Here is a 115343-nt window from a genome sequence, read left to right on the forward strand (position 1 = left end):
TGGGTGCCGCCCAACCAGGGCTTCGGCGATTTCGTGGCGCACCTTATCCTGCCGGTGGTCTCGCTGGCGCTGGTGCAGGCGGCCATGTTGACCCGGTACGTGCGCGCCGCCGTCCGCGAGGTCATGGGGCAGGACTATATCCGCACCGCCCGGGCGTTGGGGGCCTCGCCCACCCAGGCGCTTCTCCGCCACGGCCTGCGCAACGCGGCCCTGCCCGTGCTGACCGTCGCCGGGGTGCAGCTGACCACGCTGGTCATCGGCGCCGTGGTCATCGAATCCGTCTTCGTGGTCCCCGGCCTGGGCAGCATGCTTCTCGATGCCGTCGCCAACCGCGATCTCACCACCGTCCAGACGCTGGTCATGCTCCTGGTCGCCTTCACCCTGACGGTGAACCTGCTCGTCGACGTGGCCTACCGCCTGATTGATCCGCGCCTGGCGCGCGCCCGCGCCGGCGCCCGCCCCAGTGCCAGGGAGGCCACGTAATGCAGAAGTACTTAGGCGCCGTCCTGGTGGCCATCCCCGTCATATTGGCGCTGGTGTCGCTGGTATGGACGCCCTACCCGCCGGACCTGGCCGACACGGCCGCCCGCTTGGTCGGCCCCGGCGCCGACCACCTGCTGGGCACCGACCGGTTTGGCCGCGACGTAGCCGCGCGCATCATGGTCGGCTCCCAGGTCACGCTGCTGGTTGGCGTGCTCGCGGTCGGCACCGCGGCGATAGTGGGCGTGCCGCTGGGAGTGATGGCCGGCATGGGCTACGGCGACTGGCTTATCATGCGCGGCTCCGACCTGGTGCTCGCCTTCCCGGCGCTGCTGCTGGCGATTGTCGCCGGCGCGGTGTGGGGGCCGTCGACGATCACGGCGGTGGTGGCCATCGGCATCGCGGGCATCCCGGCGTTCGCGCGCGTGGCCCGCTCCGGCACACTGCAGGTCATCCACCAGGACTACATCGCCTCCGCCCGGGTCTCCGGCGTGTCCGCGCCGCGGATCGCGCTGCGCCACGTGCTGCCGAATATCCGCGGGCTCATCATCGTCCAGGCCTCCGTCTACTTCGCGCTAGCCGTGCTGGCCGAGGCCGCCCTGTCCTACCTGGGGCTGGGCACTGCTCCCCCGGCCGCGTCCTGGGGACGGATGCTGCAGGACTCGCAGACGCTGATGAGCACCGCACCGTGGCTGGTGTGGGCGCCGGGCCTGGCCATCGCTGTGACAGTGCTGGGCTTCAACCTGCTAGGCGACGGGCTGCGCGACGCCTGGGATCCGAAGGAGGACGCATGACTTTGCTTGCCATCGAGGGCCTGTGCGTGGGCGACGGGCTCGTCGACGACGTCACCCTGCACCTAGACCGCGGCCAGCGCCTGGGCCTTATCGGCGAGTCCGGTTCCGGCAAGTCTTTAACCGCCCTGTCGGTGATGGGCCTGCACGACCTGCCCGTTGCCGGCAGCATCCGTTTCGACGGCCAGGAGGTGGTGGGGCTGGCGGATAAGCGGCATCGGCGGCTGCGGGGCGACCGGATGGCGATGATCTTCCAGGAGCCCATGAGCGCGCTGGATCCGTTGATGACCATCGGCCGGCAGCTGCGCCTGGCCGGGGGCCGGCCGGAGATGCTGGAGAAGGTGCTGCTGCCGGCATCGGCGGCGCGGCGCTACCCCTTCGAGCTCTCCGGCGGGCAGCGGCAGCGCATGCTCATTGCCATGGCGATGGCGCGAACACCTGACCTGCTCATCTGCGACGAGCCGACCACCGCCCTGGACGCGACCACGCAGGCCGAGGTCCTCGATCTTATCGACGCCTTGGCCGCCGAGCACGGCACCGCCGTGCTGTTTATCACCCACGACCTGCGGGTGGCACAGCGGATGTGCTCGCAGATTGCGGTGCTGCGCGACGGGGCAATCGTCGAAGCCGGCGAGCACGTGTTGGACCGCCCACAGCACCCGTACACCCAGCAGCTCGTGCGCGCCTCGCGGCTGCCGGCCGGCGATGCCGCCCCCTCCCGTCAGGACCCCGTCATCGCGTTGGAGTCGGTCACCAAGACCTTCGGCGGCGCGGCGGCGGTCGAGGGCGTCGACCTGGCGGTGCCGCGGGGCGGGCGCGTCGGGGTGGTCGGTGGCTCCGGGTCCGGCAAGACGACGGTGCTCAAGCTGATTGCGGGGTTGGAGCGCCCCGACAGCGGTTTCGTGCGTGTGGACGGGCGCGTGCAGATGGTCTTCCAGGATCCGCAGGGCTCGCTCAACCCGCGGCTGACGGTGGGGCGTTCCATCGCCGAGGGCGGCGCCGGTCCCGAGGCGGTCGTCCGCGTACTCGAGCAGGTGGGTTTGAAAGCAAGCGATGCCTCCCGCTACCCCCACGAGTTCTCCGGCGGGCAGCGCCAGCGCATCTCGATTGCGCGCGCCGTGGTGGGCCGGCCCGATATCGTGCTCGCTGACGAGGCCGTCTCCGCGCTGGACGTGTCCGTGCGCCGGCAGGTGCTGGATCTGTTCGACTCGCTCATCGATGCCTACGATCTCACCGTCGTCTTCATCTCCCACGACTTGTCGGTGATTCGCTACCTCTGCCCCACCGTGGTGGTCATGCACGAAGGCCGCGTCGTCGAGGCCGGGCCGACGGCCGAGGTATGGGAGAACCCGCAGCATGACTACACGCGCGAGTTGCTGGCCGCGGTGGAGGATTCCTCGGTTTAGGGATTTGGGCATTTAGGCACGCCGAGTAGGCGCTACGGAGTGTTTCCGTGGCGCCTTTTAGCGTATTTGGCCGGGTTTGTTCCTTGTGGTTTGCGGCTGACCCTCGTGTCAGCCGTCAGCCGCTGCTCCAGGGCGGGTCCCACGTCACCCTGCCATCGCGGCGGTTTATCCTGCCGTGCCTGGGGTAGGCGGGGTCGTCGTCGTTCCATGAATTGTGGAACTCGCACAACAAGGTGAGGTTTTCTTGGTTGGTTTCTCCGCCGTCGGCCCAGGGGTGGATGTGGTGGACCTGGCACTCATCGGCTGGTTTCCTACAGTTCGGCCACGCACACGTGGTGGTCTCCGCCTTGGCCATGTCCTTCTGCTTCGGTGAGGCGTGGCGCTGGTAGCGGTATTGGTTGACTGGGCCGCGCCTAGGGTCCACCAGCGTGGCTAGGCCTGCGTCTAGGAGACACTGGCGGACGTATTCGGCCCCGGTCATGGTTGTTCCGTTGGTCAGCTGCAGGGTGATCTCATCCCCATCACCGGCAAGGATGCGCACCCAGTCAGGAAGGGAGATCACCACGTGCGTGGCCTTCGGCTGCTTCTCCAAGCCTCCACTGAACAAGGCCTCGACATCCGGGATGGTTTTAATTGAGGCCCAGAGGTTTTCCACCAGCTCCGGATCCCCGGTGACAGAAAAAGTACTCGGTCCATCCTTGCGGCGGGTCACCCGCACACCTTCGGCTGGTGGTGCCGGGCGGTTGAGTTCTAGGACCTTTTGGTTGGCTAGGCGTCTTAGCTGTTTGGTGGTGCCGGGGGTGTTGCACAGTTCGATGAGCATGTCCCACCCATCGCGCTTGCTGCGCACCCGGCGGAAAGCGCTATCGAGCACCAGCAGGGTGTCGAGGTGGTGGCCGGATTCCGCGGCGCCCCGGCGGGCGGCGGCCTGCTTGCGGGTAAAGGCCGTGTGCCCGAAAAACGTCTGGCAGGCACGGTGGTGCGCGGCCGCGGCCATGTCCGACATGACAGCCTTCAAAGCGGGCAGGCTCAGCTGGCGGCACAGGTCCAAATACTGGATCCCGTCCGCGAAGATGGAGTGTGCTGCTTTCAATGTGTCCATGGCTGTCGTTGCTGTCATGACCCACACGCTAGAAGCACCCGTCAACCCCCACAAGGGCAGAAAACCGAATCTGTGGATAACTCCACCGACCGAGTGAAATAGTTAACGCCCGGGAACCGCAGCCTGTGGACAACAGATAACTAGGAGTACAAAAGTTCGCGAAAACCCACAGGAAGAGTACGCTGTATTGGCCGAACAAATTTGATACGAGAAAGGAACGTGTAGCAGCACCGTGACGGACAACCCTACTCCCCAAAGACCAAGTACCCTCCAGCTGCTAACCACCTTCCACTCCTCCGCCCCACGGTGGCCCGGCGCGCTGCGCGCCGCCCTGGCCATCCTCCTGCCGGGCTGCGTGGCCCTGCTGCTGGGCTATACCAACGCCATCCTGCTCATCGCCACCGGCGCCTTCGCCGTCATCTACGGCGAGGGCCGCCCCTACCGCACGCGCGCCCGCGTCATCGTGGTGGCCGGCACGCTGCTGGTCATCGGTTCGGCCACCGGCACTCTGGTGGGCACGCTGGTCTTCGCCCCTGGCCACGGCCACTGGTGGCTCATCCTCTCGGCGCTGTTTACGGTGCTGCTGGCCACCACGGCAGCATTCGTCCAAAACGCTCTGCGCCTGCCGCCGCCGGGCGGCTTCTTCATCGTGATGGTCTCGGGTGGCTCCACCATGCTCGCCCGCAGCGGCACCCACGTCGGCGAAGTCATCCTGTGGGCCTGCGTCGGCGCGGGCACCGCGTGGATCCTCGGCATGGCCCCGTCGCTGCTGGATAAGCACGGGCCGGAGCGCTGCGTGGTCGACACCCTAGAGCGCGCGGCCGAGGACTACGCCAACGCCGACAAGGACCACCTGACCCGCCACCACCAGGCGCAAACGGCGCTGTCGAATGCGTGGCAGTCGCTGGCGGATGCGGGCATCGTTAGCGGTGGTCGCATCATCAACCAGTCGCAGGCCGATCTGGTGCGACGCACGTTGGCGGCGCAGCGCAGCATCGTCAGGCATAACCTGCGCGACGACTTCGGCGCCGCCGAAGCCCTGCTCACCGATCCCCCGAACGACATCGATCCGAGCCGCACCGTCATCCCCCACAGCCGCCCGACGATGACCTACCGCCTGTACCGCTCCGCGGTGCGCAACGGGCACGCCTTCATCACCGCCGAGCGCGTCTTCTTCGCCGGCCTGATTACCGCGCTGCTGAGCGTGGCGCTGGGCCTGGGCCGCCCGGACTGGGGCGCTATCTCGGTCCTGCTGATTCTGCAGTGGGGCCCGGACCGGGTTCCGGGTACGGTGCGCGCCATCCACCGCGCGGCCGGCTCGGTGCTGGGCGTGTGCCTGTTCGCCACCTTCCACTACTTCGGCGTGTGGGGCTGGTCGCTGCTGCTTGCGCTGGCGGCCTGCCAATTCTTCGCAGAGATTTTCGTGGTGAAAAACTACGCCTTCTGCGTGATCTTCTCCACCCCGCTGGCGCTGTTGATGGGTAATTCGCAGGCGCCGGAGCTCGCGCCCGTCGTCGGCGCGCGCCTGGCGGAGATTTCCCTGTCCATCCTCTTCGCACTGTTGGTGCTGTGGCTTTACCGGCCGGCATCGGCGGCGCTGAACCACCACCGCCTGCAGATCCGCTGCTACGAGTCGATGGGCGCGCTGCTGGGCGCCCTGCTGACCGAAACGCCGCAGCAATCCCTGAGCCAGCGCCGCGACCTGCAGTACGAGCTTCTGTCCGAGCGCCGCTCCATCCAGTCGGTGGGAGCCAACCAGCCGGATCGCGTCGGCGAGTTCAGCGCCCAACACGAGGCAATCCAGCACGCCGGCTACCAGCTGCTGGACTTTTGTAACTTGGCGCCGGATAGTCAGCCCAGCGCCGCGAATATCCGCCAGTTGGCGGACAAGGTGAGAATGGCCAGTCCGCAGGCCCGCTAGCGCGGCTGCAGCAACAGCGAAGCATCGAGGAGATGCTCCTGGACCACCGGGGCGAAGAGCTCTTCCAGTTCGGCCACGACGGATTCTGGGAACTGCATGGTGGGTATACCTCGCTGACACAAAGTTAAAGGGGCATCGCTAAGACCTGCGATGCCCCTTCATCCTAACTCACACCCGTGTGATTAGCCTCCTTTAACGACGGTGACCTGCCAGCCGGCATCGCCGGCGCGGTGGAAGTCGGTGATGCGGTGGCCGGCATCATTTGCCCAGGCGGGGATGGAGTCGGTGGCCTGGGTGCAGTCGAAGTCGATGACTAGGGCCTCGCCGTTTTCCAGCTCGTCCATGACCTGCTTGGCCTCCATCAGCGGGAAGGGGCAGACCGCGCCCAAGGTGTCGAGCGCGTAGCGGCCTCCGCCGAGCGGGCGGGCCTTCTGGGTGGACTCGCTCACCTGGGGCTTGAGCGCGACGGCGCCGGTGGTGACGGGGAAGGGGCTGGTTCGTGGTGGCTGGGGCATCGCGAAGCACGGCGTCTTCGGCGGAGGCCGGGGACTGGGTGACACGGTGGGGCTTGAGCCACAGCTTGGTGCCGACGGCCACGCCCAGGGCCATGAACAGCAGGGCCACCCAGTTGAGGTACTGGCCGTCGCCGGTGGTGGTGTAGCGCATGACGTCGGCGGTTGGGGTGGTAATACCCAGGCCGTTGTTGCGCCCGGTCGCCGCGGACAGCGGGCGGGCCCACCAGGGCTGCCCCAGGTCGTAGGTCGGGCGGCCGGCGTCCTTGCGGCGGTAGCGGCGCCACAGCCCAAAGGTCACGGCCCAGACCACGGCCACCAGCAGCCAGGGCGTAATCCCAGCGCGCCGTGGATGGTGGTCAGCGGCATCTCCCACTGCTTGAACCAGCCGTCGACCTCGGCCAGCGGGCCGGATTTCATCGCCGCGACGGACAGGCCGTAGAGCAGCAGCGCGATCCAGGAGCCGACCAGGCCCTCGGCGGAGCGGTACCACGTGCCGGAGGCACAGCCACCGGACAGGATGATGCCCAGGCCGAAGATGAAGCCGCCCACCAGAAGCCCGGAAATCAACGTGGCGCCTGCCCTATAGGCCAATAGACGGGCGTGTCTAGTGTGTCTAGATAAGTAGTTACAATGAGCTGCCCGAGTTGTGACTTACGCCCATATCCTGAATGATTGACCTTCGTGTCGAAACCTGAACCTGAATCCTCGTCCACCTCGTCCACCCCGGCTACCCCTTCCGCTGGCTCCAGCGAGCCTCAGCCGCGCAGCGCCGGCCCGGCCGGCAGCCCTGGGCCCGCGGTGGGCCTCTACCCTCACAACATGCACCCGGGTCTGGTCCCGGGCATCGGCGTGGAAGACCAGCGCAACACCTTCGGCCTAGACAAGATCATCTTCGGAGTGACGGCGGTGCTCGTCGTCAGCTTCATTGCCTGGGGCGTGACGATGCCCGACCAGGTGGCGCAGACGGCATCGGCGGCGTTTGGCTGGGCCATTACCAACGCGGGCTGGCTGCTGAACATCACGATGATCCTGGCCATCGTGGTGATGGCGTACGTGGGCCTGTCGAAGCTGGGCCGCATCAAGCTCGGCACCGACGACGAGCAGCCGGAATTCGGTTTCTTCTCGTGGGTCGCGATGATGTTCGGCGCGGGCATCGGCGTCGGGCTGTTCTTCTACGGCCCCTCCGAGCCGCTGAGCTACTACCTGACCCCGCCGCCGCACACCGTGGACGAAGGCGGCACGGTCGAGGCCCTCCATCAGGCGGTCGCGCAGTCCCACTTCCACTGGGGCATTTCCCCGTGGGCGATGTACGCGCTGGTCGGCGCGGCGATCGCCTATTCGTCCTACCGCCGCGGGCGCGTGCCGTTGATTTCGTCCATCTTCAAGCCGCTGTTTGGTTCCAAGGACACCGACGGCCCGCTGGGCAAGGTCATCGACATCATGGCGCTCATCGCCACGCTGTTCGGCACCGCCGCAACCCTGGGTGTTTCCGCCGTGCAGATCGGCCAAGGCGTGGAGATCATCTCCGGCGCCGGGCCGCTGCCCAACCGCATTTTGCTCATCATCATCGCCGTGCTCGGCGTGGGTTTTGTTATCTCGGCGGTCTCCGGGGTCTCCCGCGGCATCCGCTACCTGTCCAACCTGAACATCACGCTGACACTGGCGCTGGTGGCCTTCGCCTTCATCACCGGCCCCACCCTGCTGCTGCTCAACTTGCTGCCGTCCGGAATGGTCACCTACCTGGACGAGCTGCTGCCGATGATGTCCAAGTCGCTGTCCTGGGGCGATGAGACGGTCGAGTTCCAGTCCTACTGGACCGCCTTCTACTGGGCCTGGTGGATCGCCTGGGCACCGTTCGTCGGCATGTTCGTCGCGCGCATCTCCCGCGGGCGGACCTTGCGCCAGTACGCGGCGGTGACCATCCTGGCCCCGACCATCATCCTCATCCTGGCCTTCACCATCTTCGGCGGGACGTCTATCACCTTCCACGACGCCGGGATCCCGGGCTTCGACGCCGACGCCTCCGGCGAGGCCGTTCTGTTCAACATGTTCAGCAACCTGCCGCTGGGCACCATCACCCCGTTCATCCTGCTGGGCGTGCTGGCTATCTTCTTCGTCACCTCGGCGGACTCGGCCTCGGTCATCATGGGCACCATGGCTTCGAAGGGCAACCCCTCCCCGAACAAGGTCCTGGTGGTCTTCTGGGGCCTGTGCATGATGGGCATCGCCGTGGTCATGCTTCTGACCGGCGGCGAGGAGGTCCTGTCCGGTCTGCAGAACCTCACCATCCTGTCCGCACTTCCCTTCTGCGTGGTGCTGCTGGTGATGATGGTCGCCTTCATCGTGGATCTGCGCAGCGACCCGATGTTCATCCGCCGCCAGTACGCGCGCACGGCGGTGGAAAACGCGGTGATCCGCGGCATCGAGGAGCACGGCGACGACTTCGAGTTCTCCGTCGAGCACGCCTCCGACGGGCGCGGCGCCGGCTCCGGCTTCGACTCCGCGGCCGGCCGCTACACCCGCTGGTACCAGCGCACCGACGAGGCCGGCGACGCCGTCGACTACGACTTTTCCACCGACACCTGGTCCGACGGCTACAACCCGAAGCACGATTCCACGCACCCGGACTACATCGGCGACCGAGAAGACCACGCCGACCATGCCGACGGGAAAGTCCAGAAGGACTAGCGCCGTAGTGGCCAGGCTTACAGCGCTATCCCGCCCGTGCCGGAGCGGGAGCCGCTAGGCTTTCAAGGTATGGGCCTTCCCGCAGACGTCGTCCTCGACGGATTCACACTTATTGACCAGCACCGCGTCGACCACGAGTTCTTACTGATCGGTTCGCCGTTTTCCATCCAGACCCCGCTGTGGTTCGCCGCCACGATGGTAGGCATCGTCCTAGTGGCCGTCGGCCTTTTGTGCTGGGCCTTCCGCCGCGGTTCCCGCGCCGGCATCGCCGCCACCCTGGTGGTAGGGGCGGTGCTGGCCACGGCGAAGCTGTGGTGGCTGGCTATCTCACTAGTCCAGCAGTTCGACGACGGCCAGGTCTTTGGCTACGCCCTGCGCTACTACCCCACCTACTGGGGTGCGGCCGGGTGGGCGCCGGTGGTGGCGGCGGCCATCGGCATCGTCGCCGCCCTAATCGTCTTGGTCATGGGTCCGCGGGCTAATCAGCGTCAAGGGCGGTAACTAGCGGGCGTTGAAGCCGCCCTGATTGAATCCTCTACAGGTCCGCATCCAGCACCGTGATGACGATGTGGATGCGGCTGCGCGCCGGCAGCTTGCGCAGGATGTGCTGGACGTGGGTCTTGACCGTGGTGATGGAGACGAACTCGGCCGCGGCAATCTCGGCGTTGCTCAGCCCCTCCGCCACCAGGCCGGCGATTTCTAACTCGCGCTCGGAGAGGTTGGCTAGCTTCGCACGCGCAGCGGCCTGCTTGGGGGTGGCCTTCGACTCGGCATCGAGCAGCGATCCCACCACCGTAGGCGAGAGAATCTGCTGACCCTCGTGGGCGGCGCGCACCGCGGCGGTCAGGGCCTTCGGCGGGGTGTTTTTGAGCAGGAAGCCCACGGCCCCGGCGCGCAGGGCGGCGGCGATGAACTCGTCGGTGTCGAAGGCGGTGAGCATGATGACCGGCACGGCCGGGTCGATTTTTTCCACCGCGGCGATGCCGTCGAGCACCGGCATGCGGATATCCATGAGCACCACATCGGGCTGCAGGTTGGCAACTACTGCCACCCCGTCGCGGCCGTTGCTGGCCTCGCCGACCACCCGGATCTTCGGGTCGGATTCCACCACCAGCTGGACGCCGTCGCGCACCAGCTCCTCGTCGTCGACGATGACGACCCTAATCATTGCGCCTCCTTTAGCGGCAGCGTGATGCACACGCAAAACTCGTGGCCTTGGTCGATGGCCAGGTTACCGCCCACCAGCTTGAGCCGCTGGCGCATACCTTCCAGCCCGCTGCCGGTGCCCCTCCCCGTAACCCCCGCCAGGACCGGGTTACTGACGTGGCAGGTGTAGGTGCCGGCAGTGGCATCGGTGGCCTCTACCACGGTGACCGGCTGGCCGGGCGCGTGCTTGCGAGCGTTGGTCAGGCATTCCTGCAACGCGCGGGACAAGGCCTGGGCGCTGGCGGTGGACAAGTGCGGGGTGGCACCGTCACTGGTGAAGGTGATGGCGTCGCCGGCCGCTTGGGCGTTGCTTATGATCTCGCGCACGCCGGGTCCAGGGGCTTGCCGCGAGGTGATGGACTGCAACACCTCCCGCAGGTCATCGACGGCGTGGGCGGCCTCGGCGCGGATGGTTTCGGCGGAGCGGCGCTGCTGGTCGGGGCTCAAGTCCTCGCGCTCGGCCAAGGCCCCGGCGTAGAGGGAAATCAGGCTGATCCGGTGCGAAAGGCTGTCGTGGAGGTCGCGGGCCAGGCTTTCGCGCTCAGCGGTGGCGGCGGCTGCCACCCGGGCGCGTTGGTCCCGCTTGCTGGCCGCCCGTCCCATGCCGACGAGCAGCATGGGGACAAGGACTAGCGCGAGCGTGGCCAGGTAATACCAGTCGTCCAGGGGCGGGGCGCCGCTGGGATTAAAGGCCCAATCCACCAGGGTGCCGGCTACCATCGCGATCACCCCGACCACGGACCACCGCGTGGAACCGCGCCCGACCAGGGAGATAAACGCCACCACAGAGGAGACGGCGCCAAAATAGGAAAAGTTGCACAGGATCACCAGCGCGCTGCAGACCAGTGCTGACCGAGGGCCAGGGTAGGCGGAGTCTTCCTCCGGATCGTGGCGCAGGCCGATAAACAGCAGCAGCCACCCCACCGCGCCGACAAACACCATGAAAGCAACGTAGGCGCCAAACTCCGGAGTATCGGCGGCGGGCGAATCCTCCAGGTCGATGCCCACCAGCACCAGCCCCTCAGCCACGTCGCACACAGCGCACAGCACGACGATGCCAATTCGGCGCAGGGTCTTCGATCCCACAGTCATAGGGTCAGTATAGGCGGCTACCGAGGCCACGAAATCCTCCCTGGGAAGGAAACCACCCGGGCCGAAACCTGACATCGTGGAAGGCATGGACGAATTAACGCAGATTTCATTTCACCGTATGCTGCCGGGCTCTTGGTGGCGCCCGCTACTAGAAGCCGTGGTCTTTACCTTTTTCGCCGTGATCTTCTTCTCTGGCTTCGCCCTGGTCGCAGGGTTCAGCTTGGGCGACGAGGTCATCGACGCCATCGACGACATGTCCCGACCCGGCCCCTTCGCCGTCAGCCTGGGGCTTATCATCGTGCTTGGCGCCGCCGTCTGGCTTACGGCAAGCATCTGCCGGCGCGGCCGGAGCGCGCCCGCGGCCCGGCGCGGGGCCCGCGGGCTGTGGTCAGTTTACGGCCGGGTTCGCTGGGGGCTGGCCGCTCAAGCCGTGCTGCCGGCCGCGGTCGCCTGGGCGGTAGCCTACCTCCCGGCCGCGATCGTTGAGGGCAATTCCCCGCGGTGGGACTCCACCGCGGCCGTGCTGCTGGCCCTAACGGTGACTCTAGTTCCCCTGCAAGCACTCAGCGAGGAACTCGTCTTCCGCGCATTCCTCCCCCAGTGGCTGGGGCGCTGGTTCCGCTCGCCGTGGCTGGCATACCTGCCCGGCTTCGGGCTGTTTATCGCCGGGCATACCTACGATGCCAAGGGGCTGATCGCCATCGCGGTCTTCGCCGCTGCCGCGACCGTGTTGACGTGGTACACCGGTGGCATCGAGGCCGCCACCGTGGTCCACGCCGTGGGCAATGCGTTCGCTTTTAGTTCCGCGGCCGTGGGTCTTACGGACCCCAACGCCGTGGAGGTGAGCTGGGCATCCGTTGCCGCCGAGGTCGTCTTCTCCGTGGGCGCGACCGTCTGGATTCTCTACCTGGTGCGCCGCCGCCCGCAGCTGGTGTCCGCTAACCCTGCTGGGCTGCCTGGCGGGCCGCATGAATGGTCGGCGACGGTAGTAACTCCTCAGCCACCAGCCGCTCAAAGGCCACTCCGGCCAGTGCGGCGGCCTGGTCACCCAGAATAGAGTCGTCGAAGCGCGCCAGCGGCGAGTGGTTCCACTCGCGCTTGGCCTGCGGGGTCTCCGGGTTCGCGGTGCCCAGCCAGACGAACGTACCGGGCACCTGCTGGAGGACGAAGCCGAAGTCCTCGCTGGCCATCATGGGCGAGCGCATCGGCACCACCCGGTCCGAGCCGAACTGGCGGGACCATACGCCCGCGGCGAAGGCGTTCTCGCGCGGGTTGGTCTTGGTGGTCGGATAGAGGATCTCGAAGTCAATATCCACCGCGCAGCGGTGCGCCGCCGCCACGTTCGAGGCCACCTCGGTGATGACTTGACGGACGCGGTCGATGGCGGCATCGTCAAGCACGCGGACCGTGGCAGAAAAACCGCACTTGTCCGGGATGGCGTTGATGGCGCCGTCGCCTGCCCACAGGTTGGTCACGGTGATGACCACCGGGTTCATGGCGTCGAAGCGGCGGGTGACGGCGGTCTGCAGGGCCACCTGGATTTCGGCCATGGCGGCAACCGGGTCGATGGCGTCGTGCGGACGGGAGCCGTGCCCACCCTTGCCGTGGACGGTCAGCCGCAGGTTGGACGAGGAGGCCATCAGCGGGCCGGGCACGTGGTAGAAGTTGCCGTAGTCCTGCGGGCCGACGTGTATGCCGTAAGCGGCCACCGGGCGGCGGCCGGCGGCATCCAACACGCCCTCCTCGATCATGGGGCGCGCACCGCCCGGGCCCTCCTCGCCGGGCTGGAACATGAAGATGACGTCGCCGGGGATCTCCTCGCGGTGCTGGCTCAGCAGCTTGGCCGCGCCGACGAGCGCGGAGGTGTGCAGGTCGTGGCCGCAGGCGTGCATGTACCCGTTGGTGGCCGCGAACGGCGAGCCGGTGCGCTCGGCTACCTCGAGGGCGTCCATGTCCGCGCGCAACAGGACCGAGACCGGGTGATCGCCGCGCTTGCCACCGCGCAGGACCGCCACCACGGAGGTCAACGAGACGCCCGTGGTGATTTCCAGCGGCAGGCCGGATAGCTCCTCGAGCACCTTGGCCTGGGCATAGGGCGTGTGGTTGCCGATCTCCGGGTTCTGGTGCAGGTCGCGGCGCAGCACCTGCAGGTGCTCGAGCAGCTTCGCTCCGTCCTCGCGCAGGACCTCTCCCGCCGGGCGCGAATCCAGGGTCGCCTGCGTGACGGGCAGCGGGGGCAGCTGCTGGCCCTGCCGGGGCACGGACTGCTCCGGGGAGGGCTGCCGGTAGGGGCCGGTGCGGTAGGCGGTTCGCGGGTCCTTTTGGTGCGGGGACTGGGGCACCGTCATCGTGACTTCTCACTCCTTGTTACTGGCATTTAGCAACCGAGCGTACCAAGTTTTTCTCGCCCACCCCTTTTATCTCACTTGTATACACACTAATCTGTCTTTTATGAGACGTATAACACTTTTTGCCCTCGCCCCTCTCTTCTTCGTCGCCTCCTGCTCCTCCGGTGAATCCGCCCAAGACACCCCGACCCCCGAGGCCGGAAGCACCGTCACGCAGGAATCCAGCGCGGCGAACGAGTCCGACCAAACTACCACCAAGTCCAGCTCGATGGTCAAAGAAAAAAGCTCACATGCCGGCGGCGCCCAGGACCCCGCCGTTGCTGGCAACCAGGAAGGTGGTGCGGCAGCCGGCGCTGGTGCTGGCGCGAGCAACCGCACCGTCGACTACGTCGCCTCCGACTACCTCGATCTGGTCATGCACAACCCCGCCCCCGGCCAGACCGCCACCGTGGCCGGCACCTATTACGAGGTCTGCGTGCTGGGCGACGGCTTCGGGTTGCACACTGTCCTGGCCGGCGAGAACACCAGCTGCGGATTCGGTAGCGCCGTCCTCGACGCCCAGACCGCCGGACACAACCCCACCGGCGAGAACATCCGGGACTTCTACCAGCCGGAAATCTCCGTGACCAGCCCGACGACGGGCCAGACCTACAACATGCAGTGCAGCGTGCTAGGCGATAAGTCCATGGAGTGCACCGGCGGGAACAACGCGCGCGTGGTGCTGTACTAGTCGGAGTCCGTCGACAGCGCGGCGACGAAAGCTTCCTGCGGCACGGAGACCGAGCCGATGGACTTCATGCGCTTCTTACCGGCCTTCTGCTTCTCCAACAGCTTGCGCTTACGCGAGATGTCGCCGCCGTAGCACTTGGCGAGAACGTCCTTGCGCATGGCGCGGATGTTTTCACGGCTGATGATCTTCGAGCCGATGGCCGCTTGCACGGGAACCTCGAACTGCTGGCGCGGGATGAGCTCTTTGAGCTTCTTGGTCATCTTGTTGCCGTAGTGCTGGGCGTGGTCGCGGTGCACGATGGCCGAGAACGCGTCCACGGGATCGCCCTGCAGCAGGATGTCCACCTTGACCAGGTCGGCCAGCTGCTCCCCGGCCTCCTCGTAGTTGAGGGAGGCATAGCCCTTGGTGCGGGACTTGAGCATGTCGAAGAAGTCGAAGATGATTTCACCCAGCGGCATGGTGTAGCGCAGCTCGACGCGGTCCTCGGACAGGTAATCCATCCCGCCCATCTGGCCGCGTTTGGACTGACATAGCTCCATGGTGGGGCCGACGAATTCCTCCGGAACGATGACCGTCATCTTCACGATGGGCTCGTAGACCTCGCCGACCTTGCCGCCCGGCCAGTCGGAGGGGTTGTGCACGGTCTGTTCTTCCCCGTCCTCCTTGACCACGCGGTAGGTCACCGACGGCGCGGTGGAGATGAGATCCAGGTCGAATTCGCGCTGCAGGCGGTCGCGGGTGATCTCCATGTGGAGCAGGCCCAAGAAACCGCAGCGGAAGCCGAAGCCCAGCGCCACGGAGGTCTCGGGCTCGAAGGTGAGGGAGGCATCATTGAGCTGGAGCTTATCCAGCGCGTCGCGCAGGTCCGGAAAGTCCGCCTGGGAGATGGGGAACAGGCCGGAATAGACCATCGGCTTCGGGTCCTCGTAGCCGCGCAGCGGGTTGTCCGCGCCGTTCTTGGCCCAGGTGACCGTGTCGCCGACCTTGGTCTCGCGCACGTCCTTAACGCCGGTGATCAGGTAGCCAACCTCGCCGGGGCCCAGCCCCTTGCAGGAGGTGGGCGTGGGCGAGACGATACCGATGTCCAGGATCTCGTGTTCCACACCCGTGTTCATCATGAGCACCTTCTGGCGCGGCTTCAGGGTCCCGTCCATCATGCGGATATAGGTGACCACGCCGCGGTAGGTGTCGTAGACGGAGTCGAAAATCAGCGCGCGAGCCGGGGCGTCCGAGCCACCCTCCGAAGTCGGGGCCGGCACCAGGTCAACCAGGCGGTCAAGCAGCTCCACGACGCCCTCACCGGTCTTGCCGGACACGCGCAGGACCTCCTCCGGCTCGCAGCCGATGATGTTGGCCAGCTCGAGCGCATACTTGTCCGGATCAGCCGCCGGCAGGTCGATCTTGTTGAGTACCGGGATGATTTCCAGGTCGTTTTCCATGGCCAGGTAGAGGTTGGCCAGGGTCTGGGCCTCGATGCCCTGGGCGGCATCGACAAGCAAGATGGCTCCCTCACAAGCCTCGAGCGCGCGGGAGACCTCGTACGAGAAGTCAACGTGGCCCGGGGTGTCGATCATCTGCAGGACCATCTGGGTGCCGGCCAGCCCGCCTGACTGCGGGACCCACGGCAGGCGCACGTTCTGGGCCTTGATGGTGATGCCGCGCTCGCGCTCGATGTCCATGTTGTCGAGGTACTGGTCGCGCATGTCGCGCTCCTCTACCACCTTGGACAGCTGGAGAATGCGGTCGGCCAGGGTCGACTTCCCGTGGTCGATATGAGCAATGATGCAAAAGTTCCGGATCTTGGACGGATCCGTGAACGTAGTGGCCGCAAAATTCTCAGACAACGATGTCCCTTAATCTCCTCGAGTAAATAGGTAGTCCGTCCCAGCTTACCCAAGACACGGGCGCTACCGGCAAGTAGGATAGACACATGGTTAACCCCGAGTCTGCTCGCACCTCTTCGCCCTCCTGGGGCCGGAAAGTCCTGCACGCGCTGGGCGTGGGCGACAAGGAACCCATCGACAAGGGCTTAAGCCACATCAACCAGAGCTTGGGCCTGCACGGACACCGCACGAGCTGGGAGCCGCGCAAGCCCGCCAGCATCCGGGTGGAGGCCACCCAGGACCGCGCCCGGTCCATCTTCTTCGCCCCGGACATGGACGGCCAGGCCGACTCCGGGGAGGTCGTCTGGGTCTGGGCTCCGACCGGCGGCCCGCAGTCCCCGCCCACCGAGCGCGCGGTCCTCGTGGTCGGCCGCACCCGCACCACGGTGCTGGGCCTGCTCATCTCCCCCAACCCGGAACACGCCGAGGACGATTGCTGGCTGGAGATCGGCTCCGGCGAATGGGACGAGTCCGGCCGGCAGTGCTGGATCCGCCTGGACCGCCTGCTGGAAATCAGCGAGGAGCAAGTCCGCCGCCAGGGCATCCTGTTCCCGCAGCGCCGCTTCGAACGGATCGCCAACCGCCTGCGCGCCGTCTACCACTGGGCCTAGGGCGAGCACAGCGCGTTTTGGCCGGGCAGGCGCCCGGCTGCTAAGATAGCCGGGTTACTTGGACTCCGGGCGCGTCGGCCGGGCGGGCAGGACCTTGGGTTCGCCTTGTACGCCGACGCCGCGGCCACATCAGTATCAGTGGCTTGGAGCCATGTCCGGAGAGTGCCCCAAGTTTCGTTGTCAATCAGATCGATTACTTAAGAGGTATTTTCAGCTATGGCTAACATCAAGTCCAAGCAGAAGCGCGTCATCACTAACGAGAAGGCTCGCCGCCGCAACAAGGGCATCCGCTCCGCGGTCCGCACCGAGATCCGCAAGTTCCGCGAGGCTGTCGCCTCCGGTGACAAGGCTGCTGCTGAGAAGCAGCTGCGCGTTGCTTCCCGCTCCCTGGATAAGTCCGTGTCCAAGGGCGTGTTCCACCGCAACACCGCTGCTAACAAGAAGTCCGGCATGGCTAACGCCTTCAACAAGATGGCCTAAGTCCACCCCGGTTTCATAAATACTGGCCGCCAGCCCGCACGGTAAGGAGGATTCCTCCCCGCAGGCCGGCGGCCTTTATTTTTAACCTCCAGGCGAACACCTGTTCCCCACAGGGTGGGCCGCGCGGCCGGCGGGTCAGCCGGAGCGCTAAGATATTGCCACGATGAACAACCTGAAGCCTTTGATGAAATGGGTAGGCGGCAAACGCCAGCTCCTACCAGCCATTCGGTCCGCCCTCCCCGGGGCCGGGTTTCAGCGCTATTTCGAGCCCTTCCTGGGCGGCGGCGCGGTGCTGCTCGCGCTGGCCCCGGGAAAGGCCACGGTCAACGACTTAAATACCGAGCTCATCAACGTCTACCGGGTCGCCCGCGACCACGTGGACGAGCTCATCGGCCTGCTGGCGGGCTACCCGAACACCCCGGAGTTCTTCTACGAGCTGCGCGCCTTGGACCGCGACCCGGAGGTCTTCGCTGCGCTCAGCGCCGTCGAACGCGCCGCCCGCACGGTCTACCTGAACCGGACCTGCTACAACGGCCTGTACCGGGTCAACTCCGCCGGCCAGTTCAACGCGCCCTTCGGCCGCTACAAGAACCCGACCATCTGCGACGAGCCCACCCTGCGCGCAGTGGGTGCCTACCTGCGCGACAACGACGTCGAATTGCTCAACGGCGACTACGCGGTGCTGCTGGAGGCGGCCCAGGCCGGCGACTTCGTCTACCTCGATCCGCCCTACGACCCGGTCAACGTCACCAGCTCCTTTACCGGCTACGCCGCCGGCGGCTTCGACCGCAGCCAACAGGAACGCCTCAAGCAGGCCTGCGACGAGTTGGACGCGCGCGGGGTCAATTTCCTCTTGTCGAACTCCGCCACGGATTTCATCCGGGACCTGTATGCGGACTACCCCACTGAGATTGTCGGCGCCACCCGGGCCATCAACTCCGTAGCCTCCAAGCGCGGAAAGGTCGATGAGGTCCTAGTCCGCAACTACACCGAGACCGCGGGAGGAGCCACCGCATGAGCCGGGCCACCGACGCCGAGGCCGCCGAAATAGCCGAGCTGCGCGACCGTTTCGAGATCAGCAAGGACACGAAACTCGGCCTCAACGACATCGGCTGGCTGCGTGTTTTCGCCGCCGAGGAATTCGCCGAGCCGCTGCAGCGCGACGGCTTCGCCCGCATTACCGCCTCCCGCCTGAAGGAGATCAGCCGCCGCGAACCCCGGCTGATGGCCAAGCATGACTACTCCAGCTCGCGGCCGTGGCCATTCCGCAAACACAGCCTGTCCGTGGTGCCGCTGTCACGCGATTCCTACCTGGTCGGCAAGTTCGGCCTCTACCAGGCATTCGAGCGCGGACCGCAGCCGACTCGGCGCCTGCCAGTGCCGGCGGACATCGAGTCCCTGGACTTTTCCCAGATCACCTCCGAGTCGCTCGCCCTGGCCGCGGCGGATCTCAGCGGCATCCTGGAAGACTTCATCGGCAGCGCTCCCCTGCGCTCGACGGTCTCAGGGCGCATGTCCACCCACCAGATCCCGCTGCGGCTGGACGGCCGGGACTTCACCGTCAATCGCGCGCAGATGGAGATCGACGGCGGCTACGAGTCCGCGGACTGCCTGGTGCTCATCGAGGCGAAGAACCACCTGCCCGAGGACTTCAACATCCGCCAGCTGTACTTCCCCTACCGGCGCTTCCGGCAGGTGGTCTCCAAGCCGGTGCTGCCGGTCTACCTGCTGTATTCGAACGGCGTTTTCCACCTGTTCCTCTACGCCTTCGACGACGAGAACGACCCGCGCAGCATCCGGCAGGTGCGCTCGGCGCGCTACTGCCTGGGCAGCACGCAGCTAACGGCCGACTCGCTCCTCGACGTCATCGAGCGCACCCGCGTGGAACCGGAGCCAGCCGCAACGCCCTTTCCGCAGGCGGATTCGTTTGCGCGCGTGGTCAACCTGTGCGAGCTGCTCGCCACCAGCGAGGAGCCGCTGACGAAGGACTATATCCACACCGCCTACGGCTTTACCTCCCGGCAGGCGGACTACTACGCGAACGCGGCGGCCTATCTCGGCCTGGCACGCATCGGCCAGCAAGGAGTGAGACTGACCGAGCTGGGCGAGGAGGTCATGGCGCTCGATGACCTGGACGCGCGCAACTTCGCCTTCGTGGAGCGCCTGGCCGCCCGAGGGGTCTTCCGCACGGCCGCCCGGCGCGCGCTGGGCGGGGAGAAAATAGGCCGTGACGAGGCCGTGGAGATCATGCGCGCCGCAGACTTGAGCCTGGGCGAGTCCACCCTCAAGCGGCGCGCGGCCACCGTCGCCGCCTGGACCGAGTGGGTCCGGGAGCTGGCCCAGGCCGGGCAGCCGGGCCTATGGGAAGAAGAGCTCCCGCAGGCCGTTGACGGCCAGCAGGACACCGGCCACTAGGAAGAAGGCGCCGGAGGCGATGTCGATCCAGGGGCCTGCCGCCAGTAGCTTCCGCCGGACCGCGTTGGTGGAAATCACACAGCTCAGCGCGACGAAGAGGAAGAAGCTGGACAGCGACAGCGACAGCACCAGCGCGACCGAAAGCCCCAGCGGCGGGTGTGCCGGCAGCAGCGGGGCGATCATCGCGGCCAGAAACAGCACGATCTTCGGGTTGGACAGGTTGGTTGCCAGCCCCAGCCGGAAGGCCTGGCGCATGCGGCCGAGCCGCTGCACGGCGTCATCCAGGCTCTGCGGCGGGTTGCGGCGCTCCTCCAACCCGGAGCGCATGGTCTTCCAGCCTATCCACACCAGGAAGGCACCGCCGATGGCTTGGACGAAGCCCAGAACGGACGGGAAGGTGCTCAGCAGCGCGGCCGCGCCGAAGACAGTCAGCGTGCACCACATCAGCACGCCGACCTGGATGCCCGCGGCCGCGGCGATGGCGTGCCGGCGGGACTTCGTGGCGTACCGGGTCACCAGGATGATGTCCGGGCCGGGGCTGGCGGCCCCGACCAGGTTCATCACGATGATCGCGAGAAACGATGACCAGCTCACGAAAGGCGCTCGACCAGGTCGGTACGCTCAAACATGCGCGCGCTATCCAGGGCGCTGGGGGTGCCGGCCTGCGGATCGGCGCCGGCGGCTAGGAGGGCGTCGATAACCGCGTCTTCCTTCTTAAAGATGGCGCCGGCCAACGGCGACTGGCCCCGATCATTGAGGAGGTCCACGTTTGCGCCCTCCTCCGCCAGGGCGGCGACCAGCTCGGCGTGGCCGTGGTAGGCGGCGAGCATGACGAAGGATTGCCCCTCGTGGTTGACCAGGTCGATGTTCACGCCTTGGTGGATGTAGTCCAGCAGCGCTTTATCGCCCTGGCGGGCCATGTCGAAGAGGCGGTTAACGAGGTCTTGCAGTTCCGGTCCAGGTGCAGTCATGCACTCAAGCCTAATCTTTGGCCCCGGCGGGCCGATTTTAGGCCCGGCTTTTTATCCGGCCAGCTCCGCGATCCGGCGCACCGCCGACTCCACGGCGAAGTCCGGGTCCTTGCCGGACTGGCCCTTGACGTCGTAGTCGAGCTCGTCGATGAGAATGACGGCCTCCGTAACCGCCCTGCCGGACCAGCGGCGGGCCACCGGTTGGGTCAGCTTGACCACGTACGGGTTCAGGCCGGTCTGCTTGGCCAGGGAATACTGGTCGCCGCGGGCGGAGTACAGCCGCGCGATGGCGCTGACCTTGTTGGCCAGGGCGCTGGCGATGGCCACCGGGCTAGCGCCCAGCTGCAGCGCGCGGCGGCAGGTGGCGACCGCGGTGTTGGTCTTACCCGCGACCGCGGCGTCCGCGATATCCCAGTTGGCCACCTCGGCCACGCCGGAATAGTATTCCTGGACCGCCTGCATGGTGACGTTGCCGCCGGTGTCCGCGACCAACTGGCTGACCGCCGAGGCCAGTTCGCGCAGATCCGAGCCCACCCCCTGGAGCACCGCGTTGACCACGTCCGGGGTCGGCTGCACCTTGTGCCGGGAAAATTCCTTGGTCACCCAGCGGCCCAGCTCGTTCGGGTAGAGAGAAAAGGCGTCGTGGCGCTCACCCAGCTTTGCAAACGCCGTTAACAGCTCGGGCTGCTTCTTCTTGTTCTTGAGTGTCTTGGCGGTGACGCTGTAGACCGCCACCAGGGTCATGCCGGGGGCGAGCTGCTTGGCGCAGTTAACCAGCAGGCCGGTCAGCTCCTTGCCGACCTTCTCGATGTCGGTGACCACGATAAGCCGGTTGTCGCCGAAGAGGGACGGGCTGGTGGCCTCGGCCAGTTCGCCTTCGGTGACCTCGCTGGCCCGCAGGGTGGTCGTTTCCGGGGTCTGGCCGGTATCCGCCGCGACCTGCTTGGTGATGGTGCGGCGGGCGCGTTCGGTGAGGAATTCGTCGTCGCCGACGATGAGGTGGACCGGTGAAGCTGGCATGCCCTTCATCTTAGAACCTCCCGTCCACCGCGTGCTGGGCGCCATCCGCGTAGACCCGCACGGGACCGTCCCGGGCCGGGTAGAGCACCGGGATATAGTCCGGCGTGCGGGTGGGCCGGTCTGCCGCGGGACCCTCGGCGGACAAGACCACGATCACCTGCGTGCCGGGCGGGACCGGCTCGATATCGTCGTCGGTTTCCACCACGTGCGCGCGCAGGTCCGCCAGGTCGACTTCCGGGGCGCTGGTGTGCAGGCGCGCCCCGCCCCGGGCTTGGAGCCAGGCGGGCGCGTGCCCCAGCGATCCCAAAAGCCCCAGCACCGCGGCCAGGCTCAGCACCAGCGTGACCGTCAGCCGCGGCCGGTGGAAGAGGAAGCCGGCCACGACCCAGCCGTAGACCAACGCGACCGCCACCGGGCCGGTACTCACCACCGCCAGGGGCAGGTCCCGCACCGCGTGCGCCACGGAATTGATCCACCACGTGCACGGCTCTATTACCTTGAGCAGCACGCCCGCCAGCGGCGCCCCGATCCCCGGGATGTTGACCGCGATGGCGGCCAGCAGCCCCACCACCGTCACCGGCGCGGTGGCCGGGGCGACGGCCACGTTCGCCACGATAGAGACCACTGAGACCTCCCCGGCCATCAGCGCCACGATCGGGATGGTCACGATATCGGCCGCTACTGCCACCGCGAAGGCGCGGGTGAGCAGGTCCGGCAGGCCGAGCCGGGCCAGCCAGCGATAAAAGATCGGCTGCAGCGCCACAATGCCTGCCGTCGCCGCCACCGAGAGGGCGAAGCCGTAGTTGACCGCCAGCTCCGTGTCCCACCACAGCAGACCGATGATCGCCAGGCACAGACCGTGGACAGGTTCCATGCGCGACGAGTTGACCACCGCCAACAGCCCGACCAAGCCGGTCGCTCCCGCGCGCAGCACGGAAGGCTCCGCGCCCACCAAGGCCACGAAGACGGCCAGCGCCCCGAGCGCGCTCAGCACCTGTCCTAACGGCGACGCCCGCGCCCAGCGCGCCACGAGCGCGGCCGCGGCGGTGACCACCACGACGTTGGCCCCAGAGACCGCCGAGAGGTGGCTCAGACCGGTCTCGATATACAGGGTGCGCTCGGCCGCGTCCTGCAGTCCCACGTCCCCCAGGACCATCCCGGGCAGCAGGCCCTGGCTGGCCGGCCCCACGGTATCCAGCACCACGGCCTGGAATTTCTCGGTCACCCCGGCGGCCCAATCCGCCCAGCCCTGCGGGGCAGCGACGGTTGTAACCTCCCCGTTGACCACGACGTCGACCACCCCGGGGCGGTTCGACTCACTCACCGTGCCGTCTACAGCCACCCGCGTGCCCGCCGGCGGCGCGGCAAAGCCGGCAACCTCGGGAAGCGACTCACTAAAGACCGGCACCGAGCCTGGCACCCCGCCCACGTCCAGGCGCAGCAGCCACCCGCCGCTGTCCAGGGCCACCGGCGCCGATTGCAGCTCCCCTTCTAGCCGCCCGGTGGACGCGAACGCCGCGGCACGGGCCTGCCGCACCAGCGCGACCGCCATCGCCACGCAGCCGGTTGCCGCCACCACCAGCGCCTGACCGATGTGCCGGCGCAGCGCGGCAGCCACGACCACCGCTCCCACCACGCCCAGGCCTACCAGCGGCCAGCCCAGCACCACGGCCAGGGTGGCCGCCCAGACGCTGGCGGCCGCGGGAACCAAGCGCAGCTCCCTCACACGGTCACCTGCCCTTCCAGCTGCGCGAACTTCGCCGGCCCGATCCCGCTGACCTCCAGCAGCTGGTCCACCGCGCTGAACCCACCGATGCTGTCGCGATAGTCCACGATGGCCGCGGCGGTGACCTCCCCCACCCCGCTGAGGGACTGCAGCTCGCTGGCACTGGCGGTGTTGATATTCACCGTGCTGTCGGAGTTTTCCGACGTGCCATCCCCGCCCCCGCTGCCGCCTTCCCCTCCCTGGAGACCACCGGGCTCCACGGGGGTCTCGCCGGGAGCGACTACGTGGATTTGCTGGGCGTCCTGGAGTACCTGCGCGTGATTGACCTGCGCCAGGTCCGCCTCCGGGAGCGGGCCGGCGGCGGCGAGCGCATCCGCCACCCGCGCGCCCGGATCCAGCGTGACCAGCCCGGGCCGGGCGACCTTGCCGACCACGGAGACCACCACCGGGCCCGTGGTCGGCGCGGCCTGCTCAGTTGCGGTGACTCCCGCCCCGCCGGCCTCGGCCGGATGGCCGCTTAGCGCCAGGTTGGATTCCTCGATCTCGGGCCCACCCTCCTGCCAGGCCAGGTGCGCCTCCTCGGCTGGGTCGTCCCGCAAGGCGGTGCAGCCCACCCACACCACCAGACCAAGGATGAGGAAGACGCCCAGCACGGCGGCGGGTGCGACGGGAATGCGGAACCGGGGAGCCGGGAAGGACACGTCCATCAGCTCCTCGGCCCCAGTGGGCCGGGTCAATTCCTTTAGTCTGTCGCTCAAATGCGGTGCGCTCATGCCGCCGAGATTAAAATGCCACCGCCGGAAAGGGAAGGGATTTTCCCTGGACACCGGGCACAAACCGGAATTTAGCCCCAACCCATCACGGATTCGTTATAGGTTACTCGTAATGGTCCCATCGAGGGACGAAAAACTTCGTCCTCCTTGGCTACATTGCTGTCTAGCGGCTATTGCTCGCGCTGGTGGCGGGCGGCGAAAGTGCCTAAGGGGTTCTTCGGCTTCGAGGCCGGGACCGGAGTTTCGGTGGCGAAGACCGCGGAAACCCCGATGGCGCCGGAACCGACGTGCACGGATAGCACCCCGCCCAGCGGGAGCAGCATGAATGACGAGCCCTCCGGCAAGGCCCCGTCCAGCAGATCCTGGAGGCGCTCAGCGGCCTCCTCGTCGCCGTTGTGCTGAATGGCCACGAAGGCAGGCTCGCCCTCGGCGCGCTCGACGGCCAGCTCCACCAGTTTGGTAAAGGCCTTGGTCTGCGTGCGGGTCTTGCCCACCAGGTCCACCTTGCCGTGGACGAGCTCCATGATGGGCTTGGTGGCCAGCAGTGCGGTCGAGAGCATGGCCGTGGCGGTGGACATGCGCCCGGAGCGGCGCAGATCGTCCGTACTGGACAGGTAGACCCAGGTATTGGAGCGCGCCAGCGTGTCCTCGGCCGCGGCCCGGCACTCCGCCAGGTCCGCGCCGTCTTGGGCCAGCCGCGCGGCCGCCATAACCGCGGCGCCCATACTCATGCCGGTGGAGCCGGAGTCGATGACCGCCAGGGCATCGGCAGCAAAGGCCCCGGAGGCCGTCACGGCGGAAGAATACGTCGAGGACAAATCCTTCGACAGGTGGATAGCCAGCACGGCCTCCTCGCCGCCGGCGGCGGCCGCGCGCTCCATCTGGCGGCCGTAGAAAGCCGCGAGCTCAATCGCGCTGACCCCGGAGGTGGACTGCTCAGCGCCGTCCTTGCCCTCGCTGTCCATAACGTGGAGCTCGATCACACCGATGCCCAGCTCCGCCACGATCTCCTCCGGCAACCCGGCCGAGGAATCCGTAACTACGCGTACCGCCACTAGATATCAGCCCCGCCATCGCCGACGACGCGCCCTCCCATGTTCCAGCCGTCGAAGTACCAGGTGGCCTTGGCCGGCTGGGCGGGTTCAAAGTGCACGGGGGCGAGCGGACGTGCGGCGTCGAAGACCGGGCGGGCAGTCAGCTGCGCCCAATGGGTATTCTTCAGCCCGGACAGCGCGCCGTACTGGCGGTGCTCCAGGCCGAGCAGGTGGCAGGTCAGCGCCGCGATGGCCCCACCGTGGGCCACCACCAGCAGCGCCCGACCATTCCAGTCCTGGAACGACTCCATGAGCTCGTCGATGACCGGGCGGGCGCGCTCGGCCACCTGCACGCGGGATTCGCCCTCCGGCGGGGCCCAGGTGGCGTCGTGGCGCCAGAGGGCGCGGGCGCCGGGGAACTGCTCGTCCACCTCGGCGGAGCTCATCCCCTGCCAGTTGCCCAGGTTGGTCTCCCGCAGGCGCGGATCGGTCTGGTAGTCCAGCCCCAGGGCCTCGCCGACCACGCGGGCGGTCTCCGCCGCGCGGCGCAGATCCGAGGCGACGATCTTGGCCACTCCCTCACCGCGCAGCAACTCGCCGGCCGCCCGGGCTTGGGCATAGCCGGTCTCCGACAGCTCCGTATCCAGGTGGCCCTGCATGCGGCCCGTGGCGTTATAGGTAGTCTGTCCGTGGCGGATGAGGATCAGGCGGCGGCTCATGATGGTGCGGCTACCTAGATCTCTTCGTCTTCGCCCGGGGCCTTGTCGGCCAGCGGGAGGTCGGCGACGGATTCCGCCTCGCGCGGGTTGACCTCGTCGGCCCACTGGCCGGGGCGCTGCGGGGCCTCGACGCCCGGGATTTCCACCAGCGGGCAGTCGTGGTAGAGGCGGTCGAGGCCGTAGTGGTCCCGCTCGCCCTCGCGCTGGACGTGAACGACGACGTTGCCGTAGTCCAGCAGCACCCAGCGGTTTTCCCGGTTGCCTTCGCGGCGCTTCGGCTCGTAGCCGGCCGCGGTCATCTCGTCTTCGATCTCGTCCACGATGGAACGGACCTGGCGCTCGTTATCGGCGGAGGCGATCACGAAGACCTCGGTGACCGCCAGCACGTCGGAGACGTCGATAGCGGCGATGTTGCCACCCAGCTTCTCTTGGGCAGCGCGCGCGGCTACCTCGGCCATGCTCCGGGCTACGTCAGTAATAGACAATGCGGGAAATCCTTCAACAAATTCTGCAGACGTTAGTTTCTACCAATAATCGATACTAGTGTCCCACGTTTTCGGACATTTTCCTACTCGCGGCGCGCTGCTAGAGAGGCTGATCGGGGTTGATCCGGTAGAGATTGTTCTTGGCAATATATTGCACTACCCCATCTGGGACCAAATACCACACCGGCCGTCCGGCGGCGGCGCGCTCACGGCAATCGGTCGAGGAAATCGCCATCGCGGGGATCTCCACCAACTCTATCCCCTGCCGCGACTCGCGGGGCAGCATTTTGTCGGTCAGCTCGTAGCCCGGGCGCGTCACGCCGACGAACCGGGCCATCTGCAGCATCTTCTCCCAGTCTCGCCAGCTCATGATCGAGCTGAGCGCGTCCGCGCCGGTGATAAAAAACAGCTCGGACTCCGGGTAGAACTCCCGCAAGTCCCGGAGCGTGTCGATGGTATAGGTCGGCCCCTCGCGGTCGATGTCCACGCGGGAGACAGTAAACCGCGGGTTGGAGGCGGTAGCCACCACCGTCATCAGGTAGCGGTGCTCTGCAGGGGTTACCTGCCGGTCCGCCTTCTGCCAGGGCTGGCCAGTGGGCACGAAGACCACCTGATCCAGCTGGAAGCGGTGCGCTACCTCGCTCGCGGCCACTAGGTGGCCGTGGTGGATGGGATCGAAGGTCCCGCCCATAATCCCTATACGGTTGCTCATGGATGGCTAGTATACGTCCCGGCTAGGGGCGGGTGTGGCCGTTGCCCTGCAGCACCCACTTGGTGGAGGTCAGCTCTGGCAGGGCCATGGGGCCGCGCGCGTGCAGCTTCTGCGTGGAGATGCCGATCTCCGCGCCCATGCCGTAGACCTCGCCGTCGGTAAAGGCGGTCGAGGCATTGAGCATGACCGCGGCGGCGTCGACCTCGTTGGCAAAGCGCAGCAGCACGTCCGCGTCCTGGGCGGCGATGGCCTCGGTGTGGCCGGTGGAATAGCGGCGGATGTGCTCGATGGCCCCGTCGATACCGTCGACGACCTTGGCGCAGATGTCCATCGACAGGGATTCTTCCGCCCAGTCCTCCTCGCTGGCCTGCACCGCGCCCTCGACGCCGAGTGCGGCCAGCTCCTCGGTGTCGCCGTGGATGGTCACCCCGGCGTCTTGGAGGGCCTGGATGACGCGGAGCTGGTCGGCGGCCGGCAGGGCGGCATCGACCAGCACGCACTCGGTGGAGTTGCACACCGAGGTCCGCCGAGTCTTGCCGTTGATGACCATGGCGATGGCCTTGTCCAGGTCCGCGGAGGCGTCGACGTAGAAGTGGCAGTTGCCGGTGCCGGTCTCGATGGTCGGCACGGTAGCGCCCGTAACCACGGCGTTAATCAGGCCAGCTCCCCCGCGCGGGATGACCAGATCGACCAGGCCACGGGCGGTAATCAGGTCCTGGACCGAGCCGCGGGTCTCACACGGCAACAGCTGGACCCCGGCGCGCGGCAGGCCGGCGGCCTCCAGGGTGGACTGCAGGATCTCCACCAGCTTCTCGTTGGAGTTGCGGGCTGACTTCGAGCCGCGCAGCAGCGGCACGTTGCCGGACTTTAAGGCCAGGCCGAAGGCATCCACGGTGACGTTCGGGCGGGCCTCGTAGACCATGCCCATGACGCCGAGCGGCACGCGGATCTGGCGCATCTGGATGCCGTTGTCCATGGTGCGGCCCTGCACGACCTCCCCCACCGGGTCCTGCAGGCCGGCCACCTGGTTGAGGCCGTCCGCGATGCCAGCGACGCGGTCGGCGTCCAGGCTCAGCCGGTCGATGAGCGAATCCGACAAGCCCGCCTCACGGCCGGCGTCGATGTCCTTCTGGTTGGCCGCGAGGATCTCCTCGGTGGCCGCACCTAAGTCCTTCGCCGCTTGCCGCAGGATCTCGTTCTTCTGCGGGGTGGTCAGCTGCGCGATCTGCGCGGCGACCTCCTTGGCCGCGCGGGCCTTGGTCAGCACCTCGTCGCGCTCGGCTTGGCGTTCTGGGCTCAGTTCATCCGTAGATTGAGTCATGCGCCCCAGTGTACGTAAACCCCGGCCGCTCATCCCCCCGGAATGATGCACTGGGTCACACGGAGGCTGTCGCCTCCGCCCCTTTATCCGCGGCGTTAATAACCGGCGTCGACGTCGACTTCAGTGGGCAGGCTGCCGTCGTGGGCGAAGGCCCGGGCCACGGAGACGGCGTGGGCACCGCTGCGCTTTTTGACCGAATACGGCGGGTTGGCCACGTGCGGGGTGATGACCACCTGCGGCATCTCCCACAGCGGGTGCCCGTCCGGCAGCGGTTCCGGATCGGTCACGTCCAAGCCAGCGCCGGCGATGCCTCCCTCGCGCAGGGCCTTAACCAGTGCGTCTGTATCCACCAAGGGGCCACGGCCGACGTTGATGACCACGGCGTGCTCCGGCATCTGCTCCAGGGCGCGCCTGTCCACCACGTGGTGGGTCTCGTCCGTCAGCGGCAGCAGCAGCACGAAATAGTCCGCCGCCGGCCAGATCTTCTCTATCTGATCGGTCGGGATGGTGCGGTCCGCGCCCGGCACGTCCTTGCCGCTGCGGTTGACCGCGATGATTTCCGGGCCAAACCCGCACAGCATCTCGATCAGCCGCTTGCCGATGCCCCCGGCGCCGACAATCGCGACCGTCTTGTCCTCGAAGAGGAAGGCGGTGTGCGACTCCACCTCGTCGCGGTTGCCCCAGCTATCCCCTACGCGGCGGTGGGCGTGCAGCTGCGCGAGCAGCAGCGCGATGGCGGATTCAGCCACGGTCTCATCGTAGAGCCCGGCCGCGTTCGACCAGCGCGTGCCGCAGGTGCGGGTCAGCTCGCGCATCTGCGGCAGCAGCGCGTCCACGCCCGCAAAAGGCAGCTGCACGAAGCCGAGGGACTCCGGCAGGCTCTCCGGCAGATCGTCGGCGCCGCCGGTGAAGAACAGGAAGTCCGCCTGCCCCAGCTGCTCCATGCCCAGCTGGGTGAAACCGGCCTCGTCGAAGGCGGCTTGGACGGCTTCCCAGCACTGCGGGTACATCACGTATTTCATGGCTTAATAACCTGCTCCCGGGTTGACTTCGGTGGGCATCCGCTCGCCGGCGGCGAAGGCCCGGGCGTTGGCGTCAAAGACCGGGCCCATGTGCAAGCGCGCCACCCGCTGGGAGGCCGCGATGTGCGGGGTCATCGTGCAGTTTGGCAGCGCATAGAGCGGATGCCCGTCCGGCAGCGGCTCCGGGTCCACGACCTCCAGGCCGGCGCCGGCGATGGTGCCGTCTTGCAGCGCCTGCACCAGATCGTCGGTCACCACCGTGGCCCCGCGGCCAACGTTGACAAAAATGGCGCTGGACTTCAGGCGGGCGAAGAAAGAGGCATCGATAAGCCCGTTCGTCTCCTGCGTTAGCGGCAGGATGTTCACCACGAAGTCGGCGCGGCCCCAGACCTCACCGGCCTCTTTAAGCGCGAAGGTCTCGTTAGCGCCGGCGACCTCGCGCCCGGAATTATTCACGGCGATAACGTGCAGGCCGAACGGGGCGAGCAGCTCAATCAAGCGCTTGCCGATGCCGCCCGCGCCCAGCACCACCACCGTCTTTGGGTCGCGGCCGGCCGGGCTGTAGAGCCACGCCTGCTGCTTATCGAGCTCGCCGGCCACGCTCCAGTCCGCGGCCAGGGCGAAAGCCTTGTGTTGGTGGGCCTGGGAGAGCAAAAGGCCCAGCGCGGACTCGGCGACCGGGGTGGCGAAGGCGCCGGCCGAATTCGCCCAACGCAGCCCACCTTTCCTAATCAGCCCGGCCTCGATGAGGCCCTCCACCCCGGTGAAGCAGTGCTGGATGAAGCCGATGTTGCCCGGCATATCCGGGATCTTGGCGGGGCTCGGCGAGGTGTTGATATAGGCTTCCGCATCCTCGATCCGCTCTACCTGCTGGTGTCCGGCCGCCTCGATATCGGCGACCGTCTCTTCCCAAACGTAGGGTCCCATAAAATATTTCATGGGCCCCACGCTACGCGACCGAGCCGCCGGCCGCGCCGCCTTGCGCTTTCTTTTTTACCCTCCGTTTTACAGGCGGGAGGCGTAGTTGGACAGGTAGTCCGCGTGGACGACGGCGCGGTGCATCTCCACCGGCAGCTCGTCGGTGTGGCGGCCCATGATCTCGCGCAGGGTGCTGGAGTCGAAGTTGACCTCGCCGCGGCCGATGACCTTGGACTCCGGGCCGACGATGTCGACGATTTCCCCGGCGCGGAACTCGCCGTCCACGTCGGTGATACCGACCGCGAGCAGGGAGTTGCCGCCGCGGGTGACGGCCTCCTCCGCGCCGGCGTCCAAGCGCAGGGTTCCGCCGGAGTCCGCCGAGTACAGCGCCCAGAACTTCCAGGCGGACAGGCGGCGCTCCTCGCGGGTGTGGAAGACCGTCCCGACGCGGGAATCCTCCAGGGCCGGACCGATGTTATCCGCCGAGGTCAGCAGCACCGGCACACCGCCGCGGGCTGCCAGGCGCGCGGCCGAAACCTTGGATGCCATGCCGCCGGTGCCCACCTTGCCGCCGTCGCCGGCGGCCACGCCCTTGAGATCCTTGCCGGTGCGGACCTCGTCGACGAACTGGGCGCCCGGCTCCGCCGGGTTGCGGTCGTAGAGCCCGTCCACGTCAGAGAGCAGGAAGAGCGCGTCCGCCGAGGTCAGGTGCGCAACCAGGGCGGAGAGCCGGTCGTTGTCGCCGAACCGCATCTCGGAGGTGGCCACCGTGTCGTTTTCGTTGACGATCGGCACGGCGCGCAGGTGGCGCAGGCGCTCGATGGTCCGCTGGGCGTTACGGGCGCGGTCGCGCTTGCCGGCATCGGAAGCCGTCAGCAGGACTTGGCCCACGGTGCGGCCGTAGCGAGCGAAAGAACGCGACCACTCGTAGGCCAGGTGCACCTGGCCTACCGCGGCGGCGGCCTGCTTGGTGGCCAGGTCCGTGGGCCGCTGGGTCAGCCCCAGCGGCTTCATGCCCGCGGCTACGGCGCCGGAGGAGACCACGATGACGTCGGAGAACTCCATGCGGGCCTGGATGGCGTCCACAATCCGGTCAATTTTCTCTGGGGCGACGGAGAAATCGTCCCCGGTCAGCGAGGAGGAACCGATCTTTACCACCACACGCTTGGCTTTGGTGATCTCCTCGCGTAGCTGGGACTCGTGCCCCATCGCCAGGGACTCGTCGGCTTGCGGCGCCGGGGCCGGGAAGGGGGTCTCCGGAGCTTGATCCGCATACGGCTCCAGCGGCAGGGGCCGGGAAGGCTGGTCGGAAGAAGTACTGTGATTGTCCGATTGCGCAGTCATGTCCACCGATCATACAAACCTACCGCGCCGGCGTGCAGGCCTTACCTACTTTTGGCCCACCTCGCCCCGCGCGGCCGGCGCTGGCAATGGGGTTGTCTAACCCTGCCAGCGGTCGCGGTTGGCGCCCTCGCGGGTGACTTCTTCGTCCTGGCCGTAGTCGTATTCGTCGATAAGCCCGCGGCGGGCTTGGGAGGCGCGCTTGCGCTCGGCGGCGGAGACGCGCGAGGTGCCCTGCAGGCGGGCGTCGTGGCCGCGGCCAGCCAGGGTCGGATCCCCGGCGGTCATCGGCTCCCATTCGAAGGTGATGCCGCCGATGGTCACCGGCGCGCCCTCCACGGCGCCGGCCTTGCGCAGCTGGTCTTCCACGCCGGCCTTGGCCAGGCGGTCGGCCAGGTAGCCCACGGCCTCCTCGTTCTCGAAGTCGGTCTGGGTGATCCAGCGCTCGATCTTGTCGCCCTCGACGATGAAGCCGCCCTCGACCTCCGGGTCTTTTTCGACCGTGAACTGGGCGAAGGAACCGCCGGTGCGGGGGCCGACCGCCTTCGGGCGGATGACCGTGTGATTCGGATCTGCCTTCTGCTTCGGCCGCTCGCGGCGGGCCTTATCCACCGCTTCCATCAGGGCGTACTTCAGCGGATCCAGGCCCTTGCGGGCGACCGCGGAGATAATAAAGACCGGCCAGCCGAACTGCTGTTCCAGGTCATCCTTAACGAATTCCGCCAGCTCGGCTGCCTCCGGGACGTCGGCCTTGTTGAGGACGATAAGCCGCGGGCGGTCACGCAGATCGCCCAGGCCGGTGTCCTCGTCCAGCACGGACTTGTATTGGGCCAGCTCGTTTTCCAGCGCCTCGATGTCGGAGACCGGATCGCGGCCCGGCTCGATGCTGGCGGTATCCACGATGTGGACCAGCACTGCGGTGCGCTCGATGTGACGCAAAAAATCCAGGCCCAGGCCCTTGCCCTGGGAAGCGCCCGGGATAAGCCCCGGCACGTCCGCGATGGTGAAGGAAGAATCCCCCATGTCCACCACGCCGAGGTTGGGCTGCAGGGTAGTAAACGGGTAGTCACCAATCTTCGGCTTGGCCGCAGAGAGCACGGAAATCAGCGAGGATTTGCCGGCCGAGGGGAAGCCGACCAGCCCGACATCGGCCATCGACTTAAGCTCCAGGACCAGGTCGTGCGCCTGCCCCGGCTCACCCTGGAGCGCAAAGCCCGGGGCCTTGCGCTGGGCCGTAGCCAGCGCCGCGTTGCCTAGGCCGCCGTAGCCGCCCTCGGCCGCGATGAAGCGCGTGCCCGGGACCGTCAGGTCCGCCAGCACCCGGCCCTTGGCGTCCTGGACGACCGTGCCGGCGGGCACCTCCAGCACCAGGTCCTTGCCGCGGGCACCGTTGCGGTTGTCGCCCGCTCCGTTGCCGCCGCGCTCGGCCTTGATGTGCGGGCGATAGTGGAAGTCCATCAGCGTGTGGACCTGGTTGGAAACCTCCAGGACGATGTCCCCGCCGTGTCCGCCGTTGCCGCCGTCCGGGCCGCCGAGGGGCTTGAATTTTTCGCGGTGAACGGACACGCAGCCGTGCCCGCCGTCGCCTGCCTGCAAGTGCAAAACGACGCGGTCAACAAATCGGGCCATGGTGCCTCACCTACAATTCCCCACGTTAAGAACAGATTTTCACTTAAACAGGGAGTCTACCAGCCCGGTGCCTAGGGCCCGGAATGCTCACCTGCTACACCGTAGACACCATCGCCGGTCCTCGTCTCCGGTTGGTCAGCCTGCTGCCGACGGCGACGCCGGCGGCGCCACTCCTTGACGGCCACGATGATTAAGACGATCGCGATGATGGCCAGAGCGGCGAGCATCCACCAGCTAAACGACGGCTTCCACGAATAGTCCCCGTCGGATCCGAGATCCACGCGCTCGGCCTCGACCAGCAGGCGGTCCGAGTTAATCCCGTACGGGGTGCAGGTCACCAGCGTGAGCTTGTCTTTGCCCTCCTCGTAGGTCACCGCCTGCCAGTAGTCCGGCTTGACCACCTTGCGGCCGGTGACCCGGTAGTGCAGCTTCTCCCCCATCACTTCCACGGTGGCAATCTCGCCGTCCTTGAGCGTGGGCAGTCGGTCGAACATGGAGGCGTCAACCATGCCGGTGTGGGCGGTGATGACCGCGTTGGTGCCGGCCCCGCCCACGGGCAGGTCGCTGCCGAACATGTGGCCCGCACCCTCGTAAAGCACGTCCGGCTGGGTGCCGTGGTAGACCGGCAGATCCACGTCGATGGCCGCGATAGTGATGCGCCCCATCATGCCGTTGGTCTCCGGGGCATTCAGCGTCGACAGGTACTCCTGCCAACCGGGGGATTCGTCCCCCGGCGGCAGCGCGTGGTGGCCCTGCCGCGCCAGCCGGGCGTTGTAGTCACGCGCTTCCGCCAGGTACTGCTGCGACTTGTTCGGCGGATCGATCTTTTCCACTGCGCCGCTGTAGTCCTGAGCCTGCTTCTGGATCCGGTAGTCGTTATAAAGGGTCGCTACCACCGGATAGGACAAGATGAGGATACCAACGAGGATCCAGGCCAGGGAGCGCCAACGGCGGACGCGGCTAGGCCGGCCGGCGCGGCCGCCGTAACCACTGCGACCACAACGGCCGTGCCGCGCGGACCGGTCCGGGCTTGCCGCGGTGGCGCCGGCACCCGTGTCAGGATTCGTTAGGTCCGCGATGTCTCCTCCACTCCTCGGTTAGCATCAACCTCAATATCGTCATCTTCCCGGTTGCGCAGATAGCGAATCAAACCGGTTGCCAAGATAAGCAAGCCCAGCAGAAGGAACAAGACCAAGGTCTGACGACCTGTCTCGGGAAGGAGCCACGCCACGGACTCCTTCAAGCGCAGCGCTCCGTAAGAGTCAGAATCCGACACCTGAGAATTACCCGCCTTCGCGGTGACCAGTACCGTGCCGTCAGGGTCCTTCGGGTAAGAATAGTTCTCATCCCGCGGGCTATCAATGACTACATCAAAGGCGCAGGTCGTTTCTTCCTCAGCCTGAAGTACGCCAACCTCACACAATGCGGGCGGGACAGTGCCGTCCTCATCGAGGGTGAACTGCGTCCCATCGTCAGCCCTCACGGTCTTACCTGCCAAACCAGGCTCCTTGATTCTGAACGAATCCAGCGGCAAAACACCTGTGTTAGCAATGTCGTAATTAAAGCGCATTACATCTGCTTCATGCGGCAAGAGCGCCAGATCAGCCACCGCGCCCGTCACCGTGCTGAGTGGAGTTCCATCGATACGCTTAGTCACCTCCACGCCTGGGACATCATTAATACCGGTCAGGCTCCACGGCTGACCCGCGGTGCGTAAGTCACTAGCCTGGGCAACCGGCAAAATATCGAACTCCCACTCCCGGACATAGCTCATTCCTTGCCCGTCAGGGAGTTCGTTATCAGTGCTGACGGTGACCGCGTTGGCAATCCGATCTCCCGTGTCCCCGAGGCGAATAACCGAGTTCACGCCATCCACTCCGTTGTCAGTCTCCGAAACTGCGCAGGTGCGGTCGACTTCCAGCCCCTGGATCGTGTACGACTCTCCTGCCCGCAGACTGAACTCTTGGGAATTACAGGTATCTCGGAAACTAAACACTGCATCCTCTCCGGCCGCGCCGTTAGCCTCCTTCGTAAACTCGACATCGACGCGGGCGCGCGGGTGCATTGCTTCACCAGCCACCGTCATGACAGCTTCGCCGCTGGCCGATCTGGCATCTTCGGCCACCGGGAACTCATACGCATAGTTCTTCATCTCCGCAGTGACCTCATCAGGGGACAAACCGCTGAGCCTGCTGGAGGGGTTACTCTCATCGGCGCGCGCACCGATCCAACGGCCAAACTGCATGAACGGAGTGCGCTGCCCCTGCGTGACCTCCAGCTCAGGTCGCGCCTGCAAGGCTGCCGAATTGGCAGCACTAATCTCACACGTGCTACCCGCCGGCAGATCGATGCGTTTGCGCCCTGAGTTCGGGACCGCGCTTGCCGAAACCGAGTCCACCGCGTTCGTTTCCTGCGTACTGAAATCTACTATCCGGGTAGTTTGCGCCGGATCATCACAGGTTAGCTGGTAAGTATATCCTTTATCCCCCAGCCCCTCGAGGTAGCCCGTGTGAATGGCCACGACGTCTACCGGAACCATACGCCGCTCGTATTTATTCACGAAGGAGAACTCAACCGGGTTATCGGCGTTGCCTTCAACACGCTGTTGGACGACCTCGGGCTCCGCGGTGTGCTCGAGCCCCGCCGGAGTGCCCTCAACGCGTGCCTCGCGGAAGGTACACCACGCACCCGCCGGCACGTTCGTCACTTCCGACTCATAGGTGCGGGTGTACGTGCCGTCGCCGTTGTCCTGGCTGTCGGAGAAGTCGGCCAGCGAAAGCGTGTCCTTCAGGCGATCATCACCCTGCCCAATGCTGGAGTAGGCGTATCCCACACCCTTGCACTGGTACTGGAAGTCAAAAGTAGGCTGGTTCTGCTCCAACAGGTCGAAGCCTGCCTTCGTTGCCGTAATTTTCTTGGTCATCTTAAGCGGCGAATCAACGAAGCCATAATAGTTGGTCAGGTTGATGATGGTTCCCGGCGTCTGACCAGAATTATCCACCACGTCGAAGTATTGCGAGGTAGTCTCGCCGTCCTCCAAATCGGTATCCGTGAAGGTGCTGCCGTCGTTGCGATCCACCAACCAATCCACCTTGTGGGGCTGCAGATGGGTCTCCAACGGCGCGTCGGTCTCATCGGTTCCGGTCAAATACAGCTTCCCGAACCGGTCGCCGGTGATCTGGCAGTCCGCCCCCACTGGCACGCCGCGGAACGTCGTCGTTCCTGGGCCTTGGATCTCCGAGACAAACGTGTCCAGCAATTCGCCGTCCGCGTCATCATCCGTTTCCGGATCACGGCATTCCATGACGAATTCGTGAGTATAGAAAGCATCTCGGCCACCTGCCGCGCCGATGATATCGAAAGGAGCGTTGGCGATCTTGTTCAACTGGACGTCTGCTACCCGACGGGTATAGGTATTGGTGAATTCGACAGGTGTCCTCTCCTCGTTCACCGTGAAAGCGACAGCCCGTTCTTTCGTGATTCCACCAGCAGATGCTTCTTGGTCCACGTCGATGCCTTCGGCTGTCGTTGTCTCCCCCTCCGTCGCCGTACATTTCGACCCGAGGGGAACCCCACCAAAGACCCACGGCTCACCTACGGAACTTACCTTGCCTGAGAAGGTCTGCCCCGCCGTACCAGTCGGCAAGGTACACAGAACCTGCACGTCGAATTGACGGTTGCGCTTGACGTCCTTGCGTGCCTCCGAGATGAGGTGCGCGGTGGCAGGGTCAAAGGCCACTGTCTTGGTAACGGTCATCTCCGTATTCACAAAACTGTAGCCATGTTCGACGGTCACCACGGAGTTAGCCCCCACTGTGAAAGAGGAGTCATCGATCTGGGCTCCGTCGTCGAACGAATCCACCGTTTCTAGCCCGGTGTCAGGATCAATAGACTGCACTCGGCTGTCACGATCGATCCTATAGTCTTCAGAATCCTGATTCTGCCGGGTCAAGCCGTCTCGGCTGGTCTCTCGCAGCACGCATGTACTTCCCTCAGGTACCGACGACGCTGGGATTATGTGAGTAGGGCTCTCCTCGCTGAGCGTGAACCGAGATTCCTCAGCGGATAGCGGCAACTCCAGGCCATCATTTGTGCACTGAAGCTCATAATCAACCGGTTGAGAAAGCTCCGCGATCCCTACCGTGTTCTGCGACACGGTAACGCCCTCTCCGGCAGCGTCGAAGGTGTTAGTAACTTCAATGTCCTCTTGATCTGCATCGATGTCGTGGGAGATGGTGGCAGCATCCGTGCTCCACAAAACTCCCGAGGCGGACAACTCAGGCTGGCGCTCGCCAAAGGTACAGGTGTTCCCAAAGGGCACACCGAGGTAACCGTCCTGATCATTGACTAAGGAATCCAAGGTATCATCGCCGGTGCTGGCCTTAAGCAGGGAGGATTGCCCTGCTCCTAGGTTTGCGGAGCCAGTGAGCTGCACGTCACGAATAGTGCCATCCGGCATCTCCACTGAGCGCGAACCGCACTTAAAAGCCAGCTCATAGGTATCCGGTAGCCCAGAGCGAATTCCGTTGTCCTCCACCAGCTTCGTGAGGTTTACCTGCCCCAATTTGTTAACGTAATGGTTCACCACAACCACACGGTTTTGCCGATCGTCGTTCGACGAGGAGACTGTCAGCACCGGTGTTGTTTTAGCGGCTTCGTTAGATAACTCGGTCACTTCGTCGTTGGCATCTCCAGACCGAACCACGGTCTTATCCAGGTCGACTTTAGCGTCGCTTGGGGTATTTTCCTCCCAGACTCGACACTCAGAGCCTACTCGCACGCCAGAAATCTTGGCAGTTTCTTGATCACTAGTGCGGATGTCCAACGAGCCCGTGTTGGTCGCGGTCGGATCATCGCGCCACGTGCACCGGTATTCCACCGGGAAGCTCTCGTTGGTTACCAAACCGGCTGCTGGTCCCGTGACCTGCTTAATAACGGCGACATCGCGGGTCTGGAAGGAATACCGGGCTTCGATCTGCGCAGTAGCCGTCGTCGGTGTTTCTCCGTCAGAATAATCCGGCAGCTTAATCGGATAGCTTCCGTCGCCACGGGCTTCGACCTCGGTGCCATCCACGTCAACCGTGCGCCCGTCGAAATTGATTTGTTTGCTTTCTTCAGAGCTCAGTCCGCTCAAGGGAGTCAGCAAGCACTCGCGCCCGACAGGCACCCCTGCGAACGTGGCGCTTCCATCGAGTCCGTCTCCGGTTCCGGTGGCAGGAAGGTCAACGATTTGTGAATACGGCGTGCCCTCGCAACGTAGCTGGAACCGGTAGTTACGGTTTCCTCCAAATAAATCCACGGGCTCGCCCGCTATGTGTTTATTGATTTTCAGCGTTCCCTCGCGGTACCTGAAATTGTTGGTGGCAGTCACAGAATTACCGCCTGCCCCCAACGTCACGACTGTTTCTGGCAGAGCGCCACCAGTGGATTTGCCATTGTTCCATGACAAGGTGAGTTCCGTGCCAGGAGCAGTTGGACTAGTACCGTCGGGGAATTCTTCCTTTACTGTGCAGGTAGCTCCCTGTGGCAGTCCTTCCACGGTGTAGGACTGGCCGTTCGCAACAGTGTTCTTTCCAGCTAACTGGACACTCGGGTATGCGTCAGCGTAGCCAGCCGGTGCGGTGCACTTGTAGGACAAGGTAAAACGCGCGTTCAACTGCTCGGAGAACTCCGCTGCGTTGCCCTCCATTTTCTTGCCGATGGTCAGCGGAGTCGTTGCGAAGCGCGGTTGCCAGTCCACTGCACAGCTGACTGGTTCGGAGTACGGGTTATCCATCAGCAGCTCGCTGTATCCGCCCGCCGAGTTATTATTCAAAGTAAAGCCGCTGGGCACCTTGCCCTCGACAATGGTGAACCGATTGCTAGCAGTCTGACACGTCCACGTTGGTGTGTAGCGAGCTAGCGCACGTTGGGCGGCCGCGCCGCTGGCGGTCGATTTAAAGACCATCTGGTCAGCTGCCCGGGAACCATTGCGATCCGTTGGTTGGGGATCAGCCGGGGCCATATTCCGGATAACCTGCGTGCGCACACCAGCGCCCTGCCACGGTACTGTAGTGTCTTTCCCGTTGTAACGGGTGGCCATCGAAAAGTCGAATTTCGTAGACTCACCGGTGATCTGTTTTTCATCGGTGGTGTTAGAGGAGACACCACCCCCCATCTGTGCAAAGCTCAGGGCAAGGGCAAAGCCTTGGTAGCGGCGCTCAGAAAAAGTAGAGATCTCCAGCGTTCCTGGGCTGTCGCTACCTGCCAGATAGCCTCCGCCACGGCCAGGCACCGCGGTGCCTCCATTTTCAATGCAAGCAAAATCTTTTACTTTCCGGTCGCCTTGCGACCAGTAGTATTCCCTGGCTCCCGGCCCGAAAATGTTATTCGGCTCCGTGTTCTTAGTACAGGCTGGGATGAATTTAAGCCCATCTGACGAGGAGTTACTCGGCGTAAGACGCGTGTAGGGTTCCACGGTTTTACCCATTAGGGGCGCATCCACCCACAGGGACTCACCGTAAATCTGGGGTGTTGTCGCCTCACCCTCCGTATACACAATACGATAATTAGGAACAACCGCACCTGTAGCTTTGTCTCGCACTGTAATGTCGGTGAGACGGTACTTAAACTGGTTTCTTGGCGCACCGCCGCCCATTGTGTGCCGCAAAATTGGTTTGGTCGAATCATTCGCATAAGGAGTGAAGGCATAGTTGCCGAAGACGCTCTCGGCTAGCCCGTCGCGGAAAATGGCAGCCTGCCCTTCACTCCCGTTGACGAGGGACGCATTAAACGTCAACGTGTAGCGGCCGAGGTCGCGGGTAAAAGCCTTTGGAGTGCGGGTGAGATTTTCAAAACCCTGCAGATCAATCCAGCACAGTTGTCCCGCGTAGGGTTTAGCCGCAGCTAAGCCCGGCTGCCTCAGGCCGCACTGACCAAATTGGGTGCCATCTGTTGTCCAGTTTCGGTCCGTTTGTGCTTGGGCAGAAGGTACCGTCTGTTCTTCCCATGGCGTTCCAGGAACGGCCATGAGCGCTGCTAAGACCACGACAGACATGATTGCCGCGGAAATACGTTGCAAGTAACTAGGCGATTTTTTCATTATTGCTCACTACTGTTGCTACTAGATTGGAGAAAATCTTTCCGAGAATCCTCATCTGCTCTCCGGCGACGCAGGAAAATTATCCCGGCTAAGATAAGGCACAACCCAGCTAGAACTAGCCCAAGGATGCTAGCACCGGTCGAGGCTAAGATATCGCGGGGCGTGCTCCTCTGTTCACCAGGTTCCGCGCCATCCACGTTGTTGTCGGCTTGGTCACGATCGCTCTGGCTCGATTCCTCACCTGGCTTTTCCCTGCGGTGGACGTGGTGTTGAAGTCGTCCTCCTCACGCGGTGGCACCGGCTCAGTAGTGGATGCGGAATCAATGACTACTGTCACCAATGGAGACAGGACGCGATCATGTGCAGTCATTCCATCGAACGCCACCGCCGCGCGGTTCAGGACTCGTGCACCGTCGTCAAGATCGGAGCGCAAGATGCCGTGGAGCTGCACTTCCATACGCGTCTCGGGGTGCCCTGCACGTGCCTGCGCTACCGTGTGTAAACCAACGTCGGTGAGTTCAAAGCTTAAGACCCGCCCGGAGCTGGATTCCACGTAGTGCCTTCCGGGCTCTAGTCTCATCGTCTTACCCAACGAACGGACAGTGACTGTGTCAACCTCACCCGAAGCGAAAGCGTCGTCCAGCTGGTCAGAGAACTCATAGCGGTACAGCTTTCCGTGAGCGTCCACGTCCGGTACGTTCGATTCCACTCGGTATGACACTCTCTGACCGGGACGGGCAGCCGCCACCTGAGATTCCTTATTAACAAAGAGGGGTTGGGTCTTGCCGCGGACCAGCTTCCGTTCATCGGACCTGACAAGGACTAGCGCTGGGCTCGTGGTAGAAGGCCGGTCTTCCCCAACAAAAGACGGTAGTTCAACCAGTTGATAGACACCCGGTTGGATGCCCGAGAATACGGCGAGGCCATCGTTACCAGTCGTCGCTGTGTAGACAGCACCGCGCGACGTACCGGGCGCTTCAGTCAACAACTGAGGATTGCTTCGCGCCAAGGTACTCAACTCGTCATCATCGTTTGCGGCGATATCAGGCAGCCTTGTCAATTGAAAGGTTGCCCCAGGAACGGGAGGTTCCCCCTCCTTGCCCACCCCATCAGTCTTGGCCACTACCAGGCTCGGGAGCTCCTGTGCCCGCACTTCAGTCTGTATCCCTACGAGACCGAACACCGCACACAGAAACACCAACAGAACATAACCAGGGAGGGCCATATGCCCTCGCACCGATGCAAACGACATCCCTACTCCTAGCTATTGTCTGTTTTTATTGTCTTACTGTCCGCCGAAGCGTCAACGCCCTCGGCGGCGTGGCGCTTGCGACGTTGTGAACGAATCCACCACAACAAATAAAGAAGCACGAACAACCCGATGATGACTGCCGCAATCATCCACGGCTGCCAAGGGCTATGGTATTCCTGCTCGATGTTGCCGGGCAGTTCGGTGCGTTCTCCATGGACGAGGAGGCGGTGCGAGTTGATCCCGTAGGGAGTACAGGTCACCAGGGTCAAAAGGTCCTTGTCGACGACTGGCCGGATAGTTTCGATGTCTTCCGGTAGGACGGTCTCAATTGAGGTCACCTTGTACGCCAACTTCTCCCCCATCACCTCCACGGTGAAGACTTCGCCTTCGCGAATGTGGGTGAGGTTGTCGAACATGGTCAGCGTCGCCAAGCCAGTGTGCCCTGTCAGCACCGAGTGCGTACCGGCGCCACCGACGGGTAGCGCCGTGCCGTACAGGTGCCCGACGCCATGGGATAGGACGCTCGAGTCGGTGCCGTGGTAGACGGGCAAATCGATCCCGACCGACGGCGCCCGCAGGCGCGCCATGTTGTCGAAGGCGTCGAGGTGCCCAAGGTACTCGCGGTACTCCTCCGAGTTTTTGTCCGGCCCCGTAGTCCACGGGTCCGGGGCTCCGAACTCCGGCAGCCGGGAGTTATAGTCCCGAGCCGCAGCCAGCGCGGCATCCCGCTCAGCAGGGTCGAGCTGCGCCACGTTGCGCGAATATTCTTCCGCAATCCGGTTTTGCTCGACGTTTTTGTAGTGCGTCAGCACGACCGGAGTGAGAAAGATGAGGGCGGCGATTACGAGGTAGACGACGGAGCGGTAGCGTTTCCACCACCCACGACGGAGCGCCCGCGTGACCATCACAGGCTGCGCGCGGTCATCGCCTGCTTGCATTTCGACTCCTCACATTCGCGAACGCACCCTTGGCAGATAAGCCTTCTCCTGTCGGATTGATCCCTTCGTCTTATGCCGTTGCGCGGGAATCCTTGTAGCTGGTGTACAGGCCACGGGCCAAGAAGGCCACGCCAACCAGGAAGGCGATCAGGATGCCCCAGGCACCGGTAGCCGGCAGCTGGCCGATGATGGAATCACGCTGGTTCTCCACGGAGACGGACAGCGCGCGGTTATCGATGTCCACGTTGACCGGCTGCGGCTGCGGGTTACGGACGAAGCCCTCTGGGGCCTTGGTCTCCAGCACGCAGTAGGTGTTGCTCACAGTGCCGGTCGCACCGGTGGAGGTGGACTGCAGCGGGATCGCGTAGCCGTTCGCCGTTGCGTCAGAGGCGTCATCGGCCCCACCGCCGGCGGTAGTCAGCTCAGTAACGGTATTACCACCGGTTTGCTCGGAAGAAACCTCGACGGCGTCACCGAGCAGCTGGTAGCTTCCGTCATCCTGCGCAGAGCACTGGTAGAGCTCGAAGGTTGCGCCGTTCAGCGAACCTTCCGAAGCCGGCGAGGTCTTCGTAATGGTCAGGTCGCCGAAGACGGTGTTGGTCGGGGTATCACCGTCGTCGGTGGTACTGTCCTGGCCGTTCGGAAGCTCCACGGTCGCGGAGTTGTTGATGACCCCGCCTTCTGGAATGGACTTAACAACCGCTGGGAAGTTGACGCTGACCTGCAAATCCGATTTGGACTGGCGGGCCTCCTGCAGCTTTGCGCGGCCCTCGGGGGTGAAGTTGACGCGGACTTCCTGTCCGTTCACCGAGATTTCGTAGTCGGTGCCGCCGGCCAGATCGACATCGCCGTTGTTACTGACTGTCACGTCGCCGACCGCCGGGGCGTCCAGGTTCTCAACCAGGTTATCCACGATGTTGAAGCGGTTTAGATTCCCTGCCGGAACCGGAGCGTTGATGGTGTATTCCAGGGCCTTGCCGATGGTGACGCCGTCATCCTTGACCTGCTTGTTTGGGGTCACGTCCTGGTTCTTCGGCTGAACGGTGCGGGTGTATTCCCATTCGCCGTTGTTGTCATACGGAAGGGTGACGAAGAACGGGGCCGCCACGGTGTAGTTCTGGAACTGGACCTCGGTGACGCGGTAAACGCCCACGGACAGGCCGTTGGCGGCCGTGGTCAGGTTAATAACACCCTGAGCGTTGGTGGTGAAGACGCCGTCTTCACCACCGTTAACCGCGGTCACGTCCAGGTTCTCATCTTCAGGGTTGAGGTCGCCAACCTCTGCCCAGCCGGCCGGGTCCGTCAGATCGATGCCGTTAACGCGCTCGACGCGGAACTTTGCCCCCGGGAGCGGGGTGGAGGTGTCGCCCGGATCGCCTAGGAACTTCTCAATGTTCAGCGCCACGTCCTGGCTAGCGTCAATGACGCTGGCGGCGGCGTTTGCATCGGCGTTCGGGGCCAGAGTGGCTTCAGCGCCAGTCTCCTGGTCAGTCTCCTGGGCCAGGGCGAAGTTCGCGCCTGCACCGATAAAACCAGTGGTCAGGGTCAGGGTAGTCGCAGCCACTGCGGCGGCAATCTTCTTGGAAGCGGTCATGTTTTACAGGCCTCTCAGCTTAAGAAATATGTCCCCTTAGACCCTTCACCACGAGTGGTGATCGGCAGGCCTCGGGAGTATGCACAACACAGGAGATCTTAAGCCACCCACTAATTAAACACAAGTCCTACAGCCCCCAGAAGTCCCCCTCACCTTACTTAGGCTTTTAAGTAATCTTGATTGCGCACATTTCCATATGCTGCACAGATAGAACTATCAGTCAAAGTAGTCCATCGCAGCTCAAATATACACAATAGCGGTTGCGGAGCCACTCCGCTCATGCTACAGAGTGACATAAATGTCGCAATCCTCACGCTACGCTATAGAAACTCCGAGCGTTCCTTCAGCTTTTCGATACAGCCGGCCCCACACAGCACGTTTTATATTCATACTCTCCTTGCCCCAGCACAGCCCCTTCGCCCGACTGAAGCTGGTAGACACTCTGGGTATAGAAAAACCCGCCACCCACGCTAGCCGCGTGGAATGACGGGTGTGAAACCTAGTAGGTACTAGGCGGAAGCTTCCGCAGCCGAGGCAGCTACCTCGGCCGGGGCAATGTTGACGATGCGACGCCCGCGCTTGACACCGAACTCGACGGAGCCGGCCTCGAGCGCGAACAGGGTGTCGTCGCCGCCACGGCCCACGTTCTCACCCGGGTGGAACTTGGTGCCGCGTTGGCGAACGATGATCTCGCCGGCCTTGACCTGCTGACCGCCGAAGCGCTTAACGCCGAGGTACTTCGGGTTGGAGTCACGACCGTTAGAAGTGCTGGATGCACCCTTCTTGTGTGCCATTGTGGTTTCCCTCCTTCAAGGGGTGTCTAGTGCAAGCCTCGCAGCTTACTTGATACCGGTAATCTTCAGAACAGTAAGCGGCTGGCGGTGGCCCATGCGCTTCTTGTAACCAGTCTTGTTCTTGTACTTCATGATGTTGATCTTCGGGCCCTTGGCCTGATCAACGATCTCAGCGTCGACCTTGACCTTAGCCAGGTCATCGGCCTTCGACTTGACGTTTGCGCCATCGACGAGCAGAACCGGGGTGAGAGCCACGGCAGAGCCTGGCTCACCCTCGATCTTCTCGACCTTGACGAGGTCACCTTCGGCAACCTTGTACTGCTTTCCGCCGGTCTTGACGATCGCGTACATAGAGGGTTACCCCTTATCTAAACTCGGCTCAGGGGCAGGCGAGGCCCAGCCCCTGAATGGACAATTACTTTTGCGCTTGAGTCCAGTGCCGGCGCGACACGTAAGTCATGAGACTTCTGGCGCGGCTCAACTGGACTTAAACGGCGACTTGGAAATCCTACCCCGACGGGACTGGAAAAGACAAACCGCGTCTTTCCTGCACCCGCCGGTCACACCAATTTCTGCCTATTTCCTGCTTCGGCGCGTCGCCCGGCGGCGGCCCCGGGTGGACTGCTTCCGGGTTTCTGCACCACCGCCGGCTTTGTGTCCATCGGTGTCACGCCGCGGCTGGTTTGCACGGGCAAGACCGGACTCCGCCTGCTCCGGCTGGGCGGCCTTCGTCGAGCGTCGCACTGCCCGCCGGCGGCGCCCGCGGACCACGGTTTTGGTGTTGTCCTCGGCCTGCACCGCAGAACCAGCCCGCGAGACCTGGGCCGGGGCCTGCTCCTGTGCCGGAGCGGACTGCCCGCCGCGAGGGTTGCCGCGCCCACCGCGCTGTCCGCCGCTGCGGCGAGTAGCCCGGCGACGGCCACGCTTGCCGCGCGCCGGCTGGTCCGGGGAAGAATCGCCGGCATCGTCAGCAGCGTCCTCCGCCTGGGCCTGCACGCTGGCCGCAGGCTGCGCGGAACCACTGCCCTGGCGCGGGAAATCCTCCCGGCGCGGACGGTGATCGGAACGCGAGTTCCCGCGGGTCTTGCGCTTGCGACGCGGCGAGGACTCGAATTCCTCGACCGCCTCGTCGTAGGAGGTGGCGCCACCAGCTTGTTCCGGCTGGGCGTCCTCGTCCGGCACGTAGTCCTTGAACTCGGCGACATCGTCTCTGTCGGCGGCGTTGTCGGCCGCGGCGAAAGCGATCTTCTCAATATCGCTGACCGAGTCCTGGGACTGATCATCGCGGGGCTGGTCGTCGCGGGAGCGGTTCGAGCGACCTCCCCGGCTGCCGCGGCGACGGCGGCGACGCGAGGAGCCCTTGCGGTCCTCGGAATCGCGGTCGCGGCGGTCGTTGCGCTCGTCGTGATCTTCGCCGTCGTGGGCGGCGCTGTCGTCCTTGACCACGCTGGCCACCAGCTGGTCGATCTCCTTGGTGCCGTCGCGGGACTCGGACTTGGAGCCCTGCTTTTCGTCGGAGCGCTGGTCGCGCCCCTGGCCCGAGTCCGCGTGGTTGTGGTTGCGGCGGTCGTGGTGCCCGTGGCTGGAGTGATCGTCGGTGTGCTCGACCGGGTCGTCGTGAGTGATGATGCCGCGGCCCTGGCAGTGCTCGCACTCGGTGGAGAAGGTCTCCAGCAGTCCTGCCCCCAGGCGCTTGCGGGTCATCTGCACCAGGCCCAGCGAGGTGACCTCGGAGACCTGGTGGCGGGTGCGGTCGCGGCCCAGGGCCTCCTTGAGGCGACGCAGGACCAACTCCTGGTTTTCGGGCAGCACCATGTCGATGAAGTCGACGACGATCATGCCGCCCAGATCGCGCAGGCGCATCTGCCGCACGATCTCTTCTGCGGCCTCAAGGTTGTTGCGGGTCACGGTCTCCTCAAGGTCACCGCCGGAGCCGGTGAACTTGCCGGTGTTGACGTCGATGACGGTCATGGCCTCCGTACGGTCGATGACCAGCGTGCCGCCCGAAGGCAGCCACACCTTGCGGGCCAGGGCCTTCTGCAGCTGCTCGTCGATCCGATAGACCTCGAAGGCGTCCTGGCCGCCGTGCTTTTTCCGATCGAAACGCTCCACCCGGTCTGCCAGGTCCGGGGCGACCGACTGGATATAGGCGTTGACCGTGTTGAAGGCTTTCTTGCCGTCCACGACCAGGTGCTTGAAGTCGCCGTTGAACAGGTCGCGGACGACCTTGACCAACATGTCCGGCTCCTCGTAGAGGGTCACCGGCTTCGCGCCCTTGGACCTCTTTTCCTTCTCCGCGCGCTCCTGGATGTCCTCCCAGACCCCGTGCAGGCGGCCAACGTCCGTGGCGATGGCCTCCTCGGAGACGTTCTCCGCGGCGGTGCGGATGATCGTGCCACCCTCGCCCGGCACGACGCGCTGCAGGATCTCCTTAAGGCGCTTGCGCTCCGGGGCGGGCAGCTTGCGGGAAATACCGGCGCTGCGGCCGTTCGGCACGTAGACCAGGAAGCGGCCAGCCAGGGAGATCTGCGTGGTCAGGCGCGCACCCTTGTGCCCGATCGGGTCCTTGGATACCTGGACCAGGATCTGGTCGCCGGACTTTAAGGCCTGCTCGATCTTGCGGGAGCGGCCTTTGAGCCCCATGGCGCGCCAGTTCAGCTCGCCGGCGTAGAGCACGCCGTTGCGGCTCTCGCCGAAGTCGACGAAGGCGGCTTCCATCGACGGCAGCACGTTCTGGACCCGACCCAGGTAGATATTGCCGATGAGCGAGGCCTGCGAGTCCGAGGTCACGAAGTGCTCGACTAGGAGATCGTCTTCCAGGACGCCTACTTGGGTGACGGAACCGGCGTGGTCGACGCGCTGGCGCTCGCGCACCACCATCGTGCGCTCAACGGATTCCCGGCGCGCCAGGAACTCCGCCTGGGAAACGATGTGCTTGCGCTCCCGGCCCTTCTCGCGCATCTCCGCCCGGCGGCGCTTCTGCGCCTCGATGCGGGTCGAGCCCTTGATGCCGCGCGGGGCCTCGATTCGCTCCGGCTCGTCGTCATCGCCGCCCGCATCATCCGGCTCGGCCTGTCGGGCCGGCTTGGCGGCATTCGCCTGTGGGGCGATGAAGACCGGCGCGTAATCCGCGGCATTATCCTTGGCCGCTGCCTGGTGCGGCGGCGTCAGGGCCGCGACCAGATCCTCCAGGTCCTCGTCGCGCTCGAGATCAGCGTGCTCGTCCTCGGCCTGTGCAGTGTCAGTCTGGTCAGCCTGGTCAGCCTGCGTGCTGCCGATGCCGTCCTGGTCACCGTGGCCGGCTGCTGCCTCGGCGTCGTCGGCGCCGTCGGACGCCTCGGTCGTGGCGAGGTTCTGCAGCTCGGACTCGACCTTGTCGGCGATCTGGTTGAACTCGTTTTCCACGTTCTTGCGCACGCGGTCGCGCAGTTTTTCCTCGGCGGCTGTAGCCACGGCATCGGCCGAGTCCTCATGCTTGGGCTCGTCGCCTGCCGGGACCTCGGCATCCGAGGCCTGCTCGCGCGGCTCCTCGTCCTGCTGCTGCGGCTTGGCCGGGGCGGCGGCGCGCACGGCCTGCTTCTTGGTGGACTTGCGGGTTGCGCGCTTGCGGGTCTTCTTGGGCTTGTCCGCGCTCTTGTCCGCGGCGTTATCCTCGGCCTGCTCCTCAGCCGGGGCGCCCTTTTCCGGCTTGGCCTCCTCGGACTTGCCCTCCTCGGCCTTAGCCTTCTCGGAGTTAGTGGCGGCCCGCTTGCCCTTGGTCGTGGCCTTCCGCTTGTTCTTAGTGGACTTGGTGGACTTGGTGGCCTTCTTCTTGGCCTGGGGCGCGTCCTGGGCCTCGGGCTCCGGGTCGGTTGTGGCCGCGGAGGGGGCATCGCCAGCCGGGGCCTGCGAGCCGGCGGCTTGGATGCGGTCGAGCATCTGCTCGGCCTCCGCCTTGCTCAGGCCGGACTGCGGGGCTTTCTTGATGCCCTGCTGGGCGAACTGTTCCACCAGGGCCTTGGAGGAAATCCCCAGCATCTTAGCGAGGGCGTAGAGCCGCGTCTTCTCCTTCAGCTGGCTCCTACCGATTCGCTCGGCCAACGCGGCGGCCGCCGATAAATCCGTATTCTGTTCGTTTTTAGTCTTTGCAGCCACGGGCTACTCCTGACGTCTAGTGGCGCGAGGGCAAGCTCGCCGCGGGGCCGCGCAAGTCATCCAAGCTGCAGGCAAGCACACCGCGGGGCTTTCTACCCTGAAAGCGCCGAAAGTTTAAGTGTTAAAGATTGAGTATTTAGTTATGCACAACTGCAAGCCCGGCACACAGGCTCTAGCTCCTATTGTGGCACACTTGGGCACCCGCTTCTTCCCACACCTGCCCGAGCGCGCGGAAATTCGCGCTATGTTAGCTTAAGACCATGTCCGACGGCGAACTCGTGCCCACCTCACCGGCAGCAGCAATCCGGCACTACCGGCGGCGCAACGAGTTCAACCCGCGCGAGCTGCTTGCCTTCACCACCACGGCGAGCTTCGGCGTGGGCTTTTTCTTCCTAGACCATACGGCCTTCTACGTCCTTGGCGCGCTGTGCCTGGTGGCGGCGGTGGCCAGCGGGGTCAAGATCGCCCGCCACTACCAGAAGGCCGTGGCCGTCTCGCAAACGGAATTCCGGGACGGCGACTACCCCGCCGCCGCCTACTTCGCCCCGCTCATTCCCATCGTCGCGCCCCTGCTGGCCCTGCCGGCACAGGCGCTCGGCTGGGATTTTTCGGTCCCGCCGGCGGTGGCCACGCTGTCCACGGCGGCGTTTTACAGCGTGGGACTGTTTCTTTCCGGCACCGTGCACTTCCGGCGCTCCTACAGCATTGGCCGCCGGCGCATCCAGCGGATGGACTTCGAGCTGACCGAGCTGACCGCCACCACGCAACGCCTGGCCGAGGAGAATACCGATATCCTCGCCGCGCTCATCGCCGTCGGCGCCGTCGACGGCAACGAGGTGAGCTTGAAGGGACTTCACAGGATTCTGGACCCCGCGCTGGCCGCGGACGAGGAAGCGCTGCGCGAGCGCCTGCAGGAGCTAGACAGCGCCAAGCTGGTTAAGCTCCGCGTGCCCATCTGGCAGGGAGAATCCGCCCGCTGGGATATGAGCATTACTCCCCTGGGCGTGCACGCGCTGAGCGAGTCGCAGCGGCGCTAAATCCAGCCCCCGCAGTGTGCCCGCGTAGTAATGCTTTGAATGTACGAAACCCCCGCGCGGTGGCCGGAATACCGAGGCACCGCTGGCGGGGGCAGTAAAGAGGTTGCGTCTTAGAGGTTCGGGAACCAGATGGAGATCTCGCGCTCAGCGGACTCCGGGGAATCGGAGCCGTGAACGACGTTCTCACCGACGGTCAGGGCGAAGTCACCGCGGATGGTGCCCGGGGTGGCCTTCTCGACCGGGTGGGTGCCGCCGGCCAGCTGACGCCAGGCAGCAATGGCGCTTTCGCCCTCGACGATGCCTGCGACCAGCGGAGCGGAGGTGATGAAGTCCACGAGCTCGCCGAAGAACGGCTTGTCCTTGTGCTCAGCGTAGTGCTTTTCTGCGGTTTCGCGGTCTGCGGTGCGCAGATCCATTTCCACCAGCTTGAGGCCCTTGCGCTCAATGCGGGAGATGATTTCGCCTACGTGGCCGTTCTTGACGCCGTCCGGCTTGATGAGAATAAGAGTACGTTCAGTCATACCGGCCATCGTACCGAATACCGAGCGATCCTTCGCACTGGAGCCGCCAAAAATCGGCCACGACCGCGGTACGCGGTCGCGCTAGCGGCCGGTGGTCAGCTGGCTGACCATGGCTTCGGCCTCGTCGTGGCCGACGTGGCGGTACCACAGCCGGACCTGCTTGACCGCGGTGCCGTACTTGCCGGCGGAGACGAGCTCGCGGATTTCTTCTTCGCGCTCCGGGGAGAAATCTGCCTGGCGCAGGGGGCGATCCTTGCCTGGGCGATCCTGGTCCCCGCGGAACAAGGCCAGCGCCAGGAAGGCGGCCGCCACGATAAGCCCCACCGCGATGACCGCGCCCGGCCAGTTGAAAGCGCGCGCGAGGATGACCACCACGCAGGCCAGCGCGGCCAGCAGCGAATACACGTAGCGCACGGCGGCCTCCCTAGCTCTTCTGATCCAGGTGTTGGGTGGTCAGCAGGCCGCGCTCCATGCGCGCGATGAGGTTGGAGCGCAGGTAAGCCGCCAGCAGCCAGACCAGCCCGAAGACCACCATGATGGCCACGATCGACCAGTGGATAAACAAGCCGGCAATAATGCCGAGCACCTGCACGGCCAGGATGACGTTCAGCGACCACCGGCGGCTGGCGAAGGCCAGCATGACCAGGTGGAAGACCATCAACGCCACGACGATGGCGATGTTGACCCCGGTCCACAGCTCACCGCTGTAGAGCATGCGCAGCATCGGCAGCGCCAGCACCAGGGTGAGCGCCTCCAGGGTCAGGGTGCTGGAGATGACCATCCCGTTAAAGCCCTTGATTGGGTCCTTGACGGGTTTGTGCCCCATGCCCAGAGGCCCGACGTCCTTGGGGGTATCCGTCATGCCGGCTCCTTTCCAAACATCGCGCGTGCCTCACCGGCGGTGACCACCGATCCGGTGATGACAATACCGGAACCGGACTGGATTTCCGCATCCTCGGCCAGCTCGACGGCCTGGGCGTATGCCGACTGCAGGTCGGGCTCGACATAGACGCGCTCCTCGCCGAATATGTCGCGGGCCAGCTCCGCCAGCTCGTAGGCGTCCAGCGCCCGCGGGGAGCTGTTCTGGCTGATGACAATCTCGGTCAGCACGTCCTCCAGCGCGGTAAGTATCCCGGTAGCGTCCTTGTCGCCTAGGATGGCGACCACGCCGACCAAGCGGGCGAAGTCGAAGTCCCGGCCCAGGGCCTGAGCCAGGGCGCGGGCGCCGTGCGGGTTGTGCGCGGCGTCGATGAACGTGGTCGGCGACTGCCGCATGCGCTCCAGGCGGCCCGGAGAAATGGTCTGGGCGAAGCCGTTGCGCACGCTCGCCGCGTCCAGCGGGTGCCCGGCCGAGGCCCCGAAGAAGGCCTCCACGGCGGCCAGGGCGACCGCGGCGTTGCGGGCCTGGTGCTCACCGGCCAGGGGCAAGAAGACGTCCTCGTACAGGCCGCCCAGGCCCTGGATGCGTAGCTGCTGGCCGCCCACGGCGATGGTGGATTCCAGCGCGGCGAACTCGCTGCCGGCGCGCGCCACGCCCGCGTCCACGGCCACGGCCTGCTGCAGCAGGACCTCCATGGCTTCCGGCTCCTGCTCCGCCAGGATGGCGATGTTCTCGGCCGGGGTGATGGGGTCGTCGGCGTCTGGGCGGGCCTTAATAATGCCGGCCTTCTCCCCCGCAATTTCGGCGAGGGTATCGCCCAAGTAATCGGTGTGGTCCATGCCCACCGGGCAGACGACCGCGACCTCGGAGTTGACCACGTTGGTCGCGTCCCAACGCCCGCCCATGCCGACCTCGATGACGGCGACGTCGACCGGGGCATCGGCAAAGGCGGCATAAGCGATGGCCACCAGGACCTCGAACTTGGACATGGCAGGGCCGCCGACCGCCAGCGACTCAGCGTCCACCATCTCCACGTAAGGCCGGATCTCGCGCCAGATGCGCACGTAGTCGCGCGGGTGGATGGGCTTGCCGTCGATGCCAATGCGTTCGGTCACCCGCTGCAGGTGCGGGCTGGTGAACAGGCCGACCCGGCGGTGGAAGGCCCGCAGCAGCGAGTCGATCATCCGCGACGTCGAGGACTTGCCGTTGGTGCCGGCCACGTGGATGGCCTGGAAGGCCCGCTCCGGGTGGCCGAGCAGGTCCATGAGCTTTTCGATGCGCTCCAGCGAGGGCTCGATCTTCGTCTCCGGCCACCGAGCGTTGAGTTCCTCTTCGACCTCGGCGAGCTCGCGCAGTTCCTCGGCGCTGACGGTCTCCGGCGCAGGTGCGGAATAGTCCTCCGCCCCGCCCAGGTTGAGCGTGAGCCCCGACTCGGTGATTTCGACCGGCGAGCCCTCGGTGCCCTCCTTGAGGGCGTCGACGATCTCGTATTCGGTCTCCTGCTCCTTCTCGCGGTCCTGCTCGCGGCCGTTGCCGCCGTTTCCGGTACGGTCAGTCACTACTTGAGCGCCTCCAAACGCGCGCTGATGCGGTCGACTTCCTCCTGCGCCACGGTCTGGCGGGTGCGGATCTTTTCCACGACCTCTTCCGGGGCCTTAGCTAGGAAGTTGTCGTTGCCGAGCTTCTTGGTGGTCTGTTCCAGTTCCTTGTTGGCCTTGGCCAGGTCCTTTTCCAGGCGCTTGCGCTCGGCCGCGACGTCGACGGCCCCGGAGGTGTCCAGGGTGACTTCGACTGTGGCCTGCGACAGGCGGACCTCGATGGAGGCGGACTCGGTAAAGTCCTCGCCCGGCTCGGTGGTCTTGGCCAGGTTGCGCACCAGTGCCTCCTGGTCGGACAGGTCCGCGGCGGCGAAGTCCAGCCGGCCCGGCACCTTCTGGGAGGGCTTAACCCCCTGGTCGGAGCGGAAGCGGCGCAGCTCGGTGATGAGCTTTTCAGCGTCCTGGATGCGGCGGGCGGCGACCTCGTCGGTCGCGGCGCCGCCGTTGGTGTCCTCCGCGGTCGGCCAGTCAGCCACAACCAGGGACTCGCCGCCGGTCAGGGCCTTCCAAAGGACCTCGGTGACGAATGGCATGGTCGGGTGCAGCAGGCGCAGCACGACGTCGAGGACGCGGCCGAGCAAGATCTGGGTAGTGCGGGCGCGCTGCTTTTCGGCCTCGTCGGCCGGCTCGCGCGCGATCTGGGTCTTGGCGATCTCGACGTACCAGTCGCACAGCTCGTCCCAGGCGAAGTGGTAGAGCAGCTCGTTGGCCTTGGCGAACTGGAAGTCGTCCAGGTAGGCGTCGACGCGGGCGCGGATCTGCTCGGCGCGGTCCAGGATCCAGCGATCAGCGTCGGTCAGCGCCTCGCGCTCCGGAAGCTCCGCCACGCCGGCGCCGTTGAGCAGGGCGAACTTGGTGGCGTTAAAGAGCTTGGTGGCGAAGTTACGCGCCGAGGCCGCCGCGTCCGGGCCCAGCGGCAGGTCGACGCCCGGGTTGGCGCCGCGGCCCAGGGCGAAGCGCAGCGCGTCCGCGCCGTAGTCGCGGACCCAGTCCATCGGGTCGATGCCGTTGCCCAGGGACTTGGACATCTTGCGGCCCTGCTCGTCGCGCACCAGGCCGTGCAGGTAGAGATCCGCAAACGGCACCTGCGGGCGCCCGTCGCTGCCCTGCCCCAGCAGTTCCGGGGTCTGGGTGGCGGCGAAGGTACCGAACATCATCATGCGGGCGACCCAGAAGAACAGGATGTCGTAGGCGGTGACCAGCACGTTGGTCGGGTAGAACTTCTCCAGGTCCGGGGTCTTTTCCGGCCAGCCCAGGGTGGAAAACGGCCACAGCGCGGAGCTGAACCAGGTATCCAGGACGTCTGGGTCCTGCTCGTAGCCGGCCGGGGCCTCCTCGTCCGGGCCCACGCAGACCACGTCGCGGTTGCCGTCGGTGTCCTCCGGCCCGTACCAGATCGGGATCCGGTGGCCCCACCACAGCTGGCGGGAGATGCACCAGTCGTGCATGTCGTCGACCCAGTCGAAGTAGCGCGGCTCAAGCGAGGCCGGGTGGATGGTGGTATCGCCTTGGCGGACCGCCTCGCTGGAGTACTTGGCCATCTCCTTGACATTGACGAACCACTGCTTGGACAAGCGCGGCTCGATGGCCTCGCCGGAGCGTTCCGAGTGGCCCACCGAGTGGACGTAGGGGCGGATTTCCTTGACGATTCGCCCCTGCTCGGCCAGCGCCTCGCGGATGGCGACGCGGGCGTCCTCGCGGGTCATGCCGTCGAACTGGGTGCCGGTATCCGCGATGTGGCCGGTCTTGTCCATGATGATGGGCATGTCCAGGCCGTGGCGCTGGCCCATGGCGTAGTCGTTCGGGTCGTGCGCCGGGGTGATCTTGACCGCGCCGGTACCGAATTCCATGTCGACGTAGTCGTCGGCGATGATCTTCAGGCTCAGGTCATCGCGGAACGGGTGCGGGAATTCCTTGCCCACCAGGTCGGCGTAGCGCTCGTCGTCCGGGTGGACGGCGATGGCGACGTCACCCAGCATGGTCTCCACACGAGTGGTGGCCACGACCAGGTGCGGCTCGTTGTCGTCCAGCGAGCCGTAGCGGATGGAGACCAGCTCGCCCTCGACGTCGTCGTAGACGACCTCCATGTCGGACACGGCGGTCTCCAGCACCGGCGACCAGTTGACCAGGCGGTAGTCCTGGTAGATCAGGCCGGCGTCGTAGAGCATCTTGAAGATGGTCTGCACGGCCTTGGACAGGCCGTCGTCCAGGGTGAAGCGTTCGCGGGACCAGTCCACGGAGTCGCCGATGGCGCGCATCTGGGACTGGATGGTGCCGCCGTATTTTTCCTTCCACTCCCAGACCTTGCCGATGAACTCGTCGCGATCATAGTCCCAGCGGGTCTTGCCCTCGGACTCCTTGAGAGCGGCCTCGACCTTGGTCTGCGTGGCGATGCCGGCGTGGTCCGCGCCCGGCAGCCACAGCGTCGCATAACCCTGCATGCGCTTGCGGCGGATGATGGAGTCAATGAGCGTGTGGTCCAGGGCGTGGCCCATGTGCAGCTGGCCAGTCACGTTCGGCGGCGGCAGCACGATGGAATAGGCGGGCTTGTCGGAGTGGGCGTCCGGGGTGAAATACCCCGCGTCGACCCAGCCCTCGTACAGGGCGGTCTCCAGTTCTTGCGGCTCCCAGGACTTGGGCAGCGCGTCCGCGCGGTTGGTACCTACTAGTTCCTCATTTTTACGCTCAGTCACGCCGACCAATTCTACCCTGTCGGTCAAACCCCTTTGGGCCCCACCCAGGCGAGACCCCGGGTTTTTCTGACGGGCCTAGCCCAGCAGGTGGGCGACGGCTTCCTTTTCCGCCCGCAGCTGCGCCACGGAGGCATCGATGCGGGCGCGCTGGACATCGTTTAGCTCCAGGCCCTGGACGATTTCCCAGCGGCCGTGCCGGCTGACCGTCGGGAAGCCCGCCACCAGGCCGGCGTCCACGCCGTAGGAGCCATCCGAGACAATCGCCGCGGTGCGCCAGTCGCCCTGCGGGGTGCCGAAAATCCAGTCGTGCATGTGGTCCACTGCCGCCGAGGCCGCCGAGGCCGCCGAGGAGGACCCACGCACCTCGATGATCTCGGAGCCGCGCCCGGCCACGGTCGGGATAAAAGTCTCCTCGTACCAGGACTGCTCGACCGCCGCGGCGAGCGGGCGGGAATCCGCCGTAGCGAAGGTGATGTCCGGGAACTGGGTATCCGAGTGGTTGCCCCAGACGGCCAGCTTCTCAATCGCGTCCGGTCGCACGCCCACCCGCTGGGCCAGCAGCCCGGCCGCGCGGTTGTGATCCAGGCGCATCAGGGCGCTGAACTGGGAATCATCCAGGTCGGGCGCGTGGTGGGCGGCGATGAGCGCGTTAGTGTTAGCGGGGTTGCCCACCACCAGCACGCGCACGTCGCGGGCGGCCACCCGGTTCAGGGACGCGCCCTGGCGGGCGAAAATCTCCGCGTTGGCCGAAATCAGGTCGGCGCGCTGCATACCCTTGGAGCGCGGCTGCGCGCCGACCAGGAAGGCGGCGTTCGCGTCGGCGAAGGCGGTGTCTTCGTCAGCGGTGATCTCCACGCCGGCCAGCAGCGGGAAGGCGGAGTCCTGCAGCTCCATAGCCACGCCTTCTGCGGCGCGCACCGCGGAGTCGAGCTCCAGCAGGCGCAGACGAACAGGCTGGTCCTTGCCAAAGACCTCGCCGGCCGCGATCCGCCACAGCAGCGAGTAGGCGATAGCCCCGGCGGCGCCGGTGACCGTGACATTGACGGGTTCTGAAACGTTGTGCTTCGGTGCAGCCTGTGCTGATTGCTTCGACATAGTGTGTGCCATCCTTCCCAGAAAACCACCTCGAGTTTTTGCTGAACTCCCTAGTCTAGACGCAGAAGCGATAACGCGATAGGTTCTGTTTCATTGCCCTCAAATTGAGGTAAAAGAAGTACACCTTTCGCTCGTCTGTGCTGGCGTTTTACCTCCCCCGGGGGCAATTCGCAGACGGGTTCGCGAATTTGCGGCACGATAGGGAATGAACCAATCCGTCTAAGCGATTCTTAAAAAGAGGGGCATGTTGCTATGGGTAACTCCGATTCTCCCACCGCCGTCACGGGAGCTGAGTCTGCCCAGCGCGCCGTCGATGTCGCGCTCGAGCAGTTTTCCCAGTTCGGTTTCACCGAAACCAAGATGGAGACCATCGCCAACCTCTCCGGCCTGTCCAAGCGCATGCTGCACTACCACTTCGGCGACAAGCGCGGGCTCTACCAGCGCGCCCTCGAGGCCGCGGTAGAACGGCTCAATCCCCCGATCGAGGATCTCGAGGTCGACTCCGCGGTCCCGGTCGAGGGCGTGCGCAAGCTTGTCGATGCCCTCTTCACCTGCCACATCGCCCACCCGGAGGCCGTGCGCATCCTGGCGATGGAGACCACCCAGCAGGTCTTCGGCGTGGTCGGCCGGCAGCCGGTCAACGACGTCAGCGGCGTGGCCCTGCACCTGGACAAGCTCCTGCTCCACGGGCAGGACTCCGGCGCCTTCCGGCCCGGCATTTCCGCGGACGATATCTTCACCCTGATCTCTTCGCTGACCATGTACCGGGTGACCAACCACAACATGATCGACAACTTATTGGGGATCGACATGCAGTCCGCGGCCAACACCGCCGGCCTACACCGCATGGTGGTCGACGCGGTACTCGCGTTTTTGACCGCCAACATCCCCGACAGCGGCGAGGCCTCCTACCTCACCGCCCGCGAGGCCGTCGATACCGCCGACAACAACAGCGACATCTACGGCTAACCTCCTCCCCCGCCTTACAAGCGCAAAGCCGGCCCGCGCTTCCTTTTTCGAAAACGCGGGCCGGCTAATTTTCTACCTCCAGCTATATAGACGTCTATACAGTCTTGGCGGGGTCAGGGCTTAGGCCGACTGCTCCTCGGCGTCGGCGTAGATGAACTCCGGGCCGTCCTCGCCGCGGACGACGTCTGCGGTAATGCGCACCCCGGTGATGTCCTCGCGGTCCGGGATGTCGTACATGATGGGCACCAGCAGCTCCTCCATGATGGCGCGCAGGCCGCGGGCGCCGGTCTTGCGCTCCAGCGCCAGGTTGGCGATCTCCTCGAGCGCGCCGGTATCAAACTCCAGCTCCGCGCCGTCCATCACGAACAGGGCCTGGTACTGCTTGACCAGGGAGTTGCGCGGCTCGGTGAGCACCCGGATGAGCGATTCCTGATCCAGGTTGTCCACCGTCGCCACGACGGGCAGGCGACCGATGAACTCCGGGATGAGGCCGAACTTGACTAGGTCCTCGGGGCGGACCTCCTCGAAGAGGTCGACGCGCTCCTGCTCCGACTGGGTCTCCAGCTTGGCACCGAAGCCCAGGCCCTTCTTGCCCACGCGCTCGGAGATAACCTTCTCCAGCCCGGCGAAGGCGCCGGCCACGATGAACAGGATATTGGAGGTGTCCAACTGGATGAATTCCTGGTTGGGGTGCTTGCGCCCGCCCTGCGGCGGGATGGCTGCGACGGTGCCCTCCAGGATTTTCAGCAGGGCCTGCTGCACGCCCTCGCCCGAGACGTCCCGGGTGATAGACGGGTTGTCCGACTTGCGGGAGATCTTGTCGATCTCGTCGACGTAGATGATGCCGCGCTGGGCCTTTTCCACGTCGAAATCCGCCGCCTGGAGCAGCTTCAGCAGGATGTTTTCCACGTCCTCGCCCACGTAGCCGGCCTCCGTCAGGGAGGTCGCGTCCGCGATGGCAAACGGCACGTCCAGCATGCGCGCCAGGGTCTGGGCCAGGTAGGTCTTACCGGAGCCGGTCGGGCCCAGCATCAGGATGTTGGACTTGGCGATTTCGACCGCGTCTTCCGGTTCCTTCTTGGCCCGCTTCCCGCCGCGCGCGGCGGCAGCTTCCTCTGCCTTGATGCGCTTGTAGTGGTTGTAGACCGCCACGGACAGCACCCGCTTAGCCTGGTCCTGGCCGATGACGTAGTTATCCAAGAAGGCCGAAATTTCCGAGGGCCGGGGCAGCCGAACTTCTTCCTTTTCGGCCTGCTCGGCCTGGGCCGCCCCCAGCTCTTCCTCAATAATTTCGTTGCACAGCTCAATGCACTCATCGCAGATGTACACACCGCCGCCGGCGATGAGTTTTTTAACCTGCTTCTGGCTCTTGCCGCAGAAGGAACACTTGAGCAGATCCGCGCTTTCTTGCATACGTGCCATTAAACCCTCTCAACACATAGGGCACAATTTCCTTTATCCCAGCAACCGTACCACGCCCACCCGACGCAACCGGCACGCCTTAGCGGAAGGTAGCGAACTTGCTTACGACCCACTTGGCGAGCGCCAACAAGACCACGCCCAAAGCAATGGAAACGATGCCCAGAGTGATGAAGAAGGTGTTTTCCGCGCCAGCGTCGTCCGGGTTGTAGAAACCGGCCAGCGTGCCCGCCAGGGAGGTGCCCATGGCCACGGCCATCATCCACACCGCCATCATGCGCGAGGGGAAGGCTTGCGGGGCGACCTTGGTCGCCAGCGAGTTGCCCACCGGCGACAGCAGCAGCTCGCCCATGGTGAATAGGAAGAGGATCCAGATGATGGCAAACATCGGGGTGGAGTTCGGGCCGCCGCCGCTAAACGGCAGGAAGAAAAACAGCGAGACGCCGATGATCACGTTGGCGATACCGAACTTGGTCGGCGTCGACCACTGGCGGTCGCCCAGCTTAGTCCAGATGAAGGCGAAGACGCTGGAGAAGATGACAATGAAGATCGGATTGATGAGCTGGACCATCGACGGCGGGATCTCGATGCCGAAGATGTGGCGGTCCAGGCGCATATCGGAGTAAATGGTCAGCACGGTGAACTGCTGCTGGAAGATGCCGAAGAAGAGCACGCCGGAGACGAACATCGGGATGAAGCCGAGCAGGCGGCCGCGTTCCTGCGGGGTGGTCAGGCGGGAGCGGTACATCTGCAGCCACAGCGTGACCGCGGCGAGGAAGGCCACGACCGTGACGATGTTGGACAGCCACTCCAGCTTGACCACGCCGGAGGCGATAAGCCACACGCACACGACAACGATGACGGTGAGGACGCCCAGGGCCGCCAGCAGCTGCTGGCGCGAGACCGGGTTCGGGACCTCGTGGCCGGCTTCCTTGATGGTGCTGCCGCGCATGAGGGTGTACTGGACCAGGCCGAAGAACATGCCCACGGCGGCGATGCCGAAGCCCCAGTGGAAGCCCTGCCAGCCCCACAGCAGCGTGGTAATCAGCGGCCCGAAGAGCGCGCCGATATTAACGCCCATATAGAAGATGGAGAACCCGCCGTCGCGGCGGGGATCATCGCGCGAATAGAGCGCGCCCAGCACGACCTGGGCCGTGGTCTTCACGCCGCCGGAGCCCACGGCGATAAGCACCAGGCCGATGGCCAGGCCCGTCACCGCGGGGATGAAGGCCAAGGCCAGGTGGCCCAGCATGACCATGATGGCCGAGTAGTACAGGGTGCGCTCCGCGCCGAGGACGCGGTCGGCTACCAGGGAGGCGAGCAAGCAGGCCATGTAGACCAAGCCGCCGTAGGCGCCGACGATGGAGGTCGCCGCCGCCTTGGGGATCTCCAGGCCGCCCTCGGACACGGAGTAGTACATGTACAGCAGGACCAGCGCCTGCATGCCGTAGAAGCTGAAACGCTCCCACATCTCCACGCCGAAGAGGTTGGCCAATCCCCACGGGTGGCCGAAGAACTGGCGTTCTGATTCTTGTGGTTTACCGACGGCTGAGGCGCCGCCGGCACCGCGCGCGTCGCCCGATGAGTCTGACGCTGAGTGAGCATTTGTGATTCGTGACATAGAAATATATAGCCACTTTCCACGCCACAACGCAATTAATATGGGATCTGCCACCCCCGTTTTTCGGTGGGCTACCTCGCCCTTCCCGCCCGGTGGGACGGGTCAGGCCTGCCGGCGATGCCCGTGCTGAACAGGGCCGTTCCCGGCCACTGATAGTTTTCGCTTGCGCAATCTCCCGCCCCGCGCGCCGGCTTCCCCGTGCCACCCGATGCGAAAGGCCCGCGGCCGGGCGCTATGCCGACGGCGGGCCTTAAGTCCCACAAGGGCTACCCCTGAATTTAGGAGTTCAGCTTGCGGTATTCAAAGACCTGGTCGATGATGCCGTATTCCTTGGCCTCTTCGGCGGTCAGGATCTTGTCGCGGTCGGTGTCGATGCGCACCTGCTCGGCCGTGCGGCCGGTGTGCTCGGCGAGGGTGTCCTCCATCAGCTTGCGCATGCGCTCGATCTCAGCGGCCTGGATCTCCAGGTCGGAGACCTGGCCCTGGGTGCCTTGGGTGGCGGGCTGGTGGATGAGCACGCGGGCGTTCGGCAGCGCGGCGCGCTTGCCCGGAGCGCCGGCAGCCAGCAGGACCGCCGCGGCGGAGGCCGCCTGACCCAGGCAGACGGTCTGCACGTCGGGGCGCACGTAACGCATGGTGTCGTAAATAGCCATCAGCGCGGTGAAAGAACCGCCCGGAGAGTTGATGTACATGGTGATGTCGCGGTCCGGGTCCTGGGCCTCCAGGACCAGTAGCTGCGCCATGACATCGTTAGCGGAAGTGTCATCGACCTGGGTGCCCAGGAAGATGATGCGCTCTTCGAAGAGCTTCGAGTACGGGTTGGTCTCCTTGGTCCCCTGCGCGGACTGCTCGATGAACGACGGCAGCACGTAGCGGGAAGAAGGCATCTGCGATTGCGTCATATTAAAAATTCTCCTTGCTTCTGAGCTTTAGGTGGTGTGGTGCTACCTAGTTCTAGTTGCTGATGGGGCCGTTGACGGTCTCGATGACGTGGTCGACGATGCCGTAGTCCTTCGCCTGCGCGGCGGTGAACCAGCGGTCGCGGTCCGAGTCCTTCGTAATCTGCTCGAAGGTCTGGCCGGTGTGCTCAGCGATCAGCTCAGCCATCTCGCGCTTGGTGGCGGCGAACTGCTCGGCCTGGATGGCGATATCCGCGGCGGTGCCGCCCACGCCGGCGGAGGGCTGGTGCATCATGATGCGGGCGTGCGGCAGGGCGAAGCGCTTGCCCTTGGTGCCGCCGGAGAGCAGGAACTGGCCCATGGAAGCGGCCAGGCCCATGCCGTAGGTGGCGACGTCGCACGGCGAGTACTTCATGGTGTCGTAAATGGCCATGCCGGCGGTCACCGAGCCACCCGGGGAGTTGATGTAGAGGGAAATATCGCGCGTCGGGTCCTCGGCGGACAACAGCAGGATCTGGGCGCAGAGCTTATTGGCAATCTCGTCATCAACCTGGGTGCCCAGGAAGATGATGCGCTCGCGCAGCAGGCGCTCGTAGACGCTGTCGCCCAGGTTCATACCCGGTGCCGGCGAGGTCATCTGAATACTGTCAGACATAGAATTCATAATCTCCTTGGTGACGGATCTTTGTCTTAATACGACCCACGATACTGCCTTTCCCGCCTCCCGTGGGACGTGTTCGCTGTCAGCGTTGCAGCCGCCGCAGACAGACGAAAAGCCCAGCCGAAGCTGGGCTAGGCGGTCCCACCGCGCCCGCTAGGGGCGGTGGGCCAAGGCCTTACTCGGAGTCGGTTGCCTCGTCCTCGTCTTCGTCGATCTCGCCGAAGTACTGGTCGACGTCGACCTTGTTGCCGTCCTCGTCCTTGACCTCCACGCGGCAGATAGCGGCGGCCAGGGCCTTGCCACGGCGGACGTCAGCGAACAGGTTGCCGATCTGGCCGTTGGACTGCAGCTGCTGGACGAACTGGTTCGGGTCCATGCCGTAGGACTGCGCGGTGAACAGGATGTGGTCGGTCAGCTCCTGCTGGGAGACCTCCGGCTCCTCCTGCTCGGCGACGGTGTCCAGGAACAGCTGGGTGCGCACGGACTCCTCGGCGGACTTGCGGGCGTCGGCGTCGAACTCCTCGCGGGTGGTGCCCTGCGCCTCGAGCAGCTGTGCCAGCGCCTTCTCGTCGTGAGCCAGCTGGCCCAGGACCTGGTGCAGCTGGGCGTGTGCCTGCTCTTCCACGATGGACTCCGGCAGCTCGAAGGAGACCTTGTCCAGGGCGGCCTTCAGGACCTCGTCGCGGATGTTGCCGGCCTGCTGGGCCTTGTTCTGCTCCTCGACCTGGGACTTGGTGGCCTCGCGCAGCTCGTCGATGGTGTCGAACTCACTGGCCAGCTGGGCGAACTCGTCGTCCAGGGCCGGCAGCTTGCGCTCCTTGGTCTGCTGGACGTGGACCTTGATGGTGGCCTCTTCGCCCTTGTGCTCGCCGGACTCCAGCTTGGCGGTGAACTCGGCGTCCTCGTCGGTCTTCAGGCCACGCAGGGCGGTGTCCAGCCCCTTGATGAGGTCGTCGTCGCCGATGCGGTAGTTCAGTCCCTCGGTGGAAGCCTCGTCGATCTTCTTGCCGTCGATCTCAGCGGTCAGGTCGATGACGGCGATGTCGCCGGTCTTCATCTTGCGCTTGGTGTCCTTGAGCTCACCGAAGCGCTCCTGCAGGTTCTCCAGCTCCTTGTCCACGTCGGCGTCCTCGACGGTGAGGGCCGGGACGGTGACGGACAGCTCAGAGAAGTCCGGAACCTCGATCTCCGGGCGAACGTCGACCTCGGCGGTGAACTCCACGAAGTCCTTGTCTTCGATCTTGGAGATATCCACGTCCGGCTGGCCGATGACCTTCAGGTCGTTTTCGGTGACGGCCTGCTCGTAGCGAGACGGCAGCATGTCGTTGACGACCTGCTCGAGGATCGGGCCACGGCCGAAGCGGGCATCGATAAGCTGGCGCGGCGCCTTACCCTTGCGGAAGCCCGGGATGGCAACCTGCTGGGCGATTGCGGCATAGGCCTGATCAATCTCTTTATCCAGCTCTGCAAACGGGACGTTGACGGTGAGCTTAACGCGGGTGTCGCTCAGCTTGTCGACGGTAGTCTTCACGAGTAACTCTCCTGGCTCTCAATTGGTAGAAGGATTTCTGGTACAGAGTATAAACAAGGGGCCCGGCAGCACCTCGCATGAGGGTGGCTGACAGGCCCCTATACGTCGGGGCGACAGGATTTGAACCTGCGACCCCCTGCTCCCAAAGCAGGTGCGCTACCAAGCTGCGCCACGCCCCGTATAGCTTGCCCTGCCAACGCGGAAACCCCGCGCCGGCGTTGCTCGCCTTAGCTTACCGATGCCGCCGCGCTATGCCCAACTCCGGGTCCCGGTTGGCCCGGTTTCCGCAGGCTCCGGGTGTGCGGCGTCGCCGTCTAGCCGCTATTTCGCGTCCATTTCTGCCGGGTGCGCACCGCCCCGGCCCTCCTCGCCGCGGTCCAGCGCGGTGATGCCGGCCATCTCGTCCTCGCTGAGCTCGAAGCCGAAGACGTCGAAGTTTTCACGGATGCGCTCAGCGGTGGCGGTCTTCGGGAAGACGATCGTCCCGTTCTGCAGGTGCCAGCGGATAATCACCTGGGCCGGGCTGACGCCGTGCGCCTCGGCCGGGTCGGTGATTTCCGGCTGCTCGAAGATATCGGTCTTGCCCTGGCCCAGCGGGCCCCAAGCCTCGACCTTGATGCCGTGGGCCCGGGCGGCGTCGATGTCCTTCCACTGCTGGAAGTACGGGTGCAGCTCGATCTGGTTGACGGCCGGGGTGACGTCCGTGTTCATCTCCAGCTGATCGAGGTGCTCCGGCAAGAAGTTGGACACGCCGATGGATTTGGTTTTGCCCGCCTGGCGCAGCTCAATCAGCTGCTTCCAGGCCTCGACGTAGTTGCCGTCTGCGGGCACGGGCCAGTGGATGAGGTAGAGATCGACGTAATCGATCCCCAGCTTGCCCAGGGAGGTATTCAGCGCCTCCTCGGCGTTGAGCTGGCTGTCGTTCCACAGCTTGGTGGTGATAAACAGCTCGTCCCGCGGGATGCCGGAGGCGGCGATCGCCCGGCCCACGCCCTCTTCGTTGCCGTAGATGGCGGCGGTGTCGATGTGCCGGATGCCCTGGCGCAGGGCTTCGGCGACCAGCTCCTCGGTCTTATCCGGGTCCACCTGGAAGACGCCGTAGCCCAGCTGCGGGATGCGGTTGCCGTCGTTGAGCTCAATCATTGGTACGTTCATGCGCCCCACTGTACTGAAACCGCGCTTTCTAAGGCGTGAGCGCACCCCAGAGGAAGCCGACGGTACCGTTTTCCACCAGCAGGTAGACGCCCAGCCCGATGAAGACCACGGGCACGATGACCTTTTCGTATTTTTCGACCGTCTCCCCGATGGCCGGTACCTTCGCTAGCCGCTGTGACAGCTGGCACAGCAGGAAGATCCCCACCGCGAAGACGGCGAGGATGACAAGGATCTGCGGCCCAGTGGTCCGGCTGAAAAAGGGCACATAGACGCCTAGGTTGTCCCCGCCCAGCGCCAGGGTCAGCGCGGTGAAGGCGGCCAGCTTGGAGCCGCTGCCGCGGACCTTGGTCGCGATCTCGTCCTCGTCGACGTCCTCGTCCACGACCAGCACCCGGATGCCGAGCGCGATGGGGATAAGCCCCAGCAGGCCGATGACCCAATCGTGCGGGATGAGGTTTAGCAAAAACGCCGCGGCCAGGCTGGCCGCCACCAGAATCCCGGTGCCCAAGTACTGGCCGCCGTAGATGGCGCGGCCGTGGCGCGCGCCCTGCGTGGCGAACAGGATGGTCAGCACGACCAGGTAGTCGATCGAGGTCGAGATAAAGACCACGACCGCGGTCAGGATAGTTCCCACCACACTCCCCTTTCCCAGCCCCCGGGCTCATTTTTCGGGCCCGCGCGAAAAACGCCGGAGACCAGGCTACTGGAGTTTTCCAGTGCGCTGCGTCTTCGGCGTTGCGTGGAGGGAATGACGGGAATCGAACCCGCGTCTTCAGCTTGGAAGGCTGAGGTATTAGCCACTATACGACATTCCCACTGCCCCTTTTAAAGGCGTGGGAACAATGATAGCGCATGGTTTGGGCCGCGCCCAAAACCGCCCGGGCGGGCCGTGGAGGCTCACCAGACGTGCCCCATAAGCTAAACGGGAGGGAACTTTTCCGGATAGGCTGGCGTTTAACCTAGTAAGTACCCAGAGAACGTACCCCGCGCCGGGGCCTCGGCCCGCCGGGTGCGAGGAGACAACCTTCGATTATCGGGGAGTGAACTTTTTAGACATGGATTTGCTCATCCTTCTTATCGTGGTCGGCGGCGGCGTGGCTTGGTGGGCCAGCAGCAACAACAAGAAAAAGACCGAGCAGCGCCAGCAGCAGCAATTAGAAGACGCCCAGGCTGAGGCGCGCCGCTGGATTGAGCGCTTGGGTGGCCAGGTGATGAGCCTGTCCGGCACCGACAAGGCCTCCCAGCAGGCGATGGCGGATGCCTCGGAGCGCTTCACTGCGGCCAATTCAGCCATCTCCCGGGCCAACACCACCAAGCAGGCGCAGCTGGCCCGCGAGTCCGCGCTCGAGGGCCTGCACTACGTCAACGCGGCGCGCGAGATCATGGGCATGGATCCGGGCCCGGAGCTGCCCCCGCTGGAAGGCCAGCGCAAGGCCGGCAAGGTCACCGAGCGCCGTACGGTCGACGCCGGCGGCCAGGAGATCACCGCCTCCCCGTACGCCTCCGACGAGACCCCGAACTACTACCCCGGCGGCACGGTGGCCGGCCGCCCGGTTCCGGCCGGCTGGTACTCCCGCCCGTGGTGGGCCGACGCCATGGCTACCGGCGTGTGGATGATGGGGTATTCCATGATGTTTAACGCCATGTTCGCGGGCATGGCCGGTGTCGGCTACTCCGGCGAGGAGGCCGCCGCGGGCGACTTCAGCGACGGCGGTGACATGGGAGATGCCGGCGATGCCGGCGATATGGGCGACGGCGGCGACATGGGGGATGCTGGCGATATGGGCGGCGACGGCGATGGCCTGTTCGACGGGGGCATCTTCGACGGCGGCCTGCTCGGCGGCGACGGCTTCGACTTCGACTTCTAAGCCGAAGCGTCCGCACAAAGGCGCCGGGGAGAAGCACTTGTAGTGGTGCTCTCCCCGGCGCCTTTCGTCTGACTAGAGGAGCCTAGCTAGCTGGCTTAGGCCTCCGGTATCTCCGGGGCGATCCCGGTGCGCTCGTAGTCGGCCAGGATGTCGATCCGGCGCTGGTGGCGCTCCGCGCCCGACCACTCCTGATCCAGGAAGGCGTCCACGATGTCTAGGGCCTGCTCCGGGGTGTGCATGCGGCCGCCGATGCCGATGAGCTGGGCGTTGTTGTGCTCACGGGCCAGGCGCGCGGTCTCTTCCGACCACGCCAGGGCGCAGCGCGCGCCCTCGACCTTGTTGGCTGCGATCTGCTCGCCGTTGCCGGAACCGCCCAGCACAATCCCCAAGGAACCCGGGTCGTTGACCGTCCGCTGGGCCGCCTCAATGCAAAACGCCGGGTAGTCATCCTCCGGGTCGAAGGTGTGGGCGCCGCAGTCGATGACCTCGTGGCCGGCGTCGGACAAGTGCTGTGCAATCAGGTTTTTGGTTTCAAAACCTGCGTGATCTGCTCCTAGGTATACGCGCATAATCTTTATCCTACCGCCGGGCCTACTCGGCCGCCGGCATCTCGGTGCGGGTGCGCTTGAGTTCGAAGAAATAGGGGAACTCCGCGAGCTTCACGGCGGCATCGAAAAGCTCGCCGGCCTCCTCCCCGCGCGGGATGCGGGTGATGACTGGACCAAAGAAGGCGGTCTCGCCCAGCTTGACCACCGGGGTGCCCACGTCCTCGCCCACCGAGTCGATGCCCTCCTGGTGGAAGCGCTTCAGCTCCGCGTCGGCGTCGGTGGTGTTGGCTACCTCGGCGTAGGCCGCGTCCAGCCCGGCCTGATCGAGGGCCTGGGCGATTACCTCGTCGTAGGCGCCGTAGCCCTTCTTGCCGGCGTTGCCGTCGACGTGGACCAGCGTGCCCATCGCGGTGTAGAGCTCGTCGACCTTGGCGGGCTCCTGGGTGGCCACGCGGGCGAAGACGCGGGCCGGGCCCCAGTTAGCCTCCATGGCTTCCATGTACGCCGGGTCCAGGTCGCGGCCCTCGTTGAGCACGGACAGGGACATCGGCACGAAGGTGACCTCGATGTCGCGGACCTTCTCGGCCTCCTTGATCCACCGGGAGGTGGCCCAAGCGAACGGGCACGAGACGTCGAACCAGAACTTCACCTGCTGAGTCATGATCGTTTTTCTCCTAATTTCTAGAGGCTGTTGTAGTGGTTATGGGGATTCCGCGCGCCCCAGCCTAGGCGACGGCTAGGCTGGACCGTAGCCTAAAATTCACCGCCTAGGAGGTAAAACAGCTATGACCTCGACAAACCTGACTCGCGACGAGGCCCAGCATCGCTCGCAGATGCTGCGAGTCAACCATTACGACGTCGCCTTGGACTTAACGCAGTCGGACACGCACTTCATCTCCACCACCCGCGTGGACTTTTCGTGCCTGCGCCCGGGCAGCACCTTCCTGGATCTGCGTGCCGAGGAGATCCTGGACGTGCGCCTGAGCGGAGCTCCCTTGCCGACTGCCGCCTACGATCCGGAGTACGGCATCCCGCTGTCCGGCCTGCAGGTCGCGGACTACACCGTCGAGGTCACCGCCCGCATCCCCTACTCCCGCACGGGCGAGGGCCTGCACCGCTTCGTCGACCCAGCCGATGACCAGCCCTACCTGTACACCCAGTTCGAGACCGCCGACGCCAAGCGGGTCTTCGCCTGCTTCGATCAGCCCGACCTGAAGGCGACCTACGATCTATCCTTCGCCGTACCGGAGGGCTGGCGGGTTATCACCAACGGGCCGGCCACCCAGCGCGGCAACACCTTTAGCTGCCACCTGGACTACCCGCTGTCGACCTACCTCATCGCCGTGTGCGCTGGGCCTTACGTCGAATTCACCGACACCTGGCGCGGACAGCTTTCCGCCCACCCGGAGGGCCAGCCCGCCCAGGACCTCGAGGTCCCGCTGGGCCTGTACTGCCGCCAGTCTTTGGCCGAGCACCTGGACCACGAGCGCCTGTTCACCGAGACCAAGCAGGGCTTCGACTTCTACCACCGCAACTTCGGCTTCGCCTACCCCTATGGCAAGTACGACCAGGTCTTCGTACCCGAGTTCAACGCAGGCGCCATGGAAAACGCCGGCTGCGTGACCATTCGCGACGAGTACGTCTTCGCCTCCCAGGCCACCCACTATATGTACGAGCGCCGTGCGGACACCATCCTCCACGAGCTGGCCCACATGTGGTTCGGCGACCTGGTGACCATGCAGTGGTGGAACGACCTGTGGCTCAACGAGTCCTTCGCCACCTGGTCCGCGGCCATCTCCCAGGCGGAGCAGACCCAGTACGACACGGCCTGGGTGACCTTCGCCAACGTGGAAAAGGCCTGGGCCTACCAGCAGGACCAGCTGCCCACCACGCACCCCATCTCCACGGACGCCTCGGACATCGAGACCGTCGAGCAGAACTTCGACGGGATTACCTACGCCAAGGGCGCCAGCGTGCTTAAGCAGCTGCAGGCCTACGTCGGCCGCGAGAACTTCTTCGCCGGCGTGCGCCGGCACTTCTCGGCGCACGCCTGGGCCAACGCCACCTTCGACGATCTCCTGCGCCACCTGACCGAGGCCTCCGGCCGCGATCTTTCCTTCTGGGCCCAGCAGTGGCTCAAGACCACCGGCGTGAACTCGCTGCGGGCCCGCTTTAACGTCACCGACGGCGCCTACACCGACTTCGCCGTCGAGCAGACCGGGGATACCCTGCGCACCCACCGCGTGGCCGTGGGGCTCTACCGGCTGGACGGCGGGAAGGTCACCCGCTACCAGCGCGTCGAGATGGACATTGACGGCGCCAGCACCGACGTCGCCGACCTGGTAGGCGCCCCAGCCGCGGACCTGGTCCTGGTCAACGACGACGATCTGACCTACGCACTGCAGGATCTGGACCCGGCTTCCCGCGACTTCGTGGTGGACCACATCGACAAGATCGCCGATCCGATGGCGCGCACCCTGTGCTGGTCGGCCGCCTGGGAGATGACCCGCGCGGGCAGCATGCGCGCCCGCGACTTCATCGCCCTGGTCGCCCGCGGCGCGGCCGCCGAGACCGAGCTGTCGGTCCTCGAGCGCATCCTCACCCAGGCCGTGCAGGCCCAGCTGCGCTACGCCGATCCCGCCTGGGCCAAGGACTCGTCCCTGCTGGCCGATGCCCTGGTAGCCGGCGCCCGCAGCGACGACGAGCAGCGCCGCCTGGTCTTCGCCAAGGCCCTGGGCACCCTGCCGCTGACCGAGGCCTCCCGCGACTACTTCCGCGAGGTTACGGAAACGTCCGAGGACAACGGCATGCGCTGGCGCGCCCTGGCCGCCCTGGTCGCCGACGGCGCCGGGGAGGACGCAGGCCAGCTCATCGATGCCGAGCTCGAGCGCGACAACTCCGCCACCGGCTACCAGGCCTCCCTCAAGGCCCGCGCCGCCGTCAACACCCCGGAGAACAAGCAGGCGGTCTGGCGCGAGCTCGTCGACGGCCAGCTGGGCAACCGCGACACCGGCTCGAAGCTGGCCGGCCTGGTCTTCCCCGGCGCGGAGGACAACCTGCCCAGCGAGGATTACTTCGAGGTGGCGGAGAAGATCTGGGACGGCCAGTCCCACGAAATCGCCCTGGCGACGGTCACCGGCCTCTTCCCCTCCTGGGACGTCAGCCAGGACACCGTGGATCGCGCCGAGGAATTCCTGCGCCGCGATCTGCCCACCGGGCTGCGCCGCGTGGTCACCGAACAGCGTGACCGCACCGCCCGCGCCGTACGCAACCGGGCGGTGGACGCCAGCTAACAGTATGGGCGTTACGCTGGGATTTTAGCAGATTTGGTCCCAAAACTACTAAGCGGCGAGCTGTGATTATTAGCTCGCCGCTTTCATTATGTCCGATTGTGTCCGCTTCGATAATATTTTTACTGTCCCCCTTGTTTGTTATTAGTGGAAAGGCACTTAGATGTTAGCCACTGTCCTCGCCCCGGACTCCGTCCTGGCGATCGTGCTGCAAGTGGCCATTATTCTTGTTGCCCTGGTGCTGGGTACCCGCTACGGCGGGCTCGGCCTGGGCCTGATTTCCGGTATCGGCCTGTTGCTCATGGTCTTCGTCTTCGGACTAGCCCCGGGCGAGCCGCCGGTATCGGTGATGCTGACCATCATCGCAGTCATCGGCTGCGCCGCAACCCTCCAACAGGCGCGCGGCCTCGAAGTCATGATGCAATTCGCCGAGAAGATCCTGCGCGCCCACCCGGAGCGGATCACCATTCTCGCTCCCCTGACCACATGGTTTTTGACCGTGCTCTGCGGTACCGGCCACGTCGTCTACACGATGTTCCCCATCATCGAGGACATCGCGCTGAAGAAGGGCATCCGCCCCGAGCGCCCCATGGCCGTGGCCTCCACCTCGGCCCAGATGGGTATTACCGCCTCGCCGGTCTCGGTCGCCACCGTCTCGCTGGCCTCCATCCTGGCCGAGCACGCCGGCGCCATCGACCAGGCCTACTCCATCCCGCAGATCCTCATGGTCGCCATCCCGGCCTCCCTGTCCGGTGTCATCCTGGCCGCCCTGTGGTCCCTGCGCCGCGGCAAGGACCTGGACAAGGATCCGGTCTTCCAGGAGCGTATGAAGGACCCCGAGTTCGCGGAGTCCATCAAGAACTCCAGCCACTCGCTCATCGGCGTGGAATTCCCCAAGGAAGCCAAGCGCTCCGTGGTGATCTTCCTGGTTGCCATCGTCTGCGTGGTCTTCCTCGGTGCCTTCGAATTCCTGCGCCCGCTCGTCCCGGGCGAGGACGGCGAGCTCTCGCCCGTGTCGATGAACCTGGTCATCCAGATGGTCATGCTGGTCGCCGGCGCCGTCATCCTGATGAGCTGCAAGGTCGAGCACAAAAAGATTGCCAGCACCCCGGTCTTCAAGGCTGGCATGACCGCGGTCTTCTCCGTCTTCGGTGTGGCCTGGATGGCGGACACCTTCTTCCAGGCGCACATCGATGCCCTGGAGGCCAGCCTCGGCGACGTCGTCGCCCAAGCCCCGTGGGCCTACGCCGTCGTGCTGATTATCGTCTCGAAGCTGGTCAACTCCCAGGGCGCGGCCCTGGTCGCCATCGCCCCAATCGGCCTGCAGCTGGGCATCGACCCAGCCGTCATCGTCGGCTTCTACGGCGCGGTATACGGCTACTTCATCCTGCCAACCTACCCGTCGGACCTGGCCTGCATCGGCTTCGACCGCACCGGCACGACCCGTATCGGCAAGTTCGTCATCAACCACTCGTTCATCATCCCGGGTTCCATCTCCGTGCTGACCTCGTGTGTGGTAGGTTCCCTGCTAGCGCAGGTGCTCCTCTAGCCCCCTGCGCGAGCCAGCGCCCGCCCCTAAATATCTAGGTGCAGCTCCGCGACGTCGCCGCGCAACGCCATCTCTGTGAAGTCCAGGGGGCGGCCGGCGGCGTCGAGTGCGCAGCGCTGCACCCGCAGAATCGGCGTGGTGCGCGACAGCCGCAGCGCCTTTTGTTCCACCGCGTTCGGCAGAGCCGGCTCCAAGGACTGCCGGTAGCTGGCCGGCTCCCGCCCGGCCCAGTGGGCCTGCAGATCTGACGCCGGCACGAAATGGCGGGAATATAGCGCCGGCGTCCCGTCGACGGTGTGCAGCCTTTTGACCGACCACACCCGCTCGGTCTCCGCAATCGCCAGCTATTCGGCCACGGCCGGCGGCACCTGCACGTGAGATTCCTCGAGCTCGTCATTGACGAGCTCGTTTTCGTCGTTACTCAGCTGCGCGCCCAGGTCCTGGACGCGGCTCAAATCCACCACCGGCGCCGTGGTGCGCACAAAGGTGCCGCCGGTGCGTCCGCGATAGCCAGGTACGCCGGTTTAGAACTGGGCTGGTTAGTCACAAATTAAGTTTAGCGCATGAATCTGCCCGAGTTGCTCGACCCACGCGGCCTACTCCACGCGCGGGCGCACCTGAATTTCGGTCAGCTGCGTGGTCGGGCCGGCGTCGACGACGGCGCGGATAGCGCGGGCTACCTCCACCGGGGCGATGACCTCTTCGCGGTTGTAGTCGGTCAGCCCCTGCAGCATCTCGGTATCGGTGGGCCCCGGCGCGACGGTGCTCACTCGGATGCCGTGCTCCGACTTGCGCAGCCCGTCGGCCAAGGCGTAGAGCGCGTGCTTGGTGGCCGCATAGACCACGTTGTCGCCGAAGCCGCCGCGGCCGGCTCCCGAGTTGATGAAGACCACGGTCCCGCCGGCCTGCTGCAGGGCCGGCAAAAGGCGCTGGGTCAGCATGGCTGGGGCCACCACGTTGATGGACAGGTGGCCTTCCCAGTCCTCCCGGCTGGCCGATGCCACCGAGCGCCGCTGCGCAATCGCCGCGGCGTGGACCAGCACGTCAACGCGGTCTAGATCCGGCAGGTCGAAGTCCTCGGTCAGGTCCGCGCGCACGCAGGTCACGCCGGGGCTTTCCAGCTCCGTCAGGCGCTCGGCGTTGCGGCCGATGGCCACGACGTGGTGGTCGCGGGACAGGTCCGCGACGATCTCGCGGCCCATCCCGCCGGTGGCGCCGGTGACGACTGCGGTCTTGGTCTGTTCTTGGTTAGTCATGCCGGCCAGTCTAGGCGCTCTAGCGGAAACGCCGGGGCACGTCCGGGGTACCCAGGGTCAGCATCAGGCGGTTCGCCCAGTTAAAGAAAGACGAGGAGTAGATAACGTCCAGGACCGCCTGGTCGTCCAGGCCCGCCTTCTGCAGCGCGTCGACGTGCTCGGCGCCGAATTCGAGCGGGGTCCGGCTAATGGCCACCGCGGCATCCCGGATGGCGGCCCAGTCCGCCCGCCCCAAATCGATGTCGGCGCCGTCGTCGAGGAGGCGGTCGATGGTCTCTCGGTCGCCGCCCTCGTCGACGTAGCGCTGCTGGTGCACCGACGCGCAGTACTCGCAGCCGTTGAGGCGCGAGACCACCGTGGCGGCCAGCTCGCGCTCCGCGCGCCCCAGCCCGCCGTCGGTGTTGTAGAAGATGTCCAGGTCCGTCAGGGTACGGGCCTTAAGCGCGGCGGGGTCGCGGGCCAGCAGGCGGAAGTAGGGCTGCTCGATGCGCTCCGGCTTGATCAGCGCCTCGCGCTGCTCCTCGGTGAAGTCTTCCTTGCTCAGCCCCGGCACCCAGGGCTTCCAGCCCAGCGCGTGGTTGACAAAGCGGCCCGGGTGGACCACCTCGGGGGTCTCTACCCCACCGGTGACCTCCCAGCCGGGTCGCTCCTGCGGGGTATCTACCACGGCCCCCGGCGCGGCCGGGGCCTCGCCGCCCAGCACCGCGATGCCGCGCACCACCCGCAGCTGGAAAGCCAAAAAGCTAATCAGCTGCGCCAAGCTGACCATGCCGGTCGGCCCCCACCCGCTGGCGTCCAGGTGGCCGATGGTCGCCGGATCCGCGTCCTTCGGGTGGAAGACCAACAGGTGCGCGAAGTCGAAGGCCGCGCCCAGGCGCTCGCCCAGGCCTTCGAATGTGCTATGCCCCCCGCCCGCATAAGGACCGCGGTGCTGTCCAGCCTCGATGGCCTCCTTAACCGGGGCGAGAAGCTCCTCGTCTTCGTCGCCGAGCAAGTCCAGGTAGAACTCCGCCGGGCAGCCGGCCTGCGTAATCCCGGCCACGAAGGCGGCCACGGCGTAGCGCTCCGCCTGGCTAAACTCGCCGGCCTCCGCCGGCTCGAGCAGGGCCTCGAAGCTCAGTTGGGCGTTCTCGCGAGCCGCTGGGCGGGCGTTGCGCAGCTGGCTCACCTGCGTGTTAGTCTGCGCCAGCTCGTCGATGATATCGGTCATTATTTCTCCTCTGTTCTTCGCTTCTTCTTGCTGCTTCTTCGCCTTTACAGGCCCAAGTTTAGGTCGCCGCCCCGGTAGCGGGAGCCGGGGATGGCCTCGATGAGCCGACGGGTGAGATTCGCCTGCGGGTTGGTAAAGACCTGGGCGGTCTGGCCGTATTCGACCTGCTGGCCGGAGCTCAGCACGCTGACGGTGTCGCTGACCTGATTGACCACGGCCAGGTCGTGGGAGATGAAGATATAGGTCAGCCCCAGCTCCTGCTGCAAGTCGTCGAGCAGGCGCAGGATCTGCGACTGGACGGTCACGTCCAGGGCGGAGACCGCCTCGTCCAGGACGACCAGCTCCGGCTCGATGATCATGGCCCGCGCGATCGCCACGCGCTGGCGCTGCCCGCCGGACAGGCGCGCGGGCAGGCGCTGGCCCATGTCTGGGTCCAGGGCGACCAGCTCCATGAACTCGCGCGCGGCCTCCCGTGCCCGCGCCCGCTTCATCCCCCGGAAGTTGACCAAGGGCTCGGCGATGGTATCCGCGATGGTCCGCCGCGGATCTAGCGAGCTATACGGGTTCTGGTAGACCAGCTGGACCTGGCGGCGGGCTTCCCGCCGGCCGGCCGCATCCAGCTCGGTCAGCTCGGTCCCGCCCAGCCGGATGCTGCCCGCGGTCGGCTGGTTGAACATCGCCACCGACCGGCCGGTGGTGGTCTTGCCGGAGCCGGACTCCCCCACCAGCGCGTGGGTGGTGCCCTTGGCCACCTCGAAGCTGACCCCATCGACGGCGGTGAAGTCGCCGAAGCGCTGCACTAGACCGTCGACCCGCAACAGCGGCTCCTCCCCGGCGGCGACCGGGGAGGCCTGCTGCCGGGTGAAATCGGCGGCAGTTAGGGAGGGGGCATCGGCGAGCAAGCGCTTGGAATACGGGTGCTGCGGGTCGGTGAGCACCGTGGCCGCCAGGCCGGATTCGCGGACCTGGCCGGCCTCCATCACCACGATCTTGTCCGCGCGATCGCCGGCCACGGCCAAGTCGTGCGTGATAAACAGCAGGCCCAGGCCGAGCTCTGCGCGCATGTCGTCCAGCAGGTCCAGGATGGTTTTCTGGACCGTCACGTCGAGGGCGCTAGTAGGCTCGTCGGCGATGATAAGCTCCGGCTCCAGCGCCACCGCCGCGGCGATGAGCACGCGCTGCTTCATGCCGCCGGACAGCTCGTGCGGGTACTGGTGGTAGCGGCGCTCCGGGTCATCGATGCCGACCCGCTCCAACAGCTCCAGCGCCCGCGCGCGCCGACCGGCGCGGCCGTGAATCTCCATGCCCTCTTCCACCGCGGCGCCAATGGTCTTCAGCGGGTTCAGGGAGTTGTTGGGGTCCTGCGGCACCAGCCCGATGTGGGCGCCGCGGATGCCGCGCCATTGCTTGCGGTTAAGCCCGGTCAGGTCGCGGCCCTGGAAGGTCACGGAGCCGGCATCGACGGCCGCGTTGTCCGGCAGCAGGCCCAGGATGGACAGCGCCGAGGTGGACTTGCCGGAACCGGATTCGCCGACGATGGCGGTCATCTGGCCCGGCTCCACCTCAAGGTTCACGCCCTGGACCGCCGGGGAGCCGTCGTAGGAGACGTTCAAGTCAGTAACAGTTAATAGTGACACGAGTTCTGCTCCTTGTGTTTTAGGCCTGCGCCCGGATGTTGCGGGAGAGATGGTTGGCGGCCATGACGACGGCGACAATCGTCAGGCCCGGGATGACAATCAGCCACCAGGCCGTGGCCATGAAGTCGCGGCCCTCGGCGATGATGAGCCCCCACTCCGGCGTGGGCGGCGGGGCGCCGTATCCCAGAAAGCCCAGGATGGACAGCTGCAGGATGGCGGAGCCGAACTGCAGGGTCGCCAGGGCCACCACCGGGGTCAGCGAGTTGGGCAGGATGTGGCGCACCATCACCTGCAGCGGGCGCGCGCCCGAGCCGTAGGCGGCCTCGACGTAGTCCGCCCCGGCCACGCTGATGACCTGGGATCGGGCCAGGCGCGCGAAGGCCGCGATGCTGGTGACACCGACGGCCACCGCCGCCTGGACGGAGCCGAAGCCCAGCACGATGATGATGGACAGCGACAGCAGGATGCCCGGGATGGACAGCAGCACGTCGACCACGCGCATCAGGACCGTGTCCACCCAGCCGCGCAGGCTGCCGGCGAGCACGCCGATGATCGTGCCGACCACCAGGCCGACGGCCACGGCGATGAAGGCGCCGACCAGGGACTGGCGGGCGGCGTAGACGACGCGGGCGTACAGGTCGCGGCCGACGGCGTCGGTGCCGAACCAGTGCTCGCTACTTGGCGGCAGCAGGGCGACGTCGGTGCCCGCGTACGGGTCCGCGCTTGCCAGCAGGCCGGGCCACAGCGCCGCGAGGGCGGCGATGACCAGCACGAGGATCGCCACGAGCGAGGTCGGGCGCGTCCAGAGATTGCGGGGCTTAGACATGGGTCTTCCTTCCTGCCGCACGGGCCGGGGCCTTCTGGCCCCGCAGGCGGACGTCCAGGACCGGGTACAAAAGGTCCACGACCAGGTTGATAATCACGTAAGCGGCCGCGGCGATAACCACCACCGCCATCAGCACCGGGGTGTCCCGGTTGGCCACGGCCTGGGCGGTCATCTGCCCCAGGCCGGTGCGGCCGAAGACGGTCTCGGTGACCACGGCGCCGCCGACCAGCTCTCCGAAGAGCAGCCCGACCATCGTCAGCGCCGGGAGCAAGGAGTTGCGCAGGACGTTGCGCCAGAAGATCCGGGCCTCCGAGGCCCCGCGGGCGCGCACCGCGTTGACAAAGGGCTGGCCCTGCGTCTGCTCGATGGAGCGGATGAGCACCTGCGTCAGCGGCGCGGAGATGGGCACCGCCAGCGTCAGCGTGGGCAGGATGAGCCCCTCGATGCTGCCCGGCTCAATCACGCGCACCCAGCCCAGCTGGAAGGAAAAGAACTGGATGAGCAGGATGCCCACCCAGAAGCCCGGCAGGGAGACCAGCAGGGAGGGCAGCCCGCGGAAGAAGGAACCGATCCACCCCAGGCCCGGCAGCGTCGCGGCGAAGGCGACCAGCAGGGCGATGATGACAGAGACCACGATGGCCGAGGTCGCCAGCGCCAACGTGTGCGGCAGCGCGTCCGCAATCAGCGTGGCCACCGGCGCGCCGGACTCGGTGGAATTGCCGAACTCGCCGACCAGGAACCCGCCCAGCGAGGTAAAGAACTGGACCCACAGGGGCTTATCGATGCCCATCGAGTCCCGGATCTCGTCAATCTCGGCCTGTGACAGGCCCAGCGCCGGGTCACCGAAGCGGGACTGCACGGCATCGGACGGCAGCGCGGACAGCAAGAAGAACGCGACCGTGTAGGTAATCAGCAGCACCAGCAGTGCCTGCCCGAGACGGGCCAAAATCTGCTTTCCGGTCATTAGTTAATCTCCTCCACCTCGTAGAACCAGGGGCGTGCGACGGCCTCCGGCCGGAAGCCTTCCACGCCCTCGGCGACCGCGTAGACCTGCGGCTCCTCGAACAGCGGCAGCGCGTAGGCCTTCTCCGTGATGTAATCCTGGGCTTCCTGGACCGCCTGTTCGCGCTCCTGGGTGCCAGTGACGGAGACGACGCGGTCGAGCAACTGCTCCAGGTGGGCGTCGATGGGCTCGCCGGCGGAATCCTGGTTGAGGAAGGCGTCGCGGTTGTTGATGCTGTAGAAGGACGTAATCGCGTCGTAGTCGGCGCGCGCGACCATGGAGTGGTACAGCTGCACCTTGTCGATGTCCTTGGCGTCCGCGTTCTGCGTGGCCTGGTCGCCGGCGTTAATCTCCACGCCGATGCCGAGCTCACCCAGCTGGTCCTGAACCATCGTCATGACCTCCTTGGATCGCGGCTGCGGCAGCGCCGTGTTCGAGCGCAGCACCAGGCGCTTGCCGTCCTTGGTGAGGATCCCGTCCGGGCCCGGTTCCCAGCCGGCTTCTGCCAGCAGCTCGCGCGCCGTGTCCGGGTCGTAGGCGTAGGCATCACCCTGGTCCTGGTAGCCCAGCCCGGTTTCGGCCACGGTGGAGGTGGCCAGCGGGTAGGCGTCGGAGAAGAGCACGCGCAGGATTTCCTGCCTGTCGATGCCGTGGATAATCGCCTCGCGCACCCGCTGGTCTTGCAGCAGCGGGTGGTCGAAGCGGAAGGCCAGCTGGTTGTTCATCGAGTTGGTGCCGCGGGTGACGATGTTGACCCCGCGGGATTCCAGCAGGCCCTCCTGCGGCGCCGAAATCTGGCGGGCGATATCCGTCTGGCCGGACAACACCGCGCCGGTCCGCACGGATTCCTCGGCGGCCAGGATGTAGTGCACGCCGTCGATGGCGGCCCGGCCCTGGTGGCGCACTTCGGGCGGCGCCCAGTCGTAGTCCTCGCGGGTCTTTAACACCAGGTCGGTGCCGATCTCCTCGTGCTCGACCACGAAAGGGCCCGAGCCGATGACGTTGCGCGCGTTGCCGGGACCGAAGCCTTCGTTGTCCAGCTTGAGCGACTCGTCCGAGAGCAAGCCCGCGTTATAGGAGGCGGTGGCCTGCAAAAAGCCCGGTGAGGGGGCGGAGAAGTGGAAACGCACGGTGTCTTCGTCGATAACCTCGCCGCGCTCGTAGTTGGAAATCTGCTCGGAGGCGGTCAGCGTGCGGTCGCTGTCGCCCAGCCCGTAGAGATCGAAGTTCGCCACCACGTTCTCCGCCGTCAGCGGGGATCCGTCGGAGTAGGTCACGTCCGTGCGGATATTGAAGGTGTATTCGGTGGCGTCCTCGTTGACTTCGGGCAGCTCCGTGGCAATCCAGGGAGAAAGTTCCAGGGTCTCCGGGTCTTGGTAGAGCAGCCGGTCGGTGAGCTGGTTGACCACGCCGCCGTTCGGGTAGAAGCCGGCGGCCGGCGGGTAGAGAGTGCGGAAGAACTGCGGCTCCAGGTACGTCAGGACGTTGTCGGAGCCGCCGCCTTCCCCTTCCGGCGCGGTGGCGCACCCAGCGGCCAGCGCTGCCACGGCGACTAGACTGGTGAGGGTTCTGAGTAGTTTCACGGTGATGATACTTCTTCGGGGTTAGTTCAACTTTTAACTTGTCTGCGAATTTAACACAGTTTAGACCGTTTAGTATCATTACTGTAGACCAAATAGTCTATTTTATTCTCTCGTCTCAGAAGGATGAAGACATTGTCAGCACCGTTAGCCGTGGCCATCGTGGGGATGGGCCCGCGGGGAATCTCCGTCATTGAACGCCTCGCCGCCCACCTGCACGAGCACCCCTCCACCCCACCTATCACCCTGCACCTCATCGACGACGCCGAGCACGGCGCCGGCCGCATCTGGGAGACCGACCAGACCCGCACCCTGTGCATGAACACCCTGGCCGGCGCGGTCACCCTGTTCACCGAGCCGGAGTCCACCCTCACCGCCCCGGCGCTGGAAGGCCCCATCCTCTACGAGTGGATCCAGATCCTGCGCGGCGACGACCCGGCCGCGGCCGGCATCAGCGAGTCCAAGGTGGAGCTGTTCCGCCAGTTCCCGCCCACCGTCGACCGCGCGTTTGCCACCGAGCTCGACGAGTCCCGCCCCGAGTCCCACCCCTCCCGCGCCCTCTACGGCGCCTACCTGCGTTGGGTGCTGACCGTCGCGCTGGCGCAGCTGCCCGATGAGGTCCAGGTGGTCCACCACTTCAGCCGCGCTACCGGCATCGCCGACGCCGGAGACCACGACATACTGACCCTGGCGGACGGTTCCCAGGTCACCGCCAACAAGACGGTGCTGGCCTACGGCTGGCAGGTGCCGGCGGCTAACGACGAAGAGCAGCGCCTAGCCGCCGCCGACCTCAACTGGGTGCGCCCCGACAACCCCGTTGAGCAGCCCGTCGAGGAAATCCCGGCCGGCCAGAAGGTGCTCGTGCGCGGGCTCGGTATGGGCTTCTTCGACGTCATGGCACTGGTGACCATCAACCGCGGCGGCGAGTTCGTCGCCGACGACTCCGCCCGCGGCGGCCTGCGCTACCAGCCGTCCGGCCGCGAGCCCCAGCTGGTTGTTACCTCCGGGCGCGGCTACCCCTACCTGCCGAAGTCCCAGTACCACTCCCTGCCGCCGAAGGCCAACCTGTCCCGCTTTAAGGCGGCGCTGGCGGACTTGGGCGACGACTTCGACTTCGGCGCCGAGGTCCTGCCCGCCCTAGTCCGCGACGCCTACGCCGCCTACTACCCCGAGCGCGCCGCCGAGATCGATGCCGCCGAGCTACACGACGACACCCTGCCCTCCCTGGCGGCCGAGCTCACCGCGGCCTTGGACTGCGAGTTCCGCCTCGACTACTGGATGAACCCGCTGGCCTCCTACGACGGCGACGACCCGACCGGCTTCATCGCCGCCGGGCTCGAGCGCGACATCGCCGAGTCCCAGGCCGGGCGCGACTCCCGTCTCAAGGCCGCCCTGGGGGCGATTTCTGCGGCGCGCAAACCCGCCTCCATCGCTGGCTCGGAAGGCCGCATGAGCTGGCACTCGCGCACGAGTTCCTACCGCGAATTCATGGCCTTTGGCCAGATGATTGGCTCCGGCCCGCCGCTGTTCCGCACCCAGCAGCTGCTCGCGCTCATCGATGCCGGCCTGGTCACCTTCTTAGGCGATCACCCGCACCTGGAAATCGGCGAAGAATTCACCCTACGCACCCGCTTCGGCGCCGCCAGCTCCGACTGGCTCGTCGACGCCTGGATGCACCAGCCCGACGTGCGCCACGCCGTCGACCCGATGTCGGTGTCGATCCAGGCGCGCACGCGGCCCTTCTACGACCACGGGCACCCGACGGGCTCGCCGGAGACCACGTGGCAGCGCCGCACCGTCCACCCCGATGACACGGTGGACGAGCGGCTGCACATCATCGGCATCCCCACCTATGCCCAGTGGCCGGACACCACCATCTCCCCCATGCCAGGCACCGATCCCCTGATGCTGCAGGAGACCGACCGCACGGCCGGCGACCTGCTAGCTTAGGGCGTCCAGCGCCTGGGCGAGGTCGGCCAGCAGGTCGGCCTCGTCCTCAATGCCAATCGACAGGCGCACCATGTCCGCCGGCGGCACCAGCTCGGAGCCTTCCGCCGAGGCGTGCGTCATCTTCTGCGGGTGCTCGACCAGGGACTCGACCCCGCCCAGCGACTCCGCCAGACAAATCAGGCGCGTGTTCAGGCAGAACTGCTCCGCGTGCTCAGGGTTGTGGAAGCGCACCGAAAGCATGCCGCCGAAGCCGCGCATCTGGCCCGCGGCCGTCGCGTGACCCGGGTGGTCGTCCAGCCCCGGGTAGTAGACCTGGCCGACCTCGGGGCGGGCGGCCAGGTATTCGGCGACCGCCTGCGCGTTGGAGCAGTGGCGCTCCATGCGCACGCCCAGGGTTTTGATGCCGCGGGCGGTGAGGTAGGCATCGAAAGGCGAAGACACCGCGCCGACGCAGCCCTGGAAGTACAGGAGGCGCTCGTCCACTTCGGCATCGTTAGTGATGACGGCACCGCCGAGGACGTCGGAGTGGCCGCCCAGGTACTTGGTGGTCGAGTGCACCACATGGTCCGCGCCCAGGGCCAGCGGGTTTTGCAAATAGGGCGTGGCGAAGGTGTTGTCCACCACCAGCGCGGCGTGCTTTTTCACTTCCGCGACGGCGGCGATATCCGTGACCGACAGCGCCGGGTTGCTGGGCGTTTCCAGCCAGATGATCCGGGTGTTGTCACGCACGGCGGCCGCGACCTCGTCCGGGTTGGTCGTGTCCACGACGCTCAACTGAATGCCCCACTCCCCAAAGTCGTGGTGCAGCAGGCGGTAGGTGCCGCCGTAGGCGTCGTTGCCCAGGATGACGTGATCGCCGGGGCGGGCCAGGATGCGGATGAGCGTGTCGATGGCCGCCATGCCCGACGAGAACACGCGGGCAAAGCTGGCGTCCTCCAGGGCTGCCAGGGTCTGCTCCAGGGAGCGGACCGTCGGGTTGGCCACGCGGCCGTATTCGAAGCCGCCGCGCAGCTGCGCGAGGCCGTCCTGCGCAAACGTCGTGGAGGCGTAGATGGGCACGTTGATGGACCCCATGTGTCCGTCCGGGTGGTAGCCGGCGTGGATGGCGCGGGAAGTAAATCCCTGGGCGAGGTCTTGCTTCGTCTGCTGCGTCATGCCACCCAACCCTAGACCAAGCTGTCCACTTTTGGCCCGCCGCTGCCGCCCTTTTATTCACCACCTGCCCTGTGCCGCCGGACCCATCGCTGCGCCCCGCCCGGCCGCGGTTACTACAATCGAAGCCGAGTCAACAAGGAAAGAGAGTGCATGAGTCTCACAGTGTTAGCTAGTTCCGCCAGCACCACTGCCGTCGACACGGTCAGCAATTGGTGGGAGGACGAACAGGTCCGCTCGTGGGTCATCGAACGCCCCGTCAAGATCGTGGTCATCCTGCTGATCGCCATCGTCTCGCAGTGGGTGCTGCGGCGCGTCATCAACAAGCTGGCCAGCAAGGCCGCGCAGACCCCCAGCGGCACCGCCATCCCGCGGCTGCCCCTGACCGTTAAGCCCACCAAGGCGCAGCGCGAAGAGGAAAGCCGCCAGCAGGCCGCTATGAACCGCAGCCAGGAGAACCGGCGCAAGTCCCGCATCAAGACGCTGGCCGGGGTCAGCAAATCGGCCGTGGGCATCGTCATCTGGAGCTTGGCCGCCCTGCTCATCCTGGACCAGCTCGGCGTTAATATCGCGCCGCTTATCGCTTCGGCCGGTGTGGTTGGTGTCGCCCTTGGTTTCGGCGCGCAGTCGCTGGTCAAGGACTTCCTGTCCGGTGTCTTCATGCTGCTGGAGGACCAGTACGGCATCGGCGACACCATCAACGTGGGCGAGGACATCATCGGTGACGTCGAGGACATCACCCTGCGCGTGACCAAGGTACGCGACATCGACGGGACCCTGTGGACGGTCCGCAACGGTGAGATCCTGCGCATCGGCAACTTCTCCGATCACTACGCCATCTGCCGCCTGCAGATCCCCGTTGGCCTGTCGAACAACGCGAAGGAGGCCTGGCACGTCATCGAGGCGGCCGTCGCCGAGGCGGTCAAGGACCCAGCCATCAAGAACGAGGTCATCGACGACCCCGTCCTCAATGGCATCTCCGCCTGGGAGCCGGACTACATCTCCTACCGCATTTCCATCAAGACGATGCCCGGCCAGCAGTGGCACGTCCAGCGTCACGCCCAAGCGCACATCCTGGACGCCATGCAGGCAGCCGGCATCTCCACCCCGTACCCCTACGGCGTGGGCATCATGCGGAAGGCGGACGAGAGCTAAATGCAGCCCAGCAGCGTTTACGATGCCATCGGGGGCGAGGAAACCTTCCGCCGCCTGGTCGCAGGTTTCTACGCCCGCGTGCGCGACGACGACATCCTAGCGCCCATGTACCCGGCCGATGACTTCGACGGCGCCGCGCAGCGATTGCAGTGGTTCCTCGCGCAGTATTGGGGCGGGCCCGCCGAGTTCAACGCCAACCGCGGCGCCCCGCGTCTCCGGATGCGGCATGTGCACTTCCCCATCGATTCCGCCGCCGCCCAGCGTTGGCTGGACCTGATGGGTGCCTCCCTGGACGACATCGATGAGGAGACCATCCCGCCGGCGTACCGCGCGATGATCTGGGATCACATGCAGCGCGTCGCCGCGATGCTCATCAACCGACCGGATTAGCTTTTCGGCACGCCGAGTAGGCGCTACGGAGTGATTTCCGTGGCGCTTTTTCTTGTGCCTTTGCTTGTTATCCGGCAGTCGCGGGGTTTGGTTGACTTTGTTGTTTCTTTCCCTCGGCTGACCCCCGTGTCAGCCGTTGGCCGTTAGGGCCCGCTGCTCCAGGGTGGGTCCCAGGTGACCCTGCCGTGTCTTCGGTTGATCCTGCCGTGTCTGGGGTAGGTCGGGTCGTCGTCGTTCCAGGAATTGTGGAACTCACACAACAAGGTGAGGTTTTCTTGGTTGGTTTCTCCGCCGTCTGCCCAGGAGTGGATGTGGTGGACTTGGCACTCGTCGGCGGGTTTGCGGCAGTTTGGCCAGGCGCACCGGGTGGTTTCGGCTTTGGCCATGTCCTTCTGTTTCGGCGAGGCGTGCCGTTGGTAGCGGTATTGGTTGACCGGCCCGCGCCTAGGATCCACCAAGGTGGCCAGGCCCGCATCCAGTGGGCTTTGGCGGATGTAGTCGGCACCGGTCATGGTGGTGCCGTTGCTGAGCTGCACGGTGATCTCGTCGCCGTCACCTGACAGGATGCGCACCCAGTCGGGCAGGGAGATCACCACGTGGGTGGTCTTGGGTTGCTTTTCGAGGCCGCCGCTGAACAAGGCTTCGACGTCGGGGATGGTCTTGATTGATGCCCAGAGGTTTTCTACCAGCTGCGGGTCCCCGGTAATAGAGAAAGTACTGGGGCCGTTTTTGCGGCGGGTCACGCGTATTCCTTCGGCGGGTGGGGTCGGGCGGTTGAGCTGGAGTACTTTTTGGTTGGCCAGGCGGCGCAGTTGTGTGGTGGTGCCGGGTGTGTTGCACAGTTGGATGAGCATGGCCCAGGCGTCGTTCTGGTTGCGTACTCGGCGGAAGGCGTTGTCCAACACCACGAGGGTGTCTAGGTGGTGGCCGGATTCGGCGGCGGCTTGGCGGGCGGCGGCTTGCTTTTTCGTAGAGGACGTTTTCCCGAAGAAGGTCTGGCAGGCACGAAAGTGCGCGGCGGCGGCAACATCGGACAGAGAGTGTCCGATTGTTTGTGTGCGGGGGCTTGGTTTACAAGTAGTCCGCGAATCGGTTGGGGTAAGCCACGGCTAGTTGGTTGATGGCTTGTTTCCACCCGGTGGCTTTCGCTCCTTCAATATAGCCGTTGCACTCAATGTTGCGCTTGGCTTTCTTCGCCCGCTGGGCAGCACGCTTGTCTTCGATGTTGCAGATCATCAGCCACAGCGTCTTCAGTGCTGCGGTATCGTTCGGGAATTGGCCCCTGTTACGGGTAGCTTTACGCAGTTGCGCGTTGAGTGACTCGATCGAATTGGTGGTGTAGAGCACTCGCCTGGCCGCAGGCGGGAACTGTAGAAACGGCACGAACCGCTCCCAGGCGTCGCGCCAGACTTTGACCGACTGGGGGTATTTTAGGCCCAGTTCACTGGCCTCGAAAGCATCCAGGTTGGCGCGTGCGGTGTCCTCATTGGTGGCGGTGTAGACCTCACGCAGCGCGCGGGAGACAGATTTGCGGTCCTGATAAGACACCCACCGGTTCGCAGCTCGAATCAGGTGCACAATGCAGGTCTGCACCATGGAATTCGGCCAGGTTGCCTCCACGGCTTCTGGCAGGCCTTTGAGCCCGTCGCAGCAGACGATGAACACGTCCTGGACCCCGCGGTTGGCCAGATCTGCGCACACCGATGCCCAGAATGCGGCGCCTTCATTTTCAGCGATCCACAATCCCAGGATGTGCTTGATGCCGTCCATGTCGACACCAACCGCCATGTAGCAAGCCTTGTTGACCACGCGGTGGCCGTCACGGATCTTCACGCGTAGGGCGTCGAGGAAGATCACTGGGTAAAACTCGTCGAGCTGGCGGTTTTGCCAGATCATGACCTCTTCCAAGACCGCATCGGTAATGGTGCTGATCGTATCGGGGCTCATATCCACCCCAAGGGTGGTCGCGAGATGATGGCAAATATCGCGCACTGTCATCCCGCCGGCATACAGCGAGACGATCATGTCGTCGAGCTCTGTGAGCCTGCGTGCGCCCTTGGGCACCATGCGGGGAATAAACGTGCCGGCACGATCCCTGGGCACAGTTACTTCCACCGCGCCGTATCCAGAATTGACGGTCTTGATGTACGACCCATTGCGGTGGTTATTCTCCTGTGAGGTTTCGACCTGGGCTTTGGCGTTGCGGTCGGAATGGCCGTAGCCCAAGTGCGCATCCATCTCCGCCTTAAGACCAGCGTTGATCGATGCCTGCAACAGGCCTTTGACCAGCTCGCTTGCATCATCAGCGGAAGCCGACAGCTCGCTGATCAAGCTGGCGACCTCAGGGTTTTCCATCAGCTTCTCGCTGATCTCGTTGACCCTCGCCGGGTCATGGCTTTTCTTCGGTGACACCGTAGTCATTATCGGTGAAACTCCTTCTAGATCAGAGCCTCACACACAAACTTCCTGACACCCTCGACCTGACCAAATTGGGCGAGGATTCATACGCACACATCTTCAACCTCGGCAAACTTCCCAACCTCACTGATCTTCCAGTATGAAAAGTTTGCGATCACCACACTCAAACGACCGATACCCCACATCGCCCAGCAAAAATCCATTATCCAAGCAGTTAAAAAGACCCTCTACTTTACCAGATAACCCCTACACCACACAGGCCACCCACTACAATGCTGCTCAAGCTTGGCAGCTAATGGATAGCTACCGCGGCCTGGCATTCAAACTGACTTTTCCAAGAGAGGCATATGTCACGATGTTGGCAAGATGCACCATTTCTGATGGAGTGAATCCGGCCATTCGGACGTTGGGTAGGATTTCGGTTGAAATCCTACCCAACGCTGAAACTTTCATAGGCACATCGAACTAAACATTCATGAATCATGACCAAAACACAACCAATTACTCCGTCTACGGCGGTTTTCCATTCACGGCAGAACCTAACTGGTGCGCCCCAAGAACAACTCTTAACGCCGTTTGTCCGTCGCCAATTGGGTAGCGCTAACACATATTAGCCCGTTAAAAATCGCATTCTAACCGGTAGCTCATTTATATATACTGATCCACCGAATACCAAGAAAAATTCCCTCATATTGACTGTTCTCACAAATCAATGACTGAACATTACCTTCTTCTTTGGTTTCCTAAAGCCTCAAATAGATCCTCTGCCGTTGGATCATTAATCTTTCTTACCAGCGCTCCGTCGGACAAGACAATGACGCGTTGAGCCTGAGCTGCTACTTCCAAGTCATGGGTCACCATTACAACTGCGGTACCTTGGCGGCTGAGATCCGAAAGTTCTTTCATCACTAGAGCGCTCGACTTCGAATCCAGAGCACCCGTCGGTTCATCCGCAAATAGCACGCGTGGCCTGACTGCTAAGGCCCTAATAATCGCTACACGCTGACGCTGCCCTCCCGAAAGCTGAGCTGGATAGTAATTCTTCCGGTCAGCCAACCCGAACTTCTCAAAAAGACTGGTCAGCTCACTCTTTCTCATCTTCTTAGAAACGAATCGCAAACCTAACTGGACGTTTTCCCACGCTGTCATCGAGTCCACCAAGTTGTAATCTTGGAAGATGAAACTAGCATTTTTTCGGCGGACCTCACTTCGCTTATTCCTGGAGGCAGCCACCAAATCAAAACCACACAGAAAGCTTTGCCCAGAGTCAGCTTGCTCAAGTCCGGAAATGCAATAAAGAAACGTCGACTTGCCAGATCCCGACGGACCGACAATCGACACGAATTCGCTCTCAGCAACGGAAAAATCAATACCCTTGATTACTAGTTCGCGCTCTTTCCTATTGATTGAGAACGACTTCTGCAGATCCCGGGTTTCAATAATAGTATTCATTTCTTCTCCTTTTAGCGTGCGATAGCAGTCATATTGAGCGTCTTTGTTTCCTGAAGAGTCGGAAGGACGATGGATATTGCCAATAGTGAAAATCCGCCTATAAGCAAAAAGTATGTTTCGTTGCCCACCCATGCTGGGCCTGCGCCAGGGACGGGACCATTACCCAACGCTGCTCCCATAGCTAGAGCATTGGTACCTAAGATCATCGTGGAGATCACGACCGCTGACAGAAAATAGATCAAGCATTCAAAGACAGCCGACCACCGAATAGAAGAAGTGGTAGCACCCAAAGTTTGCAGCAAAGCAACATCATGCCTTCTCCACTCGTTGGTGAGATAGACAGCTATCACTCCCGCAAATGCGGCGACAATGACGGGAGCACCGAAAATCAAGACAATCTGGCTGGTAGGGCTAACTTGAAGGTCAGACTCACTTGCCCCCGAGGCCATCATAATATTCTTAGTTTGATTAACCATACCGAAGATACAACCCACCGAAGCCGCAGCAACTACAAGGGGCGTGATCACTGATGTAGACAACGTAGCGCGTCGACGAGCAGTAGTTCGGGCAAGTACCCAACTATCTAAAAAGTTCAACGGCAGTAACCACCCAATTAGGCTGACAACTGGGCGGATAACAACCCGATCAGATATGCCGTAAGCCAACAATAGCCCAAGCCCAATACCCCAATATGACGAGAGTAGGCCACCGAGGCGCTCCATATCATCAATTGGCGACGTAGAGGCAATACTAATGTATCCAACAAGTAATCCACTCAAAATAAACATGGAGGCTAGAAGGCGGACAATTCCGCGAGAAGAAGCTTGCTCAGGGATATCCATGACCGCTTCCACCGGCTCAACCTTTCTCAGCTTTCCCGTCCCCAAGAACAACGCTAGAACCAACACCACAAAAGATGCCCCAGGTCCAAAACTCCAGGCCCAACCAGACAACGGTTCAGATAAACTAGGTAACATTAGGAACCCGGTATGAGCGATAATATCGCCGAAAGTTGGCCATGACAGAAAAGCTAAAATACCTCCGACGAAAGCACCCACCAGAGCACTCATAGTAGCTATCCCGATATATCGAAACCTCGCGCTTCGGGGAGAAGCTCCGATCACCTGCCAAAGGGCAATACGACGCGAATCACGACGGATAGCAACTTTCACAACAGAAGGAAGACACATCAGCACTGCCAGGCATGTCAACGCAATCTGAAGCCCACCCATCGCGGAGAACTGCTCACCAGCATCTGTCTCAGAGGCTTGCGCACCGACAATTGTCATCCCTAGGGAAAGAGAAAGCATCCACGAAGCCACCGAAGTCAGTATTAGCATCGATACAGACACTGGCTTAAGATCTCGAATTTCCTTAAACAAGAATTTTACTCACTCTCTCACGAACCTGGCAATCGCATAAAAAGTATATAAAAAGTACGCTGCGGCGAACAAAAAACTTAGCCATCGAACAACTTTCAAAGAAATACTTTCTTCGTTCATCACCTCCTTAATTCCAAGCAGCATAGCTAACCCCCCGACGTGTCTACTTTCCGGGGGTCAGGCCCAACACCGCGAGGGTGTCTAGGTGGTGGCCGGATTCGGCGGCGGCTCGGCGGGCGGCGGCTTGCTTTTTCGTAAAGGCCGTCTTCCCGAAGAAGGTCTGGCAGGCACGAAAGTGCGCGGCCGCGGCAACATCGGACATGACAGCCTTGAGGGCAGGCAGGCTGAGTTGGCGGCATAGGTCCAAATACTGGATCCCGTCCGCGAAGATGGCGTGCGCTGCTTTCACAGTGTCCAAGGCTGTCGTTGCTGTCATGGCTCACACGCTAGAAGCACGCGTCAACCCCCACAAGGGCACAAATTCGCGCCTGTGGATAACTCCGCCGCCCGAATGCAATAGTGAACACTCGGGAACCGCAGCCTGTGGAAAACTAGAACTTCCTAGAACAAGGCTAGAACAAGGATAGCCGGTTGGAGTGGTAGACAGTACCGAAGGGCGCATCGAGGCGTACCCAGCGGCCCTTCGCCGCGACGCGTAGGTGCCGCGGGACGTCGGTGGGCGCGGAGAAGCCGGGGATGAGCCCCAGACTGGTGCAGGCGAAAATCACGCGCATGGGCACCTCGACCTGCTTGCCATGGCCCTCGACGGTGACCACGGTCTGGTTCATCAGGCTCGACGGCGGGCCCAACGGTCCGGAGAACTGGCGGGCTAGGGCCTGGCCGGCATCGGCAAGCTCGCGCACGACTTCTACCGGCAGGTGGTCCAGCAGCCGGAAGCCGTCCATCGGCGGTAGCGCGCCCGGCCAGACGGGATCGCGGGCCGGGCCCAGCTCCAGCTTGCCGGCGGCGTTGTGTTTCAGCAGCTCCTGCTGCAGCAGATAGGCGGAAACCACGGCCCCGTCGCGGGAGACTTTCCCCTCCACGCGGCGCGAGACGACGACCTCGAAAGGCGTGGTGATGAAGACATCGACCTCGTGCTCCGTCAGCTGGCGCAGCCGCGCCGAGCACCCGCCATCAACGCCGATCGCCCGACTCACCAGCACCTGCAGCCCCTTGCCCCCGTTGCGCAGATCCAGCGACTCGTTCGGCACCTACTCTTCCCCTACCTGGGTGAGGATGTCGCGCTCGGCATCGCTAAGCGGGCGGGGGCGCTGGGTCTCTAGATCCACGGCGACCTGTACGCATTCCACCACGCAGGCGACCCGGCCGTTCTTGTCCTTGATCTCCTGGCGTGTGGTCAGGGAGCTGTTGCCCAGTTCGACGACCTGCGTCTCGACCACCACGGAGGTGGTGCCGCGCGGCTCGATGGGCAGGCGGAAGTCCAAGTCCAAGTGTCGCACGAAAGCTGCGAATTCGTGCCCCTGCGAGTAGAACTTGTCTTCCGCGAACGCCAGCCGCGCTTCCTGTGCGAGCTCGACGTAGTTCGCGTTCATCAAGTGGCCATAGCGATCGAAATCCGACCAGCGGACCGGTACCTCGTGGGTGTGGATGGACATCCTGCTCCTTTAACTGCGTTGTCTAGCGGGTCAGCTTGCGGTGGGTCACGCGCGACGGGCGGGCGGCTTCCTCGCCGAGGCGCTCGACCTTGTTCTTCTCGTAGTCGCCGAAGTTGCCTTCGAACCAGAACCACTTGCCCTCTTCGACGTTGCCTTCCCACGCCAGGATGTGGGTACAGGTGCGGTCCAGGAACCAGCGGTCGTGGGAGATGACCACGGCGCAGCCCGGGAACTGCTCGAGGGCGTTTTCCAGCGAGCCGAGGGTCTCGACGTCGAGGTCGTTCGTCGGCTCGTCCAGGAGGATCAGGTTGCCGCCTTCCTTCAGGGTCAGCGCGAGGTTCAAGCGGTTGCGCTCACCGCCGGAGAGCACCTTGGACGGCTTCTGCTGGTCCGGGCCCTTGAAGCCGAAGGCGGACAGGTAGGCGCGCGAGGGCATCTCGTTCTGGCCGACGTGGATGTAGTCCAGGCCTCCGGAGACGACCTCCCAGACGGTGGCCTCGGGGTCGATGTTCTCACGGTTCTGGTCCACGTAGGACAGCTTGACGGTGTCGCCGACCTCCACGGAGCCCGCGTCTGGCTCTTCCAGCCCGACGATGGTCTTGAACAGGGTCGTCTTGCCCACGCCGTTCGGGCCGATAACGCCCACGATGCCGTTGCGCGGCAGCGTGAACGACAGGTCCTTGATGAGCACGCGGTCGCCGAAGCCCTTGACCAGGTCCTTGGCCTCGACAACCTTGTTGCCCAGGCGCGGCGGGGTGGGGATCTGGATTTCTTCGAAGTCGAGCTTCTTGTACTTCTCGGCCTCGGCAGCCATCTCCTCGTAGCGCTCCAGACGGGCCTTGTTCTTGGCCTGGCGGGCCTTCGCGCCGGAGCGCACCCAGGCCAGCTCGTCCTTCAGGCGCTTGCGCAGCTTGGCGTCCTTCTTGCCGGCGACCTCGAGGCGCTCCTGCTTCTTTTCCAGGTAGGTCGAGTAGTTGCCCTCGTACGGGTAGAGCTTGCCGCGGTCGACCTCGCAGATCCAGCCGGCGACGTGGTCCAGGAAGTAGCGGTCGTGGGTCACGGCCAGCACGGCGCCCGGGTAGTCCTGGAGGTGCTTTTCCAGCCACTGGACGGACTCGGCGTCCAGGTGGTTGGTGGGCTCGTCGAGCAGCAGCAGGTCCGGCTCGCTCAGCAGCAGCTTGGCCAGTGCGACGCGGCGGCGCTCACCACCGGAGAGGTTGGTGACCGGGGCATCGGACGGCGGGCAGCGCAGGGCCTCCATGGCCTGCTCGATCTTGGAGTCGACCTCCCAGGCATCGGCGGCGTCGAGCTCTTCCTGCAGCTTGCCCATCTCTTCCATAAGCTCGTCGGTGTAGTTGGTGGCCATCTCTTCCGCGATCTGTTCGAAGCGCTGCTTCTTCTCGAAGATGTCGCCGAGGCCCTCCTCGACGTTCTCGCGGACCGTCTTCTCCTCGTTCAGCGGCGGCTCCTGCTGCAGGATGCCGACGGTGGCGCCCGGATCCAGGAAAGCCTCACCGTTGGAGGGCTGGTCCAGACCGGCCATGATCTTCAAGATCGAGGACTTGCCGGCGCCGTTTGGCCCCACGACGCCGATCTTGGCGCCCGGGTAGAAGGCCATGGTGACATTGTCCAGGATGACCTTGTCTCCGATAGCCTTGCGCACGTTTTTCATCGTGTAGATGAACTCGCCCATCATTCCCCTTTTCGTCCATTGGGTTAGGTTTTTATCACCACAAACACTACCGCAAGTTGCCCGGTGGCTACCCCTTAAGGCAAGGAACCCGCCGGCACCGCAGGGCGCCGACGGGTCGTGAAGTAGCTGGCGGATTAGCTCAGGACGCTGCGCGCGCTGGCGGCGGCGCGATCACCCGCGGTATCGGTGGCGGTATCCCCCTCTCCGTTGCTATCGTCCCCGGATTCCGCAGACTCCGCGGCTTGTGCCGGCTCCGGCTGCTTGGGCGCGGATTTCGACAGGTCCTTGTCCACCGGGTAGTCCAGGACGCTCTCGCCCGGGATCTCCACCCCGGCGGCGTTGGTGACGGTTTCGATCTTGCGGGCGCCGATAACCCAGCGGTTCATGTCCAGGCCCAGCCATGAGGCCTTCAGGTAGATGCGGCTGCGGGCCTCGCCAGACTCAGTAGTCCACTGGCTGGTCACCAGCGAGCCAACGGCGATAATCGGCATCCCCTTTTGCAGGGTGATGCGGCAGGACTGGGCCAGCTGGCCCCAGACCTCGACGTCCATGAACAACAGGTCGGAGTCTTTCCAGGTGTCGGTGGACTGGGTGGAGTTATCGCGCACGCGCCGCGAGGAGGCGACGCGCAGGTTGGTTTTCATGGTGTCGTCGTTGAACTTAACGAGCTGTGGGTTATGGGTCAGGTGGCCAAAAACGGTGATGGACAGTTGTGACATCTCGGATTAATTCCCCTCGAGCAAATAGTGTTTTTCGCGCCCCGCGGTCGCGGGCCGCTGGTGGCCATGCTCGCCGAGGCGGCCGTGGCTGTAAACCGGCGCCGGCCGTACCTGTGGATAAACCCCGCCCCCACGGCGAGAAATATACCTATGGTGGGGACTGAGTGACATCGTTAAGCGCTATGAGCTCTGGTGAGGTGCCTACAACTGCCGGAACCGACTAATGTCACCATCCTCGCTCAGCCCGGCCAACATGCGGTTGTACTCCTCCAAGTCGGCGTCGTGGTCCACATCCGCCTTCGCGTCGTGGCGCGCGGCGGTGTTGCGATCCTCGCGCAGCCAATCGACAAAGAGCTTGCCGAAGACGATAACCAGCGGGAACTGCCCAAAGCCCCAGGCGATGCCGCCGCCCTCGCGCTGGTCCGCCAGCAGGTCGATATCCCACGGCAGGTTCAGGGAGTTGTAGAACTCCTCACCCAAGATGGCGTTGAGCTGCATGAGGTAGACACCCATGTAGAGGTGGACCGGCATGGACAAAAACAGCACGAACAGGCGGATGTGCACCGGCGCGCGGTTCGGCAGCGGGTCCGGGCCGATGACCTCCCAGAAGTAGAGGTAACCGGACAGCAGGAACATCCAGTTCATCAGGACGTGGCCGGCGTGCTCCGAGATGGCGATCTCGTAGAAGTCGAAGGACAGGTAGATGGCATAGAAGACCACCAGGAACTGCAGGAGGTTCACGGCCGGGTGGGTGATGGCGCGCAGGATGCGCGACTTCGTCACCGCGACGGCGTAGTCGTGCAGGCTGGGCCGGCCCGGCCGCCCCACGGGGAAGGCCTCCATGAGGAGGGTGAGCGGCGCGCCGAGTACCAGGAACAGCGGGATGACCATGGACAGGACCATGTGCCCCAGCATGTGCGTGGAGTACATGGCCGGGAAGTACAGGCCGATGCCCGTCGACATCACGACGGTCATGCCCAGCGCGCCGAGCATCCACCAGGTGGTGCGCATGGGCGACCAGCTCAGCCCGATCTTGCGTAGCCGGTAGAGGGCGTAGATATACAGCCCCGCCAGCACCAGGCCGATGACCCCGAACATGATGTCAAAGCGGAAAAAGGTCCACACGTTCCAGAAGGTGGGGCGCTCGAAGAGCTCGTAGCCCAGCTGGATCTGCATGGCGTTCAGGTTGGGATCCCGCGGCGGCGGGGGCGGCGTGCGGCCCATGGTGATGGCCACGCCGACCGTGGCGGCCATGACGGCCACCTCCACCACCGCCACCCGCAGGAACAGCCGCGGGCGCTTGTCCAGCTGCGGGATGGTCAACTGGCGGTGGACAAAGCCCAGAAAGGCCAGCACGACCAGCAGCACGGTCTTGGTGGTGATGATCAGCCCGTAGCGGGTGGTCAGCCAGTCCGACCACTCCACGCGGATGGCGGCGTTGACCACGCCGGAGGCGGACATCGCCAGCGCGGCGACGAGCGCGAGCGTGGAATAGCGGCGCACCGCCTGCCCCATCTCCGGACCCAGGCGCCGGCCGTGGGCGATGAGCGCCATGAGGCCGCCGACCCAGAGCACCACGAATAACAGGTGCCAGAGGTAGGAGTTGGTGCCGTAGTCGTGGTCTCCACCGGAGGCCGAGTGCCCGTCGAAGCCCAGGGGAACCACCATGGTGATCGACAAAAAGAGCAGCACCGGTTGCAGGGACCACTGCTGGCTGAACAGGGTCAGCACGCCGACCAGCGCCGCGATCACCGCGGTCGCCAGCCACGCCTGGGCGGTGGCCACCTGGGACAGCGCCAGGCCCAGCATGTCGGGGCTTAAGACCTGGACGAAGGGCGTGCCGGAGACATCCGACATGACCAGCGGGATTTCCAGCAGCGAGACGATGGCCACGACGAAGGAGGCAAACATGCCGGTGCGGGCGGCGAGGTGACCGTCGACGGTCAAGGGGGCATCGATAAGCCGTTCGTTGTCCCCCTCCGGCACGGCCGGGGAGATTAGGAGCGCCGAGGTCAGGTAGGAGCCCACGGCCAGGGCCATGAGCATCCAGGCCGCACCCCGGAACGCCGGCAGGCCGATGGTGGTCAGACGGCCCGGATCGGGAATGCCTAGGGCCTGCAGCGAGTCGGCCAGGAAAAACATCGAGATGAACCCTCCGACCACGCCGGCGAAGACCGTGGCTGCCGCGTAAATACCCCAACTGGATCGCACCTGCTGGATGCGGTTACTGGGGCTAGGCTTCTTCGTCGCATCCGCATCCGCGTCGGTGGCGTGGCTGAAAGACATGCCGCTATTCTACTTCGGCGACGTTTCCATAACGAAAATGATTAATGGTCTATTTTCTGGCACGATGGGATTTATGGATTCTCGTCAGCTGCACTACTTCCGCAGCGTGGTTGACCACGGCGGATTCACGCACGCCGCGGCGGCGATGGAGATGACCCAGCCCTCGCTGAGCCTATCCATCCGCAAGCTCGAAGACGAGCTCGACATCCAGCTGCTCAACCGCAGCCGCGCCGGGGTCACCCCGACGGACGCCGGAAACTACGTCTACAAAACCGCGGTCAAGCTCGACGCCCTGCTCAGCCAGACCATCCAGCGCATTAGGGAAATGGCCGGCGGGCTGGCCGGGGCCGTCTCGGTGTGCTCGGCACCCGAGTTCAACTGGACCGTCATGCCCGCCGTCCTGCACCAGATGCTGCAGGAGGCCCCCGACGTGGAGGTCTACGTCGAAGACCCCTCCCCCAGCATCACGCTGGAGCGGGTCCTGGACGGCACCGTCGACGTCGGCCTGCTGCCAGTCACCGACCCGACCGCGGTCGCGCGGCGCTTCTCCCGCCAGCTCGACGTCGTCGAGTTCGCCCGCTTCCCCTGGGTGGTCGGCCTGCCCGAGCGCCTGACCGACCTGCCGGATCCGGTCTCGCTCTACGACATCCGCGACGAGACTTGGGTGGTCGTGCCCCGCAACCCGGAGTTTATCGGGCTCACGGAGCTGCTGGACGAGCTCTGGGCCGACCACCCCGATGCCGTGCCCGCCCGCCGGCAGGAAATATCTACGCTCCAGACCGCCATCCCGCTGGTCGCCGGTGGGCTGGGGGTTGCGCTTTTCCCGGAGACCGCCCGCACGTTCAAGTCCGAAGGCATCCACTACCGCCAGCTCAAGGAGGAGCTGCCGATGATGAGCGGCATCCTGCTCACCCGGCGCGACGCCGACCTTTCGCCGGCCACCCAGCGGCTTATCGAGCTGGTCAAGAAGGTCGGCAAGCAGCGCGCGGACAACGGTGCGGCGACCAGCTAGCGGGCCGTGTGTCTCCGGCGCCGGGCCGGTCGAGTAAAATCTGTCCTGCACTGCGCGGCAGCGCGGCGCCTACCCCTTGTTAGCCCCTATAGCTCAGTGGATAGAGCAGCGGGTTTCTACCCCGCGTGTCCCGGGTTCGAATCCTGGTGGGGGCACCGCTTTCTCCCGCCTGAGCGGGACTAAAATGGCAGCCATGGACATCACCCTGGCTACTTTCTCCCACTGGCCCACCGAACTGGCCCCGCCGGGCCTGCGCTTCGATAACTGCTACCCGCCCGCCGCGGACTACCCCTCGGCCCGCAACGCGGTGCTGACCGGGCAGTACCCGCAGCGCCGCGCGCGCTACCGCATCTCCGACGTCTTCGCCGACGCCGGCTGGCGCGTCACCGAGGGGGCAGAGCCCGCCCAGCCGGGCGAGAACGTCTTCCGCCTGTGGGAGGAGCCGGGCTCGCTGCCGGATACCGGCGTCGTGGCCGTGGCCACGCTCAGCGATTCCCCGGGGCCCATGAGCATCTTCTGGCCCGGCGTGGCCGAAGGCGGCACCTCCCAGGAGCTGGTCTCCCCCATGGATCTCGCGCCCACCTTGGCGGCCATCGCGGGCTTGGACGTGCGCCCGAACGCGCGCCTGTCCTTCGACGGGCTCAACCTCATCCCGGTCATCCGCTACGGGGCCTCCGGGCACGCCGCTCTCTTTTTCGACAACGGCATCCGGATGCAGGACGCCAGCCTCATCGACGGGCACGCCAGCAAAGAATCCCGCCGGGCGGCCCTGCAGGAAGAATGGGATACCTGGCGGGAATTCATGGACTTCGGCCCGCTGCAATAGCGCGGGGCCGGGCCTAGGCCTGCGGGCCTTCCGGCATGCAGATCCACAGCACGATGTAGATGGCCAGGCCCGAGGCGCCGGCCAGCGTGGCGATGGCGAACAGGGCGCGTACCAGGGTGGCGTCCACGTTGTAGGTCTCGGCGATGCCGCCGCACACGCCGGCGAGGTAGCTGTCGGTGGTGGAGCGGTGGAGTTTGTCGTTCATGGGGGATCTTCTCCTTTTTGGGGGTCGGGGCTTTCCTTTCACCTTCCTATTCAACCGTGGATTGTCCCGCAGCGCATCAGGGTTTTTCCCTGAACTAACCCGGATCTTTTCGCTAGGCTGAGTGGCACCGCCTAAGGTCGAATGCACCATCCGCGAAAGGACTTGAATCCGCTATGCCGAAAAAATCCGGACTGCCTGCCCCCACCCGCCATTCTTTTGCTCTGATCACCGGCGCCAGCCAGGGCATCGGCGAGGCCATGGCCCGTGACCTAGCCGCTTTGGGCCACAACGTGGTCTTGGTCGCCCGGCGCAAGGAGGTGCTGGAGAAGATCGCGGCCGAGCTGCGCGCGGCCCACGACGTCGAGGCCGTGGCTTTCGACGCCGACCTCTCCCGCGCCGAGGACGTCGACCGGCTCATCGAATTTATCCGCGGCCGGGAGGTGAGCATCCTGGTCAATTCGGCCGGCATCGCTAGCTTTGGCCCATTTATGGAGCAGGACTTCGGCTACGAGACCGACCAGTTCCAGCTCAACGCCACGGCCGTGCACCGGATTACCCGCGCGGTGCTGGAGCAGATGCTGCCGCGGCGGCGCGGCGCCATCTGCAACGTGGGCTCGGCGGCCGGCAACATCCCCATCCCCAACAACGCCACCTACGTCTTCACCAAGGCCGGCGTCAACGCCTTTACGGAGGCGCTGCACTACGAGCTGGCCGGCAGCGGGGTCAGCTGCACGCTGCTCGCGCCCGGCCCGGTCCGGGACGCCGTCGTCCCCGCGGAGGAACAGTCCATCGTCGACAAGGTCGTGCCGGACTTCCTGTGGACGACCTACGAGTCCTGCTCGCAGGAAACTCTGGCGGCCATGGCCCGCAACCAGCGCCGCGTGGTGCCGGGCCCGTTGTCCAAGGCGATGAATACGATTAGCCAGGTGCTGCCGACGCCGCTTATCGCGCCGCTGGTGGGCAAGTTCTACTCGCAGATGGGGTAGCTAGACTGGTGGTTATGCACAAGCAAGAGATAGCCCCCAAACATGACCGCCTGGTGTGGATCGATCTGGAAATGACCGGTCTGGAACCGGACCGCCACGTCATCGTGGAGATCGCGGCCGTTATCACCGACGGCAACCTGAACATCCTGGGCGAGGGCATCGACCTCGTCGTCCACGCCACCGAGGACGAGCTGGCGCAGATGGACGACGTGGTCACCGAGATGCACGCCAACTCCGGGCTGGACACCGAAATCCGCGCCTCCCACACCACCGTCGAGCAGGCCGAGCAGGCCGTCCTCGAGCTGGTCGCAGCCCACTGCGACCCAGAGCACCCCGCCCCGCTGGCCGGCAATTCCATCGCCACGGACCGCACCTTCATCCGGCGCTACATGCCCCGACTGGACCAAGCGCTACATTACCGCATGATCGATGTCTCCACCATCAAGGAGCTGGCGCGACGCTGGCACCCGAAAGCGTATTTCCACCAGCCGGACAAGGGGCTGGCCCACCGCGCGTTGCAGGACATCGTGGAGTCCATCCGCGAGCTGGACTACTACCGCCGCAGCGTCTTCCGCACCGACGGCGGCCCGGACAGCGGCCAGGCCCTCGAGGCGAAGGCCGAAAGCACCCACGCTTACCAGGCGTTTTTGTAATTCGCCGTTCATGGGTTAACCTAAATAGCGCTGCTAAGGCAGCGATGGTGGCTGTAGTTCAGCTGGTAGAGCACCAGGTTGTGATCCTGGGTGTCGCGGGTTCGAGCCCCGTCAGCCACCCCAAAGTTAAAGCAGGTCAAGGATTCCTTGGCCTGCTTTTTGCTATCCCTAGTGAGCTAGTTGGTGCACCAGGAGCCTTTCGCTCTCGGCTCGGCCAGCGCGGTCCGGGATATCGCCCGTCACCAAGAACTCCTCCACGCCCAGCTGGCTAGCAATTGCCGCTAGCTCCCGCCCCACTGTTCGCGGCGTACCCACCACGTGGTGGGCCTGGATGTCGCGCATGCGGGCGCGCTGCTGGCTGGTCATCGCGGCGAGATCCAGGTCCACGGCCGGCACCAGCGGGCTGAAGCGGCCGGTGGACTGGGCCATTGCCTGCGCGTAGGCCTCCGGGGCCAGCAGGTCCGCTGCCTTGCGCTCCGTTTCCGCCACGGCGATATTCAGCGAAGAAATCACGTGCGGGGCAGGGCAAAATTCGCTGGGCTGGAAGTTCGCGCGGTAGGCCTGGGCCGCCTTTAACTGGGTGCCCACCGGCCCGCCCAGCATGACGCCAAGGCCTAAGCGCCCGGCGGTGCGCGCGGAGGCGTAGCCGGCCAGCAGAAACAGGCCCACCTCTCCCTCGAGGCGCGGGCGGGCGGTGACTGCGGCATCGCCGCGCAGGTAGCCCAGCAGCTCGCCCAGGTCCTCGCCGTAGCGCTCCCGGGCCTTGCTGTCCTGGCGCAGCGCGGTGCGCACCGGGGCGGTAAACCCGACGGAATTTCCCAGGCCGATGTCCACCCTGCCCGGGTACAGTGCCGCCAGCGTCGCCACTTGCTCCGCGATGAGAAAGGGCGGGTGCCCGGGCACCATGATGCCCGCCGTGCCTACGCGCAGACGCTGCGTGGCCGCCGCCGCGTACGCCGCCAAAAGAGCCGGCTGCCCGCTGGGGATGCCGTCGACGCCGTGGTGCTCGGCGACGGTGAAGCGCTCGAAGCCCAAGGACTCGACGTGCCGGGCGTGCTCGGCCACCCCGCGCAGGGTCTCGGCCTCCGTTTCGGCCGGGGTCGCCGCGGCCCTATCTAAGACAGAAAAACGCATGCTCCCCACGGTAGTCACTGACCGCGGGGAGCACGCGCTCCGCAAAGGTTGAGTTGGCTTAGGCGGGCTAGGCGTTGCCGACCTTCCAGTCCTCCCAGGACATGTTCCAATCGCCGAGCCCGTCGTAGGGCGAGAGCACCCCACCGGAGGTGTTCTTGACCAGGACGATGTCGCCGCGGCCGACCACCTGCTGGAACCACTGGGCGGCCTCCGGGGTGACGTTGATGCACCCGTGCGAGGTGTTCGTGTTGCCCTGCGCCCAGACCGACCACGGGGCGGAGTGGACGTAGATGCCCGAATAGGACATCTGCGTCGCATAGTCGACGACGGTCTGGTAGCCGCCGGCATCGAGAGCCAGCCCGAAGGTCGTGGAGTCCATCATGAGCTGCTCGTGCTCGTCGCCGATGATGTAGCGCCCGTTCGGGGTCGCGTACTGGCCGTCGCGCCCCAGCGAGACCGGGATCTCGCGCAGCAGCTCTTGGTTCTTGTAGACCCGCATGGTCTTGGTCGCGTCGTCCACGATGGAGATGACCCGGTCGCCGATGGTGAAGCTGGCCTCGTTGTTGGAGCCGCCGTACACCTTGTTGCCCAAGTCGACGCCTTCGATCTCCGCCTTCGCGGTCACCTTCGTGCCCGGCTCCCAGTACTCCTGCGGACGCCAGCGGACCTCGTAGTCGTTAACCCAGTGGAACGCGCCCTCGACCGCCGGGGAGGCCTCCACCGTCAGGGCCTCCTCGGCCTTCTTGCGGTCCGGCACGGGCACGCCGAAACGGAAGTTCACGGTCTGCCCGACGCCGACCTCGGCGCCGTCCAGCGGGGCCATGGCCACCTCCGCGGTGCCGTTAGCTTCCGGGGTGGTGAACTGGACGGTCTTTTCCTTCCCATTCTCGTCCTTGGCGTAGATGCTGTAGGTCCGGTTGTAGCCCAGCGTCTCGTCGCTCGACCAGGTCTTTCCATCGTCCGAGAGCTTTTCGGCCACGACGTAGCCCTGCTCGTTAGTCATGGTAACCGTCTCTAGCCCCTTGCCCAGGGACTTCACAGTTACGGGCGTGAAAGGATCGACGTCTTCGGCACCGTCCTTGACGGAAAACTCCGGAGCCTTCTTCTCCTTCTTAGCCACGCTGGTGGCACCGACCTCCGATGCCTCACTCACCTCCGGCGCCGCCGCGTCCTTGCCCTCCGGATCGCCAATCGTGCACGCCGCCAGTGACACCGCCGTAACGGATGCAACTACCGTCACTGCACCGCGGCGCAGCAGCGAAATCGTCCTAGTCAAAATCCAAAACCCTTATCTAGCCTGGTTCTCTTAACCTGCGAGTCAGCCGCCGAGCCGCCTTCGCTGCGAGCTCGTCACCCAATCTCACTAACCATATCGACAAAACGTCCTCAAGTTGTACACAAAATTGGCGCTGCAGCGACTTTGATATCTAATCGTTGCATTCAGCATGAAGCACGCGATAACGGTGCGTTAATACCCCGAAAAACCTGGTATGACCAGCCGATTTTACTATTTTCTTTGAAGGGGTTAAAGTTATTTTCCGTTGCAAGGACAGCGGCCGAGAGATTGGCTCAAGTTTTTGAAACAATGCGCCATTAGCTCAATTGGCAGAGCAACTGACTCTTAATCAGTGGGTTCGGGGTTCAAGTCCCTGATGGCGCACAATAAGGCTAGGCCAGGCGGAATCTTACCGTTCTGGACCTGGTCTTTTCATGGTTTACCCTGATTAGGACAGGAAATATCCCAACACTGTTTTTGGCGCGATATCTCTGTCTGCACCGCGCCAATGAGGTAGTTTGTGGGTACGAGTGGGCACAAATTGGGCACGAGGATTCGGGTCTATCCGTCAGCTGAAGTCTGGGAGATTCCAGGCCCGCTACGCGGGGCCGGACGGCAACCGCCACAAAGCACGTAAAACTTTCCCAGATAGATTGTTAGCTCTAGGATGGTCTTCAGAAATCCGTAAAGAGATTGACCTAGGGACTTGGACGCCGCCGCAGGACGCACCGGCACCCCCAAAGATCGCTACTGTTGGGGAATTTGTTCACCTGAAGTGCCCCGGGTTTTGTTCCCAGGCGGTTGCCATAGTTTCTATTTCAGGCACGGGTTCTGAGATGTTTCCGGCACGGCGGGCATACCGAGTCCAGGGACGTGCCGTGTGCCATGAAACCCCCAGCTTTGGGGCTACTGCCTGGCACGCGGCTTACATCGACATATTCTCCGCCAAGACGCGGTCTTCCACAAGGCAGACCACACAGTCCTTTGCATCCTGGTCAAAGGTTCTTGGCATATTCCAGATTTTCCCATCTACTCAAACGGAACAAAACCTGGGGCACTTCAGGCTAGTAAGAAGTCACATATCCCTCCTAGCGATAACGACCACGCAAGCCAGGAATACGCGCTATGAACGCAGCAGCAATAAGCCCTATCGTCGCGATACCGACATACAACCACACGTGATCACCGCTGGTCTGCGGAACTTTCGGCGGCTCAGGTGAGTTCTCCGCGTTAAGAATGGAATCTGTATCACGCCCGCTGACTATCCCGTCAATCCACTCTTTAGCACCCGACAACGTGGTAATCGCTGCACTAGGTGAAGGCAAATCCGGATCCCCGTTAGAGGTACCCGCAGTCATAAGTCCAGCAAGTTTGCCGTCCACAAAGAAGGGTCCGCCGGAGTCACCACCCTGCACACCAGCACGGCCCGTCGAATGTACATCGAGGAGGGCGCTTCCAATCAGCGGCATCGAATCATCCGGCAAACTAGCACCCTCTGGCGGCATCGCCCCCTCACCAAGGTCACCAGACTCGGGCGCAGGAGCACCAGGCATCGCCTCGGCAGCCGGAACGCTTTCCACTCCTTCCGGAACATCTGGCTGCTTCCCCTCTTCGACAACATGGCTGGACGGACTACCACCAAGAATCTCAGAAACTTCCATTTCCGCTTTGGGTAGGTGGCCTTTTCGAGCCATGGAGGAACTACTGCTCCATCCGTAGATGACACCTCGCTGGCCGGGCTGCGGTATATCGGTGGCGATAGGTGCAGGATTAACACCGGAAACAGAGGTAGTGAGATGGAGAAGGGCAGCATCAGAAACCGGAGAAAGTGCCCATGAATCCGCATCATAAATAGTCCCGTTAATACGGGCCTGCGTGCCCTCATTGTTGACGGAAGACAGGCAATGACGTGCAGTAAGAACCCACTGCTCAGCAACGAGGGTACCGGTGCAATCGCCAAAATTTCCTACGCGACCTATCTTCAACTCAGCAACTGTCCGAGCCTCGGCAGAATCGCCGGCTGGCTCACCATATTCAAGGGCTCCAGCCGGGGGCGCAATCAGCGTGATGACACCGACGGTAAGCAGAGCAGGAATAAGTTTATGCTGCATGGTGGTCCTTCTTTCCAGCAGGAACGGCAATGTTGATGGCCTTGGAAACAAACCACTCGGCGGGCCCCTTCCCTATTGTGCGGTGCCACAGGGTGGCAAACGCGAGGAAGAATACGATGAAAGCACAGGCCCAGCCGGTGCTATGTAAAGCGATGTGACTCTGCCAGTAGTAGGCCGTGAGCACATGCAGAATGTAGATGCTCAAAGACATTGCACCGAGGGCAACGAAGGGATAGGCCAGTCTAGGTACGGTGCGGCCAACAATAAGGCACAGATGCAGTACGACCGCAGCGACCATAACCGACAATACGATCTCCCCCAGCACGCCCGTATGGCCGGTAAAACGCAGCCAACCAGGTACATCCGGAGTAAAGCGGAAGTAGAAACCCACAGCAGCGAGGACTACACCAGCTGCAGTAACTCCCCACTGAACAGCAGCACGATGATGTCGCACATACACCTCAAAGAGCAACATTCCGGCGAGAATATAGGCGACATAAGCCAGAAATGGGTAAATCTGAGGCAAGGTCATAGGAGCATACTTCACTGTCGCAGCGACCGTTGCCGCGATAAAGAGGAAGAGTTTCCACCACCAACGCAATGGTGGAACCCAAGAAACGAGGATCATGGTAATACCGATAACCACAAGAACGACTTGAATTTCTCCACCAACGGGTAACAGTGCTACCCCGATCAGGGCAATTATGCAGCCACGCGCAAGAATCCGCAGAAACGAAACCACAGTGAAATCGCGGCCTATGATCATCAGCGTAATACCTGCAAATATCGCAAATAGTGCTGCGGAAAGACCGTTGAGGATGACCTTGTTGTACCACACGAGCGAGGCCATATGTATGACAATCATGCCTATAATGGCAAATGATCGGGCTATATCTAACCCTAAGATGCGCGAAAATGCAGGCACCTGTACTCTCCTTCATATTGTAATGGGACCACACTTCTGTGAACCCATGTGCATTACGATCTTTACCAAGCCACGCTGAATAATTACTGCAAGACCTTTATGAATGGTTTACCAATCATAAAGAAAGGGAAACCGCTGAGTCGAATCTTCTCCTTGAGATAGAAGAGGAGAGAAAAGGGGCGTACCAGGTTATTTGTGTGCGGGGGTAGGTTAATTGGCTTTTATCGAAGCGGTTGGGGTAGGCCACGGCCATTTAGTTGATGGCTTGTTTCTAGCCGGAAACTCCGGCTTCTTCCATGAGTCTGCCGGCTGTCACTGAGACTCCTTTGCACTGCTTCGCCCTCTTTGCGCCTTGGGGGAGAGTGTCTGATGGTTTGTGTGTGGGAACCTAACCCGCATGAGGAGATGGACCAGAATGACTACTGTGACGAGACGAGATCCGGCTGATAAGGCCAAGATTGATGCGATTGAAAAGAAGCTGCTTGCTAACCCTGAAATCGCGAAACTCATTGATGACCTAGGCACATCGACAACGGATGCCAATGACCTAGTTCGGGGCATGCTACAAGCCTCGATTACTAGGGGATTAAACGCTGAGATGGATGCTCACCTTGGCTACGAGTCCGGCGATAGAGCAGCTAAAGCTGCAGCTGAGACAGACAATCACCGCAACGGAACCTACCCAAAAACCGTGGATTCTAACTACGGGCCAGTTACCGTTGATATCCCTAGGGATCGGGCTGGAACATTCTTGCCGACTATGGTCCCTAAAGGCTCGAGGCGTTTGACCGATGTCGATGACATGATCATCAGCTTGTATGCCGGCGGGATGACCATTAGGGATATCCAGCACCACATGGCAACTGCGATGCGGGTTGATATTTCCCATGAGACGATTTCTGCAGTTACTGACGCCGTCTTGGATGAAGTCATGGTGTGGCAAAACCGCCAGCTAGACGAGTTCTACCCCGTGGTGTTCCTGGACGCGCTGCGTATTAAAGTCCGCGACGGCGGCCGGGTTGTCAACAAGTCCGCGTACATGGCAATCGGCGTGGACCTCGACGGCATCAAGCACATTTTAGGATTGTGGATCGCCAAGGAAGAAGGCGCTTCCTTCTGGGCGCAGGTGTGCTCTAACCTGGCTAATCGTGGGGTCAAAGACGTCTTTATTGTCTGCTGTGACGGGCTGAAAGGCCTGCCTGAAGCAGTCGAGGCAACGTGGCCGAACTCGATGGTGCAAACCTGTATCGTGCACCTGATTCGTGCCGCGAACCGGTGGGTAGCCTACGGGGATCGTCGGGGTGTATCGGCGGCGTTAAAAAAGATTTACACCGCTGCGGATGAACCCACAGCCCGTGCTGCTTTGGACGAATTTGAAGCCTCTGAATTGGGAGAAAAGTATCCCCGCTCAGTCAAGGTCTGGCAGGACGCGTGGGGCCGGTTTGTCCCGTTTCTGCAGTTCCCGCCAGCGGCCAGAAAGGTTATCTATACGACGAATTCCATTGAGTCGTTTAACAACGAGCTGCGTAAAGCTACTCGCAACAGGGTGCAGTTCACCAACGATGAATCAGCGCTTAAAACACTGTGGTTGATGATCTGCAATATTGAAGACAAACGAGCTGCAAAGAGGGCGAAGCAGGGCAAACGAGTCTCAAGAACAGCCGGCAGGCTTATGGAAGGAGCCCGGGTTTCCGGCTGGAAACAAGCCATCAATCAAATGGCCGTGGCCTACCCCGACCGCTTCGACAAATACCTATAAACCCAGCCCCACACACAAACAACTTGACACGCTCCCTTGGGGCTGCCCGCACAGTCTTACGGTCAAGCGCAATATGGTAGCGCTCGGCAAGTTCTGCGTTGATCCGCGGAGCACCATCAACCTCATCGGAGTCTTTCCAAATCTGATGAATCTTGCGGTCGACATCATCGTAAAATGCTGCACGTTCATCTTTGCCGGATAGTCGCTTCTACTGCATATGGGCCCATTTTGTAGTATCCAGACCGAGACACTTTTAATAGCCGTGCCATGCGTTTGATGCTGTAGTTCGCCTTCTCCTGCTGCATTAGTTCGAACTTTTCTGTTCGCGTTGCTTTGCGGCGAAGAACTGTCGCTCGCTTTTGGTAAAAACTCGTTATCCATCTCGGCTTCCGCCAACTCACGGCGCAGACGAACATTCTCAGCACGAAGATCAGCCTCACTCATCCCCTCTGATGCTTGTCGGCGCTCACGCTCGAGTTTGACTCACCGGCCTAAAAGCCCGTCGGAAACACCGATTTCCTTAGCCACATGAGCAATCGGGCGCTGACTCGATTACCGGGTTCGCGGCTTCACGCTGGCAGTCCGGCGCGTACTTCTTGCGCTATTGCCCCACAATGAACACCCTCTCCCACGGACACGAGATCCGTACTAATAGGGTGTCCCCTACTCGAGGGTAACCTCACCTATTCAACGGCAGTTGACGCATGCGTCGGCGGCCATGACGTTGGATGTGTCCACGGAGCTTTTTGATGAGGTTTTGCAGGGGTTGGGGCGGCCGTTAGATGAGACTTTTCGGATGTAGTGGGATTGTAATGGGATAGCGAAAATCTCTCCCGCGGGCCGTGATTTCACTGGCCAGCGAGGTTTTTCAGTTTATGCCCCGGTGCCTAGATCTCCTCGCCGGCGATCTCGTAATCCTCCATGTCGTGGACAGGGACCTCGGTACCGTCGGACATCTTCAGGTCGGTCATCCGGTTGTCCGGATCCACCACGCCGATGTCGTGACCGGACTCGCGCAGGCGGCGCAAGCCCTCCTTCAGCATGCGCCGCCCCATGCGGTTCGACCCAGTCACGCCGGACATATCCAGCACCACGGCCTCGTTGTCGAAGTCCTGGTCGGCCAGCTCGTAGAGGATGGTCTCCGCCGCGTTGAAGTTGATCTGCCCCTGCAGGCGGAAGACGTAGGTGTCCTCTTCCTCGTGGATATCACGAATGGGAGCGATACCGTAGCGCTCCTCCGTCGACATCAGGTGCAGGCCCATGTCACGGGAGACCAGCTTGAAGGCCTCCACGCCGCGCACGCTGTTGCCTTCCTTGTTCAGCCGCGGCGAGAACGTCGCGATACCCAACTGGCCCGGCAGCGTACCGAGAAGCCCGCCGGCCACGCCCGACTTGGCGGGGATGCCGACCTCGGCCATCCAGCGGCCGGCGCCGTCGTACATGCCTGCCGAACTCATCACCGACAGCGTCAGGCGGCACACGTCCGTGTCCAGGATCTTCTCGCCGGTGACCGGCTGGTGGCCGCCGTTGGCCAGCGTAGCCGACATCACGGCCAGGTCCCGCACGTCGACCAGGAGGGAGCACTGGCGGATGTAGGTGGTCACGGCATCGGGCGCTTCGTCCTTGATGATGCCGTAGTTGCGCAGCATGTGTGCCAGGGACAGGTTGCGATCGGAGTGCTCCAGCTCGGAGCCGCACACGCGCTCGTCCATGCCCAGCTCCCGACCGGCCAGGCGCGACATATAGGACCGGATGCGCTCGACGCGCTCGTCGACAGTCGAATCCACGCCGTTAATCAGCTGTGTGACGGCGATGGCGCCCGCGTTGATCATCGGGTTGACCGGCCGGTGATCCTCGGCGTTCAGGGACAGCTCGTTGAAGGCCTCTCCGGAGGGCTCCATGCCGACGATTTCGCGCACCGCGTCTAGGCCCAGCTCCTGCAGCGCGAGCGCGTAGACGAAAGGCTTGGAGATGGACTGGATGGTAAAGCGCTCCTCTTTGTCCCCGGCGCTGTAGACGTTGCCCGTGGTCGTGCACATGGCCGCGGCCAGGTAGGACGGGTTGGCGTCGGCCAGCTCGGGGATATAGTCCGCGACGGCGCCGCCGTCGGAGTAGCGCACTTTGTCGAGGATTTCTTCGAGGTAAAAAGGGATCGGAGTTTTCACCCTGACCAGCCTACCGGCAGTTAAAATAGTCCTCATGACTACGCACGCCGATGCCCTCCTCGTCGTCGACGTCCAGCACGACTTCTGCCCCGGCGGCGCGCTCGGCACTGAGCGCGGCAACCTGGTGGCAGAGGGCATCGCTGGCGTTATTGCCAATTATCCCGCGGTGGTGGCCACCCTGGACTGGCACATCGACCCGGCCGGGCACTTTTCTGACAACCCCGACTTCGTCGACACGTGGCCGGTGCACTGCCTGGCCGACAGCGAGGGCGCCCGGCTGCACCCGGCGCTGCCGCAGGAGGACATCGACGAGTTTTTCTACAAGGGCGCCTACACCGCCGCCTATTCCGGTTTCGAGGGCGCCAGCCAAGCGGGCACGTCTCTGGCAGACTACCTGCGCGGCCGTGGGATTGAGCGCGTGGACATCGTGGGCATCGCCACCGATCACTGCGTGCGCGCCACGGCCCTCGATGCCCTCCGCGAAGGCTTTGACGTCACCGTGCGCCAGGACCTGTGCTCGCCGGTGAGCGAGGACGCCGCGCAGGCGACCTTCGCCGAGCTGCGCGCCGCCGGGGCCGAGCTGGCCTAAAACCTGTGGATAACCGCGCGTTGTATTACGTGTAATACAAGTTCGGCGAGTTATCCACAGCTTCGGCCGGCTTAACGTTGAGCCGGGGCGCCCGCCTTCCTAGCGTGAGGGTCACGCACGCACTCGAAGCCTCCATCAGAAGCCGCGCCGACGGCATCACGTATCTGTCTCTTGCCCACGACCTCGACTACGACACCCTTGTAAGCTGGGGCGAAGACCCCCAGTCCGCCCGCACGCTGCTGGGCCTGCGCGATCTGTTCTTTAGCACCGCGTCCTTTTCCGCCCAGCGCGCCGCGACCCGCGATGCCGCCTCCGACACCGGCCACAGCTACGCCGCGCTGCTGGCCATCTACAGCCAGGTCAAGCGCCTCAAGCGGCAGTCCGATGCCGTCAGCCTCCTCTTGGAGCTCGCCCGCACCCCGGGCGACGCGAAGAAGCTGCGCTCACTGGGGCGCAAGCGCGTGAATGACATCCAGCCGCGGCCGCCGGCGCGCCCCGGCGTAAAAGTCACCCGCCGCAGCGACGGGACGGCGACGCTGTCGATAACGGCCTCCTCGCTGGACATCGCGGACCTGCACGCGCACATCAAGACCGTCGAGGATGCCCGCGCCGTCTTCGAGGGCGGGGCCGAGCGCCCGCAGATCACCACCAACGTCGTCATCCAGCTGGACGAGTTCGTGCAACTGCTCAACGGCGAAGGCCAGGATGTCGAGCTGCAGCTGACCAACGGCGGGCGGCTAACCGGGGCGGAGCTGGTCGGGCGCATCTTGAGCGACTACGGCTACGTCGGGCTCTTCCACCCAGTGCACGGTCCGCTGAACCTGTACCGCAGCAAGAGGCTGGCCACGTGGAAGCAGCGCCACCTGGCGATGCTGGAAAACCCCACCTGCGCATGGCCCGACTGCCGAGCGCCGGCCGAGGACTGCCAGGTCCACCACCTGCGCGCCTGGTCCGCGGGCGGGCACACCGACGCCGACAACCTCGCCACGTTGTGCCGCTACCACAACTCCGTCAACGACGACTCCCCCGCCCGCTCCCGCCGCGGCCGGCTGGTCCGGCGCCACGGGCGCGTGGTCTGGACCCCGCCCCGCCGGGAATGAACCACCGCGGAAAAACACCGGGTATGAAAAAGACCCCCGCCGTTTTATGAGGCGAAGGCCAGTTTCGGAATGTTTCGAATGATTCGGTATAAGGAGGAAATTACTTGCGCTGCGCGAGCAGGCGCTGCAGTTCCTTGATGTCGCTGGAACGGCGACGGGAACGGAAGACCGCGAAGGCGATCCCGCCGACGACGACGGCGGCCACGCCGGCCAGAGCGATCTGAACGTTCTTGTCCTGGAGCTTGTCCTGGGCGGCAGACTTGGCATCGTTAGCCAGGTTCTGCGGGCGGCTGCGGTCGGCCAGCTCGTCCAAGGTGCCGGCCAGTTGGCGACGGGTGCGCTCGATGTCGCGCTGGATGTCCTCAATACTGCGTGCCACGTTCTACTCCTGGTATTTCGCATAAAGATTATCGGGTACGCGGACATTCTATCGCGTTTGCCGCCAGCGTGACGTATTGACCCAAACTCAGCCACCTGCCGGGCCGGGTATGGTGGATAGCATGACTGACCAACAGCGTTTAGAAGTAGGCGACACCGCCCCCGCGTTCTCCTTACGCGACGACCAAGGCAACACCGTCAGCCTGAGTGATTTCGCCGGCCAGCAGGTCCTGGTTTATTTCTACCCGCGGGCCAACACCCCGGGCTGCACCAAGGAGGCCTGCGATTTCCGCGACTCTTTGGAGGAACTGAACGACCGACGCATCGCCGTCGTGGGCATTTCCCCGGATACCCCGGAGAAGCTGGCGAAGTTCCGCGCCGATCACGACCTGAATTTCCCGCTGCTGTCCGACCCGGACAAGGAGATCATGACGGCCTACGGCGCGTTCGGCGAGAAGAAGAACTACGGCAAGGTCGTCCAGGGCGTTATCCGCTCCACGTTCTTGGTGAACGCCGAGGGCAAGATCGCCCTGGCTAAGTACAACGTCAAGGCCACCGGCCACGTGGCCCGTATCAGCAAAGAACTAGACGCCTAAATTATCCCTCGATGAGCACACCCTCCACCAACAATCCCAAGACCGAAGCGAACGAGCAGGCGGGCACGGCCGAGCTCCTGGTCCCGCGCCGGCGGCCGGCGCAGGCCCGCAGCCGCGAGCGGTTCAACCGGATTCTGCAGGCCGCACGCAGCGTGCTCGTGGACCAAGGCTTTGAGTCTTTCACCTTCGACGAGGTCGCGCGCCGCGCCGAGGTGCCGATTGGCACCTTGTACCAGTTCTTCGCCAACAAATACGTCCTCGTCTGCGAGCTGGACCGCCAGGACACCGCCGAGAACCTGGCGCAGATCCAGCGCTTTTCCGAGCACGTCCCGGCGCTGCAGTGGCCGGACTTCCTCGACGAGTTCATCGACCATTTGGCCTCGATGTGGCGCAAGGACCCGTCCCGGCGGGCCGTCTGGCACGCCGTCCAGTCCACGCCGGCCACCCGCGCGACCGTTGCGGCCACCGAGCGCGAAATCCTAGAGCCGCTCGCGGATATCCTCGCCCCGCTGGCTACCGGCATGGACTACGAGGAGCGCATCGAACTGGCCGGCTTCCTAGTCCACACGGTGGTCTCCCTGCTCAACTACGCCATCCGCACCGAGGACGCCGACAGCTTCGCCTCCGTCGTCGGCGAGGTCAAGCGCATGCTCGTGGCCTACCTCTTCTCCGTGGCCACGACCTAGGCGCCGCGCCTCGCCCCTGCACGCGCTAGCAGGAAAGAATCACCGTCGCGACCGCGTAGTCGCCGTCGTGGGAGATGCTGAGGTTGGCCTGCCAGCCGGGGAGAGAGGCATCGATAGCCGTGCGGACCTGGCCGGTCACGTGCAGGCAGACCCTGCCCCACGCGTCCGGCTGGACGCTGACCTCGGCCCAGTCGACCTCGTGTTCCGCCAGCCGCGGCGGGCGCCCGTAGAGCGCCTGCGACCACGCCTTGATGAAGGCCTCCTTGGCCGCCCAGCGCCCCGCCAGGTGCTCGACCCGGCGCGGCCTGGTTGTGGCCACGCGCTGCTCGAGGGCGGAAAAGACCCGCTCGAAGGTGGTGCCTTCCCGCCCCAGCTGCTCGGCAAAGCCGGGGATGTGGACGATGTCGGTGCCGACCGCGAACATCTAGCTAAGCTCCCCTCCCCGCAGGCGCGCCTGCGGATCCAGCAAGACCTGCGCCTCGTGGTCGGCGCCGCGCCCGCCCAGGTTGCGCCCCGTAGGCCGGGCATAGAGCGCGCCCTGGCCGTGCATGGCGGCATCGCGGCGCTCCCGCCCAGCGCGCTCGCGGCGGGCGGCCTGCGTGCGCCACTCGTTGAGCGCAAACTCACCCTTGGCCTGGCGCAGCGCCTGGGCAAACGCGCCCGGGTGCACCACGGCGATAAGTGCCGAAACGTGCCCAAAGCCCAGGGAGGTCACCAGCCCGGCCTTGATTTCCGCCGGCAGCGGGGTGCGCGGCCAGACCAAGTCGGAAAAGCGGCGCAGCTGCGGGTCGACGCAGTCCAGAGCCCAGTTCGGCGGGATGATAGCGCGCCGCATGACCTGCATGAGTCCGATTAGCTGGAAGGCTGCCGCCCCACCCTTGGCGTGCCCGGTCAGGTGCTTTTGCGAAATCACATACAGCGGGTTGCCGGGGGTGCGCCCGCTAGCCCGCGCCAGGCGCTGGTGCAGGTCGGATTCGTTCGGGTCGTTGGCCTCCGTGGAGGTGTCGTGCTTGCTGATAACGCGCACGTCGTCGGCGTCCAGCCCGTACGGGGCGAGCGCGGCCGCCAGCCGGTTGTCCCGGGCGGCCGAAAGCGCGCCCAGCCCGGGCGCGGGGATGGAGGTGTGCGCCCCGTCGGCAAAGGACTCCGCAAACGCCACCACGCCGAGCACCGGCAGGCCCAGCTCGGCCGCCACGTCGCCGCGGGTTAGCAACAGCGCGCCCCCGCCGGCGGATTCCACGAAGCCGGCGCGCCGCCGGTCGTTGGGGCGGCTGAAATAGCGCTCCGCGATGCCCGCCGCCGCCAGCGCAGCAGAATCCGCCGTGGCGGCCATCGCGCCGAAGCCGGCCACGGATTCCACGCTCATATCGTCGATGCCGCCGGCCACCACGAAGTCGGCCTTGCCCAGCCGCAGCTTGTCGGCGGCTTCCTCGACGGAGACCGCCGCGGTCGCGCACGCGGCCACCGGGTGGACCATCTGCCCATAGCCGCCCACATAGTCCTGCATGACGTGCGCGGCGATGACATTGGGCAGCGCCTCCTGCAGCACGTCGTTGTTGCGCGGCTGGCCCAGCAGGCGGTCGACGTAGAGGCCGCGCAGGGAGGCCACCCCGCCCATCCCGGTGCCCTGGGTGTTGCTGACCCGCGCCGGGTGGACGTGGGCAAGCAGCTCGGCGGGGCTGAACCCGGCGGAGGTAAACGCCTCGACGGTGCAGATGAGGTTCCACACGGCCAGGCGGTCCAGGTTCTCCAGCATGTCGGCGGGGATGCCGTAGGCGGCCGGGTCGAAGCCGTCGGGCAGCTGGCCGCCCACGAACCGGGTCATCACGGTGCGCCGCGGCACGCGGATTTCGCTGCCCTTCGGGCGGGTAACCTCCCAGGCATCCCCGGCGGGGCGCACCCGGGCGCCGGCGACGGCGAAGGCGCGGGCGCTGTCGGAGTCCGCGGTGGTGAAGGTCAGGTCGCGGTCCAGGTAGACCGTGGTCAGCTCGCCGGCAAGATTGTCGCTCATGCCGGCATCGTCGCGCAGGCGGCGCACGCCGACGCTGGCCATGACCTCATCGTGGAAGCGGGCGTAGATATCGGCCTCGGCCACCGGCTCCCCGGCGGCGTCGACCCAGCCGTCCTCCCAGCGGATAAGCCCCATCGACCAGGCCAGCTCCACCACGCCGGCGGCGCTAAGATCGCCGCCGAGCTCCGCCTCGAAGCGGGTGCGCGCGCTGCCCCAGGGGCCGAGCTCGCCCGCGCCGACGACGACCACCATCTCCTCCAGGCTGGCCGTGACCTCGCCGAAGTCCGGTTCCTCTGCCGCCGCCTCGGCCAGGTTGGGCAGCGCCGGCACGACGCGCGCGTCCGGCTCCGCCTCGGTTTCTGCCGCGGCTAACGATGCCTCCTGCCGCAACGCCGCCAAATCCAGTTCGGCAGCAGCCAGTCCCCCGGTCAGGTCCACCGCGACCGGCTCCTCGCGCGCGGCCCGGCGCGCGGCCGGGTTGGCGCCTTCGGCCAGCAGCTCGGCTGCGAGTTCGCGGGTATCCCAGGTGCGCACGCCGCGGGCCTCGGCGGCGGCGACCAGCGGATCGTTGCCGCCCATCAGGCCGGTGCCGCGCACCCAGCCGATCTGGGCGTGGACCAGGCCCACGCGGTCGGCCCAGGCGGGTTCGCGGCGCCAGCGGTTTTCGACGGCATCGAGGGCCGCTTTGGCCTCGCCGTAGGCGCCGTCGCCGCCGAAGCGACCGCGGTTGGGGCTGCCCG

General features: G+C 64.5%; 101 protein-coding genes, 5 tRNA genes and 2 pseudogenes (2 of these 108 cut by a window edge). 33 read left to right on the plus strand and 75 right to left on the minus strand.

Features of this window, described 5'->3' with window-relative positions:
- The 3 genes in view from CCONF_RS08790 to CCONF_RS08800 are tightly spaced (each overlapping or abutting the next) and all read left to right on the plus strand, a layout consistent with a single transcriptional unit that may run on beyond the window.
- Positions 1 to 483: the 3' portion of an ABC transporter permease gene (locus CCONF_RS08790; RefSeq protein WP_290222800.1), read on the plus strand. 474 nt of this gene lie to the left of the window's left edge; 483 of the gene's 957 nt are visible here — the last part of the coding sequence; its start codon lies off the left edge, out of view; its stop codon occupies positions 481 to 483.
- A complete protein-coding gene (locus CCONF_RS08795; protein WP_290222803.1) occupies positions 483 to 1274 on the plus strand; it encodes an ABC transporter permease in 792 nt (263 codons plus the stop codon). Before CCONF_RS08790 ends, CCONF_RS08795 begins: the two co-directional genes overlap by 1 nt.
- Positions 1271 to 2677: an ATP-binding cassette domain-containing protein gene (locus CCONF_RS08800; RefSeq protein WP_290222805.1), complete on the plus strand. Its 1407-nt coding sequence runs from the start codon at positions 1271 to 1273 to the stop codon at positions 2675 to 2677. Before CCONF_RS08795 ends, CCONF_RS08800 begins: the two co-directional genes overlap by 4 nt.
- 115 nt (positions 2678 to 2792) lie before the next feature.
- Here CCONF_RS08800 and CCONF_RS08805 read toward each other — a convergent pair whose 3' ends face one another.
- Positions 2793 to 3797, minus strand: a complete 1005-nt coding sequence (locus CCONF_RS08805) for an HNH endonuclease signature motif containing protein (RefSeq protein WP_290222807.1) — start codon at positions 3795 to 3797, stop codon at positions 2793 to 2795.
- A 214-nt stretch (positions 3798 to 4011) separates the two neighbouring features.
- Between CCONF_RS08805 and CCONF_RS08810 the strand changes: the two genes are divergently transcribed.
- Positions 4012 to 5700 carry an FUSC family protein gene (locus CCONF_RS08810; RefSeq protein WP_290222809.1) on the plus strand — a complete coding sequence of 563 codons (1689 nt, stop codon included), beginning with the start codon at positions 4012 to 4014 and terminating at the stop codon, positions 5698 to 5700.
- A 182-nt stretch (positions 5701 to 5882) separates the two neighbouring features.
- Here CCONF_RS08810 and CCONF_RS08815 read toward each other — a convergent pair whose 3' ends face one another.
- From CCONF_RS08815 to CCONF_RS08820, 3 genes and pseudogenes are all read right to left on the minus strand, one after another.
- A complete protein-coding gene (locus CCONF_RS08815; RefSeq protein ID WP_290222811.1) occupies positions 5883 to 6215 on the minus strand; it encodes a sulfurtransferase TusA family protein in 333 nt (110 codons plus the stop codon).
- Positions 6216 to 6342: 127 nt separating this feature from the next.
- Positions 6343 to 6588: pseudogene (locus CCONF_RS11515) on the minus strand (YeeE/YedE thiosulfate transporter family protein); the annotation flags it as partial.
- Complete coding sequence (locus CCONF_RS08820; protein ID WP_290222813.1) at positions 6510 to 6806, minus strand: YeeE/YedE thiosulfate transporter family protein; 297 nt, start codon at positions 6804 to 6806, stop codon at positions 6510 to 6512. The pseudogene CCONF_RS11515 and the gene CCONF_RS08820, both read right to left, overlap by 79 nt.
- A gap of 228 nt (positions 6807 to 7034) precedes the next feature.
- Here CCONF_RS08820 and CCONF_RS08825 point away from each other — a divergent pair, with 228 nt between their 5' ends.
- Together CCONF_RS08825 and CCONF_RS08830 are read left to right on the plus strand one after the other, a co-directional pair.
- Positions 7035 to 8903, plus strand: a complete 1869-nt coding sequence (locus CCONF_RS08825; protein WP_290226364.1) for a BCCT family transporter — start codon at positions 7035 to 7037, stop codon at positions 8901 to 8903.
- A 69-nt stretch (positions 8904 to 8972) separates the two neighbouring features.
- Positions 8973 to 9404: a hypothetical protein gene (locus tag CCONF_RS08830; protein ID WP_290222815.1), complete on the plus strand. Its 432-nt coding sequence runs from the start codon at positions 8973 to 8975 to the stop codon at positions 9402 to 9404.
- A gap of 34 nt (positions 9405 to 9438) precedes the next feature.
- Here CCONF_RS08830 and CCONF_RS08835 read toward each other — a convergent pair whose 3' ends face one another.
- The gene (locus CCONF_RS08835) at positions 9439 to 10071 is read right to left on the minus strand and encodes a response regulator (RefSeq protein WP_290222818.1); all 633 of its coding nucleotides are present in this window, start codon (positions 10069 to 10071) and stop codon (positions 9439 to 9441) included.
- A complete protein-coding gene (locus tag CCONF_RS08840; protein WP_290222821.1) occupies positions 10068 to 11201 on the minus strand; it encodes a sensor histidine kinase in 1134 nt (377 codons plus the stop codon). Before CCONF_RS08840 ends, CCONF_RS08835 begins: the two co-directional genes overlap by 4 nt.
- 85 nt (positions 11202 to 11286) lie before the next feature.
- Between CCONF_RS08840 and CCONF_RS08845 the strand changes: the two genes are divergently transcribed.
- Entirely contained in the window at positions 11287 to 12258 is a 972-nt protein-coding gene (locus CCONF_RS08845; protein WP_290222824.1) for a CPBP family intramembrane glutamic endopeptidase, read from the plus strand.
- On the opposite strand, the gene CCONF_RS08850 is transcribed toward CCONF_RS08845, so the two are convergent.
- The gene (locus tag CCONF_RS08850; protein WP_290222826.1) at positions 12140 to 13549 is read right to left on the minus strand and encodes a M20 metallopeptidase family protein; all 1410 of its coding nucleotides are present in this window, start codon (positions 13547 to 13549) and stop codon (positions 12140 to 12142) included. The two genes, CCONF_RS08845 and CCONF_RS08850, sit on opposite strands and share 119 nt — an antisense overlap.
- 103 nt (positions 13550 to 13652) lie before the next feature.
- On the opposite strand from CCONF_RS08850, the gene CCONF_RS08855 reads away from it, so the two are divergent.
- Positions 13653 to 14279, plus strand: a complete 627-nt coding sequence (locus tag CCONF_RS08855; RefSeq protein WP_290222828.1) for a hypothetical protein — start codon at positions 13653 to 13655, stop codon at positions 14277 to 14279.
- Here CCONF_RS08855 and lepA read toward each other — a convergent pair.
- Entirely contained in the window at positions 14276 to 16123 is a 1848-nt protein-coding gene (lepA, locus tag CCONF_RS08860) for a translation elongation factor 4 (protein ID WP_290222830.1), read from the minus strand. The two genes, CCONF_RS08855 and lepA, sit on opposite strands and share 4 nt — an antisense overlap.
- 86 nt (positions 16124 to 16209) lie before the next feature.
- On the opposite strand from lepA, the gene CCONF_RS08865 reads away from it, so the two are divergent.
- From CCONF_RS08865 to CCONF_RS08880, 4 genes are all read left to right on the plus strand, one after another.
- The gene (locus CCONF_RS08865; RefSeq protein WP_070769037.1) at positions 16210 to 16773 is read left to right on the plus strand and encodes a type II toxin-antitoxin system PemK/MazF family toxin; all 564 of its coding nucleotides are present in this window, start codon (positions 16210 to 16212) and stop codon (positions 16771 to 16773) included.
- 216 nt (positions 16774 to 16989) lie between these two features.
- Positions 16990 to 17253, plus strand: coding sequence for a 30S ribosomal protein S20 (gene rpsT / locus CCONF_RS08870; RefSeq protein ID WP_070769038.1), 264 nt, complete (start codon positions 16990 to 16992; stop codon positions 17251 to 17253).
- Positions 17254 to 17416: 163 nt separating this feature from the next.
- Positions 17417 to 18271, plus strand: a complete 855-nt coding sequence (locus CCONF_RS08875; RefSeq protein WP_290222834.1) for a DNA adenine methylase — start codon at positions 17417 to 17419, stop codon at positions 18269 to 18271.
- Positions 18268 to 19668, plus strand: a complete 1401-nt coding sequence (locus CCONF_RS08880) for a type II restriction enzyme (RefSeq protein ID WP_290222837.1) — start codon at positions 18268 to 18270, stop codon at positions 19666 to 19668. The genes CCONF_RS08875 and CCONF_RS08880 overlap by 4 nt, the downstream gene beginning before the upstream one ends.
- Here the strand turns inward: CCONF_RS08880 and CCONF_RS08885 are convergent.
- From CCONF_RS08885 to CCONF_RS08990, 23 genes are all read right to left on the minus strand, one after another.
- Positions 19612 to 20262, minus strand: a complete 651-nt coding sequence (locus tag CCONF_RS08885; RefSeq protein WP_290222839.1) for a LysE family translocator — start codon at positions 20260 to 20262, stop codon at positions 19612 to 19614. The genes CCONF_RS08880 and CCONF_RS08885 overlap by 57 nt on opposite strands.
- Positions 20259 to 20639 (minus strand): ankyrin repeat domain-containing protein, encoded by a 381-nt coding sequence (locus CCONF_RS08890; RefSeq protein ID WP_290222841.1) that lies wholly within the window; start codon positions 20637 to 20639, stop codon positions 20259 to 20261. The genes CCONF_RS08885 and CCONF_RS08890 overlap by 4 nt, the downstream gene beginning before the upstream one ends.
- 51 nt (positions 20640 to 20690) lie before the next feature.
- Positions 20691 to 21668 (minus strand): DNA polymerase III subunit delta, encoded by a 978-nt coding sequence (gene holA / locus CCONF_RS08895; RefSeq protein WP_290222844.1) that lies wholly within the window; start codon positions 21666 to 21668, stop codon positions 20691 to 20693.
- 1 nt (position 21669) lies between these two features.
- Positions 21670 to 23385: a ComEC/Rec2 family competence protein gene (locus tag CCONF_RS08900; RefSeq protein ID WP_290222847.1), complete on the minus strand. Its 1716-nt coding sequence runs from the start codon at positions 23383 to 23385 to the stop codon at positions 21670 to 21672.
- Positions 23382 to 24158 carry a ComEA family DNA-binding protein gene (locus tag CCONF_RS08905; RefSeq protein WP_290222849.1) on the minus strand — a complete coding sequence of 259 codons (777 nt, stop codon included), beginning with the start codon at positions 24156 to 24158 and terminating at the stop codon, positions 23382 to 23384. Before CCONF_RS08905 ends, CCONF_RS08900 begins: the two co-directional genes overlap by 4 nt.
- A 170-nt stretch (positions 24159 to 24328) precedes the next feature.
- A complete protein-coding gene (locus tag CCONF_RS08910; protein WP_290222851.1) occupies positions 24329 to 25213 on the minus strand; it encodes a DegV family protein in 885 nt (294 codons plus the stop codon).
- Complete coding sequence (locus CCONF_RS08915) at positions 25213 to 25911, minus strand: histidine phosphatase family protein (protein ID WP_290222853.1); 699 nt, start codon at positions 25909 to 25911, stop codon at positions 25213 to 25215. Before CCONF_RS08915 ends, CCONF_RS08910 begins: the two co-directional genes overlap by 1 nt.
- Positions 25912 to 25925: 14 nt before the next feature.
- Positions 25926 to 26396 carry a ribosome silencing factor gene (rsfS, locus tag CCONF_RS08920; protein WP_290222855.1) on the minus strand — a complete coding sequence of 157 codons (471 nt, stop codon included), beginning with the start codon at positions 26394 to 26396 and terminating at the stop codon, positions 25926 to 25928.
- A gap of 100 nt (positions 26397 to 26496) precedes the next feature.
- Entirely contained in the window at positions 26497 to 27108 is a 612-nt protein-coding gene (nadD, locus tag CCONF_RS08925; protein WP_290222857.1) for a nicotinate-nucleotide adenylyltransferase, read from the minus strand.
- Between the two features lie 22 nt (positions 27109 to 27130).
- Positions 27131 to 28429, minus strand: a complete 1299-nt coding sequence (locus CCONF_RS08930) for a glutamate-5-semialdehyde dehydrogenase (RefSeq protein WP_290222859.1) — start codon at positions 28427 to 28429, stop codon at positions 27131 to 27133.
- A gap of 95 nt (positions 28430 to 28524) precedes the next feature.
- Positions 28525 to 29451 (minus strand): D-isomer specific 2-hydroxyacid dehydrogenase family protein, encoded by a 927-nt coding sequence (locus CCONF_RS08935; RefSeq protein ID WP_290222860.1) that lies wholly within the window; start codon positions 29449 to 29451, stop codon positions 28525 to 28527.
- A gap of 3 nt (positions 29452 to 29454) precedes the next feature.
- A complete protein-coding gene (locus tag CCONF_RS08940) occupies positions 29455 to 30390 on the minus strand; it encodes a D-isomer specific 2-hydroxyacid dehydrogenase family protein (protein ID WP_290222862.1) in 936 nt (311 codons plus the stop codon).
- 66 nt (positions 30391 to 30456) lie between these two features.
- Positions 30457 to 31713, minus strand: a complete 1257-nt coding sequence (proB, locus tag CCONF_RS08945; RefSeq protein WP_290222865.1) for a glutamate 5-kinase — start codon at positions 31711 to 31713, stop codon at positions 30457 to 30459.
- A gap of 96 nt (positions 31714 to 31809) precedes the next feature.
- A complete protein-coding gene (obgE, locus tag CCONF_RS08950; RefSeq protein WP_290222867.1) occupies positions 31810 to 33339 on the minus strand; it encodes a GTPase ObgE in 1530 nt (509 codons plus the stop codon).
- A 71-nt stretch (positions 33340 to 33410) separates the two neighbouring features.
- The gene (locus CCONF_RS08955) at positions 33411 to 34418 is read right to left on the minus strand and encodes a class C sortase (protein ID WP_353959522.1); all 1008 of its coding nucleotides are present in this window, start codon (positions 34416 to 34418) and stop codon (positions 33411 to 33413) included.
- Complete coding sequence (locus tag CCONF_RS08960; RefSeq protein WP_290222869.1) at positions 34406 to 40399, minus strand: DUF5979 domain-containing protein; 5994 nt, start codon at positions 40397 to 40399, stop codon at positions 34406 to 34408. Before CCONF_RS08960 ends, CCONF_RS08955 begins: the two co-directional genes overlap by 13 nt.
- 20 nt (positions 40400 to 40419) lie before the next feature.
- Positions 40420 to 40617 carry an LPXTG cell wall anchor domain-containing protein gene (locus CCONF_RS11520; protein WP_353959497.1) on the minus strand — a complete coding sequence of 66 codons (198 nt, stop codon included), beginning with the start codon at positions 40615 to 40617 and terminating at the stop codon, positions 40420 to 40422.
- Entirely contained in the window at positions 40566 to 41672 is a 1107-nt protein-coding gene (locus CCONF_RS08965) for a SpaA isopeptide-forming pilin-related protein (protein ID WP_290222870.1), read from the minus strand. Before CCONF_RS08965 ends, CCONF_RS11520 begins: the two co-directional genes overlap by 52 nt.
- An 8-nt stretch (positions 41673 to 41680) precedes the next feature.
- Positions 41681 to 42610, minus strand: a complete 930-nt coding sequence (locus CCONF_RS08970) for a class C sortase (protein WP_290222874.1) — start codon at positions 42608 to 42610, stop codon at positions 41681 to 41683.
- A 70-nt stretch (positions 42611 to 42680) separates the two neighbouring features.
- Positions 42681 to 44204 carry a SpaH/EbpB family LPXTG-anchored major pilin gene (locus CCONF_RS08975; protein ID WP_290222877.1) on the minus strand — a complete coding sequence of 508 codons (1524 nt, stop codon included), beginning with the start codon at positions 44202 to 44204 and terminating at the stop codon, positions 42681 to 42683.
- A 509-nt stretch (positions 44205 to 44713) separates the two neighbouring features.
- On the minus strand, positions 44714 to 44998 hold the full coding sequence (rpmA, locus tag CCONF_RS08980; protein ID WP_290222880.1) for a 50S ribosomal protein L27: 285 nt from the start codon (positions 44996 to 44998) through the stop codon (positions 44714 to 44716).
- Positions 44999 to 45043: 45 nt separating this feature from the next.
- Entirely contained in the window at positions 45044 to 45349 is a 306-nt protein-coding gene (gene rplU, locus CCONF_RS08985) for a 50S ribosomal protein L21 (protein WP_290222882.1), read from the minus strand.
- Positions 45350 to 45574: 225 nt separating this feature from the next.
- The gene (locus CCONF_RS08990) at positions 45575 to 49132 is read right to left on the minus strand and encodes a translation initiation factor IF-2 N-terminal domain-containing protein (RefSeq protein WP_290222884.1); all 3558 of its coding nucleotides are present in this window, start codon (positions 49130 to 49132) and stop codon (positions 45575 to 45577) included.
- Positions 49133 to 49392: 260 nt separating this feature from the next.
- Here CCONF_RS08990 and CCONF_RS08995 point away from each other — a divergent pair, with 260 nt between their 5' ends.
- Positions 49393 to 50169: a hypothetical protein gene (locus CCONF_RS08995; RefSeq protein ID WP_290222887.1), complete on the plus strand. Its 777-nt coding sequence runs from the start codon at positions 49393 to 49395 to the stop codon at positions 50167 to 50169.
- 110 nt (positions 50170 to 50279) lie between these two features.
- Here the strand turns inward: CCONF_RS08995 and ndk are convergent, their stop codons facing one another.
- From ndk to CCONF_RS09025, 6 genes are all read right to left on the minus strand, one after another.
- Positions 50280 to 50690, minus strand: coding sequence for a nucleoside-diphosphate kinase (gene ndk, locus CCONF_RS09000; RefSeq protein WP_070769091.1), 411 nt, complete (start codon positions 50688 to 50690; stop codon positions 50280 to 50282).
- Between the two features lie 81 nt (positions 50691 to 50771).
- Positions 50772 to 51104 carry a hypothetical protein gene (locus tag CCONF_RS09005; protein WP_290222889.1) on the minus strand — a complete coding sequence of 111 codons (333 nt, stop codon included), beginning with the start codon at positions 51102 to 51104 and terminating at the stop codon, positions 50772 to 50774.
- Between the two features lie 10 nt (positions 51105 to 51114).
- Positions 51115 to 51552 (minus strand): DUF4233 domain-containing protein, encoded by a 438-nt coding sequence (locus CCONF_RS09010; protein WP_290222891.1) that lies wholly within the window; start codon positions 51550 to 51552, stop codon positions 51115 to 51117.
- Positions 51549 to 53054, minus strand: a complete 1506-nt coding sequence (folC, locus tag CCONF_RS09015) for a bifunctional tetrahydrofolate synthase/dihydrofolate synthase (protein ID WP_290226368.1) — start codon at positions 53052 to 53054, stop codon at positions 51549 to 51551. Before folC ends, CCONF_RS09010 begins: the two co-directional genes overlap by 4 nt.
- 74 nt (positions 53055 to 53128) lie before the next feature.
- Complete coding sequence (locus CCONF_RS09020) at positions 53129 to 55861, minus strand: valine--tRNA ligase (RefSeq protein ID WP_290222892.1); 2733 nt, start codon at positions 55859 to 55861, stop codon at positions 53129 to 53131.
- A gap of 75 nt (positions 55862 to 55936) precedes the next feature.
- Positions 55937 to 56956 (minus strand): malate dehydrogenase, encoded by a 1020-nt coding sequence (locus tag CCONF_RS09025; RefSeq protein ID WP_290222893.1) that lies wholly within the window; start codon positions 56954 to 56956, stop codon positions 55937 to 55939.
- Positions 56957 to 57208: 252 nt separating this feature from the next.
- Here CCONF_RS09025 and CCONF_RS09030 point away from each other — a divergent pair, with 252 nt between their 5' ends.
- A complete protein-coding gene (locus CCONF_RS09030; protein ID WP_290222894.1) occupies positions 57209 to 57925 on the plus strand; it encodes a TetR/AcrR family transcriptional regulator in 717 nt (238 codons plus the stop codon).
- Between the two features lie 120 nt (positions 57926 to 58045).
- On the opposite strand, the gene clpX is transcribed toward CCONF_RS09030, so the two are convergent.
- The 9 genes from clpX to CCONF_RS09075 all read right to left on the minus strand — a co-directional run bounded on the left by clpX (position 58046) and on the right by CCONF_RS09075 (position 66026).
- Entirely contained in the window at positions 58046 to 59347 is a 1302-nt protein-coding gene (gene clpX, locus CCONF_RS09035; protein WP_290222895.1) for an ATP-dependent Clp protease ATP-binding subunit ClpX, read from the minus strand.
- Positions 59348 to 59426: 79 nt separating this feature from the next.
- A complete protein-coding gene (locus tag CCONF_RS09040) occupies positions 59427 to 60965 on the minus strand; it encodes a peptide MFS transporter (protein ID WP_290222896.1) in 1539 nt (512 codons plus the stop codon).
- Positions 60966 to 61243: 278 nt separating this feature from the next.
- Positions 61244 to 61867, minus strand: a complete 624-nt coding sequence (locus CCONF_RS09045) for an ATP-dependent Clp protease proteolytic subunit (protein WP_290222897.1) — start codon at positions 61865 to 61867, stop codon at positions 61244 to 61246.
- Between the two features lie 52 nt (positions 61868 to 61919).
- Positions 61920 to 62519 carry an ATP-dependent Clp protease proteolytic subunit gene (locus tag CCONF_RS09050; protein WP_070769070.1) on the minus strand — a complete coding sequence of 200 codons (600 nt, stop codon included), beginning with the start codon at positions 62517 to 62519 and terminating at the stop codon, positions 61920 to 61922.
- Between the two features lie 181 nt (positions 62520 to 62700).
- Complete coding sequence (gene tig / locus CCONF_RS09055) at positions 62701 to 64056, minus strand: trigger factor (protein ID WP_290222898.1); 1356 nt, start codon at positions 64054 to 64056, stop codon at positions 62701 to 62703.
- Positions 64057 to 64161: 105 nt separating this feature from the next.
- Positions 64162 to 64235, minus strand: a tRNA-Pro gene (locus tag CCONF_RS09060).
- Between the two features lie 142 nt (positions 64236 to 64377).
- A complete protein-coding gene (locus tag CCONF_RS09065; RefSeq protein WP_290222900.1) occupies positions 64378 to 65211 on the minus strand; it encodes an aldo/keto reductase in 834 nt (277 codons plus the stop codon).
- A gap of 28 nt (positions 65212 to 65239) precedes the next feature.
- Positions 65240 to 65848, minus strand: coding sequence for a CadD family cadmium resistance transporter (locus CCONF_RS09070; RefSeq protein ID WP_290222901.1), 609 nt, complete (start codon positions 65846 to 65848; stop codon positions 65240 to 65242).
- Positions 65849 to 65951: 103 nt separating this feature from the next.
- A tRNA-Gly gene (locus tag CCONF_RS09075) sits at positions 65952 to 66026 on the minus strand.
- Between the two features lie 240 nt (positions 66027 to 66266).
- Between CCONF_RS09075 and CCONF_RS09080 the strand changes: the two genes are divergently transcribed.
- A complete protein-coding gene (locus CCONF_RS09080; RefSeq protein ID WP_290222902.1) occupies positions 66267 to 67079 on the plus strand; it encodes a DUF1542 domain-containing protein in 813 nt (270 codons plus the stop codon).
- A 95-nt stretch (positions 67080 to 67174) separates the two neighbouring features.
- Here the strand turns inward: CCONF_RS09080 and CCONF_RS09085 are convergent, their stop codons facing one another.
- Together CCONF_RS09085 and CCONF_RS09090 are read right to left on the minus strand one after the other, a co-directional pair.
- A complete protein-coding gene (locus tag CCONF_RS09085; RefSeq protein ID WP_290222903.1) occupies positions 67175 to 67648 on the minus strand; it encodes a ribose-5-phosphate isomerase in 474 nt (157 codons plus the stop codon).
- Between the two features lie 22 nt (positions 67649 to 67670).
- Entirely contained in the window at positions 67671 to 68288 is a 618-nt protein-coding gene (locus CCONF_RS09090; RefSeq protein ID WP_290222905.1) for a mycothiol-dependent nitroreductase Rv2466c family protein, read from the minus strand.
- 124 nt (positions 68289 to 68412) lie between these two features.
- Here CCONF_RS09090 and pepN point away from each other — a divergent pair, with 124 nt between their 5' ends.
- Complete coding sequence (gene pepN, locus CCONF_RS09095) at positions 68413 to 70920, plus strand: aminopeptidase N (protein ID WP_290222906.1); 2508 nt, start codon at positions 68413 to 68415, stop codon at positions 70918 to 70920.
- A gap of 160 nt (positions 70921 to 71080) precedes the next feature.
- Complete coding sequence (locus tag CCONF_RS09100; protein ID WP_290222907.1) at positions 71081 to 72466, plus strand: anaerobic C4-dicarboxylate transporter; 1386 nt, start codon at positions 71081 to 71083, stop codon at positions 72464 to 72466.
- A 26-nt stretch (positions 72467 to 72492) separates the two neighbouring features.
- Here CCONF_RS09100 and CCONF_RS09105 read toward each other — a convergent pair whose 3' ends face one another.
- The 7 genes from CCONF_RS09105 to CCONF_RS09135 all read right to left on the minus strand — a co-directional run bounded on the left by CCONF_RS09105 (position 72493) and on the right by CCONF_RS09135 (position 79981).
- On the minus strand, positions 72493 to 72810 hold the full coding sequence (locus CCONF_RS09105; RefSeq protein WP_353959523.1) for a UTRA domain-containing protein: 318 nt from the start codon (positions 72808 to 72810) through the stop codon (positions 72493 to 72495).
- A gap of 252 nt (positions 72811 to 73062) precedes the next feature.
- Complete coding sequence (locus tag CCONF_RS09110; protein ID WP_290222908.1) at positions 73063 to 73722, minus strand: SDR family oxidoreductase; 660 nt, start codon at positions 73720 to 73722, stop codon at positions 73063 to 73065.
- Between the two features lie 19 nt (positions 73723 to 73741).
- Positions 73742 to 74932 (minus strand): alkylhydroperoxidase domain protein, encoded by a 1191-nt coding sequence (locus CCONF_RS09115; RefSeq protein WP_290222932.1) that lies wholly within the window; start codon positions 74930 to 74932, stop codon positions 73742 to 73744.
- Positions 74933 to 74976: 44 nt separating this feature from the next.
- On the minus strand, positions 74977 to 76569 hold the full coding sequence (locus CCONF_RS09120) for a dipeptide ABC transporter ATP-binding protein (protein WP_290222938.1): 1593 nt from the start codon (positions 76567 to 76569) through the stop codon (positions 74977 to 74979).
- 19 nt (positions 76570 to 76588) lie between these two features.
- Positions 76589 to 77395, minus strand: a complete 807-nt coding sequence (locus CCONF_RS09125) for an ABC transporter permease (protein ID WP_290222945.1) — start codon at positions 77393 to 77395, stop codon at positions 76589 to 76591.
- Complete coding sequence (locus tag CCONF_RS09130) at positions 77388 to 78359, minus strand: ABC transporter permease (protein ID WP_290222947.1); 972 nt, start codon at positions 78357 to 78359, stop codon at positions 77388 to 77390. Before CCONF_RS09130 ends, CCONF_RS09125 begins: the two co-directional genes overlap by 8 nt.
- Positions 78359 to 79981, minus strand: coding sequence for a TIGR04028 family ABC transporter substrate-binding protein (locus tag CCONF_RS09135; protein WP_435384074.1), 1623 nt, complete (start codon positions 79979 to 79981; stop codon positions 78359 to 78361). Before CCONF_RS09135 ends, CCONF_RS09130 begins: the two co-directional genes overlap by 1 nt.
- Positions 79982 to 80104: 123 nt before the next feature.
- On the opposite strand from CCONF_RS09135, the gene CCONF_RS09140 reads away from it, so the two are divergent.
- A complete protein-coding gene (locus tag CCONF_RS09140; RefSeq protein ID WP_290222949.1) occupies positions 80105 to 81928 on the plus strand; it encodes an FAD/NAD(P)-binding protein in 1824 nt (607 codons plus the stop codon).
- Here CCONF_RS09140 and CCONF_RS09145 read toward each other — a convergent pair.
- The gene (locus CCONF_RS09145) at positions 81920 to 83083 is read right to left on the minus strand and encodes a cystathionine gamma-synthase (protein WP_290222951.1); all 1164 of its coding nucleotides are present in this window, start codon (positions 83081 to 83083) and stop codon (positions 81920 to 81922) included. The two genes, CCONF_RS09140 and CCONF_RS09145, sit on opposite strands and share 9 nt — an antisense overlap.
- A 150-nt stretch (positions 83084 to 83233) precedes the next feature.
- On the opposite strand from CCONF_RS09145, the gene CCONF_RS09150 reads away from it, so the two are divergent.
- Together CCONF_RS09150 and CCONF_RS09155 are read left to right on the plus strand one after the other, a co-directional pair.
- The gene (locus CCONF_RS09150; RefSeq protein ID WP_290222953.1) at positions 83234 to 84235 is read left to right on the plus strand and encodes a mechanosensitive ion channel family protein; all 1002 of its coding nucleotides are present in this window, start codon (positions 83234 to 83236) and stop codon (positions 84233 to 84235) included.
- Entirely contained in the window at positions 84236 to 84625 is a 390-nt protein-coding gene (locus CCONF_RS09155; protein WP_290222955.1) for a globin domain-containing protein, read from the plus strand.
- 143 nt (positions 84626 to 84768) lie between these two features.
- Here the strand turns inward: CCONF_RS09155 and CCONF_RS09160 are convergent, their stop codons facing one another.
- The 10 genes from CCONF_RS09160 to CCONF_RS09205 form a co-directional block, all read right to left on the minus strand.
- Positions 84769 to 85533 carry an HNH endonuclease signature motif containing protein gene (locus tag CCONF_RS09160; RefSeq protein ID WP_290222957.1) on the minus strand — a complete coding sequence of 255 codons (765 nt, stop codon included), beginning with the start codon at positions 85531 to 85533 and terminating at the stop codon, positions 84769 to 84771.
- A 163-nt stretch (positions 85534 to 85696) separates the two neighbouring features.
- Positions 85697 to 87046, minus strand: a complete 1350-nt coding sequence (locus CCONF_RS09165) for an IS256 family transposase (RefSeq protein WP_290222959.1) — start codon at positions 87044 to 87046, stop codon at positions 85697 to 85699.
- A gap of 720 nt (positions 87047 to 87766) precedes the next feature.
- Positions 87767 to 88495: an ABC transporter ATP-binding protein gene (locus tag CCONF_RS09170; protein WP_290222961.1), complete on the minus strand. Its 729-nt coding sequence runs from the start codon at positions 88493 to 88495 to the stop codon at positions 87767 to 87769.
- Between the two features lie 11 nt (positions 88496 to 88506).
- Positions 88507 to 89817 carry an FtsX-like permease family protein gene (locus tag CCONF_RS09175; protein ID WP_290222963.1) on the minus strand — a complete coding sequence of 437 codons (1311 nt, stop codon included), beginning with the start codon at positions 89815 to 89817 and terminating at the stop codon, positions 88507 to 88509.
- A 223-nt stretch (positions 89818 to 90040) separates the two neighbouring features.
- A complete protein-coding gene (locus tag CCONF_RS09180) occupies positions 90041 to 90313 on the minus strand; it encodes a hypothetical protein (protein WP_290222965.1) in 273 nt (90 codons plus the stop codon).
- 136 nt (positions 90314 to 90449) lie between these two features.
- Positions 90450 to 91088 carry a DUF8185 domain-containing protein gene (locus CCONF_RS09185; protein WP_290222967.1) on the minus strand — a complete coding sequence of 213 codons (639 nt, stop codon included), beginning with the start codon at positions 91086 to 91088 and terminating at the stop codon, positions 90450 to 90452.
- Positions 91089 to 91493 carry an acyl-CoA thioesterase gene (locus tag CCONF_RS09190; RefSeq protein WP_290222969.1) on the minus strand — a complete coding sequence of 135 codons (405 nt, stop codon included), beginning with the start codon at positions 91491 to 91493 and terminating at the stop codon, positions 91089 to 91091. It lies immediately after the preceding gene.
- Positions 91494 to 91515: 22 nt separating this feature from the next.
- On the minus strand, positions 91516 to 93186 hold the full coding sequence (gene ettA / locus CCONF_RS09195; protein ID WP_290226375.1) for an energy-dependent translational throttle protein EttA: 1671 nt from the start codon (positions 93184 to 93186) through the stop codon (positions 91516 to 91518).
- Between the two features lie 134 nt (positions 93187 to 93320).
- Positions 93321 to 93905 carry a single-stranded DNA-binding protein gene (locus tag CCONF_RS09200; RefSeq protein WP_290222971.1) on the minus strand — a complete coding sequence of 195 codons (585 nt, stop codon included), beginning with the start codon at positions 93903 to 93905 and terminating at the stop codon, positions 93321 to 93323.
- A gap of 201 nt (positions 93906 to 94106) precedes the next feature.
- Positions 94107 to 96191 (minus strand): bifunctional copper resistance protein CopD/cytochrome c oxidase assembly protein, encoded by a 2085-nt coding sequence (locus CCONF_RS09205; RefSeq protein ID WP_290222974.1) that lies wholly within the window; start codon positions 96189 to 96191, stop codon positions 94107 to 94109.
- Between the two features lie 73 nt (positions 96192 to 96264).
- Here CCONF_RS09205 and CCONF_RS09210 point away from each other — a divergent pair, with 73 nt between their 5' ends.
- The 3 genes from CCONF_RS09210 to CCONF_RS09220 all read left to right on the plus strand — a co-directional run bounded on the left by CCONF_RS09210 (position 96265) and on the right by CCONF_RS09220 (position 98029).
- Complete coding sequence (locus CCONF_RS09210) at positions 96265 to 97203, plus strand: LysR family transcriptional regulator (RefSeq protein WP_290222976.1); 939 nt, start codon at positions 96265 to 96267, stop codon at positions 97201 to 97203.
- Between the two features lie 82 nt (positions 97204 to 97285).
- A tRNA-Arg gene (locus tag CCONF_RS09215) sits at positions 97286 to 97358 on the plus strand.
- A gap of 38 nt (positions 97359 to 97396) precedes the next feature.
- Positions 97397 to 98029 carry a hypothetical protein gene (locus CCONF_RS09220; RefSeq protein WP_290222979.1) on the plus strand — a complete coding sequence of 211 codons (633 nt, stop codon included), beginning with the start codon at positions 97397 to 97399 and terminating at the stop codon, positions 98027 to 98029.
- A 13-nt stretch (positions 98030 to 98042) separates the two neighbouring features.
- On the opposite strand, the gene CCONF_RS09225 is transcribed toward CCONF_RS09220, so the two are convergent.
- A complete protein-coding gene (locus tag CCONF_RS09225) occupies positions 98043 to 98234 on the minus strand; it encodes a PspC domain-containing protein (RefSeq protein WP_290222981.1) in 192 nt (63 codons plus the stop codon).
- Between the two features lie 173 nt (positions 98235 to 98407).
- Here CCONF_RS09225 and cmrA point away from each other — a divergent pair, with 173 nt between their 5' ends.
- The 3 genes from cmrA to CCONF_RS09240 all read left to right on the plus strand — a co-directional run bounded on the left by cmrA (position 98408) and on the right by CCONF_RS09240 (position 99996).
- Complete coding sequence (gene cmrA / locus CCONF_RS09230) at positions 98408 to 99220, plus strand: mycolate reductase (protein WP_290222983.1); 813 nt, start codon at positions 98408 to 98410, stop codon at positions 99218 to 99220.
- 14 nt (positions 99221 to 99234) lie between these two features.
- Positions 99235 to 99873 (plus strand): oligoribonuclease, encoded by a 639-nt coding sequence (orn, locus tag CCONF_RS09235; RefSeq protein WP_290222984.1) that lies wholly within the window; start codon positions 99235 to 99237, stop codon positions 99871 to 99873.
- Positions 99874 to 99920: 47 nt separating this feature from the next.
- Positions 99921 to 99996: transfer RNA gene (locus CCONF_RS09240), tRNA-His, on the plus strand.
- 45 nt (positions 99997 to 100041) lie between these two features.
- Here CCONF_RS09240 and CCONF_RS09245 read toward each other — a convergent pair.
- Together CCONF_RS09245 and CCONF_RS09250 are read right to left on the minus strand one after the other, a co-directional pair.
- Positions 100042 to 101007, minus strand: coding sequence for an MsnO8 family LLM class oxidoreductase (locus CCONF_RS09245; RefSeq protein ID WP_290222986.1), 966 nt, complete (start codon positions 101005 to 101007; stop codon positions 100042 to 100044).
- 67 nt (positions 101008 to 101074) lie between these two features.
- A complete protein-coding gene (locus CCONF_RS09250) occupies positions 101075 to 102283 on the minus strand; it encodes a L,D-transpeptidase (RefSeq protein ID WP_290222989.1) in 1209 nt (402 codons plus the stop codon).
- A 311-nt stretch (positions 102284 to 102594) separates the two neighbouring features.
- Between CCONF_RS09250 and CCONF_RS09255 the strand changes: the two genes are divergently transcribed.
- Both CCONF_RS09255 and CCONF_RS11580 read left to right on the plus strand, forming a co-directional pair.
- Positions 102595 to 102667, plus strand: a tRNA-Lys gene (locus CCONF_RS09255).
- A gap of 146 nt (positions 102668 to 102813) precedes the next feature.
- Positions 102814 to 102969: pseudogene (locus tag CCONF_RS11580) on the plus strand (tyrosine-type recombinase/integrase); the annotation flags it as partial.
- A 402-nt stretch (positions 102970 to 103371) separates the two neighbouring features.
- Here the strand turns inward: CCONF_RS11580 and CCONF_RS09260 are convergent.
- Positions 103372 to 104394, minus strand: a complete 1023-nt coding sequence (locus CCONF_RS09260) for a trypsin-like serine protease (protein WP_290222991.1) — start codon at positions 104392 to 104394, stop codon at positions 103372 to 103374.
- Positions 104384 to 105259, minus strand: coding sequence for a DUF418 domain-containing protein (locus CCONF_RS09265; protein ID WP_435384104.1), 876 nt, complete (start codon positions 105257 to 105259; stop codon positions 104384 to 104386). Before CCONF_RS09265 ends, CCONF_RS09260 begins: the two co-directional genes overlap by 11 nt.
- A 475-nt stretch (positions 105260 to 105734) precedes the next feature.
- Between CCONF_RS09265 and CCONF_RS09270 the strand changes: the two genes are divergently transcribed.
- Positions 105735 to 107078, plus strand: a complete 1344-nt coding sequence (locus CCONF_RS09270; protein ID WP_290222401.1) for an IS256 family transposase — start codon at positions 105735 to 105737, stop codon at positions 107076 to 107078.
- An 887-nt stretch (positions 107079 to 107965) separates the two neighbouring features.
- On the opposite strand, the gene CCONF_RS09275 is transcribed toward CCONF_RS09270, so the two are convergent.
- Positions 107966 to 109243, minus strand: coding sequence for a glutaminase (locus CCONF_RS09275; protein WP_290222996.1), 1278 nt, complete (start codon positions 109241 to 109243; stop codon positions 107966 to 107968).
- 34 nt (positions 109244 to 109277) lie between these two features.
- Here CCONF_RS09275 and CCONF_RS09280 point away from each other — a divergent pair, with 34 nt between their 5' ends.
- Both CCONF_RS09280 and CCONF_RS09285 read left to right on the plus strand, forming a co-directional pair.
- Positions 109278 to 109832 (plus strand): isochorismatase family protein, encoded by a 555-nt coding sequence (locus tag CCONF_RS09280; protein WP_290222998.1) that lies wholly within the window; start codon positions 109278 to 109280, stop codon positions 109830 to 109832.
- Positions 109833 to 109936: 104 nt separating this feature from the next.
- On the plus strand, positions 109937 to 110932 hold the full coding sequence (locus CCONF_RS09285) for an HNH endonuclease signature motif containing protein (RefSeq protein ID WP_290223000.1): 996 nt from the start codon (positions 109937 to 109939) through the stop codon (positions 110930 to 110932).
- 100 nt (positions 110933 to 111032) lie between these two features.
- On the opposite strand, the gene CCONF_RS09290 is transcribed toward CCONF_RS09285, so the two are convergent.
- Entirely contained in the window at positions 111033 to 111311 is a 279-nt protein-coding gene (locus CCONF_RS09290) for a DUF3618 domain-containing protein (RefSeq protein WP_070769608.1), read from the minus strand.
- A 121-nt stretch (positions 111312 to 111432) separates the two neighbouring features.
- On the opposite strand from CCONF_RS09290, the gene bcp reads away from it, so the two are divergent.
- Positions 111433 to 111906: a thioredoxin-dependent thiol peroxidase gene (gene bcp, locus CCONF_RS09295; RefSeq protein ID WP_290223005.1), complete on the plus strand. Its 474-nt coding sequence runs from the start codon at positions 111433 to 111435 to the stop codon at positions 111904 to 111906.
- Positions 111907 to 111917: 11 nt separating this feature from the next.
- Entirely contained in the window at positions 111918 to 112592 is a 675-nt protein-coding gene (locus tag CCONF_RS09300) for a TetR/AcrR family transcriptional regulator (RefSeq protein WP_290223007.1), read from the plus strand.
- 25 nt (positions 112593 to 112617) lie between these two features.
- Here the strand turns inward: CCONF_RS09300 and acpS are convergent, their stop codons facing one another.
- Positions 112618 to 113016, minus strand: a complete 399-nt coding sequence (acpS, locus tag CCONF_RS09305) for a holo-ACP synthase AcpS (RefSeq protein ID WP_290223011.1) — start codon at positions 113014 to 113016, stop codon at positions 112618 to 112620.
- On the minus strand, positions 113017 to 115343 hold the end of the coding sequence (locus CCONF_RS09310) for a type I polyketide synthase (RefSeq protein ID WP_290223014.1). Its footprint extends 6172 nt past the window's final position; only the last 2327 of its 8499 coding nucleotides appear in the window; its start codon lies off the right edge, out of view; it ends in the stop codon at positions 113017 to 113019.

The sequence above is a fragment of the Corynebacterium confusum genome, assembly GCF_030408715.1.
GTDB lineage: Bacteria > Actinomycetota > Actinomycetes > Mycobacteriales > Mycobacteriaceae > Corynebacterium > Corynebacterium confusum.

Excerpts from the sequence above, each read along its gene's own strand:
- CCONF_RS08795 (WP_290222803.1), top strand. The coding sequence starts at position 483 with ATGCAGAAGTACTTAGGCGCCGTCCTGGTGGCCATCCCCGTCATATTG.
- CCONF_RS08800 (WP_290222805.1), top strand. The coding sequence starts at position 1,271 with ATGACTTTGCTTGCCATCGAGGGCCTGTGCGTGGGCGACGGGCTCGTC.
- CCONF_RS08805 (WP_290222807.1), bottom strand. The coding sequence starts at position 3,797 with ATGACAGCAACGACAGCCATGGACACATTGAAAGCAGCACACTCCATC.
- CCONF_RS08815 (WP_290222811.1), bottom strand. The coding sequence starts at position 6,215 with ATGCCCCAGCCACCACGAACCAGCCCCTTCCCCGTCACCACCGGCGCC.
- CCONF_RS08825 (WP_290226364.1), top strand. The coding sequence starts at position 7,035 with ATGCACCCGGGTCTGGTCCCGGGCATCGGCGTGGAAGACCAGCGCAAC.
- CCONF_RS08830 (WP_290222815.1), top strand. The coding sequence starts at position 8,973 with ATGGGCCTTCCCGCAGACGTCGTCCTCGACGGATTCACACTTATTGAC.
- CCONF_RS08835 (WP_290222818.1), bottom strand. The coding sequence starts at position 10,071 with ATGATTAGGGTCGTCATCGTCGACGACGAGGAGCTGGTGCGCGACGGC.
- CCONF_RS08840 (WP_290222821.1), bottom strand. The coding sequence starts at position 11,201 with ATGACTGTGGGATCGAAGACCCTGCGCCGAATTGGCATCGTCGTGCTG.
- CCONF_RS08845 (WP_290222824.1), top strand. The coding sequence starts at position 11,287 with ATGGACGAATTAACGCAGATTTCATTTCACCGTATGCTGCCGGGCTCT.
- CCONF_RS08850 (WP_290222826.1), bottom strand. The coding sequence starts at position 13,549 with ATGACGGTGCCCCAGTCCCCGCACCAAAAGGACCCGCGAACCGCCTAC.
- CCONF_RS08855 (WP_290222828.1), top strand. The coding sequence starts at position 13,653 with ATGAGACGTATAACACTTTTTGCCCTCGCCCCTCTCTTCTTCGTCGCC.
- CCONF_RS08865 (WP_070769037.1), top strand. The coding sequence starts at position 16,210 with ATGGTTAACCCCGAGTCTGCTCGCACCTCTTCGCCCTCCTGGGGCCGG.
- rpsT (WP_070769038.1), top strand. The coding sequence starts at position 16,990 with ATGGCTAACATCAAGTCCAAGCAGAAGCGCGTCATCACTAACGAGAAG.
- CCONF_RS08875 (WP_290222834.1), top strand. The coding sequence starts at position 17,417 with ATGAACAACCTGAAGCCTTTGATGAAATGGGTAGGCGGCAAACGCCAG.
- CCONF_RS08880 (WP_290222837.1), top strand. The coding sequence starts at position 18,268 with ATGAGCCGGGCCACCGACGCCGAGGCCGCCGAAATAGCCGAGCTGCGC.
- CCONF_RS08890 (WP_290222841.1), bottom strand. The coding sequence starts at position 20,639 with ATGACTGCACCTGGACCGGAACTGCAAGACCTCGTTAACCGCCTCTTC.
- holA (WP_290222844.1), bottom strand. The coding sequence starts at position 21,668 with ATGAAGGGCATGCCAGCTTCACCGGTCCACCTCATCGTCGGCGACGAC.
- CCONF_RS08905 (WP_290222849.1), bottom strand. The coding sequence starts at position 24,158 with ATGAGCGCACCGCATTTGAGCGACAGACTAAAGGAATTGACCCGGCCC.
- CCONF_RS08915 (WP_290222853.1), bottom strand. The coding sequence starts at position 25,911 with ATGAGCCGCCGCCTGATCCTCATCCGCCACGGACAGACTACCTATAAC.
- nadD (WP_290222857.1), bottom strand. The coding sequence starts at position 27,108 with ATGAGCAACCGTATAGGGATTATGGGCGGGACCTTCGATCCCATCCAC.
- CCONF_RS08930 (WP_290222859.1), bottom strand. The coding sequence starts at position 28,429 with ATGACTCAATCTACGGATGAACTGAGCCCAGAACGCCAAGCCGAGCGC.
- CCONF_RS08935 (WP_290222860.1), bottom strand. The coding sequence starts at position 29,451 with ATGAAATACGTGATGTACCCGCAGTGCTGGGAAGCCGTCCAAGCCGCC.
- CCONF_RS08940 (WP_290222862.1), bottom strand. The coding sequence starts at position 30,390 with ATGAAATATTTTATGGGACCCTACGTTTGGGAAGAGACGGTCGCCGAT.
- proB (WP_290222865.1), bottom strand. The coding sequence starts at position 31,713 with ATGACTGCGCAATCGGACAATCACAGTACTTCTTCCGACCAGCCTTCC.
- obgE (WP_290222867.1), bottom strand. The coding sequence starts at position 33,339 with ATGGCCCGATTTGTTGACCGCGTCGTTTTGCACTTGCAGGCAGGCGAC.
- CCONF_RS08965 (WP_290222870.1), bottom strand. The coding sequence starts at position 41,672 with ATGTCGTTTGCATCGGTGCGAGGGCATATGGCCCTCCCTGGTTATGTT.
- CCONF_RS08970 (WP_290222874.1), bottom strand. The coding sequence starts at position 42,610 with ATGCAAGCAGGCGATGACCGCGCGCAGCCTGTGATGGTCACGCGGGCG.
- CCONF_RS08975 (WP_290222877.1), bottom strand. The coding sequence starts at position 44,204 with ATGACCGCTTCCAAGAAGATTGCCGCCGCAGTGGCTGCGACTACCCTG.
- rpmA (WP_290222880.1), bottom strand. The coding sequence starts at position 44,998 with ATGGCACACAAGAAGGGTGCATCCAGCACTTCTAACGGTCGTGACTCC.
- rplU (WP_290222882.1), bottom strand. The coding sequence starts at position 45,349 with ATGTACGCGATCGTCAAGACCGGCGGAAAGCAGTACAAGGTTGCCGAA.
- CCONF_RS08995 (WP_290222887.1), top strand. The coding sequence starts at position 49,393 with ATGTCCGACGGCGAACTCGTGCCCACCTCACCGGCAGCAGCAATCCGG.
- ndk (WP_070769091.1), bottom strand. The coding sequence starts at position 50,690 with ATGACTGAACGTACTCTTATTCTCATCAAGCCGGACGGCGTCAAGAAC.
- CCONF_RS09010 (WP_290222891.1), bottom strand. The coding sequence starts at position 51,552 with ATGACGGATACCCCCAAGGACGTCGGGCCTCTGGGCATGGGGCACAAA.
- CCONF_RS09025 (WP_290222893.1), bottom strand. The coding sequence starts at position 56,956 with ATGTCGAAGCAATCAGCACAGGCTGCACCGAAGCACAACGTTTCAGAA.
- CCONF_RS09030 (WP_290222894.1), top strand. The coding sequence starts at position 57,209 with ATGGGTAACTCCGATTCTCCCACCGCCGTCACGGGAGCTGAGTCTGCC.
- clpX (WP_290222895.1), bottom strand. The coding sequence starts at position 59,347 with ATGGCACGTATGCAAGAAAGCGCGGATCTGCTCAAGTGTTCCTTCTGC.
- CCONF_RS09040 (WP_290222896.1), bottom strand. The coding sequence starts at position 60,965 with ATGTCACGAATCACAAATGCTCACTCAGCGTCAGACTCATCGGGCGAC.
- CCONF_RS09045 (WP_290222897.1), bottom strand. The coding sequence starts at position 61,867 with ATGACGCAATCGCAGATGCCTTCTTCCCGCTACGTGCTGCCGTCGTTC.
- CCONF_RS09050 (WP_070769070.1), bottom strand. The coding sequence starts at position 62,519 with ATGTCTGACAGTATTCAGATGACCTCGCCGGCACCGGGTATGAACCTG.
- CCONF_RS09065 (WP_290222900.1), bottom strand. The coding sequence starts at position 65,211 with ATGAACGTACCAATGATTGAGCTCAACGACGGCAACCGCATCCCGCAG.
- CCONF_RS09080 (WP_290222902.1), top strand. The coding sequence starts at position 66,267 with ATGGATTTGCTCATCCTTCTTATCGTGGTCGGCGGCGGCGTGGCTTGG.
- CCONF_RS09085 (WP_290222903.1), bottom strand. The coding sequence starts at position 67,648 with ATGCGCGTATACCTAGGAGCAGATCACGCAGGTTTTGAAACCAAAAAC.
- CCONF_RS09090 (WP_290222905.1), bottom strand. The coding sequence starts at position 68,288 with ATGACTCAGCAGGTGAAGTTCTGGTTCGACGTCTCGTGCCCGTTCGCT.
- pepN (WP_290222906.1), top strand. The coding sequence starts at position 68,413 with ATGACCTCGACAAACCTGACTCGCGACGAGGCCCAGCATCGCTCGCAG.
- CCONF_RS09100 (WP_290222907.1), top strand. The coding sequence starts at position 71,081 with ATGTTAGCCACTGTCCTCGCCCCGGACTCCGTCCTGGCGATCGTGCTG.
- CCONF_RS09110 (WP_290222908.1), bottom strand. The coding sequence starts at position 73,722 with ATGACTAACCAAGAACAGACCAAGACCGCAGTCGTCACCGGCGCCACC.
- CCONF_RS09115 (WP_290222932.1), bottom strand. The coding sequence starts at position 74,932 with ATGACCGATATCATCGACGAGCTGGCGCAGACTAACACGCAGGTGAGC.
- CCONF_RS09125 (WP_290222945.1), bottom strand. The coding sequence starts at position 77,395 with ATGTCTAAGCCCCGCAATCTCTGGACGCGCCCGACCTCGCTCGTGGCG.
- CCONF_RS09130 (WP_290222947.1), bottom strand. The coding sequence starts at position 78,359 with ATGACCGGAAAGCAGATTTTGGCCCGTCTCGGGCAGGCACTGCTGGTG.
- CCONF_RS09140 (WP_290222949.1), top strand. The coding sequence starts at position 80,105 with ATGAAGACATTGTCAGCACCGTTAGCCGTGGCCATCGTGGGGATGGGC.
- CCONF_RS09145 (WP_290222951.1), bottom strand. The coding sequence starts at position 83,083 with ATGACGCAGCAGACGAAGCAAGACCTCGCCCAGGGATTTACTTCCCGC.
- CCONF_RS09150 (WP_290222953.1), top strand. The coding sequence starts at position 83,234 with ATGAGTCTCACAGTGTTAGCTAGTTCCGCCAGCACCACTGCCGTCGAC.
- CCONF_RS09155 (WP_290222955.1), top strand. The coding sequence starts at position 84,236 with ATGCAGCCCAGCAGCGTTTACGATGCCATCGGGGGCGAGGAAACCTTC.
- CCONF_RS09165 (WP_290222959.1), bottom strand. The coding sequence starts at position 87,046 with ATGACTACGGTGTCACCGAAGAAAAGCCATGACCCGGCGAGGGTCAAC.
- CCONF_RS09170 (WP_290222961.1), bottom strand. The coding sequence starts at position 88,495 with ATGAATACTATTATTGAAACCCGGGATCTGCAGAAGTCGTTCTCAATC.
- CCONF_RS09180 (WP_290222965.1), bottom strand. The coding sequence starts at position 90,313 with ATGACAGCAACGACAGCCTTGGACACTGTGAAAGCAGCGCACGCCATC.
- CCONF_RS09190 (WP_290222969.1), bottom strand. The coding sequence starts at position 91,493 with ATGTCCATCCACACCCACGAGGTACCGGTCCGCTGGTCGGATTTCGAT.
- ettA (WP_290226375.1), bottom strand. The coding sequence starts at position 93,186 with ATGGGCGAGTTCATCTACACGATGAAAAACGTGCGCAAGGCTATCGGA.
- CCONF_RS09200 (WP_290222971.1), bottom strand. The coding sequence starts at position 93,905 with ATGTCACAACTGTCCATCACCGTTTTTGGCCACCTGACCCATAACCCA.
- CCONF_RS09205 (WP_290222974.1), bottom strand. The coding sequence starts at position 96,191 with ATGTCTTTCAGCCACGCCACCGACGCGGATGCGGATGCGACGAAGAAG.
- CCONF_RS09210 (WP_290222976.1), top strand. The coding sequence starts at position 96,265 with ATGGATTCTCGTCAGCTGCACTACTTCCGCAGCGTGGTTGACCACGGC.
- CCONF_RS09220 (WP_290222979.1), top strand. The coding sequence starts at position 97,397 with ATGGACATCACCCTGGCTACTTTCTCCCACTGGCCCACCGAACTGGCC.
- CCONF_RS09225 (WP_290222981.1), bottom strand. The coding sequence starts at position 98,234 with ATGAACGACAAACTCCACCGCTCCACCACCGACAGCTACCTCGCCGGC.
- cmrA (WP_290222983.1), top strand. The coding sequence starts at position 98,408 with ATGCCGAAAAAATCCGGACTGCCTGCCCCCACCCGCCATTCTTTTGCT.
- orn (WP_290222984.1), top strand. The coding sequence starts at position 99,235 with ATGCACAAGCAAGAGATAGCCCCCAAACATGACCGCCTGGTGTGGATC.
- CCONF_RS09245 (WP_290222986.1), bottom strand. The coding sequence starts at position 101,007 with ATGCGTTTTTCTGTCTTAGATAGGGCCGCGGCGACCCCGGCCGAAACG.
- CCONF_RS09260 (WP_290222991.1), bottom strand. The coding sequence starts at position 104,394 with ATGCAGCATAAACTTATTCCTGCTCTGCTTACCGTCGGTGTCATCACG.
- CCONF_RS09265 (WP_435384104.1), bottom strand. The coding sequence starts at position 105,259 with ATGATTGTCATACATATGGCCTCGCTCGTGTGGTACAACAAGGTCATC.
- CCONF_RS09270 (WP_290222401.1), top strand. The coding sequence starts at position 105,735 with ATGACTACTGTGACGAGACGAGATCCGGCTGATAAGGCCAAGATTGAT.
- CCONF_RS09280 (WP_290222998.1), top strand. The coding sequence starts at position 109,278 with ATGACTACGCACGCCGATGCCCTCCTCGTCGTCGACGTCCAGCACGAC.
- bcp (WP_290223005.1), top strand. The coding sequence starts at position 111,433 with ATGACTGACCAACAGCGTTTAGAAGTAGGCGACACCGCCCCCGCGTTC.
- CCONF_RS09300 (WP_290223007.1), top strand. The coding sequence starts at position 111,918 with ATGAGCACACCCTCCACCAACAATCCCAAGACCGAAGCGAACGAGCAG.
- acpS (WP_290223011.1), bottom strand. The coding sequence starts at position 113,016 with ATGTTCGCGGTCGGCACCGACATCGTCCACATCCCCGGCTTTGCCGAG.